The sequence below is a fragment of the Bradyrhizobium sp. CCGE-LA001 genome (genome assembly GCF_000296215.2).
GTDB lineage: Bacteria > Pseudomonadota > Alphaproteobacteria > Rhizobiales > Xanthobacteraceae > Bradyrhizobium.
The window spans coordinates 894,788-1,004,650 of sequence record NZ_CP013949.1 but is presented as its reverse complement, the minus strand read 5'-3'; the positions used below and the strand labels follow the sequence as shown (position 1 = coordinate 1,004,650).

The window sequence follows — 109,863 nt, the reverse complement described above, 5'->3', positions numbered from 1 at the left end:
ACGAACGACGACAGGCCGGGATCGGCCGCCGCCGCGACGTTCTCGACCGCCGCGCTGCCACCTTCGCCAGCTGCGGCGAAGGTCGAGGTCCGCACCGTGATGACCTTCTTGGCGTCCTTGGACTTTACTGTCTGGATGGCGTTGCCGGCATAGATCGGACGCTCGAAGGTATCGGGGGCGACCACCTTGATGATCTCCGAGACCTGCATGACGTCGAGCAGGGCGGCGATGCGCGGCATCACGTTCTTGAAGCGCGAGGTCGCGGGCGCGACGATCGCGTCATAGCCGGAGGCCAGCGACACCACCAGCGCGGCCAGCGGCTCGGCGAGATCGTGCGCATAGAGGTCGCCGTCGGCGAGCAGCACCTTCTTCACGCCGGCAAGCTTGGCTGCGGCATCCGCCGCGGCCTTGGCGTTCTGGCCGGCCACCAGCACCTCGACGTCGGCGCCGAGCGCGGCAGCCGCGGTGAGAGCCTTGTTGGTCGCATCCTTCAACGACGCGTTGTCGTGTTCGGCAATCAGCAGCGTCGTCATCAGAGCACCCCGGCTTCGTTCTTGAGTTTGGACACCAGCTCGGCGACGTCCTTGACCTTGACGCCCGCCTTGCGGCCCGCCGGTTCAGTGGTCTTGAGAACCTCGAGGCGCGCGGCGACGTCGACGCCGTAATCGGCGACGGTCTTCTCCGCGATCGGCTTCTTCTTGGCCTTCATGATGTTGGGCAGCGAAGCATAGCGCGGCTCGTTGAGGCGAAGGTCTGTGGTGACGATCGCCGGTCCCTTCAGCTTCACGGTCTGCAGACCGCCGTCGACTTCGCGGGTGACCTTGAAGTCGGATCCTTCGACATCGAGCTTGGAGGCGAAGGTCGCCTGCGACCAGCCGAGCAGCGCGGCCAGCATCTGGCCGGTCTGGTTGCTGTCATCATCGATCGCCTGCTTGCCGAGGATGATCAGGCCCGGCTGCTCTTCTTCCGCGACCTTCTTCAGAATCTTGGCGACCGCGAGCGGCTCGACATTTCCCTCGGCCTTCACCAGGATGCCGCGGTCGGCGCCCATGGCGAGCCCGGTGCGGATCGTCTCCGACGCCTGCGCGGGTCCGATCGAGACCACCACGACCTCGGTGGCCTTGCCACCTTCCTTCAGGCGCAGCGCTTCCTCGACCGCGATCTCGTCGAACGGATTCATGGACATTTTGACGTTGGCGAGTTCAACGCCCGATCCATCGCCCTTGACGCGGACCTTGACGTTGTAATCGACCACCCGCTTTACCGGCACCAAGACCTTCATCGATCCTCTTTCACAATTTGGGAGGGGGGTTATCAACTGGCGCGGAACCTAAAGGCCTGATCAGGCCCGGTCAACGCGCCAAGGGGCCAAATTTTAGACCTTAGAAATACAGCGCCCAGATGGGTCAGCGGTTCTGGCCGGGAACCCAGAGTACGTCGCCGGCACCATTGCCGTTGGCGGCGCGGCTGGCCACGAACAGGAAGTCCGACAGGCGGTTCATATATTGGATGCCAGCCGCGCCCACCTGCTCGTTGGGCTTGGCCGCCAGTTCCACGATCACGCGTTCCGCACGGCGGCATATTGTACGCGCGACGTGGAGATGAGCTGCGGCCGGCGTCCCGCCGGGCAGCACGAAGGAGGTCAGCGGCGCAAGCTTGTCGTTGAGCGCGTCGATGTCACGCTCCAGCCGCTCGACCTGGCTCGCCACCACCCGCAGCCGCTCCGCTTTGCCTTCGCGCTCGGGCACTGCGAGGTCGGCACCGAGATCGAACAGATCATTCTGGATGCGGCCGAGCATCGCGTCGAACTCGGGAAGATCATGCGTGTAGATCCGCACCACGCCGATCGCGGCATTGGTCTCGTCTACGGTGCCATAGGCCTCGATGCGCAGATCGTATTTCGGACGACGCTCGCCGGTTCCGAGCGCCGTCGTGCCGTCGTCACCGGTCTTCGTGTAGATGCGGTTCAACGTGACCATGTTAGCGTCCCATCGCCCAGACTGCAGCCATGGCGATGACGATCGCCACGAACTGAAGCAGCACGCGCCAGCGCATCAGCTTCTGCGAGGTATTGGGCGAGCCGCCGCGCATCATGTTGATGAGGCCGAGCAGCAGCACCAACGCCACGGCGCCGACCGCAATCGGCAGGATGAAAGTACTCAGGATAGATGCCATCGAGGGGTGATAACACCGTGCGCGCCGGTCCGCCATGGTGCTGCGACAGCCTCCGGCGTCATCCCGGGGCGATGCGCGGCGCGCGTCCTGGAATGACGGCGCGGCGCTTCGCGAACTGGCTTTTGGGCCAGGAATATCAGATGGTAGCGCGATGATTTTCGGTTTGCGCCCATTGCTTGTGCTCCTGACCTCTCCCTACGTGCAGGGGGAGAGAGCAGCGGTGTAGGTGCCACGTGAAAGCCATCCGCTACATTTACTGCGTCCTGGAGGATGCCTTCTACACATTCCTGGCCGATGACGGCTGGGCGATCGCCAGCCACATCGCGCTGTCGACGCTGATGGCGCTGTTCCCGTTCCTGATTGTGCTGACCTCGCTCGCCGGGTTCTTCGGCTCCAAGGAACTCGCGGACCAGGCCGCCAGCCTGATGCTGCAGGTCTGGCCCAAGCAGGTCGCCGACTCCATCTCGGGCGAGGTTCACGACGTGCTGACCACGACCCGCACTGGCCTGCTAACCATCGGCGCGGCGCTGTCGGTCTATTTCGCCTCCAACGGCGTCGAGGCGCTCCGCGTCGCGCTCAACCGCGCCTATGCGGTGGTGGAGATGCGGCGCTGGTACTGGCTGCGGCTGGAATCGATCCTTTACACGCTGATTGCTGCTTTCACCGCGCTCGCCATGGCGTTCCTGATCGTGCTCGGCCCGCTCCTGATCGAAGCGGCGCGACGCCATATCCCGCTGTTCGTCGAGTCGAACGAAAGTATCCTCACCTGGCTGCGCTACGGCATCACCATCAGCGCGCTGGTGGTGGCGCTGATCATCCTGCACGTCTGGCTGCCGGCGGGACGGCGCGGCTTCCTCCAGATCCTGCCCGGCATCGTCTTCACCATCGTGGCGTCGCTGATCTCGGGCATCGTGTTCGGCCAGTATCTGGCGCGCTTCGCCAACAATTACGTGACGATGTATGCGGGGCTCGCCTCGGTGATCATCGCACTGGTGTTCCTGTATTTCATCGCCGCGATCTTCGTTTACGGCGGCGAGCTCAACGCCGCGATCATCAAGTCGCGGCTTCCTCGCGGCGTGTCGCTTCAAGCAGCGCAGTCGCTAGCGCCCGCGGAGACACAGGCTTGACCAGGAAGGCGTCGGCACCGGCCTCGCGCGCGGCCGCCTCGTCCTCGCCGCGGCCGGAGACGCCGATGATGGGGATCCGGGCCAGCGGCGTCGGCATCGTGCGAATCCGCCTGATGGCTTCGACCCCGTCGATGCCCGGCAGCACCATGTCCATCAGCACCGCGTCGAACGCGCCCTGGGCGAGACGGTCAATGGCGTCCTCGCCGCGCCCGATGAACTCGGCAAAATGGCCGAGTTCGGCCAAGATGGTGTTGAGCACCACGCGGCCGAACGGATTGTCCTCGACGCTGAGCACGCGGAGAGTGGCCACCGTCTCGGGCTCGCTCCCCTCCTTCGTCTTGCGCGATTGGCCCGATCCCGACACATCCAGCGACACCGTCAGGGTGAACGTCGCGCCGCCGCCACGGCGCGGCGCAACGGTGATGTCACCGCCCATGGCGCGCGCCAATTGCTTCACCGAGGATAAGCCCAGACCGGCGCCCCCGAAACGCGAGGCGATGGTGACATTGGCCTGGGTGAACGGACGGAACAGCCGCTTGATCTCGGCCATGGTGAGGCCAATGCCGCTGTCGGACACCGCGAAGGCGATGCCGACCTTGCCTTTGCCCCTTGCCTTGCCTTTGCGCTCGCCCTTGGCGGCACGCCAGGGCTCGACCGCAAGCGCCACGCCGCCCTGATCGGTGAATTTCACGGCATTGTCGATCAGGTTCTCGAGCGCGGCGCGCAGACGGACGGAATCGCCGACCACCAATCCCGGCAGCTTCTCTGAAATATCGACCTCGGCCTGAAGACCCTTGGCGGCGGCACGGCCGGCCAGCGAATCGCCGGCGCTGCGGGCGAGCGCCCGCAGGTCGAACAGATCCTGCCGGAGCGTGCTTCCCCCCGCCCCCTTCCCCGTCCTGGCAGCGTCCACGAACAGCGTGGCAAGGCTCGCCAGGTGTTCGGCGCCAGCCTTGATGGTATCGGCCCAGCGGCGCTCCCGCTCGCCGAGATCGGAGGTCGCGAGCAGGTCGCTGATCGCCAGAATCCCGGTCAGGGGGGTGCGGACCTCGTGGGCAAAGGCGGCGAGTGCGGCCTGGACCACGTCAGGCGTGACCGCCTTGCTGCTGCGCCCGCGCACCCGGCCGGCCGCCCCGGACCGCTTCCGAGGCGGTCGCCTGGACGTCCGCGTGGTGCGCGCTGGGCGCTTTTTCGCCGCCATAGATCCCCTTCGAACCCGGGCTATCGCGCAAGCATGGCACGGCGAAACACCCGGAGTCACGGCGGCGTTGAGCTAACCCCCAGAGAAACTTAACCTAATCCCACCAGCTGGCGGATCCCGGCCGGCGTGACGCCGGCCGCGCGCAATTCGCGCAGTCCGGTCGACCGGCTCGATTTCGACAGCTTCCGCCCGTCCCCGTCGCGCATCAGGCGGTGGTGGCGGTAGGCGGGTTCCGGCAGGCCGAGCAGGGTTTGGAGCAAGCGGTGGACCGCGGTGGCGTGAAACAGGTCCTGCCCCCGCACGATCTCGCTGACGCCCTGGAGCGCGTCGTCAACCGCCACCGACAAATGGTAACTGGTCGGTATTTCCTTGCGGGCCAGGATGACGTCGCCCCAGGCCTCCGGCCGCGCCGGGACGGTACCGTGCTCGGCATCGGGTCCTTCGCCCAGTTCGTTCCAGGTCAGGCCGGCAGCGCGGCGGCAGGCGGCGGCGATGTCGAGCCGCAACGCGTAAGGCGCGCCGGATGCGATCAACCGCGACCGCTCGTCGGCCGACAGTGACCTGGCGTCACCGGGATAGAGCGGTGCTCCGTCGGGATCGCGCGGCCACGGCCCATCGGCCTCACGCGCGGCCACCAGCTTGGCGATCTCGGCGCGGCTTTCGAAGGCGGGATAGACGAGGCCGAGCGCTGAAAGCTCATCCAGCGCGGCGCGATAGTCGGCCAGATGCTCCGACTGCCGCCGCACCGGCGTCTCCCAGGCGATCCCGAGCCAGGCGAGATCCTCATAGATCGCCCCGTCGTATTCCGGCCGGCAGCGCGTCACGTCGATATCCTCGATCCGCAGCAACAGCCGCCCGCCGCTCTCACGCGCACGCTCGAAGTTGAGCAGCGCGGAATAGGCGTGGCCGAGATGCAGGAAGCCGTTCGGGCTCGGGGCAAATCGGAAAACGGGTGGCATCGGCTCTCGCAAGACTTGTCATTGCCGGGCTTGACCCGGCAATCCCTCTTCCAGGAGTCTGTTACGATAGGAGATGGATGCGCGGGTCAAGCCCGCGCATGACACCGGAGAGACTTGTCGATCACCATGACCATCCACCTCGAAACCCAGTCCGATCTCGAAGAAGCCGTCCACGCGCTGATCAAGCGCGATCCGCGCCTCAAGCCGGTGCTGGAGATCGCCGGCATGCCCGCCTTGCGGCGGCGCGAGCCGGGGTTTACGGGGCTGGCGCACATCGTCTGCGGCCAACAGCTCTCGACGGCAAGCGCGGCGGCCATTTGGGGACGGCTGTCGGCTGCGTTCGATCCGTTCGACCATGACGCCGTGCGCCGCGCGCGCACCGACCGGCTGGGGCGGCTCGGCCTGTCCGCCGCCAAGATCAAGACATTGAAACATCTGGCGCGTGAAATCACTGCGCAGCGGCTGAACCTCGACGTGCTCGCGGAGGAGGACGCCGACGCCGCGCATCACACGTTGATCTCGCTGCCCGGCATCGGCCCCTGGACCGCCGACGTGTACTTGCTGTTCTGCCTCGGCCATGGCGATGCCTGGCCGGCCGGCGACCTCGCCGTGCAGGAGGGCATCCGCATCGGGCTCGGCCTGAAGGCGCGGCCGACGGAGAAGCAGATGGCGCCGCTCGCCCAACCCTGGCGTCCACTGCGCGGCGCGGCAGCACATCTGTGGTGGAGCTATTATCGCGCGGTGAAGAAACGCGAGGGCGTGCTCGCGGCGTCAAGCTAACCCCGCAGCCGCTCGCGATCGACGCGCGCGCATTGCGCCACGAATTCGATCACGGCCCGCACCGCGGGCAGTTCGACCAGGTCGGGATGGGCGAGCAGCCAGAGATCGGCGATGCTGACGAGCTTCTGCGGCGCGACGCGCACGAGATCCGGATAGCTCTCCGCGACGAAGCAGGACAGCGCGGAGATTCCGATCCCGGCGCGCACCGCCGCCAGCATGTCGCCCTGCGAGGAGCAGCGCATCACGACGGTGCCCTGGCGCGTGATCGTATCGCTCCAGCGCGCCAGCTGTGCATTGGAATCCTGATCGGCAAAGCCGATCACGCTGTGCCCCTTCCACTCGGCGCTGCGTTCCGGCAGGGCGCGGCCCGCAGCATAATCGCGCGACGCATAGAAACCGGTGCCGAGGCGACCGATCTTGCGGCCGACCAGATTCTCCTCGCCGCTGTCGACCGGGCGCAGCACCACGTCGGCCTCCCGCCGCCGCACGCTGGCCGGAAACGGATGGGTGATGATCTCGAGCCGGATGTGATCATGCGCATCCAGGAAGGATCGCAGCCGCGGCATCAGCCAGTGCGAGGCCAGCGTCGCTCCGATCGACAGCTTGACCGTGCCGCGCGCCTTGCGACCACCGGCGCCGACCGCCGCCTCGGCCCGGAGCGCGGCGGCGGCCATCGCGTCCGCGTGCTCGCGCAGGGCGCGCCCATCGGCGGTGAGCACGTAACCATCGGCGGCGCGCGCCAGCAGCTTGGTACCGAGTTGCGCCTCCAGCGCCGCGATCTTGCGGCTGACAGTCGGATGGCTGGCATGCAGCCGGCGCGCCGCGGCGGTGAAGCTGCCGGTGTCGGCGACCGCAACGAAGGTCCTGCAGAGATCCCAATCCATCCGTCGCCCGTTCAAATCCGAATACATCTATGTTCAATATTGAACGATCCCCGACGCGGCGTCCAACCCTATAGTGGGATCAAACCGTCAGGCGCCATTCCGCCGGCGCGACAACCAAAATGGAAGCGCTCACCCATAGGCCGAAGAGAACCGGCCATGCGCGCGCGGGAGGATTTGATGGCATTGCCTGCTCTGCTCAAGGACAATCTGGAACTGCCCGTCGTCGGCTCGCCGCTGTTCATCGTGTCCGGACCGGAGCTGGTGATCGCCCAGTGCAAGGCCGGCGTCGTCGGCTCGTTTCCGGCGCTCAACGCTCGCCCCGTCGAAAAGCTCGACGAATGGCTGAGCCGGATCGAGGATGAGCTCGGCGAGTACAAATCGCGCAATCCCGGCAAGAAGGTCGCGCCCTATGCCGTCAACCAGATCTGTCATGCCTCCAACGACCGGCTGATGAAGGACATGGAGACCTGCGTGAAGCACAAGGCGCCCATCATCATCACCTCGCTGCGGCCCCCGGCAGAGATCGTCGAGGCCGCGCATTCCTATGGCGGGCTGGTGTTCCACGACGTCATCAACGTCAAGCACGCCCGCAAGGCCGCCGAGCAGGGCGTCGACGGCCTGATCCTGGTCTGCGCCGGCGCAGGCGGGCATGCCGGCACGCTGTCGCCCTTCGCGCTGGTCCGCGAGGTCAAGCAATGGTTCGGCGGCGCGATCCTGCTGTCAGGTGCGATCAGCGACGGCTTCGGCATCGCCTCCGCGCTGACGCTGGGCGCCGACCTCGCCTATATGGGCACGCGCTTCATCGCGACACGGGAAGCCAATGCCGACGAAGCCTACAAGTCCGCGCTGACGCAGCATGCCGCGCACGACATCGTCTACACCAACCTGTTCACCGGCGTGCACGGCAATTATCTCGGTCCCTCCATCGCCGCCGCAGGATTGGACCCGGACAATCTCCCGATCGCCGACAAATCGAAGATGAATTTCGGCTCCGGCGGCAACATGAAATCGAAAGCGTGGCGCGACATCTGGGGTTCAGGCCAGGGCATCGGCCAGATCGTGGATGCTCCGCCGGTCGCCGAGCTCGTGGACCGGATGAAGGGCGAATTCGACCAAGCCCGGCAGGATTTCCTGATGCGCGCCAGCGCCTGATCTGAACCAAAGAAGTATCAAGGGAGGACATCATGAAGCTCGCAGCCGCAATGATCGGCATGTCCCTGCTGGCGCTTGCTAGCGGCAGCGCTCACGCCGAAGGCAACGGCGAGATCCGCATCGGTCAGACCCTGCCGTATAGCGGTCCGGCCTCCGGCTTCGGCGCGATCGGACGGACGCAGGAGGCCTTCTTCGAGAAGATCAACGCCGAAGGCGGCATCAATGGCCGCAAGGTCAAGTTCATCACGCTGGACGATGCCTATTCGCCGCCGAAGACGGTGGAGCAGACCCGCAAGCTGGTGGAGCAGGACGAGGTGCTGATGATGTTCGGCTCGCTCGGGACCGCCACCAACAGCGCTGTGCAGCGTTACCTCAATGGCAAGAAGGTGCCGCAGCTGTTCGTGCTCTCGGGCGCGACGAAATGGGCCGATCCGCAGAAATATCCGTGGACCATGCCCGGCATGGCCGCCTACGAGTCCGAAGGCGTGGTCTATGCCAAGCACGTGCTGCGCACCAAACCCGGCGCCAGGATCGCCATTCTGTCCCAGAACGACGATTTCGGCCGCGACTATGTCGCCGGCTTCAAGCGCGTGCTCGGCGACAAGGCAGCAAGCATGATCGTCGCCGAGCAGACCTACGAGACCAGCGCACCGACGATCAGCTCGCAGCTCTCGACGCTGAAGGCATCGGGCGCCGACGTGCTGTTCGGCGTCGTGCTCGGTAAATTCACCTCGCAGATGATCAAGGGCGTGGCCGAGATCGGCTGGAAGCCCGAGTTGTTCTTCGTGCCGACCTCGGCCTCCTCGATCTCGTTCCTGGAGCCGGCGGGCCTCGACAATGCGGTCGGCCTGATCTCGTCGAGCAACCAGAAGGACACGATGGACCCGCAATGGGCCGACGATCCCGGCGTGAAGGAGTATTTCGCCTTCATGAAGCAATACATGCCGAATGCGGACCTCTCCAATTCCAACTACGCGGCCGGCTACCACTATGCGACGCTGCTGATGACCGTGCTGAAGGCGTGCAAGGATGATGTCAGCCGTGACAACATCATGCGCCAGTCGGCGTCGCTGAAAGAGGTGAAGCTGCCGCTGCTGCTGCCGGGCATCGCCGTTTCGACGGGGCCAGACGACTATCTGCCGTTCCAGCAGCTTCAGCTTCGCCGCTTCAACGGCAAGAGCTGGGTCGGCTTCGGCGACGTGCTGGATGATCGCTGAGCTCGCACAGGTTAGGAACACGCCATGATCATCAGCGGCGAACGCCAGATCGGCTATGACGAGATCCAGGCCCGCATCAGGCGGGCGGCGAGCGGGCTGCGCGCCCTGGGCCTCGCCGAGGGCGCTCCGGTCGCCATGATGCTGCGTAACGATTTCGCGCTGTTCGAGGTGGTTGCGGCGTCCGCCGCGCTGGGCAGTCCGGTGGTGCCGATCAACTGGCATCTCAAGGCGGAGGAGGTCCGCTACATCCTGACCGACAGCGGCGCGAATATCCTGGTCTGCCACGCCGACCTGCTGCCGCAGATTCAGGGCGGCGTGCCTGAGGATGTCCGTCTCCTCGTCGTCGCGACGCCACCTGAACTCGCGGCGACATTCGCCATTCCCGAGGAACTGGCGGCGGTCCCGGAAGGACATGCGGATTGGGACCACTGGCGCGACGGGCATCCGGAAACCCGGGAGCCGCCGCGCCGGGCCGCAGCGATGATCTACACCTCGGGGACCACGGGCATGCCGAAGGGCGTGCGCCGCATGCCGATGCAGCCCGAACAGGCCGCGGCCTCCGAACGCGTCGGGGCGATCGCCTATGGCATCAAGCCGCGCGACAACCAGGTCGTGCTGATCAACGGACCGATGTATCACTCGGCGCCGCATTCCTACGGCATGATGGCGTTCCGCCACGGCTGCACCATCGTCCTCCAGGCGCGCTTCGACGCCGAGGAGCTGCTGGCGCTGATCGAGCGCCATCGCGTCACGCACATTCACATGGTGCCGACCATGTTCGTCCGGCTGCTGCGCCTGCCAGAGGCTGCGAGACAACGTTACGACCTCTCATCGCTGCGTTTCGTCGTGCACGGGGCCGCGCCGTGCCCGCCCGAGGTCAAGCGGGCGATGATCGATTGGTGGGGACCAGTCATCAACGAATATTTCGGCTCGACCGAGACCGGCATCCCGGTCTGGCATTCGGCCGAGGAGGCGCTGAGAAAGCCGGGCACGGTCGGCCGCGCCATCGAAGGCGGCATCGTCAAGATCTTCCGCGACGACGGCAATCTCTGCGGCGCCAACGAGGTCGGCGAGATCTACATGCGCCAGACGGCGGTGCCCGATTTCGACTATCACGGCAAGGCGCAGGCGCGGGCGGAGGCCGGACGCGACGGCCTCGTCAGCGTCGGCGACGTCGGCTATCTCGACGAGGACGGTTATCTCTTCCTCTGCGACCGCAAGCGCGACATGGTGATCTCCGGCGGCGTCAACATCTATCCGGCCGAGATCGAGGGCGTGCTGATCGCCATGCCAGGGGTGCGCGATTGCGCCGTGTTCGGCATTCCCGACGCCGAATATGGCGAACGGCTGTGCGCCTGCATCGAGCCGGAAGGGGACGCGCAGCTCTCCGCCGCCGCAGTGCAGGCTTTCCTGCGCGAGCGGCTCGCCAATTTCAAGGTGCCGAAGGAGGTTCAATTCCAGGACGCGCTGCCCCGCGAGGCGACCGGAAAGATCTTCAAGCGCAAGCTGCGCGACCCCTATTGGGCAGACCGGAGGCCGGGCAGCCCTTAGTCGCCCGCCGCCGAGCCGGGCCAAGCGTCGCCGGCATATTCCGTCCGAGCAGGGCCATATGCCGGTATTGCTCGGGTCATCGGCTTTTGGCCGCCCGCGAAACTGTGTAGCCTCGACCAGAGGAAACGCCGCGAAGACGGCCACGAGGTCGCATGCTGGACAGGACGAAAGATATTTCCGTCGCCGTGCAAGTCTGGCTCGATGCGTTCGAGCGCAGGCTGGACCAGCCCGATCCAGCCTCGCTGGACGACCTCTTCCTCGCCGATAGTTTTTGGCGCGATGTGCTGGCGCTGAGCTGGAACCTGCAGACGGTCGCCGGCCGCGATACGATCGCGCAGGGGCTGACCACGCTCGGGCCCAAGGCGAGGCCGACTGGTTTCAGGGTCGCTCCCAACCGCGCCCCGCCGCGCTGGGTGACGCGCGCCGGCACCAATACTATCGAAGCGATCTTCAATTTCGAGACTGCGATCGGCCGCGGCAGCGGCATTGTCCGGCTCATTCCCGATGGCCCCGACGACCGCCTGAAAGCGTGGACATTGCTGACTGCCCTCGACGAGCTCAAGGGATTCGAGGAACAGCTCGGCACGTCGCGGCCGCGCGGCCAAGCCTATTCGCGCGATTTCCGCGGGCCGAACTGGCTCGACCTGCGCAACGTCTCACGCGACTACGGTGATCGCGACCCGACCGTGCTGGTGGTCGGCGGCGGCCAGGCCGGTCTTGCGATCGCGGCGCGGCTGAAGCAGCTGCAAATCGACACCCTGATCGTCGACCGCGAGGCACGCATCGGCGACAATTGGCGCAAGCGCTACCATGCGCTGACGCTGCACAACCAGGTTCAGGTCAATCACCTGCCCTACATGCCCTTTCCGCCGAACTGGCCGACCTATATCCCCAAGGACAAGCTCGCCAACTGGTTCGAAGCCTATGTCGAGGCCATGGAGCTGAATTTCTGGACGGGCACCGAGTTCGAAGGCGGCGCGTATGACGAGGCCGAAGGTCACTGGACTGTCACGCTGCGCCGCGCCGACGGCAGCACGCGTGCCATGCATCCGCGCCATGTGGTGATGGCAACCGGCGTCAGCGGCATCCCGAACATCCCGGACATTCCGACGCTCGGCAATTTCAAGGGCACGCTGGTGCATTCCAGCCGCTACGAGGACGGCGAGAACTGGACCGGCAAGTGCGCCATCGTGATCGGCACCGGCAACAGCGGCCACGACATCGCGCAGGACCTGCATTCCAGCGGCGCCGAGGTGACGCTGGTGCAGCGCTCGCCGACACTGGTCACCAACATCGAGCCATCGGCCCAGCTTGCCTATGCGACCTACAATGAGGGCACGCTCGAGGACAACGATCTGATCGCTGCCTCGATGCCGACGCCGCTTGCGAGGAAGACGCATGTGATGCTGACCGAGCAATCGAAGGAGCTCGACAGGGAACTGCTCGACGGCCTCTCCCGAGTCGGCTTCAAGCTCGACTTCGGCGAGGCCGGCACCGGCTGGCAGTTCAAATATCTGACCCGTGGCGGCGGCTATTATTTCAACGTCGGCTGCTCCAACCTCATCGTCGAAGGCGTCATCAAGCTCAGGCAGTTCTCCGACATCGAGAGCTTCACCGCCGATGGCGCGCAGATGAGGGACGGCACGACCATTGCCGCCGACCTGATCGTGCTCTCCACCGGCTACAAGCCGCAAGAATATCTGGTGCGAAAACTGTTCGGCGACGCCGTCGCCGACCGCGTCGGCCCGATCTGGGGCTTTGGCGACGGCTTCGAGCTGCGCAACATGTATGCGCGTACGAAGCAGCCCGGCCTCTGGTTCATCGCCGGCAGCCTCGCGCAGTGCCGCATCAACTCGAAATATCTCGCGCTGCAGATCAAGGCGATCGAGGAAGGGATTTTGGGGCCGTAAAGCACAGTCGTCGTTCCGGGGCGCGACGAAGTCGCGAGCCCGGAATCCATACTCCCGATCGCGGTTATGGATTCCGGGCTCGACGCTTGCGCGTCGCCCCGGAATGACGAGCTACAGGGAGGAGACCACCCATGCCAGCCATTCTCGGCACCGGCGAGCACCGCTACCGCGTCGTCGAAAACTTCGCCAAGCTGCCGGACGGCTGGCAGCTCACCGACGTCGCCTCGGTTGCGGTCGACAGCAAGGACCGGATCTACGTCTTCAACCGCGGCGCCCATCCGATGGTGGTGCTCGACCGCGACGGCAATTTCCTGCGCAGCTGGGGCGAAGGCCTGTTCTCGCGTGCGCATGGTCTGCATATCGACGCGGACGACAATCTCTATTGCACCGATGACGGCGACCACACCGTGCGCAAATGCACCGCCGACGGCAAGGTGCTGCTGACCATCGGCATCCCCGAGAAGCCGACGCCGTTCATGAGCGGCGATCCCTTCCACCGCTGCACCCACACCGCGCTCTCGCCGAAGGGTGAGATCTACGTCTCCGACGGCTATGGCAATGCGCGCGTGCACAAGTTCACGCCCGACGGCAAGCTGCTCAAGAGCTGGGGCGAGCCCGGCACCGATCCAGGACAGTTCAACATCGTGCACAATATTGCCGCCGATGCCGACGGCTGGGTCTATGTCGCCGATCGCGAGAACCACCGCGTGCAGGTGTTCAATGGCGAGGGCAAATACGAGACGCAGTGGAACAACCTTCATCGCCCCTGCGCGCTGTGCTGCTGCGGTGGGGCCAAGAGCCCGACCTTCGTGATCGGCGAGCTCGGGCCCGGCTTGGCCGTCAACCGCAAGGTGCCCAATCTCGGGCCGCGGCTGTCCATCGTGGACGCGCAAGGCAAGCGCATCGCGCGGCTCGGCGGCGAGGACGGGCCCGGCATTGCCAGCGGTAAGTTCCTGGCGCCGCACGGCATCGCCCTGGATTCGAAGGGCGACATCTATGTCGGCGAGGTCGGCGTCACCGACTGGAAGACGAGCTTTCCGGACGAGGAAATGCCTGCAGCCGTGCGCGCGACGCGATGCTTGCAGAAGCTGGAGCGGGTGCGGGAGTAGGTCGCGGCACGTCCTGGGATTCTCCCCGACGACGGCGGAGGAACCCTCCCGGGATCGCGGCTTTTTGAGCGTTTTGCCACCCCGCCGCCGCATTGCGCGAGCCTGAATAAGTCGCTCAACGGGCTTCACAATCCCGTCACGCTGCATGTAGTATGTCAGTACATGCTGCTTCGCAGCGTATATTGGAGGCCGGGAGCGTTACTTGAACGCACATGTCTCGCAAGGCAGTTGGCCGGTGTTGGTGCTGAATGCGGACTTCCGGCCGCTGAGTTACTACCCACTGTCGTTGTGGTCGTGGCAAGACGCGATCAAGGCGGTGTTCCTCGACCGCGTCAATATCGTCGCGCATTACGACCAGGCGGTTCGAAGTCCGACCTTGGAGATGCAGTTACCGAGCGTCGTGTCGCTCAAATCCTTCGTCAAGCCCACCACCCATCCCGCCTTCACTCGTTTCAACGTCTTCCTGCGCGATCGTTTCGCCTGCCAATATTGCGGCTCGCCTGAAGACCTCACTTTCGATCACATCATCCCGCGCAGCAAAGGCGGCCAGACCACCTGGGAGAACGTGGTCGCGGCGTGCTCGCCCTGTAACTTGCGCAAGGGGAATCTCACGCCTGCGCAAGCAAAGATGTTTCCGCGCCAGAGCGCCTTCGCGCCGACCGTGCACCAGCTCCATCGCAACGGCCGCCTGTTTCCGCCAAACTATCTGCACGACAGCTGGCTGGACTATCTGTACTGGGATACGGAGCTGGATCCGTAAACTTCGGCATGCCGACAAGCGTCGGGCCTCTCCGCGACGTTAGACCAACGACCTTTCGCGCAGCGAAACACAGCCGATCGCTATCTCTGCGCCTGCGCCATATCGATCTGATAAACGGAAATCCGGTCGATCTCGAACGCCACGCTCGACGGCGTTTCCGCATCGACCTGACTGACGCCGGGAAAGAATTTCGATCCGATCGCGAGGTTGACGATCACGTACATGGGATCGTCGAGGCCGATCGGCACCTTGATGTCGGAGACCGGCCTGCGGTCGATGAAATAGACCAGGCGATCCTCATCCCACAACACACCGTAATTGTGGAATGCATGCGAGGCGTCACCGACGGTGAAATCGAAGCCGCAGGACTGGATCTTCTGGGTTGAGGGAATCCGCCAATGCGTCGTCATCACGACATCGCCCGGCCGCTCGCCGCGGCCTTCCAGCACGTCGACCTCCGGCGGCCAGCCCCCGTCATCCGCGAGCATCCAGAATGCCGGCCACACCGCATGGCCGACCGGGACCTTGGCGCGGATCTCGAAATAGCCGTGCTTCTGCGCGAACGTGCCCTGCGTCGTCAGAATTCCGGAGATGTACTCATTGTTGAACAGCACCGGCTTTAATTCCAGCGGCGTGCGGCTGGCGACGATCGAGAGCACGCCATCCCTGATCTTGAATGGGTCGAGGCCGAGCGGTGTTGTGGCGCGGCCCGCGTAGCGCGGATCGACATAGATCTGCTGCTCGCCATTGGCGCTGGTCTTGCGCTTTGAGTCGGAGCCGTCGCCGCCCCAATAGCGCGCTTCGGGCCACGCTGCACCACCGGCATAGTGCGGCACCCAGCGTCCGGTCGCGAGCGGATGCTCGTCGAAGTCGTCGTTGAAGGTCAGGCGCAAAGACCGGAACGAGAGCGAGGTCGGCCCGACCGTCTCCAGCTTGCGGCAGGCAATCGAAGCAGGATCGGTCGTCACCTGCAGCGACATCGTGCCGGGCGCAGCATCGAGATCGTCCTGGGCGATAGCCGGCGCTCGCCCGGCGCAGAGACCAATCGCAATCAGAGCGCCCTTCGTCCAACGGCCGATCATCACCGCACATCGAAGATTCCAGGAATGCGCCGAGGTTAACGTCCCCGCACGCTGGCGGGCAAGCCGAGTTGCTTGACGCGGCCGGGCGATTTTGAAAGCGCCTGCGGGGCGCGTGCCGGAACCGTCCAAGATCGTGGTCGTCAAGACCGCCGGCAAGGGCTTTGGCCCTCCTTCTGAGGCCTCTTGGCCTGAATTCTGCGGCAGTCGTTACCGTCCCTTAAACCTCTGGTGGCAGTTTGGCCGGGATCGGCGGAACCGCGTGCCAAGCCGCGATCTTTCAGGGTTCGAGGTCCTCGCCGATGTTTGCGGAGTCGCTGGAAGCGGTTCAAGCCTCACCGTCGAAGCGGACGATCTATGTCCGCTTCGTGCTCGCGACGCTCGCGGTGATGGTGCTGTTCAAGACTTACAGGTTCGGCCGCTGGAGCGCCTGGCAAGTTCGCGAACTCTCGGATTTCGATGCCTTCTACATCGTCGCGCAGCAGATCTGGCGCGGTCAGCTCGATCTCGTCTACCGGTTCGAGACGCTGGCCAAGCTTCAGCAGGCATTCACCGGTTCAATGAGCTTCATGCCTTGGACCTATCCTCCCCAATTCGACCTGCTGGTGGCCCCCTTCGCGCTGCTGCCGGCCGGCATCGCTTATCTGCTGTTCATCACCGCAACGCTTACTGCCTACCTCCTGACGCTTCGAGCCATTGCCGGCAACAATTTCGCACTCGTCCTCGTCGTGCTGTTTCCTACGCTGGCGATCACGGTCGGCTGTGGGCAGAATGGCTTTCTCACCGGCGTGCTGATCGGCATCATTTGCCTCAACGTAGAGCGGCGCCAGATCGTCGCCGGACTTGCGCTGGGTGCAATGGTGATCAAGCCGCATCTGGCCATCGCCGCGGGCGTCTACATGCTTGCGACCCGCCGCTGGGCGGCACTCGCGACCGCCGGGGCCGTCGTGCTCGCGAGTTCGTTCCTCTGTACGCTGGTGTTCGGATGGCAGATTTGGGCCGCGTGGCTTGGTGCCATCAGGGAATCGGCGATCTTCCTGGAGCGCGGCTTCTATCCATTGTTCCGCATGATCTCGACCTATGCCGCGCTCGGTCGAGCCGGCGTGCCGCCGAGCATCGCTTTCTGGGCGCAGGCGGCTGCGGCGTGCCTCGCTTTGTCCGCGATCGGGCTTGCCCTTCGGCTTGGAGCGGCGAGCAAGACCTCGCCCGCCTTCGCGCTCGGCGTCGTCGCCATGGTCTCGGTGATGATCAGCCCGTACGCTTATGATTATGACCTCCCGATCGTCGGGATCGGCCTGGCGTTGATGCTCCCCGGCCTCGCACAAGTGTCGAATGCGCGCGAACGCAGTGCCATCTACGGACTGATCTTGCTTGCCGGAGCCTACGGCATGCTGCAATCGGCGCGGCTCGCGGCGCAGTTCGGTAATGAAGTCGACCTTACAGGAATGGACGACAAGTTCGCGCCTTCGATCGGTGGCTTCGCCATGATGGCGATGCTGGCCTTGCTGCTGAAGCTGCTGTGGCGCGCAACCAGGCCTGCGCCGGCCCTGGCGCAGGCCACGTAATAACTCACTGTCTGCTCTAGGCCCGTTGCAATGCTAGCGTGACGCCGCCGAGCGTCAGCGCCATCGCCGCCCATTCGCGATAGCCCAGCGGCTCACCAAGGATGACCGCGGCGGAGACCACGCCGATCACGGGAACGATCAACATGCCGGTCGAAGCCGAGGTCGGCGGCAGGCGGCGCAGCGTCTCGAACCAGGTGACGTAGCAAAGGCCCATCGGCACCAGCGTCATGTAGACGAAGCAGCCGAACCCCAGCGGCGTGATCGCGGTGTAGTTCGGCTGCTCGAACAGCACGCCCAGGATCAGCATCGTGGCGCAGCCGAGCCCGACCTGCCAGGCCACGACGACCAGGGGCGGCATCGGCAGCGGCTTGCGGTTGTGCACGTTGCCCAGCGCGAACAGGATCGCACAGAGCAGCGCCAGCGCAATGCCGAGAAGCTTGTCAGCGCCGAACGCGAAGCCGTTTCCGCTCAAAAGCAGCGCGACGCCGGCAATGCCGAGAACGAGCCCGAGGACATCCCGCAGGGTCGGCCGGGTGTTCAGAACAGGCCAGGCAAACAACATGGCCCAGATTGGCATGGTGTAAGCAAGCAGGGCTCCTTCGCTCACGGTCACGTATTTCATCGCGACCGTGCCGAGGCCCATCCAGGCCAAGACGTTGGTGAGTGTCGCACACAGTAGCCGCGGGATCGCCTCGCGCGGAACGGCGAACGATTCTCTCCGGCTGAGCGCCAGCGTGCCGAGAATGAGCGAGGCGCAGACGCCGGCAAGTCCACGCGCGAACAGAGGCGGCCATTGCTGCAGCAAAAGCTTCATCAGCGGCCAGTTCAACGCCCAGCCGAACGCCGTCACGCAGAGGCAGAGGGAGCCGATCGTCCTGTCGCGCTGCGCCAAATCCATGAGTTGCGCTTAGCAGGCGGACGCTGTCCGCTCCACCTCTCCTGGCGCATGCGCCCCATCGCCCAGAACGGAACCTGAGCGCCTGGCGCTCGTTCAGTTGGGACCGCAATGGCGACGCGTACCGCGGCGCAACGAGGGAGGCCCACCATGCCCACAGCCGAACACGATCACGTCTACAAGATCCTGGACCTGGTCGGATCGTCTGAGACGTCGATCGAGGATGCGATCAAGAACGCGATCGATCGCGCCGCCAAGACCATTCGCGAGATGAAGTGGTTCGAGGTGGTTCAGACGCGCGGCCACATCGAGAACGGCGCGGTTCGCCACTATCAGGTGACGTTGCGCGTCGGCTTCACTTTGGAAGAATGAGGCGGCGGCTGCGCCGTGGAACCGCCCTTCCCGAGGGGAACACGACGAGTGTCGGTCAAGACATCCACACTTCTCTCCGGTCGAGTACGGGCCCGCGCAATCATCACAAATATTGCAACAGGCCGTTAAGGCCAAAATGAGAGGTTTGCTCCAATTTGGAGCAAGCCTGATGGTGACGAGCCGCGAACTTGGCAAGACGCGCCTTCCGCTCTGGGCGGCGGGCTTCGTCGCGCTTATTTGCGTTACAATCCTCGGCTTGAGCGCCTGGCGCGAATGGGAAGCGCGCAAGGCCGACCTCCGGAACGCCGAGATCGATGTCGCCAATCTCGCGCATTCCCTGATCCAACACGCCGACGACACGTTCGAGATCGCCGATACGATTCTGATCGGGCTTGTGCATCGGCTCGAGATCGACGGAACTGAGCCGGCCACGATCGCGAGGCTCCAGGCCTATCTGCCGACGCGGAAGTCATCGGAGCGCATCCGCGGCATTTTCATCTATGACGCGACCGGCCGGTGGCTTGCGACGACCGAGCGCATCGATTTCTCCAAGCTCAACAACAGCGACCGCGACTATTTCCGGCGCCACCGCGACTCGGCGGATTCAGGCACGCTGATCGGACCGCCGGTCAAGAGCCGCTCCGGCGGCCAATGGATCATCACCGCATCGCGCCGGATCAACGATATCGACGGCGGCTTCGCCGGCGTTGCCCTGCTCACGATCGACGTAAGCTATTTCGTCAAGTTCTACGAGCGGTTCGACATCGGGGCGAACGGCTCGACATCGCTGCTCAACACTAACGGCATCATGCTGGCGCGCAACCGCGACGAGAGCGGCGCCTTCGTCGGACGCGACCTGTCCAACGCGCCCCTGTTCAAGGGCTGGGATAGCCGCCCCGCCGCGGCGGTCTACTATTTCAAGTCGCCGCTCGATGGCGTGCAGCGGCTGAGCTACTACCAGCGCAGCAGCCGCTATCCCTTGATGGTGCTGGCGAGCAAGTCGCAGGACGACGTACTGGCGCCCTGGTGGCGCGCGGCAACCACGCGCATGATTTTCGTCGTCGGGCTCGTCCTGCTGATCGCAATGATCGGCTCCTATCTCGTCCGTCAGCTCGTGCAGCGGCAGCGCACGGCGCAGGCTCTCGTCACCACGGAGGCCAATTTCCGCCTGCTCGCCGAGCAATCCAGCGACATGGTGACCCGCATCAGTCTTGATAACCGGCTGCTCTACGTTTCGCCCTCCTGCGCACGCATCACCGGCTGGTCGGCCGAGGAACTGCTGGGCACCTCGGCGCTGGCCGGCATTCATGCCGACGACATGGAACGCGTCGAGCAAGCCATCGCCGCCCTGAAGAACGGCGAGGCCGAGGAGGCGCGGTTCATCTATCGTCAGCGCCATCGAGACAAAGGTGAGATCTGGGCCGAGGCTGCGCTGCACGTGACCCTGGCATCGGACAGCGGCACGATCGACGGCGTGGTCGCGGTCGTGCGCGACATGACCGAGCAGAAAGATCTCCAGGACAGGCTTGCCTCGCTGGCAACGACCGACGGCCTAACGGGTCTTGCCAACCGCCGCGCCTTCGACGAGCGCCTCGCCGACGAATGGGCGCGTGCCCGGCGCGACGGCACGCAGCTCTCGCTGCTGCTGATCGACGTCGATCATTTCAAGAAGTTCAACGACCATTACGGACATCTGGCAGGCGATGCCTGCCTGCGCGCGCTCGGCCGGATCCTGTCCGCCCAGGCTAGGCGCCCGGCCGATCTCGCCGCGCGCTATGGCGGCGAGGAATTCGCCGTCTTGCTGCCGAACACCGGCCCGGATGGCTGCGCCGAGGTCGGCGAGGGTATTCGCCAGGCGCTGCAAGACCTTGCCATGCTACACGCGCAGAATCCGCCCACCCGGCTGGTCACCGCGAGCCTCGGCGGCGCGGCGGCTCTTCCGTCCCAAGCCATGGCGGACTGCAGCACGCTGGTCGCCGCCGCCGACCGCGCCCTCTACGCCGCCAAGGACGCCGGCCGAAACCAGCTGGTGATGTCGGGCCAAGTCATACCGTGGCCCGCAAAGAGCGCGTGACGGAATCGGTCCTGTTGCTCAGGGCGCAGCTCCAGAGGCCCGACGCGCTTCGCGTCAGGCGAGATGGCACGCCACGAAATGCCCGCCTGCTCCTTCCCTCAGCACAGGCGCGCTCTCCGCGCAGCGCGGCTGGGCGATCGGGCAGCGGGTGTGGAAGTGGCAGCCCGACGGCGGCTTCATCGGGCTTGGCACGTCGCCCTTGAGGCGAATGCGTTCGCGCTTGAGCTTGGGATCGGGCACCGGCACCGCCGAGAGCAGCGCCCGGGTGTAGGGATGCTGCGGGTTGCGGTAGAGATCGCTGGCCTTGGCGAGCTCGACGATGCGGCCGAGATACATCACCGCGACACGGTCGGAGATGTGCTCGACCACCGAGAGATCGTGGGCGACGAAGAGATAAGTGAGGTTCAGCTCGGCCTGGAGATCTTCCAGCAGGTTGATCACCTGCGCCTGGATCGACACGTCGAGCGCGGAGACCGGCTCGTCGCAGACGATCAGCTTCGGTTCGACCGCGAGCGCGCGCGCGATCACGATGCGCTGGCGCTGGCCGCCGGAAAATTCGTGCGGATAGCGCCGCATGTGCTCGGCCTTGAGCCCGACCTTGACCAGAAGGCCGGCGACGCGCTCCTCGCGCTCCTTCGCTGAGGAGGCGAGATTGTGGATGGTGAAGGCCTCGCCGAGGATCGCACCGACCGTCATGCGCGGATTGAGCGAGGCGAACGGATCCTGGAACACCAGCTGCATGTTCCGCCGCATCGCCCGCAGATCGTTGCCGCCGAGCTTGCGCACGTCCTGGCCGTCGAAGGTGACCTCGCCGTCGGTCGGCTCGATCAGGCGCAGCACGCAGCGACCGGTCGTCGACTTGCCGCAGCCGGACTCACCGACGAGCCCCAGCGTCTCGCCGCGGTTGACCGAGAACGACACGCCGTCGACCGCGTAGACGGTGCCGACCTGGCGCGACAGCAGGCCGCCTAGCACGGGAAAATGTTTCTTCAGGCCGCTGACGCGCAGCAACGGTTCGCTCATGCCGCGCCTCCGAGGCTAGTATCTCCCAAGTGACAGGCCATGCGATGGCCGGGCGCGATCTCCCGCAGCAGCGGCTCCTTCTCGGCGCAGACGTTCATGGCGAACTTGCAGCGCGGAGCGAAGCGGCAGCCGACCGGTGGGTTGATCAGGATCGGCACCGAGCCGCCGATCGCCTCCAGCCGCGTCTTGTGCTCGCTGTCGAGATCGATGCGCGGGATCGAGCGGATCAGGCCTTGGGTATAAGGATGGCGGGGATTGCCGAACAGCTCGTCGACGGGCGCCTCCTCCACCACCTTGCCGGCATACATCACGACGACGCGCTGCGCGGTCTCGGCGACGACACCCATCGCATGGGTGATCAGCATCACCGCCATGCCGAAGCGGTCCTTCATGTCCTGCAACAGGTCGAGGATCTGCGCCTGGATGGTGACGTCGAGCGCGGTGGTCGGCTCGTCGGCGATGATCAGCTTCGGCTTGCAGGCGAGCGCCATTGCGATCATGACGCGCTGGCGCATGCCGCCGGAGAACTGGTGCGGATAATTGTGCACGCGGCCTTCGGCGTTCGGGATCTGCACCAGCTTCAGCATCTCGATGGTGCGATCGAGCGCTTGCTTCTTGGTCAGCCCTTCGTGCCGACGCAGGCTCTCGGCGATCTGCTCGCCGATGGTGAGCACCGGATTGAGCGAGGTCATCGGCTCCTGGAAGATGAAGCCGATCTCCTTGGCGCGGATCTCGTCGAGCTGATTGCTCGTCAGCGGCACGAGATCGCGTCCCTCGAAGATGATCTGACCCGCCGCGATCCGGCCCGGCGGCATCGCGATCAGCTTCAGGATCGACATCGCGGTGACGGTCTTGCCGCAGCCGGACTCGCCGACGACGCAGAGCGTCTCGCCCTTGTTGATGGAGATGTCCACGCCGTCGACGGCCTGGAGGATGCCGTCGTCGGTGGAGAAGTGGGTTTTCAGGCCCTTGATCTCGAGCAGCGGCGCCATCAGATCACCCGTCGCGCATCGAGCGCGTCGCGCAGGCCGTCGCCGATGAAGTTGATGGCGACCACCGCGATGAAGATCGCGCCGCCCGGAAACAGCGCCCAGTGCGGCCCGATGTCGAGAAAATCCTTGGCATCATAAAGCAGCCGGCCCCAGGTCGGGGTATCCGGCGGGAAGCCGAGGCCGAGGAAGGACAGCGTCGATTCCGCGATGATCGCGGCGGCGACGTCGATGGTGCCGGCGATGATCACCGGACCGACCGCATTGGGCAGGATGTGCCGCACCACCTGCCGCACCGGACTGGCGCCGAGCGCACGCGCCGCTTCGACGAACTCCTTTTCGCGGATCGATAGGAACTGGGCGCGCACCAGGCGCGCCACCGGCATCCAGCGCAGGCCCCCGATCACCAGCACGATCAGGATGAAGATGCCGCCCTCGGGCCCGAACATCTGCTTCAGCCCGTCGCGGAACAGATAGATGAGCAGCAGGAGCAGCGGCAGCTGCGGCAGTGACAGGAACAAATCGGTGAGCCACATCAGGGCGTGTCCGAGCGCACCGCGCGACATGCCGGCAAGCGCGCCGATCAGCACGCCGATGAAGACCGAAACCAGCATCGCGGCAAGGCCGACGGCAAGCGAGATGCGCCCGCCATAAATCATGCGAGCGAGGATATCCTGCCCGAGATCGTCGGTGCCGAAGGGATGCGCCAGCGACGGACCCTGCATGCCGGCGACGATATCGATCTCGTCGATCTTGACCCGCCAGACGAAGGGTCCGAGCACCACCGCCAAGACCAGAATGAGAAGGAGGAACGCGCTGACCACAGCAAGCTTGTGGCGGCTATAGCGCCGCCACGTCTCGCGCCAGGGCGAGTAGACCCGCCGCTCAGCGGAGGGAGATGCGAGGGTCAAGCCAGCCATAAAGCACGTCCGCGATGAGATTGAACAGCACAACGAGGCACGCGAAGACGAAGGTGACGGCCATCACCACCGGCGTGTCGTTGGAGAGAATGGAGGAGATCAACAGCGAGCCGATGCCGGGGATGCGGAAGATCTGCTCGGTGACGATGGCGCCGCCGAACACCGCGGGCATCTGCAACGCGATCAGCGTCACGACCGGGATCATGGCGTTGCGCATGACATGCTTGACGATGACCTTGGCTTGGCCGAGGCCCTTGGCCCGCGCCGTCGTGACGTAGTCGAGCCGGATGACGTCGAGCATTGCCGAGCGTACGAAGCGAGTCATCGACGCCGCCTGGAACAGGCCGAGCACCGCCACCGGCATGATCGCCTGCCTGATCATCTCCAGAACCCAGCGGATGCCAGTTGCCTTGATTTCGGTGGTATAGACGAAAGGCAGCCAGTCCAGCGTGACCGAGAAGATCAGGATGAACAGGATGCCGGTGAAGAAGGTCGGCAGCGAGAATCCGACGAAGGCGAGCGTATTCGCAATCTGGTCGAACAACGAATAAGGCCGGGTCGCGGCGTAGACGCCGACGGGGATCGCGATCATGAGCGCCAGGAGCTGCGCCGATCCGATCACGTAGAGCGTCGCCGGCAGGCGCTGGAGGATCAGCGTGTCGACGTCCATCCGGCTGACGAAGGAGAAGCCCCAGTCGCCATGCAGCATGGCGTTGAGCCAGTGCAAATAGCGAAGATAGATCGGATCGTCGAGGCCGAACTTGGCCCGAAGTGCGGCCTGCACTTCGGGTGGCACGTTCGGATTGGTCGCCAGCTCGGAGAATGGATCGCCGGGCGCAAGCGCGAGCACGACGAACAGCACGACCGAGATTCCGAGCAGGCTCGGAATCGCGATCATCAGGCGACGCAGGACGTATTGGCTCATGAGGGAAGGGCCCCGTCTAGTTTTGGGGGATCATTCCTCGCGGTACCAGTCGAACAGATTGTCGGTTTCGTTGGCCCAACCTGAAATCACCGGACGCAAATTGTTCGCGGCCGCCTCGACCTTGAGACGATGCATCACGGGGATGAACACGGTGTCCTGCCACATCAGGTCGTTGGCCTTGATGTAGTGCGCGGCGCGCTTGACCGGGTCCATCTCCATGTCGGCCGCGTTGATTGCGTCGTCATAGTCCTTGTTGACCCAGCGCGGGAAGTTGGTGCCCTGCCACTTGTTCTCCTTGGTGGCGACGCTGGTGGACAGGTAGCGGCGCATGTGCTGCGACGGATCCGGCTGGCTGAGCGGGATCTGGAACATCTCGATGTCGGCGTAGAACTTCGGATAGGTGTCCGGATTGGCGACGTCGGAGGAGAAAAACACCGAGGCGACGACCGACTTCAACTCGACCTCAATGCCGGCCTTCTGACAGGCCTGCTTGACGATGGCCTGGGTCTTCTGGCGCGGACCGTTGATCGAGGTCTGGTACAGGATCTTCAGCTTCTTGCCGTCCTTCTCGCGGATGCCGTCGGCGCCGGGCTTCCAGCCGGCGTCGTCGAGCATCTTGGCAGCCTTCTCGATGTTGAATTCCCAGTTCGTGTTCTTGGATACGAACTTTTCGGGGCCGTTGAGGAAGTTCGCGGTGGTGCGGCCGGCACGGCCGTAGATCGCCTTCTTGACGGATTCTCGGTCGACCAGCAGGGACAGCGCCTTGCGCACGACGGGATCCGAGAACAGCGGATGCTTGGTCTTCATCGACGAACGTTCGCCGTCGACCTCGACGTTCGGATCGGTGAAATTGAGCGCGATAAACTCGGTGTCGCCGCCAACGGCATAAACCGTCTTGCCTTTGCCGCCCTTCTCCAGGCGCAGCAGCACGTCGTCCTCGACCTGGATGTTCCAGCCGAAATCATATTCGCCGGTCTGAATCACGGCACGCGCGGCCGAGACCGCGTCACCGCCGCCCTTCATCTCGATCGTATCGAAGTAGGGCCGGTTGACCATATGATAGTCGGGATTGATCACGCCGCGGATGAGATCGCCCGGCTTGAACTCGACGAATTTGTAGGGACCGGTCCCGACCGGAGAAAGGTTGGTCGGCGCTTCCCGTGACTTGCTGCCCGTATAGTCGGCAAACAGGTGCTTGGGGAGAATGGTGTTCGGGGCTCCAACGAAGGCGTCCGCCCAGAACGGTGTCGGCTTCGGGAAAGTGATCTTGACCGTGAGATCGTCGATTTTCTCGACAGTAAGGTCGCGGTAGCTTGCGATGGTCACGGCCGCAGTGGCCGGATCCTTGATGTACTGCCAGGTGAAGACGACGTCGTCGGCCGAGAACGGCTTGCCGTCGTGCCATTTCACGCCGGGCTTCAGCTTCCACGTCACCGACTTGCCGTCGGCGGCCAGCAGGCCATTCTGGGTCGAGGGAATCTCGGACGCCAGAACCAGCTTCATGTTGCCGTCCGGGTCCCAGCAGGCGAGCGGCTCGTAGAACAGGCGCGAGCCGTCCTGGTCCTTGGTGCCGGTGGCGAAATGCGGATTGAGCAACGTCGGCCCCTGCCACCACAACAACTTCAGTGCACCGCCACCGCCGCGCTTGGTCGGCTTATAGGGGGACGTGCCCTGGGCCATGGCAACACCGCCGAGCGCGAGGACCTGGTTGGCCAAGGGTGCGGTGAGACCGACGGCAGCCATGTGCTTGATGAAGGCACGGCGATCCATACGCCCGTCCTTCACCTGACCGATCATCGAACGCAGTTCTTTATCCAGCATGGTTGTCCCCCGTCTGGTTCCCATATGATGAAGGCGGCCGTGACGCGCGGCTGCCCATTTGGCTGGCAGTAGATGGCACACTGAATGGGGTGCACGTCAACTGGGACCGTGTGTGTGCAAACGGTCTTGTGGCTGTCTGTTGGGCAAAACGGCGTTCCGGCAGCCCATCCGTTCGGCAATCCAGCATCAAAACATGCTGGATTGCGCGCTGCACTGCGGAAAATTTGTTCGCCGGATCAGACGAAGTATCGAGGCGAAATTCTACGCCACGGACATGTCGAGCGGCGGCACGACGTGATCCGGCAACGGACAGACGTAAGGCGTCTTGGCCGTCCGCTTTTGAAGATCCGCCTTCGCGGCCCTGATCAGCTCCGAATCCGTCAGCGCCTTGATGCCGAGACCGGCCATCGCCTTGGCCGCCTGCACCATCGCCTTGTGCGCATGGGCACTCTTGCCCTGGGCCACCACCTGCCAGGTGTGGAACGGCGTGCCGATCGCAACCGTCGGTGCGTGAACCTGCACGGTCGGCACCACCCAGCTGACGTCGCCGACATCGGTGGACCCCACCAGCGGGTTGCGCTTGGCATCCAGCGGCACCAGGAAGTCGGCCAGCGGCCGATCGGTCGGCTCCATCCCGATCGCATAATAGACCGAGGAGATGTCCTTGTCGCTCAGCGTCGCACGGATCTGGCTGGCAAAGCCCTTGTCCGCTTCGTCGAAATGCGGTGGCCCGAGCTCTTCCATCACCCGGTGCAGCGCCTGTTCCAGCGGTCCGTTCGGCAAGATGTTGGAGACCGCGGAGATGATCTTCATCTCCACCTTGGTCTCGGTCATCAGGGCTGCGCCCTGCGCGATCTTGGACACGCGCTCGACCAGCTCGTTCATGCCGGGAAGATCGCGAGCGCGGATCGAATAGCGCACGCGCGCATGTGCCTGCACAACGTTGGGCGCGATTCCGCCGGTGTCGAGCAGCGCATAATGCACGCGCGCGTCGCTCGGCATGTGCTCGCGCATGTAGTTCACGCCGACATTCATCAGCTCGACCGCATCGAGCGCGGAGCGACCCAGATGCGGCGAGGCCGCCGCATGCGAGGTGCGGCCGGTGAAGATGAAGTCCGCCCGCGTGTTGGCGAGCGAGGGCGTCACCGCGACTTCCCAGAAGCTGTGCGGATGCCAGGTGATGGCGATGTCGGCATCTTCGAACGCGCCGGAGCGCACCATGAAGGCCTTGGCCGCGCCACCCTCTTCTGCAGGGCAGCCGTAATAGCGCACGCGTCCCGGCACTTTGTTCTCGGCGAGCCAGTCCTTCACCGCGGTCGCGGCGAGCAACGCCGCGGAACCGAGCAGATTATGTCCGCAGCCATGACCATGGCCGCCGGTCTCGATCGGACGATGCTCGGCGACGCCCGCCTCCTGGCTCAATCCCGGCAGCGCGTCATATTCACCCATGAAGGCAATGACAGGACCGCCCTGGCCCCACTCGCCCATCACCGCGGTCGGAATGCCGGCAACATTCTCGGTGATGCGGAAACCCTGATGACGCAGTTCGGCGAGATGCTCGGCGGCGGACCGCGCCTCGGTGTAGCACACTTCGGGCATGCCCCAGACCCTGTCGCTGAGGTCGATGAAACGTGCCTTGATCGTGTCGACGCCACGCCAGATGTCGCTGCGGTTATCCATCTTCGGTCCGTGATCCCAAGTTCAACGAAGCGGCAATGGTTAGCAGCTTCGTTGCACGGCGCCTAGCACCTCGCCGGACAGCAGCCATGCGACGGCGGCCGGATCGCAAGACGTCCCCTGTGCCCGAGGTGTTTTCGTGCCTTTCGAAGATTTCACACGACGTTCTCTCGAATAGTTGCGGACCGAGGCTTTCAAGACGGCCTGCTCCGGCCTAAATTATGCGTGCTTCGCGCTTCGTTCCGCGGACTACGGCGGAGCGATGCTCTCAGCCAGGAGAACTCCATGCCCGCACTGACTGAATGGAGAGTGCCGCCGGCGAACCAGCCGCGTGCGAGCGACTATGGTTTCGATCTCGACCGCGCGCTCGGCTCCGTCGTCGGCCTGCACGCCATCATCCCGCCGGACGCTTTCAGCGCCGAGACGCTGGGCACCGAACGCGCCGGCAACGGCGTCGTGATCGACGACGGTCTGGTGCTCACCATCGGCTACCTCATCACCGAGGCGGAATCCGTCTGGCTGCATCTCGGCGACGGGCGCGTGGTCGAAGGGCATGCGCTCGGCTTCGATTCCGTCACCGGCTTCGGCCTCGTGCAGGCACTCGGCCACCTCGACATCGAGCCCTTGCGGCTCGGCAATTCGGCGGAAACCCGGATCGGCGACCGCGTCGTGGTCGGCGGCGCCGGCGGCCGCACGCGTTCGGTCGCGAGCCAGATCGTGGCCAAGCAGGAATTCGCCGGCTACTGGGAGTATCTGCTGGATGAGGCCGTCTTCACCTATCCCGCACATCCGAACTGGGGCGGGACGGCGCTGCTCAACGAACGCGGCGAGTTGATCGGGATCGGCTCGCTTCAGCTCGAACGCGAACGCGACGGCAAGGCCGAGCACGTCAACATGATCGTGCCGATCGACCTCCTGAAGCCGATCCTCGACGACCTGCGCAAATTCGGCCGCGTCAACAAGCCGGCACGGCCCTGGCTCGGTCTCTACTCGACCGAGATCGACAACCGCGTGGTGGTGATCGGGATCTCCGCCAATGGTCCGGCCGCCCGTGCCGAGCTCAAGACCGGCGACGTCATCCTAGCCGTGAACGGCGACAAGATCACGAGCCAGACCGCGTTCTACAAGAAGATGTGGGCACTCGGCGCCGCCGGTGTCGACGTGCCGCTCACCGTGCATCACGAAGGCGTCACCTTCGACGTCACGGTGACGTCGACCGACCGCTTCAAATTGTTGAAGGCGCCGAAGCTGCATTGAACCCAACCGAGGAAGCCGCGATGACAGAGGCCGTGGTGGACGACATCGTGGCCGTGCTGCCGCCGCTGCTCAATGCGCTGGAAGCGTTGGGCTTCTTCCAGCGGCACCTGCATCCGCCCGCCTTTGCTTCTGTGATGAACGCGATCGGTGCGCCGGACGAGGTGCTGCAAACGGCGCGCGCGGAGATCGGCGCGTGGCCGGAGCAGTTCGCCGGACTGCGCGGCCAGCTCGATCGTGCCTGCGACGAGACGCTCGCCGCTTTTGCCGGTATTCGCGACGTCGAGCGCGGCAATGGGGATCTGGTCGCGGTGTTCCGCGCGCTACGCCACGTGCCGCGGGCGCAGGAGGCGCTCTATCCCCTAGCGGCGCAGTTTCCTCCCGTGAGCAGCTTCTTCCTCAACGCCGCCAATCGCGAGAATGCCGACTTGCTATCGCGGCTGGAGACCGGTGCGAGCGAGCACACCGGCATCCTTCACGACCACAACGAGCCCGGCAGCCGCGGCGGCTTCTCTGTTTACGTGCCCGAATATTACACGCCCGAGCGTGCCATGCCGCTGGTGATGGCGCTGCACGGCGGCAGCGGCAACGGTCGCGGCTTCCTGTGGAGCTGGCTGCGCGACGCCCGTAGTCTCGGCGCAATCCTGGTAACCCCGACCGCGACCGGTCCGACCTGGGCGCTGATGGGCGAAGATGCTGACACGCCGAACCTCGCGCGCATCATCGACATCGTGCGCAGCCGCTGGAGCGTCGACGCCTCGCGCATGCTGCTGACCGGCATGAGCGACGGCGGCACCTTCTGCTACGTCACTGGTCTCGACCACGCCTCGCCTTTCACCCATCTCGCGCCGGTGTCGGCGACCTTCCATCCGCTGATGGCGGAGATGGCGGACGCTGCGCGCCTGCAGGGCCTGCCCGTCTTCATCACGCACGGCAAGCTCGACTGGATGTTTCCGGTCCAGACCGCGCGGCAGACGCAGGCGGCGCTCTCGGCTGCCGGCGCCGATGTGACCTATCGCGAGATCGACGACCTCAGCCACACCTATCCGCGCGAGATCAACGCGGAGCTGCTGGCGTGGCTGAATGGGACGTGAACGACTCGTCCTTACCCGCGCCGTACTGTCGCGGAACCATCACTCCGGGCCGACGTTATCGCCGGTCACCGGAGGTTCGCCATGCAGACTTTTTTCGGAATGATCCTGGGCGCGCTGCTGCTTGCGGGCGGCGTCTACGTCTATGATTCCATGCAGACGTCATCGGTCGCCAGGGGCGAGGTGGCTTCCACCAACCGCACCATCGTGAACTGGGATGTCGCCAAGGCTGACTTCGACGCGCTGCGCGACCGCGCGCACAAGGACTGGGTCCGGATTTCGTCGAAGTAACGACGCTTCACCATGAAACAAGGCGCCGTCGCGAACTCCGCGGCGGCGCCTTTGTGTTGCGCGATGGACCGCGCGGCTCAGTTCATCTTGGCCTTGCGTGCGTCGGCAATGACCTGCTCGAACTCGTTCATGCTGAGCACACCCGGGACGCGGTACTTGCCGACGATGAAGGACGGCGTGCCGCGGAAGCCGAAGGCTTCGGCTTGATCGTTGTTGCGTTTGAGCAGCGCGTCAATGTCGCTGCCCCGGTCGGTGAGATCGCGTTTCAGGCGATCCATGTCGACGCCGGCGCCGGCAAGGAGCTCGTTGATGCGCGGCTCGGTCAGGCGCGAGCTGACGCCGATCAGGGCGTCGTGGGCCGGATGATACTTGTCCTGGAATTTGGCGGCGAGCGCACTCCGAGCCGCCGTGAGCGAGACCGGCCCGAGGATCGGCCAGTCCTTCATCACCAGCCTCACCTTGCCGTCGTCTTGGACGACCTGGCGCAGCTCGGGCTCGAGCTTGCGGCAATAGGGACAATTGTAATCGGACCATTCGACGATGGTGATATTGCCCTCGGGATTGCCGGCAACCGGCGTGTCGGGATCGCGCAGCACCTTGGCTTCGGTCAGCACCTCGTCGTCATCGCCGGCGGCCCAAGCCGAGGTGATGCCGCCCGCCGCCAAAGCACCCGCGCCGATCAGCGTCAGCGCCGCGCGCCGCGTCGTCAGACGGCGCTTGTTCCCAAATCCAGCCATATCTTGTCCCGTTTCGGTCCCATCGCCGCAGATACGGTTCGGGACCAGGAATTGTTACGGCTGGTATAGAGCCTTGCAGGCACAATGTCATCGCCAGGCTACGCGCGGTTCGCGGCCGGCGCTTGCGAAGCCTCAGGCGCGCGGCAGCATCGCCATCAACGTCCCCGTCATGGTCGCGATCAGCGTCGTCTTGCCCTCGTGCTCGGCAAAGGCCCTGGCTTCGCAGAAGGTCAGCGTGCGGCCGGGCTTGACGACCTCGGCCTTGAAGACGAAACGCGTGCCGCGCGCAGGCGCAAGCAACGTCGTCTTGAATTCGACCGTGAGGATGTCCGCGTCGCGCGGCATCAGCGTGAAGGCGGCGACGCCGCAGGCGTTGTCGAGGCCTGCGGTAATGATACCGGCATGGACAAAACCATTCTGTTGCGTGAAGGCGGCCGAATACGGCATCGCCAGCTCCACTTCGCCCGGCGCAAGGCGTACGATCACGATGCCGAGCGTCTGCATCGCAGGCTGGCCATTGAACATGGCGATGGCCGCCGCCCGATAGCCCGGGTCCTTTGGTTCGAACGCGGCCATGGCTTACACCTCGACCGGCTCGGCGAGATGACGCGACGCAGTTTCGCGGATGACATCGGCGAACGGCGTGGACTTGCGCTGGCTGCGATCCATGTGCACGCCCGTGATCTCGCACGTCGCGGCGATCTCGCCGGTCTCGGCGTTTCTCATCTCGTGCCGGAAGCGGATCGACTTGTCTTTGAGCTCGAGCAGGTGGCTACGGATATCGACGATGTCGCCGGCGAGCAGCTCGCGCTTGTAGGTGATGCTCTGCTGTACCGCGGCCATGCCGCGGCCGGAGTTGCGCAAGTAACTCGGCGTCAGGCCGAGCCGGGCGAACAGATTCCAGTTGGCCTCGTCGAATTTGCCGACATACCACATGATGTTCATGTGGCCGACGTGATCGCATTGCCACGGATAGACCGTGCCGCGATAGGTCGCCTCCTGCTCCATCGCCATTGCTCCCTGTTCATCCTTTATCGTTGATACGGTAGCGTATCAGAGCTCTGCCGCGCTAGCAATACGGCACCGTATCGAGAATCGGCGAGGCTTCCTTATGAGCGACGGCAAGGGCGATGTCTGGGTCGAGGCAGGTTTTGCCGAGCTCGCCCGCTCCGGGGTCGAGGGCGTGCGGGTCGAGGTGCTCGCCAAGAACCTCGGCGTTACCAAGGGCGGCTTCTACCGCCGCTTTGCCGACCGCGCCGCGCTGCTCGAAGCCATGCTGGAGCGCTGGCGCGAGGGACGCACAGCGGCCATCGCGCAGCAGACGAGTCTCGACGGACAAGAGCCACGCGAGCGCTTGAAGGCGGTGATCCAGCTCTATTCCGAGCGGCTGAACCCGGCAGCCATGGCGATCGAGCTTGCGATCCGGCAATGGGCCCGTTCCGACGAGGGCGCGGCGGCGGCGGCGGCGAGCGTGGACGCAGCGCGGCTCGCGCATGTCACCGAGCTTTATCGCGCAACCGGACTCGAGGCCGAAGAGGCTGAGGCACAGGCCTTCCTGTTCTACTGCTTCATCTTCGGCCAGAGTCTCTTGTTCGTCGAGCGCGGCCCACGCAAGCGCTCGCAGCTGGTGGCGAAATCGGCCGAGAAGCTGTTGGATTAAAGAGAAATGGCCGGAGCTCGGCTCCGGCCATCGCAATGTGGCGTCGTCTCGAAGCTCAGGCGGCGCCCTTCAGCTTCTTGGTGCATTCGCTGTAATAGCCGCCGCCCTTCTGGATCCATTTCAAGCCGCCATTGCCGTTGGTCGTCTTGTTGGCATTGTACTGGTCGACGCAGGTGTGCAGGCGGGCCTTGCCGGGAGTCTCCTTGGCATATTTCGGATCGACCGCGTTCGGATAGATCGCAGGTCCTGCCGGCAGCGCCGGTGCGGCGGCGGGTGTGGCCTCCTTCTTCGCCTGCTTCGGCTCGGCGGGAGCTGCGGGGGCGGCCGGCGCCGCCGCGGTCGGCGCAGCGGCAGGCGTTGCGTCGGCACCGCACTGGGCCTTGCGGAAGTCATTCCACTTCATGGTGCCGAGCGAGCCGTCCTTCTTGGCCGCCTGATATTTCGCGCTGCATTCCTGCGAGGTCAGCGCCTGCGCCGGCGCGCTCGCCACCAATGCCGCGACACCCGACGCTGCAATCACGCACAACAATTTCGTTTGAATGGTCATCCCTTGGGTCTCCTCCTTGGTCTTCCTCGACGGAAGTGAAACGAACATTGCTATCCTAGCGTGCCGGCCGCTTGCGACAAGGATGCGATGAGTTGCGCCGGCAAAATATAGTGATCCCAGCCCCTCTCATCATTCATGTCGCGTTCAGCAACACAGGCCGACGGTCCCAGCCCTTCGCAATTCTCGCAAGAAGAGTGCACCACATGACCGTCACGTCCCGCCTCGCCGCCATCGCTCTCGCCTCCCTGCTCGTCACCGGCGCCGCCTTCGCGCAGACCGCCGCGCCGGCGGCCAAGACCGACGCTGCCGCCGTCGCCGCCGACAAGAAGGCGACGAAGGAGCGGTCAGCGGAATCGCTGGAATGCTCCAGGCAGGCGGACGCCAAGGGATTGAAGGGCAAGGAGCGCAAGAAATTCCGCCGCGAGTGCAAGAAGGAAGCGAGGGCCGGCGCCACAACCCCCGCAGCGCCCGCCGCCCCCGCAGCCGACAAAAAGTAAGTCCGTCGCGATTCCTGCGAGCATCAGCGAGAGGCGCGCGCATTGCGGCATGACGAGCCTGCAATTGTGCGCCTCGCGCTGATTTGCGATAAGGCGGCGTGAAGCAGATCGTCGCCTCCCTGCCGTTCCAACGGCCGACACGTGCCAGTGTCATGAGCACGGTGGAAACGCTCGTCATCGGCACCGCCGGCGGCCTCGTATTTCTGTTCGCCGGCCTTCCCGGCGGTCTGATCTCGGGCGCGATGATCGCCGTCGCGATCGCCGCGATCGCCGGCCGTCAGTTGACGCTGCCGCCGATCCTGACCCAGATCGTGCTGGTGCTGCTCGGCATCTCGCTGGGGTCGGTCGTCTCGCGCCATCTGCTCCAGCAGGTCAGCGCCTATCCCGTCACCATCGGCCTGCTCGCGCTCGCGACCTTCTGCTCGACCTTCGGCTCGAGCTATTACCTGCAGCGCATCCATGGCTGGGACCGCACGTCGGCCTTCCTCGCCGGCAGCCCGGGCGCGCTGTCACAGATCACGATTTTGGCGGTCGAGCGCGGGGCCGACCTGCCGGGCATCGCGGTGGTACAGACCATGCGTGTCATCATCCTCACCGCGGCGCTGCCGATGGTGCTGGCGATTGCAGGAGTCGCGCCATCTGTCGCGCCGTCGCTGACGACGACGATCGCCTCGCCGCTCGACCTGGTGGAGCTGGCCGCAGCCTCGCTGGCCGTCGCGCTGGTCCTCCGGCTGATCAGATTTCCGGCGAGCTGGATGTTCGGCGCGATGATCGCCTCCAGCGCGCTGCATGGCGCAGGCTGGGTCGAGGGCGGCCTGCCGGACTGGATGCGCGGCATGGCGCTGGTCGGCATCGGCGCCCTGATCGGCAGCCGCTTTGCGCGGATGCGGATCAAGACCCTCGCAGGCCATATCAATGCAGCGCTGGGCTCGTTTACGGTAGCCATCGCCGTCTCCGCCATCTTCGTCGGCATCGTCGCGCTAACGACGCAGGTGAAATTCTCCGACGTCGTCGTCGCCTTCGCGCCGGGCGCGATGGACGCCATGCTGGCGCTGGCCCTGACGCTGCACATCGACCCGATCTTCGTCGGCGCCCACCATTTGTCGCGCTTCGTCTTCGTGACGATCGCAACGCCCGGCATCGTGCACCTGTTCGGGCGCACGCAGGACGACGTGGATGATTGAGCGTTAGCGCTGCGCCGTCCGCACGAATCCCCAGGCCGCGATGGCGGCCATCAGCAGCGAGATCAGCACGTTGTAGCCGGCGAGCGACAGGCCAAGGAAACGCCACTGCACCTCGTCGCAGCGGACCACCTTCACGGTGTCTAGCCGCGAGAATAGATCGCCGGCATTGCCGAGATTGACGACGGGACCGGAGCAATCGGTCGGCCCCTTCCAAAATCCCCATTCGACGCCGGAGTGATAGGCGCCGAGACCGGCATTGGCGAGCGTCGCCAACGCGAGGATCGCCAGCGCCGCCAGCAGCAACGGTCGCGGCGCGCCGGCTCTTGCCGCGAGGCCGGTCAAGAGGCCGAGCGGGATCGCGAGATAATAGGCGTAACGCTGCTCCAGGCAGAGCGGACAGGGCAGGATCTCCAGCACGAGCTGGAAGAACCAGGCGCCCGCGATCGTGGCCGCGGCAATCAAGGTGACGAGCAGCGAGGCGGTCAGCGCCGGACCGGCGCCGGCCGGCTTGAATGCTGGTATCGCGGCACTCTGGGTCGTCACGGCAGCCTCTCTCCGATCAGTCGCACCTCTTAGCTAACTCCGCCCCATGCGGCTGTCGAGAACGGCCGGCATCACTTTGGCGCGGGTTGACCCCGCCCTGTCCATGGCTATAGTCCGCCGGCTTCGCGACGCCCTCCTCAGAGCGGCCGACCGAGGGCCCCTGTGGCGGAACTGGTAGACGCGCTCGACTCAAAATCGAGTTCCGCAAGGAGTGCTGGTTCGATTCCGGCCAGGGGCACCAGCCTTCGCTGCTTCGCAGCTACGGCTTGGCAAGCCAAGCGCCACTCCATCTGGGCGAAGCGGCGAAGGCTGTCGCGCCGGAGCCTTGGCGAAGGCGGACTGGTTCAACAACACCCGCTCCCCCTCCCCTAGCCATCCCCACATCCCCGCTGTATAAACCGGCAGCTTCTTCCACCATCCGAAGGAGCTCACATGAACGACCTGCACCATTGGCTTTCGCAGCAGCATCACGGCCTGCGGACCTTCCGGACATTCCAGCAAAAGCTCGAGACGCTCGGCCGGGACGATCCCGCCCAGCGCGGTCTGTGCTGCCTGCTCAGCGGTCTCGTCGGCGATTATGTCGAGGCGTTCGACGAGGCGCCGCTGCCGGTCGAGATCGCCGACGGCGCGCATCGGCGCCTGCTCGCGCTGGTCGGCAGCCTCGATCTCCAGGCCGACGCCGCAAGGCGGCTCGCCGACATCAATCGCGTCGCGACTTGCAGGTTGTGGCGCTGATCGGCGGGACGCGCGCGCTGAAAGCAGACGTTGTCCGCTGTGTTCAAGCTGCCGCCGATCCGAGCGCTGCCGCGAGCACATCGGCCAGGCCGCGCCCGGCGCTGCCGTCTTCATCCAGGCGCGGATTGTAGATGGTGATCTCGAGGCCGACGGCCTTGCCACTCGCCAGGGCAGCCCGAAGCGCGGTCGACAACTCGTCCCACGACAATCCGCCGGGCACGCGAAAGTCGACGGCCGGCATGATGGCGTCGTCGAGACAGTCGGCATCGACATGGATGAAGAAGCCGTCCAGTTCGGCGCGCGTCAGGTGATCGACCGCTTCGCGTGCAGCGGCCTCGATGCCCATCGCGCGCACAGTGGGGAGGTCAAGCGCCTTGAGTTCGTCGGGAATCGGCTGGCTTCCGTACTCCTCCTGATCCCCGTGATCGCGATAGGCGAACGCGACAACGTCTTCAGGGCGGACCAGAGGGCCGCGGCCTTCGATGTTGGTCAGGAGCGGCGGACCAAAGCCGGAGACGAAGGCGAGGTCCATCGAAGCGCCCTCACCATTGGGCTCCGCCTCGGGCTGGAAGAAATCGGCGTTGCCATCGATGAAGAACAGGCCGTAGCGGCCGCGCCGCCGAAACGCGAGCATCGAACCCAGCAGGATCGTGCAATCGCCGCCCAGCACCACCGGAAACTCGCCCGCGTCGAGCACGGCTTCCACTGCGTCGGCGAGCTTGGGCGACCAGGCCGCAATGGCCCTGGCATTCAACGTGCCGGTCTCGGGATCGGGCGTCGGATCCTTCGGGGGCGCCAGCAGCCGCCCGGCACGGCGCGCACCGATGCGCTCCGCAAGACCAACGTTCAGGAGTTGCTCGGGCAAGCGCTCCACGCCGTCGGTCGCAAGACCCAGCGTGGAAGGCGCTTCGATGATTGCATAGGGAATGGTCGGCATGGCCGCCTCCCGTTCGCGGCTATTTGGCCGAGTAGGTCACCGCCTCGATCTTGTGACCGTCGGGATCGCGGACGAACGCCCCGTAGTAATTGGGGTCGTAATTCGGCCGCAGCCCCGGCGCGCCGTCATCGCTGCCACCATGCTCTAATGCTGCTGCGTGAAAACGATCGACCATCGAACGGTTCTCGACGGCAAAGGCGATATGGCTGCCATTGCCCACGGTCGCGGGTTGTCCATCAATGGGAACCTGAACGCTGAAGTGAAACGTGCCGCTTCCGTAACCCAGTCCGCCCTCGTCCTCGGCCATCGGCAGAATACCGACGATGGGCAAGACGGCATCGTAGAAGCGCTTCGCGCGTTGAACATCATTCGTCCCGACCGAGACGTGGTGGATCACGACGACCTCCCGTTCCGATGTTGTTTCGTAACGGGCGCTCGCGGTCGTTGTTCCCTCGGATCCGGCCGCCGCCCAGCCACCGCAGAGATGCAGATGCCGGGAACGCCACGCCAAAGTGGCGCTTTACCTACAAAGGAAGCGAGGCATGGACACACGCGTCAGACATCGCAGGGTTCAGGTCGGACCGGTGGACACGTTCTACCGGGAAGCAGGACCAGAAGACGCACCCGTCGTTCTCCTGCCGCACGGCTACCCCTGTTCATCCTACGAATTCCGCAATCTGATGCCGAGACTGGCCGACAAATGGCGGCTGATTGCGCCTGACTATCCCGCCTTCGGCTATAGCGGGACGCCCGATGACTTCGAATATAGCTTCGACGGCTATGCCGAGTGGCTCGACCAGTTCGTGACGCAGCTGAAGATCGAGCGCTTCGTGATCTATCTTCATGATTTCGGCTCACCGATCGGAGCAAGGCTCGCGATCATGCGTCCCGAGCGGGTGGTGGCCCAGATCATTCAGAACGGCGACATACCTTACGAACATGCGCTTGGCCCGAAATACGCCGACATCGAGAAGACCTGGTCGCTGCCCGATCAACAGATGCGTGCTGCGATGAGGGACGCTGTCACCGAAGACAATTTCCGCGACGAGTTCCTGAACGACGTGCGTGCGGATTTGGCTGGCCTCATCGCGCCGGACCTTTGGCAATTGCACTGGTCGCTGATGAGCGAGCGGCGGAAGGATGCCATCGCCGACGTTCTGTTCGACCTCAAGGCTAACCGCCAATGGTTTCCCGAGCACCGCCGCTATCTCCGGCAGCACAAGCCGCCGACATTGATCGTGTGGGGACCGCAAGATCACTACATGCCCGAAGCGTCGGCGCGCGCCTATCTCCGCGACCTGCCGGATGCCGAACTGCATCTCCTGGATGGCGGACATTGGCTGCTTGAAACCAACCTCGATGAGGTGGTTTCGCTGATGCGATCGTTTCTCGAACGGATCGAAGCCTGACGGACAACGACAGCCACGCCACTCGGCGCCGCCCTCGCGGGAAGTTTCTAAACCCCGCGGGGCGTTCGACTTCGCCCGGATATTCCCTATATCGTGCGGCAATGATTGTTGACGCAGCGGGACAGCTTCGATGGCCAGGAGACGCACGACGGATACGGACGCTGACGACCTGCCGCGTTATTTCGTCTGGGTCCGCGGCCTCGAAGGGCCCGAGCCGCAGAAATGGATGACGATGGATTTCGGCGTCGGGGACTGGAAGCGGCCGCTGGTGCTGGCCTATCTGGAGCTGCCGGTGGACGAACGACATTTGCCTCTATCGGCGCTGGCACGGCGCTATCCGCCGCCGCGGGCTGATCTTTCGTAGACGGCGCGCGTCGCCGCCCCCATGATTATGGGTGTCACGGCATCCGCGCTCCAGCTAGACTTGCCTCGCGCCGCGGGGGACACGCGGGTCGCGGGACGATGACCATGAGCGAACAGGGCGAGACGGGTGAGGCCATTACCATCCTCCTCGTCGAGGACGACGCGCCGACCTGCTGGCGGCTCCAGGATGCGCTGGTCAAGGCCGGCTACGAGGTGCGCAGCGCCGGCACGCTCGCGGAAGCCCGCGCCGCGCTCGGCGAGCGGGCGCCGCGCGTGCTGCTGACCGATCTCAGGCTTCCCGACGGCCACGGCGTCGAACTGATCCGCGAAACCCGCCAGCGCTTTCCCGAGACCGAGATCATGGTGATCTCCGCGCTCGGCGACGAGGAAAGCGTGATCTCGGCGATCACGGTCGGCGCCACCGGCTATCTGCTCAAGGACGCCTTCCCGACCGACATCGCCACCACGGTACGCGACCTGGTTGCGGGCCATTCGCCGATCTCGGCCTCGATCGCCCGTTTCATCGTGCGCAGAACACAAGGTGCCGCGCAGAATTCGGCGGAGCCGGCGCCGGGCCCCGTGCTCAACACGGCCAGACTGACCCCGCGGGAGATCGACATTCTCTGGGGCATCGCAAAGGGCTTCAGCTATGCCGAGATCGCGAGCCATCTCGGCCTGTCCAGGCAGACCGTGCCCGGCCACATCAAGAACATCTATCGCAAGCTCGAGGTGCACACCCGCAGCGAGGCGGTGTTCGAAGCCGTGCAGCAGGGCTTGATCAAGCTGTGAGCGAGATCGCGGTGAAGGCACCGAGGCGCACAAGGCGCCGGCTGATCGTGTCGCGCCTCGTGCCCTATCTGCTGCTCCAGGCCCTGATCGTGATCTGCACCATCCTCGGGCTCAGGCTGCTCCAGCCCAGCGACCCCGAAGACTTCGCCGTGAATGTGTTTTCGGCGCGCGAGGCCGGCGCGACGCGCGCAGTGACGCTGCCGCATTTCACCGCATCGCGCTATTCGCTGGCCGATCCGCCGCTCTACACCGGCACTTTCGCGTTCCGCGGCGAAGATGCGGGATCGGGATGGTCGGTGTACCTGCCGCGGTTCAGCAACGCCGTGGAGGTCGCCGTCAATGGCGTCGTGGTGCTGGATTCCCGGCGCGATGCCAACGCCAATCGGCCGGACCGCAACACGCCGCAGATCGCGGCGATTCCGTCCTCGCTGCTGCGCGACGGCAGCAACGAGATCACGGTGCGGCTGTTCGTATGGGGGCCGCTCAAGGGCTTTCTCGACACCGTCTATGTCGGCCCCGACAAGAGCCTGCGGCCGGCCTATGAGACGCGCACGCTGCTGTTCGTCACGCTGCAGGTGGTGTTCTCTGCCTGGCAGGCGATCCTCGCCGTCATCCTCGCGATCATGTGGCTGATGCGGCGGCACGAGCCGGTTTACGGCGTGCTGGCGGTGGCCATGGTGCTCGGCGTCATCCAGGCATTCCTGCCGCCGCCGGTGCCGCCGGCAATGACGTCGCGGATCGCCGCCGTGCTGCTCGCCTCCGCGCCGATCGAGAGCGCACTGATCGTCGTTTTCGGCGTGCTGTTCTTCGGCTGGCGCTGGCCGCGCTATGCCACACTGGTGTTCGCGCCGGGGCTGATCATCTTCGGCGTGGGACTGATCGCAGGTCCGCCGATGCCGCGCATCCTGTTTCTGGTGCTCGGCATCCCGACCGTCGGTCTCTGCCTATTCCTGATGGCCTGCGTCACCGCGACGGCGGTGATCCGGCGGCAGGACGCGGCGAGCTTCACGATCGGCTGCGCGGTGACCATCGTTCTGACCTGCTGGGTCCACGACATGCTGTCGGTGTTCGACATCATGCCCAACGAGCGCATCTTCGTCTCACGCCTGTCCTATTCGGCCATGCTGGTGGCGATCGGCGCCGGGCTGACCTGGCGCTTTGCGCGCGCGCTGAACCAGGTCGACAGCTTTGCCGGCCAGCTCGTCGCACGCGTGCGCGAGGCCGAGGAGCGGCTGAAGGCGAGTTTTGTCCGCGAGGAGGAACGCGCCCGCGCCGCAGCGCTCGCCAACGAGCGCACGCGCCTAATGCGGGACCTGCATGACGGTCTCGGCGGCCAGCTCGTCAGCATCGTCGCGCTGTCCGAGCGCGGCCATGAGGGGGCGACCATCACGGACGCCGCCCGTGCCGCACTGAAGGACCTGCGGCTCGTCATCGACTCCATGGACGACATCGGCGGCGACCTCATGCTCGCGCTGGGCTCATGGCGCGAGCGCGCGACGGCGCAATTGCGGCCGCACGACATCGCGCTCGACTGGCGCGTGGCAACGCCGCAGGGCCTGCCGCTGCATCCCGAGCTGCGGCCCTGGCACGTCATCCAGATCGTGCGCATTCTCGACGAAGCCGTGACCAACGCGGTGAAGCACGCCGAGGCGCGTCACATCGCGGTCTGCATCGAGACACTCGACGATGGTCAGGGTCCCTGTGGCGTGATGAGCGTGACGGACGACGGCAAGGGGTTTGCGCTCGCCGAAAATGGCGCTACCGCCGGCCAGAGGGGCTTGCGCAACATGAGGAGTCGCGCCGCGCGCTGCGGGGCGGTGCTCGCTCTGAGCTCGGATGGCTCAGGCACTCGCGTACGGCTGCAACTGCCGCAGCGTTTTCCCGAGAGCGATGCAGCCGCGGGCTGAAAGGCCCCCTCCCCGAACGTGTGGGGCGCACGGAGAGAGGGAACGGGCCCGGGTGTTTGCCCCTGCGGAGGACGGGGGGTCTTCGTCCGCAGGGCCCATTGGCCCGAAGCAATGCAATCAATTCAACCGAAAGGATGATCAGCGCACGCCGACGCGATTGACCGGGCCGCCGCGATTCATCGGCGTACCGGCGCGCACGCCGACGCCGGGCGCGCCGACACCTGGCGTTGCGACCGCGGCCCGCGCCACCGGAGCTCCCGGCGCGACCACCACGGCCGCCGTCGGCCGCACCACGCAGCCCTTGGGCACGCCGACGGTCTTGCAATAGACCACAGCCTGCGCCGGGCTCGTGCCCAACGACACCATCGCCGCACCCGCCAGCGCCATGATCGTCAGCCCAGCGCTCAACGCTCCCGCTCTTTTCGACATCTTGCTCTCCTGCTTCCCGTTCGGCGTCCCGGTGCAATTCCGGATTTCGCGGCCGACGTGCAGCCTGAATGGCAAAAGACCGTGTGCGGATACATGCCATGAAGATGGGGGTGCGGCGGCCGGGAGGACACGCCCGGTGCCATGAACATGGCATGGACCTGCGCGCCACCTTTGCGAGATCGTCCGGCCGCTTGATCCCAGGCGGGACCAACGTCAATTCCAAAGAGGTGCTTTATGAAGATTTCGGTTCTTGCCGCGCTGCTGCTCGCCGCCACCGCATTGTCCGCCGCTGCGCAATCCGGCCCGACGCTGCAGGAGCAGATGGCCTGCCGCGGCGATGCCAGCAAATTCTGCGCCGAGCATGTCGGCAAGCCGCCGCAGATGAATGCCTGCCTGCGTGAGAACAAGTCGAAGCTCTCGGACGGCTGCCGCAAGGTCGTGGAGTCTCGCGGAGGCTGAGCCGGCCTCGCTCCGGGTGCGCTTCCAGCGGAGCGAACCCGGCTTCCGTTTCGCCGAGCTCGGCGGGTGTCAGTCGTCGTCCCCAAACAGCCTGATCTGCGGGAAGCCGCCGCGCGAACGGCCTGCATAGTCGCGCGCATCGGAATCCTCGCGGATGTTGCGCGCGACGTCGTCCCAATCGGTGCGGTCGCGCATGCCGCGCGGCTCGCGAGCCTCGTAGTAATGGCGGCGCTCGGCCCGTCGCTCGATCCGGCGTCGCTCGGACGCGGCGCGCTTCACGTCGGAATCCCTGGCCTTGGCGTAGGCGTTGTCAACCGAAGCGGCCGGGTCGGCCGATGCCTGCTGCTCGGCCGGATTGACTGCTCTCGGTGACGATGCGATTGCCGGCTTGGACTGTTCCCTGACCTGCCCTTTGGCCTGTTCCTTGGGCGGCTCGACTCCAGCGGCCTGCGAAGGCGGCGGTGTCGGCGCAACATTTGCCTGAGCGGGTTGAGGGTCAGCCTTTACAGCTTCAGGCTTGGCTTCGGCCTGCGCCGGCGTGGCGATCAGCGCCCCGAAGGCTTGCGAGCCGGTGAGATAATTCACGCGTTCCGATGGCGTGTTGGTCGCCGCCGGCGTGCCCGCGGATTCGGCGCGTTGCGCCATCTTGCTGGTGTCCGGGCCCTGCTTGGACGAAACCGGATTCATGATGTTGCCGGCGACGATGCCGCCGCCGAGACCAATGGCGATGGCCGCGATGATGGTTCCGGCACCGACGAAATAGGCTGTCGAGGCGCGCATTGATCCACTCCCTCTTTGGAGCGAGCAACGCACGTTGATTGCCAGATGTTCCTGGTACGAAAGCAGTTCCGAAAGGAACTTGCGCGTCAGATCTGCTGCGCGACCTTCTCCAGCCCGATGATGCGGGCGAGCTTGCGTACTTCCTCTTTCTGGTCGTCACGCAGCTGGAACAACAGCGGCATCGCCGCCGATTTCAACTGCTGGACCTCGTCGCAATTCGGATCGATCGGCACGCCAGGCGCATTCGGGTTGGAGAGCTTGTTGGCCGAGATCTTGCGGACGACGTTGCGGAGCGCGGTCTCGACCGACGGCCAATAATATTCCTGCGACGACGACAGCTTCAGGCGATCCCTGATGCCCGCGATCTGCGCGTCGGACAGCAGCGTGTAGTTCTTCTGCGGCTGCGGCTTGGCCACGACCTTCGGCTTGGCGGCGGGGACTTCGACGGCGGGTACCTCCGCCGCGGCGGGCGCCTCGTTCACGCTCGGCTTCGGCATCGGAAAGTCGGAGGGCGTAGCGGCGGCAAAAGCCTGGCGCAGCGGCTCTGTCAGCGGCGGGGCCTGGGCCAGCTTGTCGGCAGCGACCTGGACCGGCTCGAAGGCGGCCGAGGCCAGCGCCAGGGTGGGAACCAGACGATCGGCCTTGGCGGCGCGGTTGGCGGCGAGCGGCTTGGCCGGAGGCGTCTGCGAGATCATCCCCGCACTGACACTGGGCACGCTGTCACGGCCGAGAATGGCGGTCGTGGCGGCGCCGAGGACGAGAAAACAGGTCAGCACGGTGATGGTGATGGCTTTGGACAAACGTCCCTCCGGGAGCGGGCACTTCACGAGTTTGTTAACGTTGCCGAGGAAAAAGGCACGAAATAAGGCTTGAGTGTGCTTTCGTTGCGACAATCGCTATGCCGACCGCGACACACTCCGAAAAAGCCAACGAAATCAGGCAGCTGCGCGAAGGTCGTAGGCGTCCTGGATGTCGGCGACGATCTCGGAGGCCTCCCAGACCGCGCGGGGCTCGACCGATTGCAGCGTCACCGTCCAATTGCCGCCCCGGCGGGTGCGGGGAACGCTGACGATGTCGAAGCGGACGTTGCGGCAGAGCGGGTGACGGGCCAGCGCGTGGGCCACGCGAACGCGGATTTCATCCAGCGTCGCGGCTGTCTTGCTGTTGAGATAGTCGAAATCCATCGCCTGTCCCTCTCGTCCTGATTGGCGGCCTGAGGGATTCTTGGCGGGCGATGGTTAATCTGCCGTTAAATGGACGGGGCGGGAGAGCGCTGGATCAACCGTGGGCGGGGGTCGCGCCTCGTCTCCCGCACGGCCTACCGCCCGGCCGCCTCGCGATATTCGGCAACCGTCCGGGCGACGAGATCGCCGGCGGCGAGCACCTCCGTGACACCGGAGGTCGAGTGCCCGCCGCTCCAGATGTCCCGCCAGCGCTTCGGCCGGCTTTCGCGCGCGGCAACGTCGATATCCTTGGCGATGTCGATCGCTCCATGCGCCGGCAGGTCGTCGGGATCGAGGCCTGCGGCCAGGATCGACGGCCTCAGCATGCTGGTCTGAAGACCCGTGAATGCGGTGGTGAGCAGGATGTCGTCGGCGCTGCTCTCGACCAGCATCCGCTTGTAGCGGTCGTCCGCCATGCTCTCGCGCGTCGCGATGAACTTGGTGCCCATATAAGCGAGATCGCAGCCGAGCACTTCGGCAGCATGCAGCGCGCGGCCGTCGCTGATGCCGCCCGCGAGCACGATGAGGCCGTCATAGAATGCGCGGACCGCGCGGACGAAGGCGAATGGATTGAGCCAGCCGGTCTGGCCGCCAGCGCCGGCCGTCAGCAGCACCAGCCCGTCGGCGCCTGCTTCGGCGGCGCGTTCGGCGTGGCGGATCGACGCGACATCGGCCAGCACCAATGCGCCGGCATCGTGCAGCGGCTTCAACACGGGCGCGGGCGAGCCGACCGAGGTGATGACGATCTCCGGCTTGTGCCGCAGCAGCACGGCGAGATCCTGCGCGAGCCGCGCGTTGGAGCGATGCACGATCAGATTGGGGCAGAGCGGCGCGGCCTTGCGTCCGGTTTGCTCCTCGTGCTGCCGCAGCCGAATCTCGATCCTGGTGAGCCAGTCATCGAGCTGTTCCATGCCACGGCAATTCGCGGTGGGAAAGCTGCCGATCACGCCGCTCCGGCAAGCCGCGACCATCAGCTCGATGCCCGAGACCAGGAACATCGGCGCCGCGATCAGCGGCAGCGCGAGACGATCGCCGAAACGTTGCAGTCGATCCGATGGCAAGCTCGCCTCCCTGCGCGGGCTTTCATCCCGCATTCGCTGTGCTAGCGTTATCGCAACATTGGCACGTCAGAAGCCGGTGACAAAGCAACGAGGAAACATATGCCTGATCCGCTCCACGCATCGTCCCCGGCTTGTGCGCAGACGCTACGGGCGCTGTCGCGCTATCCCGACCGCACCGCCTTCGCCTGGCCCGGGGGAACGCTGAGCTATCAGGGCACCATCGACCTGATCGGACGTATCCAGGGCGTGTTCATGCGGCTCGGCCTGCAGCCGGGCGCGCGCGTCGCCTTCCTCACTGCGAACCGTGCCGACACCTGGTGCGCCGGTGTCGCGGCGCAACTGGCCCGGCTCTGCATCACCTGGCTGCATCCGCTGGGGTCGCTCGAGGACCAGCTGTTTCAGCTCGAGGATTCCGAAGCCGAGATGCTGGTGGTCGATGCCGCCGCCTTCCGCGATCGCGGCGGCGAGCTCGCGGCGAAAGCCGGGCGGCTGAAGGCCGTCTTCACCATGGGCCCGGCCGGCTACGGCGTCGACCTGTTGGCGGCGATCGAGAATGGGGGACATGCCAGCGCGCAGTGCCTCGCCGGCCCCGACGATCTCGCCACGCTGAACTACACCGGCGGCACCACCGGCAAATCCAAGGGCGCGCTGCGCTATCATCGCGAAAATGCAGGCGCCGCCGGCGCGATCCTCGCCGATTTCGAGATTCCCGAGGCCGCGCGCTATCTCACGGTCGCGCCGATCAGTCACGTCGCAGGCACGAAGGTGCTGCCGACATTGATGCGTGGCGGCACCGTGCACATGCTGAAGGGTTTCGATCCCGAAGCCGTGCTGGCCACGATCGCGCGCGAGCGCATCAACTTCACGCTGTTCGTGCCGACCATGGTCTACGTGCTGCTGGATCAGCCTGCGCTAGACAAGACGGATCTCTCCTCGCTCGAGCTGGTGCTCTATGGCGCCTCCGCGATGTCGCCGAGCCGGCTGGTCGAAGGAATCGAACGCATCGGGCCCGTGTTCTCGCAGCTCTATGGCCAGACCGAATGTTATCCCGTCTCGGTGCTGCGCAAGGCGGACCACGATCCCAGCAGGCCCGAGCTGTTCCTGTCCTGCGGCTTTCCGATCGCGGCCTGCGAGGTCAGGATCCTCGATGACGACGACCAGGAGGTGAAGACGGGCGAGGCCGGCGAGATCTGCGTGCGTGCGCCACACGTGATGGCGGAGTACTGGAAGCGGCCCGACATCACCGCCGCGACGCTGAAGAACGGCTGGGTCCACACCGGCGACATCGCGCGCCAGGACGAGCGCGGCTACATGTTCATCCTCGACCGCAAGAAGGACATGATCGTTTCCGGCGGCTTCAACATCTTCCCGCGCGAGGTCGAGGACGTGCTGTCGCAGCACGCCGACGTCGCGATGGTCGCCGTCGTCGGCATTCCCGACGAGAAATGGGGCGAGGCGGTCACGGCCGTCGTCGTGCCGCGCGAGGGCGCACGGCCAGATCCCGACGAGCTGATCAACCTCGTAAAGACGCGAAAGGGCTCGGCGCATGCACCAAAGCAGATCCAGTTCGTCAAGCAGCTGCCGATGACCGGCGTCGGCAAGGTCGACAAGAAGGTACTGCGTGCGGGCTTCTGGAGTGGGCGGGACCGAATGGTAGGGTAAAACCCCGGAATTCTACGGTGTTGTTGTGGCCGGGACACCACAATGTGCCGCGGAGTACGCGCCGACGAGGCCCGCACGATTGCTCGCGAATCCGGGAATCAACTAGACCGCTGACGGGGCTGGGAAGCGGAGAGTAAAATGAGAGTCGCTTCCCTGGAAAGTGCAGTCGCCGCGATCACGTTGATCACGGCTATCATCGTGATGCTGTGGGGGATCAAGATCTTCTACGGCATGTGAACTGGCAGGATGCCGGCGTCGAACACGACTAAGCATCCCTTCCGCGGCGGCGGAAGCCTGCCGTTCAATCGGCTCAGGGCGCGGTCACGTAAGGCCGTTACGCTCACCGCTTCTCGATCACGAGACTCTGCACCGCCCGGCCGAAATAGCCTTGCCTGTCGGCAAGACGTGACATCGCAAGGCCGGCGCCGTCGGGGCCAATCCAGGATTCACCGTCGAGCAATATCCACTCGCCGACCGGCTGGCGCGAAAAGCTCACGGTGAGATCGGCGTTGATGTAGGTCCAGGCGCGGAAGTCGAGCGAGGAGGCGGTGCCGTTGGAGAAGTCGGCGGCGACCACGGCACGCATCGCCTGCGAGATGGCCTCGCCCTCGATGAGCGGATGGTCGACGCGAAACCAGATCGCGCCCGCGCCGGCCTGGCCGAAGCGGCCGCGCGCGGCGCGCATCGAGACCGATCGCACGAACGGGCTGGTGGCGGCGTGACCGTCCTCGACCAGCGAGTCCTCCGGTGGCGGCAACGTCACCGGGAGCTCTTTGACGTCAGCGGGCAGCGTCTGCGCCTGCGCCTTGATCTTGAGCACGGTGGCACCGACCACCTGCACGCCGTCCGCCAGCAGCTTGATCTCGCAGAGCTGGATCTTGCGGCCCTCGCGCAGGATTTCGGTCGCGATCGTGAGCGGCGCGACCGGCACCGGACGCATCAGGTCGATGGTCACGCGCGCGATGTTCATCGGCACCGGTGTCGGGATGCGTTCGGCCGCCCACGTCACCAGCGACGCCGGCGCCGAACCATGCTGCATGCGCCGGTCCCAGGGACCGGCTGCGTCCGGGCTGGTGACGACGTTGTTGCCGTCGACGCGATAGATGGCGGACATGGGTTCAATCAGCCTCGGTTGACGTTCCCCGGACGCTGCGCAGCGCCTGGCGGTGCGCTGCTGATCCGGGGTCCATACGTTAGCACGATGGGCCCCGGCTCTGCGCAGCAGCGTTGCACGCTGCAGCGCGTCCGGGACACGAGAGGGTCACAACGGCGGATCGATCGCTTCCTCGTATTCCTTCTTGAAGCGCGCGATCAGGTCGGCCGCGGGTAGGATGCCGTCGACGCTGCCGATGCCCTGGCCGCTTCCCCAGATCTCCTTCCAGGCCTTCGGCTTGGCGCGCTCGCCGGAGGCGTCGGTGCCGAAATTCATCTTGGACGGATCGGAGGTCGGCAGGTTTTCCGGATCCATGCCGGCGGCGAGGATCGAGGGCTTCAGATAGTTACCGTGCACGCCGGTGAAGAGGTTGGAATAGACGATGTCGTCGGCGGTCGAGCCGGCGATCATCTCCTTGTAGCGCTCGACCGCGTTGGCTTCCTTGGTCGCGATGAAGGCCGAGCCGATATAGGCGAAGTCGGCGCCGAGGATGCGCGCGGCGCGGATCGCCTTGCCGTTGCCGATCGCGCCCGACAGCGCGATCGGACCGTCGAACCATTTTCGCGTCTCGGCGACGAAGGCGAGCGGCGAAATGGTGCCGGCATGGCCGCCGGCGCCGGCTGCGACCAGGATCAGGCCGTCGGCGCCCTTCTCGATCGCCTTGTGTGCGAATTTCTGGTTGATGACGTCGTGGAAGACGATGCCGCCCCAGCCGTGCACGGCCTGGTTCAGCTCCTCGCGTGCCCCGAGCGAGGAGATGATCATCGGCACCTTGTACTTGGCGCAGAGCTGCATGTCGTGGTCGAGACGGTTGTTCGACTTGTGCACGATCTGGTTGACCGCAAACGGCGCCGACGGCCTGTCCGGATGCGCGCGGTCATAGGCCGCGAGCTCTTCGGTGATCCGCGCCAGCCACTCGTCGAGCAGCTCCGGCGGCCGCGCGTTCAGTGCCGGAAACGAGCCGACCACGCCCGCCTTGCACTGCGCGATCACGAGGTCGGGCACCGAGATGATGAAAAGCGGCGAACCGATCACCGGGATCGACAGGCGTCCCCTAAACAAGGCAGGCATGGACATTGCGGAACGATCCTCTCTTGGCGCTCAAAATTGAAGATTGGAATGATACCAACAAGGCAATCTTTCCACTGTCAAGTATTGCGTCTTGACGTCGTGCGCGGACGGGGCTGCGGCAATTCCAAATGGCGGAATTCCTACCCGTCCGCTTTCTCCTCATTGCGAACGAAGCGAAGCAATCCAGACTGTTTCCGCGGAGGCAGCCTGGATTGCTTCGTCGCAAGAGCTCCTCGCAATGACGCCGCGAGAGCTGCTTACAATCAACCGCTACCCGATCAAATCCGGATTGATCAGCCGCTCGAACGAGAACATCTCGTCCCATCTCTCCTGCGTGAGCAGCTTGCGCTCGACCACGACGATCTGGTGCAGCGACTTGCCGCTCTTATAGCCCTCGCGCGCGAGCTCGGCGCATTGCTTGTAGCCGAGCAGCGGCTTCAGCACGGTGACGATGCCGAGCGAGTTCAGCACCATGTTGCGGGTATGCTCCTCGTTGGCGGTGATGCCCACGACGCAATTCTCGCGCAGGCTGTTGACGGCACGCTCCATGGTTCGGATCGAGAAGAACAGCGCGAACGAGATCACCGGCTCCATCACGTTGAGCTGGAGCTGGCCGGCGGAGGCCGCCAGCGTCACCGTGGTGTCGAGGCCGATGACGAGGAAGCTGGTCTGGTTGACCACTTCGGGGATCACCGGATTGACCTTGCCGGGCATGATCGAGGAGCCCGGCTGAAGCTGCGGGAGGTTGATCTCGTTGAAGCCGGCGCGCGGGCCCGAGGCAAGCAGGCGAATGTCGTTGCAGATCTTGGTCAGCTTGCTGGCGGTGCGCTTGAGGACGCCGGAGAGCTGCACATAGGCGCCGGTGTCGGAGGTCGCCTCGACGAGATCGCCGGCGAGGATGAAGTCGACGCCGGTCAGCGCACTGAGATGCCGGACCGCGAGCTTGGGATAGCCGACGGCCGCGGTCACGGAGGTGCCGATCGCGGTGGCGCCGAGATTGATCTCGCGGAGCAAAGCGCGCGCTTCCGAGATGCGATCGACCTCCTCGCCGATCGTGGTGCCCCATCCCCGGAATTCGGCGCCGAGCGACATCGGCACCGCGTCCTGAAGATGCGTCCGCCCCATCTTCAGCACGCGATCGAATTCGCGGCCCTTGGCGAAGAAAGCCTCCTGAAGCTGGCGCAGCGCCGTCATGTAGCTCTCGAGCCGCAGGATCAGGGCGAGACGAAATGCGGTCGGATAGGTGTCGTTGGTGGATTGGCCGTAATTGACGTGATCGTTGGGGCTGACATGCTGATAGTCGCCCTTGCCGAAGCCGAGCGATTCCAGCGCGAGGTTGGCGATCACCTCGTTGGCGTTCATGTTGGTCGACGTGCCGGCGCCGCCCTGGATGAAGTCTGTGACGAACTGGTCCATCATGTCGCCGGAGATGACGCGGTCGCAGCCCAGGATGATCGCGTCCGCGACTTTCGCGTCGATCGCGCCGAGATCGCGATTGGCCATGGCAGCGGCCTTCTTGACGTAGCCAAGCGCCTTCACGAAGTAAGGCTCCTGGTTCATCGGAATGCCGGTGATGTGGAAGTTCTCCTTACCCCGGATGGTCTGAACGCCGTAATAAATGTCGTCGGCGATCTCACGCTGTCCGAGGAAATCCTGCTCCGTACGGCTCATGGGCGCTCCTTGATGCATGCGCGCGAGTCGCTCAGTTCTGGCACAGCGCGCTGGTCACGAAAGTATCGGTGCGGCAATCGTCCGGCTTGCGCTGCCGGCCCGGGATCAGGACCTTGGCCGAGCATTTCTCGGCGGAATCGGCATTCAGGCTCTTGCCTTCCTTATAGCCCTTGCTCTGACAGAGCTGGTCAGCGGCCTGCTTGCAGTCGGGCGCGCCGTTCGATGAGGCCGGACAGGCCACGCGCCCCGACACCATGGTGGACGGCTTCGCCAGCCGCGACAGATCGTTCATGGTCTCGCTCGGGCTTTTGATCGGCGGCAGGATCGAGGGCAGCTTGTCGAACAGCTTCCCCATCTCGTTGATCAGCCCGGGATTTTCCTCACGCGGAGGCGATGGCGCGGGCGTCGACGGCGCGGCCTGCGTCCCCGGCTGCTGGAGGCCTAGCGTCGGCGGCGCAGATTGCGTCCATCCGACCCCGCCGGGGCAGAGCAGGATCAGCGCCACTGCTGAAATCAGCGTTTCGAACCGCACGGCCGGATTGCCGGATCGACCCATCATCGTGGCAACGTAGCCGATGCCGGCGCCGCGGCAAAGCGCCACGGTGCTCTGAGCATGATCTCCGCGACCGCGGCCTGTGCTCGACGCGAGAGGGCTGCTTCACGCTTCGCGCTGACGCAGCCATCCCGGCTCGGATGACGCTAGATCAACTTGATCGCAATCACGAAGCCGAGCACCAGCACGATGGCGCCGAGCGCGACCCACAACCCGAGATGCCGTTCGATCCTGACCCGGATCCAATCGCCATAGCGGTTGAGCAGGATCGCAACGACGAAGAAGCGTCCGCCGCGCGCGACGATCGAGCACAGGATGAACAGGAGGATGTTGTAGCCGGCAAAGCCCGAGGTGATGGTGACGAGCTTGTAGGGGATCGGCGTCAATCCCTTGAGCAGGATGATGACCGCACCCCACTCCGCATAGGAGGCGCGGAAGGCGTCGACCTTGTCGGCGAGGCCGTAGACCTGGATCAGCCATTGGCCGACCGAGTCGAACAGCAGCGCGCCGATGGCGTAGCCGACCACGCCGCCGAGCACCGAGGTGACGGTGCAGACCGCGGCATAGAACCAGGCGCGTTCCGGGCGCGCCAGCGACATCGGAATCAGCATCACGTCCGGTGGGACCGGAAAGAAGGAGCTTTCGGCAAAAGACACAATGCCCATGATCCAGAGCGCATAGGGCTTGTGGGCGGCGTCGATGCACCAGTCGTAGATACGTTTCAGCATGGCGCCGCGATGAAGCACCATGGGACGGATTTGTCCATGCCGAGATTGAGGCGAATTATGACGGTTTCTAGAGCATGATCGGGAAACGTGCGCAGCGCGTTTCCGAAAAGAGCATGCTCAAACAAAAGGCTAAGGCGCGATGGCCCATTCATCCTGATCTGATCGCGCCTTAATGGCGCTTGCGTGCCCCGCGTCCTTCGAGCGCGACAATTGGCCGCCTGGCGGCAACGCGCGGTGACGCGACCTTGGGCAGCTTCATCGGTGATTTCGGCAGCTTCTCGGCAATGCCGAGCATGTCTTCACGCCGGGTCATCTCCTGCCAGACGTCCTCGGGGCGTACCCCGGCCGAGGCCCACAGCACCGTGAGATTGTAGAGCAGATCGGCGCTTTCCCGGATCACGGCCTCGCTGTCGCCATTGACCGCATCGATCACGACTTCGATGGCCTCTTCGGCCAGCTTCTTCGCCATTTTGGAAGGACCGCGCTGAAACAGCCGGGCCGTACGCGATGTTGCCGGATCAAGGTCTCTGGCCGCGAGCACAGCCAGATATAGCCGCTCAAGCGAATCACTCATGTACTCAAAACTACTCTAAACCAATGGCGAGCGCGTTAACGCGCGACATAAAAGCAGAAAACGGGCCGCTGCCAAGCGCGACGGCCCGTCATAGTCAACCCTTCGCTGCGGGCTAGTAGCAATTCTGGTAGTAGCCCTGGCCGCAATACTCGGACGGAGCGGTGCCGCCATAGCGCTGATACTGGAAGTTCGGGCCCGGACCATAATAGGGGCCGTAGGCAGGCGCGCTGTAATAGGCCGGGCCGCCGTAATAGCCGTAGCCCGGACCGTAATCATAGGCATAGGCATCGCGGCTGGCGGCGATGGCGAGACCCGTGCCGATGGCAGCGAAAGCCGCAGCTGCGGCTACGCCGCCTCCACCACGATGCCAGTGGCGGCCGCCCGCATATGATGCGGTCGGGGCAATCGAGGTCAGCGCCAGCACCGCGGCGGTAGCAAGAACGGCCTTTCGGCCCGCAAACTTGGAGAATCGCTCGAACATGTCTTGGGCCCTCCTTTGGGACCTGGAATGGACGCCTGCGGACAGGCTCATGACCTACAAACCCGCATGACCTAAGTTGGGTTCCCCAACCCCAACGCAAGCTGAACAGGGTTGCGTAACGATGCCGCAACGGCGCTCATGCTCCGTTCATGTTGACGCGGACAGACTGACTGCCGGCCGGCGCTGCAAGCGTCACGAAACCATAACAATGCGGGACCGGCGCCACCGATGTCGGAATTCAGGACGATCGCGCTTCGTTGCCTGCTGGCCTTCTCGATCTCGCTTGCGGCGCTGATTGCACGCGATGTCGGCGCGGCCGAGACCGCCGCGCCCTCCGTCGCGATTCACTTCACCTTCGACCGTCCGCTGGACGCGAGCATGGCGCCGTTCTTCCTGGCCGCAAAGGATGGCAGCTTCGGCGCCGAGCATCTCAGCGTGTCCTTCAACACCGTCGCCGGATCGCCGGAAGCGCTCGCGCGCGTCGCCAAGGGCGACAGCGAGCTTGCCCTCGTCGACATCAACGAGTTGATCCGCTTTCGCGACAAGGACCATGCGCCGCCGGTCAAGGCCGTGTTCGTGCTGTTCAACCGCGCACCCTACGCGATCGTCGCGCGCAAGAGTCGCGGCATCCAGTTGCTGCCCGACCTCGACGGCAAGACCGTCGGCGTTGCCGACAGCGATCTGTCGATGCGGTTATGGCCGGCGCTGGCGCAGCAGAACGGAATCAATGCATCGCGCGTCAAATTCCACAAGATCAGCGCGGCGGTGCGCGAGCCGATTCTCTCCGCGGGTCAGGTCGATGCGGTCGCGGGCTTCAGCTATCTCTCGGCGGTGAACCTGCGCGACCGCGGCGTGCCTGGAGCCGATCTCGTCGTGCTCCGCTATGCGGACTATGGCTGCGAAGCCTATGGCTTTGCCGTCGTGGTCAATCCCGCCTTCGCCGCAGCAAGGCCGGATGCCGTGAAGGGTTTCGTCCGCGCCTTGATCGCGGGCATCAACGCCACCGTCAGGGAGCCCGCCCGCGCGGCGGAGGAGGCCGCGAGCCGCATCGATGACGGCGACCGCAACCTGGAGCTGGAACGCCTGCGCACCGTCCTCGCCGACAACATCGTGACCGACGAGGTCAGGAACAGCGGTCTCGGCGGCGTCGACCCGGCGCGATTCGAGCGATCGATCGGGCAGATCGCGCAAGAGTTCAAATTCCGGAAACGTCCGGCAGCGGGCGAGATCTTCGACGACCAATTCCTGCCGCCGGTGGTGGGGCGGCTGATCAACTGAGCAAAACCGCAAGCTTCCGCTGTATCTCGCGGGCGATTGCTGCTTAGAATATGGGCTCCATCTTCGCCGAGTCCTTCGCCCGCATGTCTATCTTCCGTCTCTACACCCGCGTTATCGAGCTGCTCGGCAAGGAGGCGCGGCTGGGCTGGCTGCTCGCGGTCGCCAATCTCCTGTTGGCGGCTTCGCAATTCGCCGAGCCCGTGCTGTTCGGCCGGATCGTCGACGTGCTCTCGGGCAAGATCGTCGCCGGCTCCAACTCGGCCTGGCCGTTCCTGACCGCCTGGGTCGCGTTCGGGCTGTTCACCATCATCTGCAGCGCGCTCGTAGCCCTGCAGGCCGACCGGCTCTCGCACCGCCAGCGCCAGGCGGTGCTCACCGATTATTTCGAGCACATCCTGCAACTGCCGCTGACCTTCCATTCCGGCACCCATTCGGGCCGGCTGATGAAGGTCATGCTCAACGGCACGGATGCTTTGTGGCGGCTCTGGCTCGGCTTCTTCCGCGAGCATTTCGCCGCGATCCTCTCGGTCGTGGTGCTGCTGCCGCTGTCGCTGTACCTGAACTGGCGTCTGGCGATCCTGCTGTTCGTGCTCTGCATCGTCTTCACCGCGCTGACGACCTTCGTGGTGCGCAAGACCTTCGGCATGCAGATGGAGGTCGAGGAGCATTACAGCGAACTGTCCGCGCGCGCCTCCGATGCGCTCGGCAACGTCGCGCTGGTGCAGAGCTTCGTCCGCGTCGAATCCGAGGTGAAGGGCCTGCGCTCCGTCGCGGACGAGCTGCTGGCCGCGCAGATGCCGGTGCTGTCCTGGTGGGCGCTCGTCACCGTCATCACGCGCGCCTCTACCACCATCACGGTGCTCGCGATCTTCACGCTCGGCATCGCGCTGCACGACCAGGGTCTGACGTCGGTCGGCGAGATCGTGATGTTCGTGAGCTTCGCGACCATGCTGATCCAGAAGCTCGAGCAGGTCGTCAGCTTCATCAACAACGTGTTCATGGAAGCTCCGCGCCTGCGCGAATTCTTCAATGTGCTCGACGCCGTACCCGCGGTGCACGACCGGCCAGATGCGATCGATGCCGGCAGACTGTCGGGCCTCGTCGAGTTCAACGACGTCACTTTCTCCTATGACGGGAAACGCCCGGCGATCGAGGACCTCACCTTCACGGCGCTGCCCGGGCAGACCATCGCGCTGGTCGGTCCCACCGGCGCCGGCAAGTCGACGGCGATTGCGCTGCTGCACCGCGCCTTCGATCCGCAGTCCGGCTTCATCAAGATCGACGGCATGGACGTGCGCGGCGTGACGCTGACCTCGCTGCGACGGAACATCGGCGTCGTGTTCCAGGAGGCGCTGCTGTTCAACCGCTCGATCGCGGACAATTTGCGCGTCGGCAAGCCGGATGCGACCGAGGCCGAGATGCGCAAGGCGGCCGAGCGCGCGCAGGCGCTCGACTTCATCGAGCGCAACGGCGGCTTCGAGACCAATGCCGGCGAACGCGGCCGCATGCTGTCCGGCGGCGAGCGGCAGCGGCTGTCGATCGCCCGCGCGCTGCTGAAGGATCCCCCGATCCTGATCCTGGACGAGGCAACCAGTGCGCTCGACGCCGTCACCGAGACCAAGGTGAATGCCGCTCTCGACGAAGTGATGAGGGGCCGCACCACTTTCGTGATCGCCCACCGCCTCTCCACCATCCGCAACGCGACGCGGATCTTGGTGTTCGAGAACGGCCGGGTGATCGAAAGCGGAACTTTCGATGAACTCGTGGCCAAAGGCGGCCATTTCGCCGAGCTCGCCAGGGCCCAGTTCATGGTTCAGGAACACGCACGGGCCAGCGTGACGGCGGCCGAGACTGCGGCGACGGCAGCCAAGTCCCCGTAACAAGTCCCGATAGCATCGTCGAAATTCGGCCTATTTCATTGCGGAATACCCCATCGGTCCCCCTATTCTCGACGCATCAGCCGGTATAGGTTTGCGACGCCGCAAGCGGCGGCGCTGGATTTCAAAACCGAACATCAGATCACGAGAACCGACCGTATCCGGCGGATCTCCAAGGACCGGAATCGGATAGTGCACGCCCTTCGCCCGCTGCTTCGCAAATCGCTGTTCAACCTGTTCGCCGCTGGCCTCGCATGCGCCGCATTGCTCGGGCCACGCGCGGCGAACGCCGAAGCGCTGCTGCTGATCGAGGCCGACAGCGGCAAGGTGTTGCAGGCGGAGAACGCGACCATTCCCTGGTACCCCGCCTCCGTCACCAAGATCATGACGACCTATGTGACGCTGCGGGCGGTCAAGGACGGCAGGCTGACGCTGGACTCGCTGCTCACGGTGTCGCCGACGGCAGCCTCGCAATCGCCGTCGAAGATGGGTTTCCCGCCGGGAACGCAAGTCACCGTCGACAACGCGCTGAAGATGATGATGGTCAAGTCGGCGAACGACATGGCCGTGGTGCTCGCCGAGGGCGTCGGCGGCTCGGTCGACGGTTTCTCCGCGATCATGAACGACACCGCGAGGAAGCTCGGCATGACGCAGACAAGCTACGTCAATCCGAACGGCCTGCCCGCCGACGGCCAGGTCACCTCCGCGCGCGATCTCGGAATCCTGGCGCGCGCCTTCCTGCGCGACCTGCCGGAATACGAGTACTTCGTGCACATCCCGGCGATCCGCTTCGGCAAGCGCGTCACCGGCAATTTCAACAAGCTGATCGGCCGCTATCCCGGCGCCGACGGTTTCAAGACCGGATTCATCTGCGCCTCCGGCTACAACCTCGTGGCCTCCGCGACGCGCAACGGCCGCCGGCTGATCGCGGTGGTGCTGGGCGCCAATTCCGGCACCGCGCGCGCGGTGAAGGCGGCGCAGCTGCTCGAGCGCGGTTTTGCTCAAGACAATCTCACCTGGCTGCGTCCTTCGCTCGGCGCCGTCGACAATCTCGTGCCGGTCGACGCCTCGCCGCCGAACCTGCGCGACGAGATGTGCGGGCCTCACCGCAAGCGCCCGGCCAGCGACGACGACGGTGCACTGATTGCGGTCAATGGCGGCGCCACGTCCGGATCGGCCTCGGCCACGGGCGGCGAAGCCCAGATTTCGTTCTTCACCGCCGGGCTCCAGCCGCCGATGATGAAGGCCTCCGAGCTGATGGCCTCGGCGCCGGCCGCCACGGAGCCCGTGCTGGTCTATACCGGCCCGACCCGCACCGGCACGGCCCTGATCGCCGCGGTCGCGGCCGACGCCGACCAGCAGACCGCGTCCAAGCCGCGTGGCAAGAAGTCGCGCGTTGCCAAGAAGCCGGACGCTGCCGACAAGCCGGCAGAGAAGCCCAAGGATACCAAGACGGCAGCGGCGAAGCCCGACGCCAAGCCGGCTGATGCCAAGAGCGACGGTAAGACCGCCGCCAAACCGGCCGCGGCCAAGCCGGCCGGACCCAAGCATGCCGCGGCCAAGCCCGATGCGGCGGCGAAACCTGCCGCGAAGCCCGCGGCAACCGGCGATCAGGCTCCCAAGCCCGCCAAGCCGAAGGCAGCGACGAACCCCGCCGCGACTAAGCCCGCCGCCGCCAAGCCCGCCAACAACGGCTAACGTCCCCTCGCCTCCGGAGCCGCCCGCACTTCGCACTGCGGCAGCGCGGTTGCGATGATTCCAGTGGCTACTCTCCGACCTTTGCCCTAAGCCTCAACCGCTTGCCACCCGTTCCGGCAAGCTCGATACTGGCGGCAATGAGGCAAGCCCGAGACACAACGGGCTCAGTGAGATGAGGGGAGTTTCCATGGAGCGCATCTGGCTCAAGCAATATCCGCCCGGCGTACCCGCTGATATCGAGCCGACGCAATACGCATCGCTGGTCGACCTGCTGGAGGAGAGCTTCACAAAGTTCGCCGACCGCAAGGCGTTCATTTGCATGGACAAGTCGATCAGCTATCGCGACCTCGACCAGATGTCGGTCGCGCTCGCTGCCTATTTGCAGGGCCGTGGACTGCAGCGCGGCGCGCGCGTCGCCCTCATGATGCCGAACGTGCTGCAATATCCGGTCGCAACCGCGGCCGTGCTGCGCGCCGGCTACGCGGTGGTCAACGTCAATCCGCTCTATACCCCGCGCGAGCTCGAGCATCAGCTCAAGGATTCCGGCGCCGAGGCCATCATCGTGCTGGAGAACTTCGCGCATACCGTCGAGCAGGTGATCGCGAAGACGGGCGTGAAGCATGTCATCGTCGCCAGCATGGGCGACTTGCTCGGCTTCAAGGGCGTGATCGTCAATCTCGTCGTCCGCCGCGTCAAGAAGATGGTACCGGCCTGGTCGCTGCCGGGCGCGGTGTCCTTCAACGACGCGCTCTCGGCCGGCCGCGGCATGGCCTTCAACAAGCCGAAGCTGTCGCCCGGCGACGTCGCCTTCCTGCAATATACCGGCGGCACCACCGGCCTCTCCAAGGGCGCGACCCTGCTCCACCGCAACATCGTCGCCAACGTCCTGCAGAACGACGCCTGGCTCCAGCCGGCGCTCGCCGCGCCGCCGCATGTCGATCAGCTCATGATCGTCTGTGCACTGCCGCTCTATCACATCTTCGCGCTGACGGCCTGCTACCTGCTCGCGGTGCGCGCCGGCGGCTGCAATCTGTTGATCCCCAACCCGCGCGACATCGCAGGCTTCGTCAAGGAGCTGGCGAAATATCAGGTCAACAGCTTCCCGGCCGTGAACACGCTCTACAACGGGTTGATGCATCATCCGGATTTCAAGAAGCTCGACTTCTCCAAGCTGAAGATTTCCAACGGCGGCGGCATGGCGGTGCAGCGCCCCGTGGCCGACCAATGGAAGGCGATCACCGGCTGCTTCATCGCCGAAGGTTACGGCCTGTCGGAGACCTCGCCGACGCTGACCTGCAATCCCGCGACCGCGAGGGAGTTCACGGGCTCGATCGGCATTCCCGTACCCTCGACCTACATCTCCATCCGCGACGACGACGGCAATGAAGTCCCGCTGGGCCAGGCCGGCGAGATCTGCGCCAAGGGCCCGCAGGTGATGTCGGGCTACTGGAACAAGCCGGAAGAGACCGCGAAGGTGATGACCGCGGACGGCTATTTCCGCACCGGCGACATCGGCATCATGGACGAGAAGGGCTACACCAAGATCGTCGACCGCAAGAAGGACATGATCCTGGTCTCCGGCTTCAACGTCTACCCGAACGAGATCGAGGAAGTGATCGCGAGCCATCCGGGCGTGCTCGAATGCGCCGTGATCGGCATTCCCGATTCCAAATCGGGCGAAGCGGTGAAGGCCTTCATCGTGAAGAAGGACCCGAACCTCACGGCGGAAGCCGTGATCAAGTTCTGCCAGGAGCAGCTCACCGGCTACAAAGTGCCCAAGCACATCGAATTCCGCAACGACCTGCCGAAGACCAATGTCGGCAAGATCCTGCGCCGGCAGCTGCGCGACGAGAAGAATGCGGAGGCGGCGTAAGGCCGCCATCCATTCATGCTGGAGGCCGGCGACATCACGCCATCGGGCATTCTCGCCTTCTGGCGCGAGGCCGGCCGCGCGCGCTGGTACAAGCGCGATGACGCGTTCGACGCGGAGATCAGGCGCCGCTTTCTCGCTTTGTGGCAGAAGGCGGCCGCCGGCGAGCTTGCCTCATGGGAGACGAGCGACGAGGGCGCGCTCGCGCTCGTCATCGTGCTCGACCAGTTTCCCCGCAACATGTTTCGCGGCACGCCGCAGGCTTTTGCCAGCGATGCGCTGGCGCGTGAGGTCGCCCGCCGCGCCATTGCGCGCGGCGTCGATCGCAGGGTCGATCGCATCCTGTTCGAATTCCTCTATCTGCCCTTCATGCATTCCGAGCACCTAGCCGACCAGCTGCACTGCGTCGCGTTGTTTGAGAACAGCGACAATGCCGAGAACCTGAAATACGCGCGCGAGCACGCCGACATCATCGAGCGCTTCGGCCGTTTCCCCCACCGCAACAATGTCCTCGGCCGCGACAGCACCGAGGCGGAGCAGGCCTTCCTCGACGGCGGCGGGTTTGCCGGCTGATGACATCGGGGTGAACGGCCGTCACCCTCGCCGGCTTTCCCCGCCGGCAATATTGTGCAGGCCCGCCGCCCGGTCTAAAAAGCGGGACCGATTTTCAGGGAGACTGACGATGGCGATCCAGACTGGCGACAAGCTGCCCGAGGCGAAATTCCGCGTGATGACGGCGGAAGGCCCGCAGGTGAAGACCACCGACGATATCTTCAAAGGCAAGAAGGTGGCGCTGTTCGCGGTGCCCGGCGCCTATACCGGCACCTGCCACAAGATGCATCTGCCGAGCATCTTCCTCAACGCCTACGCCATGAAGGACAAGGGCGTCGACACCATCGCCATCGTCTCGGTCAACGACGCCTTCGTCATGAACGCCTGGAAGCGCGACACCGACCAGCGCGACGAGGCCATCTTCCTCGCCGACGGCAATGCCGAATTCGCTAAGGCGATCGGCATGGAGCTGGACGCCTCTGCCAACGGCCTCGGCATACGCTCCAAGCGCTATTCGATGCTGGTCGAGGACGGCGTGGTGAAGAAGCTGAACCTCGAGGCGATGCCCGGCAAGGTCGAGGTCTCCGGCGGCGATACGCTGCTCGGTCAGCTGTAAGCCGGCGCTCGCGCCGCTTGCGCAACTGTCATCGCCCGCGAAGGCGGGCGATCCAGTACGCCGAGATTTCTCGGCTTGATCACAAGCATCTCTGGAATACTGGATCGCCCGGTCAAGCCGGGCGATGACAGTTGAGTTTGTGGCGATTGCCAGTTCGCCCTACTCCCCCACCCGCTGCTGCAGCCTTGCCTTCACGATCCCGTCGCGCGCCAGCTGATCGGCGCGCTCGTTCTCGGGGTGACCGGCATGGCCCTTGACCCAATGCCAGCGGATCTCGTGCTGCTTCAGCGCCGCATCGAGGCGTTGCCATAGCTCGACGTTCTTCACCGGCTTCTTGTCGGCGGTGCGCCAGCCGTTGCGCTTCCAGCCGAAGATCCAGCCGGTGATACCCTGCCGCACATACTGGCTGTCGGTGTAGAGATCGACCGTGCACGGTCGCTTCAGCGCTTCGAGCGCGGAGATCGCCGCCATCAATTCCATCTGGTTGTTGGTGGTGTGTGGCTGGCCGCCGTTCAGCTCCTTCTCCCTGTCGCCGAACTTCAGGATCGCGCCCCAGCCGCCGGGCCCGGGATTTCCCGAGCAGGCACCGTCGGTATAGATCGTGACGTTGGGAAGCTCGCTCACGCCACCAGTCCTGACGGCATCAGCCCGTAATCGCGTGCGCTCGTCACGCTCTGGTGGAAGCGCAGCTTGCGGACATATTCCAGGGGATCCTTCGGCTTCACCAGCGCGCCGGGCGGAACGTTGAGCCAGTCCACCAGCCGCGTCAGCAGGAAACGGATCGCCGCGCCGCGTGCGAGCAGCGGCAGCGCCGCCTCTTCCGCCGTGGTGAGCTTTCGCACCCGGCCATAGGCGTTGAGGAAGGCGCGCGCCTTGGTGACGTTGAAGGAATGATCCGGCTCGAAGCACCAGGCGTTGAGGCAGATCGCGACGTCATAGGCCAGCATGTCGTTGCAGGCGAAGGTGAAGTCGATGATGCCCGAGAGCTTGTCGCCGAGAAAGAAGACGTTGTCGTTGAAGAGATCGGCGTGGATCACGCCTTCGGGCAGATCGGTGGGCCAGACGCCGCTCGAGAGATGATCGAGCTCGGCGGAAAGAAAGGCTCGCAGGCCCGGCTGCACCTCGTCGGCACGGCTTGCAGCCGCATCGAACAGCGGCCGCCAGCCGGAGACGGAGAGCGCATTGGCGCGCTTGATCGTAAAGTTGGCGCCGGCCAGGTGCATCTTCGCCAGCGCCTCGCCGACCCCAGCGCAATGGCTCACGTTCGGCTTGCGCGGCCACATGCCTTCGAGAAAGGTGATGATCGCGGCCGGACGGCCCGACAGCTCGCGCAGCGCCTCGCCGTCCCTCGCCTTCACCGGCAGGGGACAGTTGATGCCGTGCTCGGCGAGATGCGTCATCAGCGCGAGGAAGAACGGCAGGTCGTTCTTCGCCACGCGCTTCTCATAGAGCGTGAGGATGAACGAGCCCGCACTCGTGTGCAGCAGGAAGTTGGAATTCTCGACGCCCTCGGCGATGCCCTTGTAGGAGAGCAATTCGCCGAGATCGTATTGCTTCAAAAAATCCGCAAGCTCGTCGGCGGCAACGTCGGTGTAGACCGCCATAAAGGTCTACTCGGCGGCGGCTTCGGGGCGCACCTGACGGGGCAGCGGGAAGAACTCGTTCTCTTCCGCGGCCGAGACCGTCTCCACATGCAGGGTGTAGCGCTCGGCGAACGCGTCCATGATCTCCTCGACGATCACTTCGGGCGCGGACGCGCCCGCGGTGATGCCGAGGCTGGTGATGTTGCCGAACTTGTCCCAGTCGATGTCGGTGGCGCGCTGCGCCAGCACCGCGATCTTGCAGCCTTCGCGCTCGGCGACCTCGCGTAGGCGCTGCGAGTTCGACGAGTTGGGAGCACCAACCACGATCAAGGCGTCCACCACCGGTGCCACCTTCTTCACCGCGAGCTGGCGGTTGGTGGTGGCGTAGCAGATGTCTTCCTTGTGCGGACCGTTAATGTTCGGGAAGCGCTCCTTGAGCAACGCCACGATCTCCGCGGTGTCGTCGATCGACAGCGTGGTCTGAGTCACGAAGGCGAGGTTGTCGGGGTTCTTCGGCGTGATGGTCTTGGCGTCCTCGGCGGTCTCGATCAGGGTCACGGCGCCGACCGGAAGCTGGCCGAGCGTGCCGACCACTTCGGGGTGGTGCGAATGACCGATCAGGAAGATCTCGCGACCGCGCTTGAAGTGGATCGCGGCCTCGCGGTGCACCTTGGTCACCAGCGGGCAGGTCGCATCCAGCGAGAACAGATTGCGCGACTGGGCATCGGACGGAACCGATTTCGGCACGCCGTGGGCCGAGAACACCACGGGCGCGGTGGTGTTTTCGGGGATTTCGGCCAGCTCTTCGACGAAAATCGCGCCCTTCTTCTTCAACCCGTCGACGACGTATTTGTTGTGCACAATCTCGTGGCGAACATAGACGGGGGCGCCGTATTTATCGAGCGCCCGTTCCACGGTGTCGATCGCCCGGACCACGCCGGCACAGAAGCCGCGGGGAGAACAAAGCACGATCTTGAGGTCTGGTTTGGCTGACATTGAGCGATCTCGGGACCGAATCACCCGTTTCGCCTTCTGGCGGGGGCGGTCGATGGATGGAATTGGCTTGAAAGGGTCGGCTCGAACCGTACGGCGGTTCAAAGGAATTGGGCCCCCCTTTCGGGCGCTGTCAAGGCACTATCTATAGCAGAACCATTGCGTGTCCACCCCCTCCGGGCTTATATAGCGCGAATTCCCTGTCATCGCTGATGACCACCGGTTTCGCCTCCAGAGGGGTGGGCGAAGCACAAAGGAGATTTGCCATGAGCAACGCACCTCTGATGCCCAAGGCGACCGCCGTTTGGCTGCTCGACAACACCGCGCTGACCTTCGACCAGGTCGCCGATTTCACCAAGATGCATCCCCTCGAGGTGCGCGCGATCGCCGACGGCGACGCCGCCCAGGGCATCAAGGGCATGGATCCCCTCTCCAACGGCCAGCTGACCCGCGAGGAGATCGAAAAGGGCGAGAACAACCCGGATTACCGCCTCCGCCTCCAGGAGAGCAAGGTGGTGCTGCCGCCCCAGCCCAAGCGGAAGGGCCCGCGCTATACCCCCGTCTCGCGCCGCCACGAGCGCCCGAGCGCCATCCTCTGGCTGCTGCGCAACCATGCCGAGCTCAAGGACGCCCAGATCATGCGCCTGGTCGGCACCACCAAGAGCACGATCGCCAGCGTGCGCGACCGCACCCATTGGAACACGTCGTCCCTAACCCCGATCGACCCCGTCACCCTCGGCCTCTGCTCGCAGATCGAGCTCGATTTCGAGGTGCAGCGCGCGGCCAAGGAAAAGCCAATCGATGCAGCCTATGGCGGCGCCACCCTGCTGCCGGCCTCGGAGACCACCCGCAAGGACGAGTACGAGCCCGCGGAGAAATCCAGCGACGACCTCAATGTCGACGCCGTCTTCGCCAAGCTGAAGACGCTCGGCGGCAAGAAGCAGGAGGACGAGGAGGAGTAGTCTTCCCTCCTGCACGGACATCCGGTTCGAACGCGGCGGAGCGATCCGCCGCGTTTTTTTTGCGAGCGCAGCTTTTGCGATGCCGCGAGCAGGAACGATGTAGCCGAGCCTGCATTGTTTTCAGCGCGGAGGATCAGCGATGCAGCACGACGAAGACCATTTTGCTCCGATGCTGGGACGCGCCGTTCTGGCAGCGTGGGGCGACATGCCCCGAGATATCCAGGAAGCCTTGTTCGAAATCGCCGTCAAGGACCGCCCCGGCGATCGTGACGCCCTGGCGAAGCTGCTGCATGAGCGGCATCCGCGGACGGTGCACGCGAGCTAGTCTGCGCCCTCCTTCAACCAACTCTTCTCGCAAAAGAAAACGCGATCACGGGCCAGCGCTGCGGCACGATAGTGCCGAACCGCACATCACGGCCGCACGGGATTGTTCAGCATGTATTCGCCGAGATCGCGCTGACGACGGTCGGCGCGGGCGATGGCGGCATTGCGCTGGACGTCGCGGTCCTTGCGGCAGGCCGCGTATTCCGGCGAGCCCTGCGCGTAGCCGCGGCTCTGGCACACCGCGTCGTCGTCGTCGCCGCCCGCCGCAACCGGCGTCTGGTACCGCGAGGAGCAGGCGGAGAGAGCGATGGCGAGCAGCGAGATGGCGCCGTACCGCACGAGGTTGGCTGACATTGATCTGTCCTGTCTCATTCGTCATTGCCGGGCTTGACCCGGCAATCCATCGAAATCAAGGCATTTGATTGCTCATTGATGGATGCCGGGATCAAGCCCGGACCTGACGGAAGAGCAAGCCTCACACCCGCCCCTTCAGCGCCTCGCCGATCTCGTCCAGCGCCTTGGGATCCTCGATCGTTGCCGGCATGGTCCAGGCTTCGCCGTCGGCGATCTTCTTGATGGTGCCGCGCAGGATCTTTCCGGAGCGCGTCTTGGGCAGACGACCAACGGTGATCGCGAGCTTGAAGGCGGCGACCGGGCCGAGCTTGTCGCGCACCAGCGCGACGATCTCCTTCTCGATCTCGGCGGGCGCGCGCGTCACGCCCGCTTTCAGCACCAGGAAGCCGCAGGGCACCTCGCCCTTGATCGCGTCCTTGACGCCGAGCACGGCGCATTCGGCGACATCCGGATGTGAGGCCAAAATCTCCTCCATGCCGCCGGTGGAAAGACGATGGCCGGCGACGTTGATGATGTCGTCGGTACGCCCCATGACGAAGACATAGCCGTCCTCGTCCTTGTAGCCGGCGTCGGAGGTTTTGTAATAGCCGGGGAATTCGGTCAAATACGCTTCCCTGAAGCGCGCGTCCTGATTCCACAGCGTCGGCAGGCAGCCCGGCGGCATCGGCAGCTTGATGACGATCGAGCCCATGGTGTTGGGGCCGACCGGCTTTGCCGCCTCGTCGACGACGTCGACCTGATAGCCGGGCATCGGCACCGTCGGCGAGCCATGCTTCACCGGCAGCATGCCGAGCCCGACCGGATTGCCGGCGATGCACCAGCCGGTCTCGGTCTGCCACCAATGATCGATCACCGGCACCTTCAGCTGCTGCTCCGCCCATTCCACCGTCGGCGGATCGGCGCGCTCGCCGGCGAGGAACAGCGTGCGGAATTTGGAGAGGTCGTATTGCCGGATGAATTTTCCTTCCGGGTCCTCCTTGCGGATCGCGCGGAACGCGGTCGGCGCTGTGAAGAAAGCCACCGCCTTGTGCTCGCTGATGACGCGCCAGAACGCGCCGGCATCGGGCGTGCCGATCGGCTTGCCCTCATACATGATCGAGGTCGCCCCATGCAGCAGCGGGCCGTAGACGATGTAGCTGTGGCCGACCACCCAGCCGATGTCGGAGCCGCACCACCACACCTCGCCGGGCTTGACGCCATAAAGGTTGAACATCGACCACTTCACCGCGACGAGGTGCCCGCCATTGTCGCGCACCACGCCCTTGGGAATGCCCGTGGTGCCCGACGTGTAGAGGATGTAGAGCGGATCGGTGGCGGCGACGGGCACACAAGGAGCCGCCTTGCCGTCATTCAGCGCCTTGCGGCGTAGGCTCGCCCAATCGTAATCGCGCCCCGGCGTCAGGTCGCAGGTGTGCTGCGAACGCTGCAGCACGATGCAGGCCTTCGGCTTCGTGCCCGCGAGCCTGATCGCCTCGTCGAGCAACGGCTTGTACTGCACGATGCGGCCGGGCTCGATACCGCAGCTCGCGGAGAGAATGAGCTTCGGCTCAGCGTCGTCGATGCGGGTGGCGAGCTCCTTGGCGGCGAAGCCGCCGAACACCACGGAATGCACCGCGCCGATGCGCGCACAGGCGAGCATCGCGACCACGGCCTCGGGCACCATCGGCATATAGAGGATGACGCGTTCGCCCTTGGCGACGCCGAAATCCTGCATGATGGCGGCGAGCGCCTGCACTTCCCTCAGGAGTTCGGCGTAAGTGAATCTGGTGACACTGCTGGTCAGCGGAGAATCATGGATCAGCGCGACCTGGTCGCCGCGGCCACCTTCGACATGGCGATCGAGCGCATTGTAGCAGGTGTTGACCACACCGCCGGCGAACCAGCGGCCATAGGTTCCTCGGCTGGCATCGAAGATGGACTTCGGCGGCTCGATCCAGTCGATGTCCTTGGCCGCCTCGGCCCAGAATCCTTCCGGATCCGCCAGCGAGCGCGCGTGAACCTCGTGATAGCTGCTTTTGCCCTGGACGTTCATGCCCGCGCTCCCGTTCCCTTTGTGCGCCTGGCCCTGACCTGACGACAGGACGAGCGTCCCGCCATGACCAGGATCAATCGCCGGCCTTGTTTGGAGGGTATTTTCCCGGGAACGGGCCGCGGTTCAAGCTGAAAAGAACAGGTCTTCTCCCTGTCCCCGTCCTTACGGGACGAGGGAGAAGAACCGGCTTTCAGCTCTCCATCGCGCTCAGCCGCTGCAAGCGGTCCTGCATGATCTTCTTCAGATCGTAGCCGGGGCGGCGCAAGCTCGCATTGCGCGTCGTGAGGAACTCGCGCTGGGTCTTGCGCAGGTCGCTGGCGGAACGTCCTTTCGAAGTCCTCAGCACGCGCTCATAGGTCTCGGCGATCTGGCGGTCGAGCACGCCGAGCTGCGCATCGGCGCAGATCACCTTCTCGACCTCGCGCTTGGCGGTGGCGCAGCTGAAGGACGGGCCGTTACCCGCCTCCGCACTCAGGGCACGCGGCGGCTCGGCGCCGAACTTCGCGATCTCGGCAATCATGACACGGCGGCCGTTCGTGGCATTCTCGTTACCGGGGTCGAGCTTCAGCGCCGTCTCGTAGTCGGCCAGCGCCTTCTTGCGCTCGCCCATCTTCTTGTAGAGCACGGCGCGGTTATTGTAGGTCTTCGCGAAGTTCGGATCGAGCTTCAGCGCGGCCTCGTAGTCGCTCAGCGCCGCCCCGAGCTCGCCCTTGAACTGATAGGAATCGCCGCGGTTGGTCAGGAAGTTGGCGCGCTGCTCGCGCCGGATCGCCTGGTCATAATCGGCAATCGCCTTGTCGTACTCGCCCATGGCGGCATAGGTCAGGCCGCGATTGTCGTAATATTCGGGGACTCTCGGATCGAGCCTGATGGCCTCGCCGTCGTCGGCGACCGCCTTGTTGAGCTGGCCGAGCTTCTTGTAGGCCGCACCGCGATTGGTATAGGTGCGCGCGCGGTTGGGATCAAGCCGCAGCGCCTCGTCGAAATTCTTGACCGCCTTCTCGTTGTCGCCGCCGAGATAATAGGCCACGCCGCGATCGGACCAGGCCTGTGCATCGTCCGGCTTCAGCTTTATCGCCTGGTCGTAATCGGCGAGCGCGCGGTCGAGCCGGCGCTGATTGGTGTAGACGACGCCGCGCAGCTCGTAAGCTTCTGCATCCTTTGGGTCGAGCTCGATCGCCTTGGTCAGATCCGCCGCGGCACGATTGAGGTCGCCGCCGGCCTCGCGCAGGAGATCGCCGCGTACTCGCCAAGCCTTTGCGTTTCGGCCGTCGAGCGCGATGGCGCGGTCGAGATCGCGCAATGCCTGCGATAGGCCTCCGGAGATCCGCGCATTGGCTTCAGCGCGGGCAACGAGTGCCAGGGAGCGTTCGGACGCGGAATTCGCCGTCTGGTCGATGATGGCGCTGCACGCGGAGATCAGGTCCGCGGGAGCAGCCTTGCTGTTCAGGACGCAATCGGCGTCGGCGAAAGCCGGGCCTATGAGGGCCAGGCTCATGGCTGCGCCGAGGAAGAAGGCGCGAAGCGAGATTTTGGCAAACGCGGGCATTTGCGCGGAAGAATGCGTGCCGCACATGGCATAGGGCTCCGTGACGTCGGGTTCTCACCATTGTCGCGGCTGGCAAGGGATGGGTTCAAATCGGCGGGGCAGGGACGCACCGCCGTATCACTCCCTCGCCCCGCTTGCAGGGAGAGGCGAAGCGCCTCAATAGCCGTCCACCCCGTTCAGCCGCTTCAGCCGGTCCCGCATCGCCTTATTGAGATCATAGCCCGGCCGCCCGAATTCTGCATTGCGACGGGCAATGAAATCGTCCTGCTCGCGCTGGAGCGCCTTCGCTTCGCCCGGATTGCGCGCCTCGCGGATCACGCGGGCATTCGCTGCAAAGATCTCCCGGTCGAGATCGGCGAGCTCGCGATTGCCGCAGATCGCCCTTTCCACCGTCTTGCGAGCTCTCGCGCAATTGAAACTGGGCTTGCCGGCCAGCGCCATCTGCGCGCCGATCCGCTCGAGCTCGCGCGCCATGGCCTTGTGATTGGCCTTGGCCTTTTCGTGATTCGGATCGATCTTGAGCGCCGCGCCGAAATCCTGCACCGCCTTGGGCTTGTCTCCCTTCTTCAGCCACAGCTCGCCTCGTCCATTGAAGACATCGGCGAGGCCCGGATCGAGCAGAAGCGCGCGGCTGTCGTCGGCGATCGCGCGGTCGATCTGGCCGTGCCGTGCATAGAGCGCGCCGCGCGCGATCAGCGCCTTGACCAGATCTTCCTTCGCCGTCTTCTCGTTCTCGATCACCGCAGTGCAGGCCGGCACCGCCTTGTCCATGTCGTCGGCCGCGGCTGCCGCAAGGCATGGCGCGAGGTCGATCTGCGGCACCGCGACCGGCTCGCCGCCCGTCGTGGCATGGGCCGCGGCGAGCGAGAGCACGCAAATGAGTCCGGCACCTGAGAGTCGAATGAGAAAGGAACGCATGCTCGTTGCAGTCGGAAGTCTTGCCTTCAGCGTCGTCGTGAGGTTTTTGTGCGTCTCGCCTTCAACCTTGCTTTGCGGCCGCATGATCGAACATTAGGGCCGGATTGGTGCTAGCTTGTGGCGCCGCTCACATCGGTTTCGGGGATCATCGTGTCGACATTCGAATGGATCATCGTGCTTCTGCTCGGCGCCGTTGGCTTATCGGCGCTGGCGAGGCGGATCAAGGTCCCCTACCCGACCTTCCTCGCCATCGGTGGCGCGCTCATCGCCTTCGTGCCATCGAGCCCGTCCTGGACGCTGGAGCCAGACCTGGCGTTGGCGCTTTTTGTCGCACCGGTCCTGCTCGATGCCGCCTTCGACACCTCGCTGCGCGACCTGCGCAACAATTGGGTTCCGGTCTCCACGCTGGTCGTCGCCGCAGTCGGGTTGACCACGGCCGGCGTGGCCTTTGTCGCGCACCGGCTGATGCCCGACATGCCCTGGGCCGCCGCAATTGCGCTCGGCGCCATCGTGGCGCCGCCGGATGCAGCGGCGGCGGTCGCGATCCTGAGCCAGGTGAAGCTGCCCCATCGCATGGTCAAGGTCCTGGAGGGAGAGAGCCTGCTCAACGATGCGACCGCGCTGCTGATCTATCGCATCGCCGTCGGCGCGGTCGCCACCGAGCACCTGACGTGGGGCCAGGTCGCACCGACCATGGCGCTCGCGCTGGTCGGCAGCGTCATCGCAGGTCTCGCTGCAGGCCGCATCATTCCTTTGTTCATGGAGCGGGTGAAGGAAGCGCCGAGCGCCATCATCTTGCAATTTGCCACCACATTCATGGTCTGGATCGCGGCCGAGCATCTCGGCCTCTCCGGCATCCTCACCATCGTGGTCTATGGCATCACGGTTGCGCGCACCGCGCCGGCGCGCATCCCGGCACGGCTGCGGGTGCCGTCCTATGCGGTCTGGGAGACGATGGTGTTCGTGCTCAACGTGCTCGCCTTCATGCTGATCGGCATGCAGATGCGGCCGATCTGGACCCGGCTCGATGCCGAAGTGCGCTGGGAATATTGCGTCGCCGCCGCCTGGATCCTGCTCACCGTAGTCCTGGTCCGGCTGCTCTGGGTGACGTTCTACCGCACGACGCTGCGGGCGCTGGTGGCCCAAGGCATCTATCATCCGAAGGATCCGAAGCAGGTCGCCTCCGCCAAGGGCGGCCTCATCATCTCCTGGTGCGGCATGCGCGGCCTCGTCACGCTCGCGGCCGCCTTCGCCCTGCCGGAGAATTTTCCCTATCGCGACTTCATCGTCTTCATCGCCTTTGCGGTGGTGTTGGGATCACTGGTGATCCAGGGCCTGACGCTGCGGCCGCTGATCCTGGCCTTTCGCCTCGAGGACGACGATCCGGTCGGCACCGAGGTCGCGCGCGGACGCGCGGTCGCCTATCGCGCGGCGCTCGACGCGATCGAGAGCGATCCGTCGGAGGAAGCGGAAATCCTGCGGCTCGAATATCGCGCCATCCTCATGCAGACCGAGAACGATCCCAACGGCGGCATCGCCAATGGCGAGCTGCCCGCCGATCCCCTGCGGCGCCGCGCCATCGAGGCCGCCCGCAAATCCATCTTCGATCTCCGCGCCACCGAGGTGATCGGCGACGACGCGTTTCATCGGCTCGAGGAGGAGCTCGATCGCGCAGAATTGAGCGCGGGGGGATGATGTGAGCAGCCGCTTCAAAGTCGACGGGGTGGCTTGAACCAAACCGCTCCTCCCCAGACACACTCCAGATGACGACTCTGATCGACGACCGTCGTGTTCGCGCGCGTGATGCGTCGCCTGCACGATATTTTTATCTCCACATGTCGCTGGCCTGCGCTGCCACGGCTTTCCTCGGTTTCGCACCGACCTATTGGATCCCCCTCGCCAACCGGACGATCTCGGCCAGCCCGGTGGTTCATTTTCACGGACTGTTGTTCTTCACCTGGTCGCTCTATTTCGTGCTCCAGAGCTGGCTCGCCGCCTCGGGCCGCGTGGTCAATCATCGTTCACTCGGCATCGCCGGCGTCTCGCTGGCCACCGCGATGACGATCTTTGGATTCCTCACCTCCGTGCATGTGATGAAGCATGCCGCCGCGCTCGGGCAGAAGGAAGCGGGCATCACCTTCTCGATCGTGCCGATGAGCGGAATCGCGTTCTTCGCGGTCGTGTTCGCGCTCGCGATCGTGAACACGCGCAAACCCGAGATTCACAAGCGCCTGATGCTGCTAGCCGCAGTCTCGATTCTCGACGCCGCGATCGCGCGCTGGTTTCTCACCTTCCTCGCGCCTCCAGGACCTCCGGGTCCACCGCCGGTGCCGGTCACCATCGCTCCTGCCGTGGTCGCCTCCCTGCTGCTCGTCGTCGCCATGGTGCGCGACTGGCGCAGCGAAGGCCGCGTGCATCCAGTCTACATCTACGGCACGCTCGCGCTGCTGGCGCTGAAGGTGTTGAACTGGCCGATCAGCGAGACGGCGGCGTGGCATGCGTTTGCCGGTGGGATATTGACTCTGGCGCAGTAGCCCTCGGTGTCGTCCGGGTTCGCGCTTTGCGCGCCCCGGGACGACGGGGAGAACGAGGCGACGCCTACGCCCCCGCCTTGCAGGTGATCCCGCCGTCGACCACCAGTTCGATCCCCGTCACATATTTCGACTCGTCCGAGGCCAGGAACAGCGCGGCGTTGGCGACGTCGAAGGCATCGCCCATATGGCCCATCGGCACCTGCGCGTCGCGGGCGCGCCACATCGCTTCGACATCGCCCTTGGCGTAGCTGTTGGCCAGCCCTGCCGAATGCTCGACCATCGGCGTCTTCATCAGGCCGGGCAGGATGGCATTCACCCGAACATGGCTCTTCGCGAACTCGATCGCGGTGGAGCGCGTCAACTGGTTCATCGCCGCCTTGCTGGCGTTGTAGCTGACATAGGAAATCCCGACATGGCGGATCGAGGCGATCGAGGAGATGTTGATGATCGAACCGCCGCCCTGCTTCACCATCACGGGAATGACGTGCTTCATGGCAAGATAAGCGCTCTTGAGGTTGACGGTGAAGACGCGGTCCCAGCTCTCCTCGGCGACATCGACCACGCTGCCCATCTCGGCGATGCCGACATTGTTGTCGAGCACGTCGATGCGGCCATGGGCCTTCAGGCACGCCGCCACCATCGCTTCGATCTCGGCCGATCGGGAGACGTCGGCGGTGAAAGAGCTCGCCTTGCCGCCTTCGTCGGTGATGATCTTCGCGGTCTCCTCGGCCGCCGCGCCGTTGCGATCGACGCAAAACACCTGCGCCCCCTCGCGCGCGAAGGTCACCGCGGTCGCCTTGCCGTTGCCCCACCCGGGACCGATCGAGCCGGCCCCCACCACCATCGCAACCTTGCCCTTGAGCCGATCCATCGTGATCTCCCTTATTTCTCTTGTTGTTTGCAGACGCTCATCGTGGTCACGTTAGCACCGATGGGAAGACCAACAATGTCCGAGAGCGTCCGGCACTGTCCATCATGGCACAACCGCCACTCCCCCGCCGCGCCCGAATTGCCGAGCACGACCTCCGGCATCGGCGCGCGGTTCGGTTGCCACTGAAACCAGCCGTCGACCAGCCGCGCTTCGGGCGGCGGCTCCATGCCGGGGCCGGTGCCCTTGACGCGGGCCTGCACCAGCTCGAGGCCGGCGGGCGTGACACGCCAGTCCTCCTGCCACTCGACCTTCGCGATCGAATGGGTCCAGGCGAGTGTGAAGGCCGATAGCGCCAGCGCCTTCACAGCGCCTGCCGTTGCGAAGCAGAGGCTCACACCGCCTCGACCGTTACAGGCGGACGCTGCCGCCATTGCCACAGCGCGAGCGCCGCGGCGAGCACGAAGCCTGCGGTGTCGCTGAACGGGAATTCGCCGAGCAGGCAGAGCGCGGCGCCGAACGCGATCAGGCGCTCGATCACCGTCAGGCGCGTGAACAGGAAACCGATCGCGACCATTCCGAACAGCGCAATTGCCACCAACGCCTTGAAGCTCGCCAGCGCGACGGCGCCGTAGAAGCCGAGCGTGGCCGCCATGGGATCACCGGGCTGCAGCATCAACGCCGGTGAGAAGACGAAGATAAAGGGAATTACATAGCCGGCGAGCGCGATGCGCATCGCTTCCCATCCGATCCTGTCCGGATTCTCCTTGGCGATCGGCGCGGCCGCAAGCGCGGCCAGTGCGACCGGCGGCGAGAGGTCGGCCATGATGCCGTAGTAGAACGCGAACATGTGGCTCGCGATCAGGGGCACGCCGAGTTTCGCCAGCGCCGGCGCGGCGAGCGCGGCGGTGATGATGTAGGTCGGGATAGTCGGAATGCCGGTGCCGAGCAGGATCGACAGCAGCATGGTCATGATTAGAGCCAGGAAAATGCTCTTCTCCCCGAGCCCGATCACCCAGCCGCCGAAGATGGTGCCGACGCCGGTCTGCGACATCATGCCGATGATGACGCCGACGATGGCGCAGGCCATGCCGACGGTGATGGCGGATTTCGCGCTCTCGGCCAACGCATCGCGGCAGGCGCGCAGCGCCGCGAAGCCGCCGCGCACGAACGCCGTGATCACGATCAGGCCGACCACGACGGTCGCGACCGGCGCGATCTGCAGGCCGTCGCGCGACAGGGCGGCGACTACGAGCGCGAGCCCGATCCAGAAGATGTAGCGGATGAGCGTCGACGGGGCGCCCGTCGTGATCGCGGTGCCGAGGATCAGCGTGACCGTGAGCGCAAGACCCATGCTGCCGGCATAGAGCGGCGTAAAGCCTTCGAATAGCATGTAGACGAGCGCGGCGAGCGGCAGCACGAGGTACCAGCGCATCACCAGCGCCTTCCACGCGCTCGGGATTTCCGAGCGCTTCATGCCGACGAGGCCGTGCTTGCCGGCCTCCAGATGCACCATCCAGAACGCGGACGCGAAATAGAGGATCGCGGGGATCGCGGCGGCCTTGACGATCTCCGAATATTGGACGCCGAGCGTCTCCGCCATGATGAAGGCGACCGCGCCCATCACCGGCGGCATGATCTGGCCCCCCATCGAGGCGGTGGCCTCGACGCCCGCCGCGAACGCGCGGCGATAGCCGAACCTGATCATCAGGGGAATCGTGAACTGGCCGACGGTGACGACATTGGCGACACCCGAGCCAGAGATCGTGCCCATCATGCCCGAGGCGAACACCGCGACCTTGGCCGGGCCGCCGCGGGTGCGGCCGAACAGGCCCAGCGAGACGTCGGTGAAGAGCTGGATCATGCCGGCACGTTCCAGGAACGAGCCAAACAGGATGAACAGGAAGATGTAAGTCGCCGAGACGTAGATCGGCACGCCGTAGAAGCCCTCGGTGCCGAACGACAGATGCGTGACGATCTGGTCGAAGTCGTAGCCGCGATGGTTGAGCGGCGACGGCAGGTACTGACCGAAGAACCAGTAGACCAGACACGCGCCGCACATCAGCGGCAGCGCCGCACCCATCAGCCGCCGCGTGCCCTCGAAGATCAGCACCGCGAGCAGCGTGCCGACCACGAGATCGAGCCGGGTCGGATCGCCGTCGCGGGCGATCAGGTCGGCATAGAATATCCACTGGTAGAGCCCGCAGAAGAAACCGGCGCCGCCGATCACCCAGCCGAGCGCGCGACCGGCAGCGCTCTTGGCCGTGAAATTGGCGATCAGGCCGAAGGTGAGCAGGACGAGGAAGCCGACATGGACGCCGCGCACCACCTGGCTCGGCAGATAATTGAAGGCGGCGACATAGAGCTGGAAGGTCGCGAACGCGATGCCGATCCAGTAGGCAAGCTGCCCCCACCAGCCGGGACCGAAGCCTTCGGGAAAGCCGTGCTCGAAATTGTCGAACTCAACTTTGACCTTCTCGGGCGCAGCTTGTGTGCCCTCTGCCTTTTCCAGCATCTCAATTCGTCCCCAACCGTCCAGCGCAATATCATTTGGCATAGCGTTTTCAGACCGTCATGCCCGAGCTTGTCCCGGGCATCCACGATCTTTCTCGCCCAGCCCAGAACGTGGATGGCCGGGACAAGCCCGGCCATGACGTCCGATAGCGAGAGAGCCGATCCTACTTGATCAGCCCTTTTTCCTTGTAATAGCGGATCGCGCCGGGGTGCAGCGGAACCGGGCTGCCGGTGGCCGCCGTCTCGAGCTTGATCTCTTTGCCGGCCGCGTGCGCATTCTGCAATTCCGGCAGCGACTCGAACACCAGCTTGGTCATCTGATAGGCGAGATCGTCCGAAACTGCCGAGCTGGTTACGAGGTAGTTGATCACCGCCGCGGTCGGCACGTCCTTGTCTTGCCCGGTATAGGTATTGGCCGGAATGATCGCCGAGACGAAGGGAGGGCCGATCTTGTCCACCGTCTCCTTCGGCACCGACACCACCGTGATCGGGCTCGAAGTCGATAGATCCTTCAGCGAGGCGACGCCGAGCCCGGCCGATTGCAGCGTCGCATTGAGCTGACGGTTCTTCATGAGGTCGACGGATTCGGCGAAGGGCAGATATTCGACCTTGCCGAGGTCCTTGTAGCTCATGCCGGCGGCGGCCAGGATCGCGCGGGAATTCAGCTCCGTGCCCGACTTCGGCGCGCCGACCGACAGGCTCTTGCCCTTGAGATCGGCCAGGGTCTTGATGCCGCTCTCGGCGGTCGCGACGATCTGGATGTAGTTCGGATAGATCGCGCCGATCGTGCGCAGCTTGTCGAGCTTGGTCTTGAAGCCCGCCTCCTCCTCGCCGTCCCAAGCCGCTTTCAGCGAGTCACCCAGCGTGAACGCCAGCTCGCCGCGACCCTGCTGCAGCAGGATCAGGTTCTCGACCGACGCCTTGGTGGCCTGCACCTGCGTCTTCACGTTCGGAATTTTGTCGCCGTAGATCTTTCCGATCGCGACCCCGAGCGGATAGTAGACGCCGGAGGTGCCGCCGGTCAGCACGTTGATAAAGGATTGCGCATGTGCGCAAGGCGCCGACGCCGCCAGAGCAAGAGCCGCGGCCACGCCGAAGAACGTCCGTTTCATGGTTGTTGTACTCCCCAAACCGGCGGGGAAATTGGCCGGATGCGGGGACCGGGTCAACCCATCCAAAAGGCAAAACAGGACTGCGGTAAATGGCCGTTCCGGCTCGACTTTTGGGAACCGCACGGTGCGGCGAGGTGGCGCGGTGGGCGCCCCCTCACTGGAAGGTCATGTCCAGGCACTTGGAGATGTCGGAGCCGAGGCCCGAGGAGATGATGATGCAGCCGCGCACCTTCTGCGCGCCCACGTCGGCGGCCCAGACTGAATAGCCGCCGGGGCCGAAGAACGAGTTGGTGTTCGGCGGCTCGGTCTCGGTGGCGTCGAAATCATATTTGCCGTCGGTCTCGAAGATACGCGGCTTCTTGGTGCAACCGCCGTCGGTCTGGACGTTGATGACTTCCTTGTTGTCGCGGGTCAGCGCCAGCGAGACCTGGCAGCGGAAATATTCCGAGGTCTTGGTGTTGAAAAGATAGGTGTAGGACTTGCAGGTCGCGGTGTTCAGCTTGCCCGGAGCAAGGCCGCGGCTGCACGCGATGCGTTGGTTGTGGCTGAGCTGGTAATCATCGGCACGCGCGGCCGGCGCCAGCGCCGTCAGCGACAAGGCAGCAGCCCAGCAGAGTTTAATCACATGGCGCATCCGAATCATCCCTACCCCAAATTTTGTCGAGTTGCGTTCTAGACGGAAAGCGGAACATAGTCGCGAGGGGACGAAGGGAAAATCACAAACTGCTGGGCAAGGTGTGATGCGCTGCGGCGCTTTCGCGAATTGACCTTGAAATGCCGTTCGTGATTTGTTCAAGTCTGGATGTCCCGACCGTGGGAGGATGGGAATGACGGCATTTTCAACCAAATCATTTGCAATCGCAGCCGCGCTCAGCACCTTTGCCGCGCCCGCATTGGCGCAAGCCCCGGCAACGCCGTGGGACCTCAAGTCCGACATGGGCTATGCCTATGACAAGGAGGGCAAGACCTACTCCTACAAGATGGGCACCAGCAATGCCGGCGAGCTGCTCAAGGGCGCCAAGAAAGTGCCGAAGGGCACGCTGTTCTTCATCGGCCACAATGGCCAGCTCTATATGCGCACCGGCCCCTATCTCGAAGGCGACGGCAAGTTCAAGTTCGGGCCTGATCAGTAGCCGGTAGGGGCGAGCGTCGGCGCCGCCACTTACTCGGTGTCATCGTCCGCGAAGGCGGACGATCCAGTATTCCAGAGGCCGCAGTGATGAACCGAGAGCCCGCGGCGTACTGGATGCCCCGCCTTCGCGGGGCATGACAGCGGAAGATGCGGCAAGAGCGAGCGATCTTAGAACGCCCCCGCCAGCTCCTTCGCGCCGGGCTTGCCGCTGTTCACGTCCATCCGCTCATCCGTCACGGCGAGCAGCTTCGCCACCGTGTTGTGGCGGATCGCGACCGGGTTGCGCTCGTAGCCGCCGCGCTGGAAGAAGTTCGAGGTCGGCACCCGCTCGCGCATTGCCTGCGGCATCGTCACCATGTCGAGGCCGGTGCCATCGCCCGTGAGGTTCATCATCTCGAGCTCGGCCGCCGAGAGCGGGCGCGAGTATCCCTTGGCCCGGGCGAAATGCACTGAAGTCAGCAGCTTGTGGGTCTGCAGCATCGGGCCGATGTCGACGTCGAGCACCATCGCATGCATGGCCCAACCCTGCGGGGTGGCGCCCATCTTCTCGTGCTCCGACCAGGTATCGGGCACCGACTTGGCGTGCGCGACCATCTTCTTCAGGACAGCGAACTTGTGCTCGAGCGCATGTCGCGCCGGCCCCGACGTTCGCGCCACCTTCTCCGACAGCGCATGGATCAATTCATGGCCCTGCTCGGCAAGCAGCTCGACGCTGTTGGTGGTCAGGAGCTGGTTGTAACCCATCGCGGTGGAGATCGCGCGCTTGCCGCCGTGCTCGATTCCCGCCTGCACGTCATACGTGCCGGTGCCGCCGGTCTCGAACGAATAGACCCGCACCGCCTGCTCGCGCGTCAGGCCGTTGGCCAGCGCATAGCGCGCATAGGCGCGCTTGAATTCGACCTCGCTGGAGGGACGCTGCGGCGTGAACTGGTAGAGCTCCTGCGCCGCGCGCAGGAAATCGGCGACGACGGGGATGGGCTTCCTCGCGGGACGGTCCGGCGTTTCCTCCGGCTCCGGGTTCACCGGCCGCTTCGGCCCGTTGTAGAGCGGCGGATGCTCCAGCACGTAGTCGTCGAGGGTGATCTGCTGCCCGCTGCGGCGCTTGGCGTTGCGGCCGCGACGCTTCTCGGAGATCTGGCTCCAATAGGCGCCGGCCTCGGCGTCGAAGGCCGCGCGCGCCGCCTGATATTCCGCCAGCTTGCGGCGATATTCGAGCACGGCAGGCGAGGCTCCGCCTTGCGCGAAGAACTGCGACAGCAGCTGGGCATTGGCATTGCGGACGGCCGGCGGCAGCGCGTCGGCCTCACGGCCCCGCGCGGCGGGCGCGAGCAGGACGAGCGCGAGTGGAACCAGCGCAAGGCGATGTCGAATCGAATGATGCATGATGCCGTCTTAGCAGGCATCCGGTAACCGTCACGTTAACGCGCCGTTTACCATGTCATTTCCAGGCGAAAACTGGCTGTTCCAGCTCGGTGACGCGGGTGTGCCGGCCCGCCAGCACCTCGCGGAACTGGTAGATCAGGGCCGCCGTCGGCGCGTGGATCAGGCTCATCTGGTGATGGAAGCGGATCACGCGTCGCGCGCTTTCGGGGATCGCGATGAAGTCGAAAGCGTCCTCGCGCTCGATCGTGGTGAGCGCGATGCGATGGACGGAGGCGACCTCGTCCGGGTTCGGCTCGACCGCGGCGCTGTTCGAAGCCCAGACCACGACGGGTGTGATCAGATAGCCCGAGCGCGTCGGATAATCGTCGAGCGTGCCGAGCACGTCCGCGCTGGTGAGGCGAAGTCCGAGCTCCTCGTCGAGCTCGCGCAGCGCGGCCTCGATCGGCGTCTCGCCGGCATCGCAGCGTCCGCCCGGCAAGGCCCATTGGCCGCGATGGGCCCGCAAATGCGACGCGCGCAGCGTGAGCAGCAGCGCGGTCTCGTCGCCCTCTCCTGCTGTCAGTGCAACCGCCACCGCGGCGCGCTTCAATGGCGACGGCGCATCCTGCTCAGGCAAGCGCGCGAAGGCGGCGCACGCATCAGCGATATTCCGCCGTGTGGCATCGTCGAACGGTCTCATGATGCTTGACTACACCACGTCCGGCCTCGATGAAATGAGTACGCAAGCAGGAATGGACGACGAGATGACGAGCAAGACCGCCGCAAGGCTGAAATCAGACGGCTGGAGCATCCTGGAGACCACGGGCTTCCTGCACCTGATCGGTCCCTTGTGGGAGCGCAAGGTCGACGGCCATTACGAGTTCGCGCTTGCCACCGAAGAGAAGCACCACAATCGCCGCGGCATGGTCCAGGGCGGCGTGATGATGACCTTCGCCGATCGCACCTGCGGCATGTCCGCCCGCTACGTCTCCGGCAAGGAGTACTTGGCGACGGTGCAGCTCGATACCCATTTCGTCGAGGCCGGACAGATCGGCGACATCCTGATCTCCCGCCCGCGCGTGGTCCGCTCGACCCGCAGCCTGATCTTCATGAGCACCGAGGTGACGGTGGATGATCGCTGCATCGTGATGGCGAATGGCGTGTTCAAGATCCTGAAGGGGCCGGGATAGGCGCGCGGTCAGGTTGTCGCTACGCTCGCAATGACGGAATGAGGCGGCTATGCTGCCGCCTCCGATAGTGAGGATCCGCCCATGCAATACCGCCAGCTCGGCCGCAGCGGCCTGAAAGTGTCGCCGATTTGTCTAGGCACCATGATGTTCGGCGGGCCGACTGACGAAGCCGCGTCCAATCGGATTATCGCGAAGGCACGCGATGCCGGCATCAATTTCATCGATACGGCGGATGCCTATTCAAAGGGTGCCTCCGAAGAGGTCGTCGGCCGCGCCATTGCCAGCAACCGTGACGCCTGGGTGCTCGCGACAAAACTCGCCAATCCCATGGGTGACGATCCCAATCGCGGCGGGCTGTCGCGGCGCTGGGTGTTGCAGGCCGCGGACGAGAGCCTGACGCGGCTCGGCACCGACCACATCGACGTCTACTATCTGCACAAGGAGGATCATGCGACGCCGCTGGAGGAGACGGTGCGCGCGATGGGCGATTTGATCCGCGCCGGCAAGGTGCGCTATTTCGGCGTCTCGAACTACCGCGCATGGCGCGTCGCCGAGATCTGCAATATCTGCGACCGGCTCGGCATCGACCGGCCCGCGGTGAGCCAGCCCTATTACAACGCGATGAACCGCATGCCCGAGGTCGAGCATTTTCCGGCCTGCTCTTACTATGGTCTCGGTATCGTGCCCTACAGCCCGCTGGCGCGCGGCGTGCTCACCGGCAAGTATAAGCCTGACGCCGCGCCGGACAAGGACACGCGCGCGGGTCGCAACGACACCCGCATGATGCAGACCGAATGGCGGCCGGAATCGCTTCAGCTCGCGCAGGAGATCAAGGCTCACGCCGAGAAGAGAGGCATCACCGCCGGACAGTTCGCGGTCGCCTGGGTGCTGAACTCCGCGTTCGTGACCTCCATCATCGCCGGCCCCCGGACGGAAGAGCAGTGGGACGACTACATCCGCGCGCTCGACTACCGCTTCACTGCGGATGACGAAGCAATCATCGATCGCCTGGTCGTGCCGGGCCATCCGTCGACGCCGGGTTATAACGACCCGGCCTACCCGATCGAAGGACGCCGCGCGCGGACGGCGTGAACCGAGGAAACGGCCATGCCGCTCGAAGATCGTTTGGGACTGCCGCTCTCCACCTCGTCGCACGAGGCAGCATTCAGCTATCGTGACGGCGTCGATCTCATGCTCGCGGGGTGGACCGGCACGGCGGAGGCGCTGGAGCGGGCGATTGCAATCGATCCGGATTTCGCGCTGGCCCATATCGCCCGCGCCCGCGTGCACGCCTTCTACCAGCAGGGCGACCTCGCGCGCAGCAAAGCGATGCTCGCGCGCGAACTCGTCGCAAAGCGCGGCACCGAGCGCGAGCGCTCGCATGTCGAGACGCTGGCGCTGGCGATCGAAGCACGGCTGCCCGAGGCGATTGCGGCGATGCGCCAGCATGTCGAGGCATGGCCGCGCGATGCGGTGGTGCTGTCGCTGCCGCTCGGCGCCTTCGGCCTGTTCGCCTTCTCCGGCATGGCCGATCACGACCGCGCGCGGCACGAGCTATGCGAGCGCGTCGCGCAAGACTATGGCGAGGATTGGTGGTTCCTCACCATGTATGGCTGGGCGATGACGGAGAATGGCGACGTCGCGCGCGGCCGCGGCGTGACCGAGCGCGGATTCAATCTGCGCCGCGCCAATGCCCATGCCGCGCACGCCGTGCTGCATGCGATGTTCGAGGACGGCTCGATCGAGGCGGCCGATCGCCTCGTCGACGACTGGATCCCCGGTTACGACCGCGCCGGAATCTTGCACGGCCATATCCGCTGGCACCAGGCCCTCGGCGCGCTCGAACAGGACGATGCGGCGCGGGCGCTTTCGATCTATGCCGACGTGCTCCAGCCGTCGGCTACGCAGGCGCCGCCGCTCAACATCGTCACCGACGGCGCCTCGCTGCTGTGGCGCCTGTCGGCCTACGGCCACGCCGTGCCAGATGCGCTCTGGCGCGATGCCGACGCCGCTGCGCAAAAACTATTCCCGAGATCCGGCCTGCCGTTCGCCGACGTCCACATGGCGCTGTTTGCTGCCGCAACACAGAACCACGAGGCCCTAGCCGCGCGCCTCGCGGTGATCGAACAGCGGCTGGCGGACGGCAAGCTGCCGGCCGGGGAGGTGGTGCCAGCGATCTGCCGCGCGCTTCTGGCCTTCGCGGATGAGGATTACGCGGCCTGCGTGCAGATGCTCGCGCCGGTTCTCACCGACGTCGTGCGCATCGGCGGCAGTCACGCCCAGCGCGAGCTGATCGAGGACACCTATATCGTCGCCCTCATGCGCAGCGGCGAGCTGCCTCTAGCCCGCGGCCTGCTGGAGGCCCGCTTGCATCGCCGGCCCTCCCTGCGGGATAGGCGCTGGCAGGCCGCGATGGGCTAGTCTAGGCTCTGCCACGAAAAAAACATCGGCCTGACGGCATGTGCGGGCCAGGACGATTGAGGCGGTCGCGAATCGCCAGCGGGTGACGCGGTGGTATTTCGGTCTGGGTTGGCAAAACAAACGGGATCGCAACGAATTTGCGGTTCAATGGCTATCGGGCGGAACTTTCCCGTGTCCGTCGCCCCCTGGCATGCGAGCCTGACGATGCGCCTCCGCCGACCGGTTCTGGCCGCAACCCTCATCGCCTTCGCAAGCCCTTGTTTTGCCGAGCCTTCTGCTCCGATTCCCGTCAACAATCCTCCGGCGCAGCAGAGCGGCTTCATCGATCTGCTGGCGCTGATGTCCGGCCATTGCAAGACGCTCAAGGTCGCCGGGCGCACCTATGCCTGCAAGACGGTGGCCTACGCCCATGGCGACAAGGGCCGGGTCAATTTCGCAGTCGCGGTCGACAATCCCGCCGACGCCAACCACGTCGTGTCGTTCTCCGGCGAGAACGGCAAGCGCGCCGACGACAATTCCTATGAGCTGCCGATCGACCGGATGCTGCTCAACTCCAAGGACCGACCCAAGGTCGACGGCCTGCCGGTGCCGGCGGAGCAGACCTCGACCGGTGTCTGCCGCCAGACCGGCAATTTCGCCGCCAGGAAGGTGAACGACGTCGCCTGCTCGGCAACCGACAGCGAGGGCCGCAAATACGAGCTCTTGTTCGTCTCCGACGGCACCCCGGTCAGCGTGCGCCGCATCCGCCAATCGCTGCCGTCGATCCAGGATCCGTTCAAGTAGCCGCCTTCCGCGCCTCGGAGAGCGCGCGCATCCATCCGTTGAAACTCCAGGTCGGCCTAGTATGCTCTCGCGTGCATCCTCACTGAGGAGCCCGATTGCAAGCGGAGGCGGGGCCAGGAAGTATGCGCATCCTCAGCGGCCTCACACGCATCCTCATCGTCTGCCTGTTCGTCAATCTCTCGCATCAATGCATAGCGGCCGACGGGCCGCGGCAACGCTCGATTCTCGTGCTCGAAGAAGCCGATTTTCGCTCGCCGTTCTATCTGGAGATCTTTACCGGCATCAGCGCTGCAGCGAAGCAGAACGGCAAGTTCCCCACCGTGATCTACGGCGAGAGCCTCGATCTCGCCCGCTTTCCAGGACCGGACTACGAAGAAAGCCTCGTCGGTCACCTCAAGTCCAAATATGCGCAGCGTCAGATCGACGTCATCGTTTCGATCGGCGTTGCATCGGCGAAATTCCTTCAGACGCGGAAGCAGGAGATTTGGCCCACTGCTCCTGTCGTCTACGGATTCGTGCCTGATCTGCCCGAGACGCGCGCGCTGTTTCTGCCGGACACGACGGCCATCTTCGCCAGAGTGAGGCCAACACATCTCCTGACTGCGGCGCGCGCGATCGTTCCCGACTTGACCCACGTCGTCCTCGTCGGTGGCGCCTGGAAGAATCCGCTGGTCTACGGACAATGGAAGCAGGATTTCGCGGCCGCAATGCCCGGTCTCGAAGTCACCGATCTGTCCGATGCGCCGTTGCGCGAGGTTCGCAAGCAAGTCGCCAGCCTGCCCGCCCGCTCTGCGATCCTGACTTCGGCGATGTATTCCGACGGCGAAGGCACCTATTATTCTCCGGCTGCGGCACTCGCACGCGTCGCCGAAAGCGCGAACCGCCCGATCGTCATCACCTCCGATACCTTTCTCGGACGCTCGGGAGTGGGAGGCTTCCTGCTGCTACCCGACAGCATCGGACGGGAAGCCGGCGAAGTAGCGATGCGCGTTCTCGGCGGCGAAGCGCCCTCGAGCATCCCGCCCTTCAATGGGGACAACGTGAAGCCGATCTTCGATGGGCGTCAACTGAAGCGCTGGAACGTCGACGAAGCCAATCTGCCCGCTGGCAGCCAGGTGCGCTTCCGCGAGCTGAGCTTCTGGGAGCGCTACTACTGGCACACCACAATCGCGGGCAGCGTGATGCTCGTACAGGCGCTGATGATCGCCACTCTGTTGCGCGAGCGCAGGCTGCGCTTCCTGGCGCAGGTCGAGGCAGGCCAGCGCATGTCGGAGCTCGCCCACATGAATCGCCGCGCGACTGCGGGGCAGATGTCGGCCTCGATCGCACACGAGCTGAGCCAGCCGCTCGCCGCGATAATGATCAATGCCGAGGCCGGCGCACAGGCGCTCCAGCATCCATCTCCCGACCTAGGCGAGCTCAGGGACATACTAGACCATATTCGCCGCGATGATCAGCGAGCAAGCGAGGTCATCAATTGGCTGCGTTCTTTCCTGAAGAAGGAGCAGACCGAGCCGCGCGAGCTCGACTTCAATGTGACGGTCCGGGAGGTGTTTCAATTCCTTTCCGTGCAGGCCGTGGCCCGCAAGGTCGAACTCGCGACCGAGGCTTCCTCCTCGGACATCCGCGTCAAAGGCGACAAGGTACAGCTGCAACAGGCCATCCTAAATCTTGTCGTAAACGGCATGGATGCTGTGGCCCATCTTCCGGCCGATCGACGCCGCGTCCTCGGCCGCACCAGCCTCGTCGAGGGCAATCGAGCCCATCTCTCCATCGCCGACGCCGGCGATGGTATCCTGGCGGAGAAGACGACCGAGATATTCAAGCCGTTCTTCACGACCAAGGCGCAAGGCATGGGCATAGGCCTTTCGATCGCACGCACCATCATCGAAACACATGGGGGGCGCATCTGGGCTGAGAACGTGCCGTCCGGGGGCGCCGTCTTCCACGTCAGCCTGCCGCTGGCAGCGCAGCGATAGCTGCGGAGCGCGGTTGCCCGCAACGTCGCCTCGGCGAGCCCAGGGTCAGGCGAGCGCTTTTTCCAGCGTCGCGAAGATCCCGAAAAGCGGTTTGTCGCCGCCTCATTCGGGACGAACTCATGGCGACGACGCGGCAGCGCTCCGCAAGGGGAACCATTGTAAACTATCGTTAATGCATCACTCACACTACCTTAGTGCTGCGTCGTTTCGACGCCCGCACTGGCCGGAACGCGCGGGATGCTCATCTGTTGTCACACGACATTCAACTGGAGTGATGACATGAAGTATCTCTTTGTCGCGATGGCCGTCGGTGCTGCGGCGCTTGCCGGTGGCTCTGCGGCGAACGCGGCCGGTGGTTCCAGCGCGAAGCAAACCGCGCAGGAAAGCCAGACCACAGACATCAGCGCGCACCGGAGGCATCATCATTGGCGTGGTCACCGCCATCACTGGCGGCACCATCACAGCCACTACCGGCCCTATTATCGGAGCTATGGTTATTACCCGCGCCACCACGGCTATTACGGCGGTGGTCCGTACGGATATTACGGCGGTGGTCCCGGCGTGACCTTCAGCTTCGGCGGCGGACGCTGGTAAGCCAGACGCAGTCCACACACAGGAGGCCCGCAGAGATGCGGGCCTTTTTCTCATCACCTCAGAATTAGCTCCGCCGTCGCGAGGCCGCTCGCCAGCGCCGCTTCAACCGTGCCCATGTCACGGCCGCGATAGAGCGCCTCTCCGGAAAACAGAACCATCCCGTCGGAGCGCGATAGCGTCGCCTGCGCCTGCCGCGTACGTGGTGTTGCCCAGGAATAGGCGCCGCGGGCGAAGGAATCGTGCATCCAATTGATTGCCGCCGACGCCATGAGGTCACGTGCAATGACCTCGCGCGGTATCTTGAAGATGGCGGCGAGCGTATCGAGCCCGGCCGCGATCAGTTCTTGCTGATCGAGATGCGACAGTTCCGCCGTCCGCGGCCCCCCGAACCAGCCGGTCAGCACCGGGTGCTGATCCGGATATCGCGTCCACCACACTGGAATCGTCTCCTCCGAGAGCAGGAAGGTCATGTCGGCGAGATCTTCGCCGTGGTCGCGCCACCATGGTCGCGTGAAGCGGAGCAGAATCTTGATGACGTTGCCGAAGCCGATGTCGTCGGCTGCAATGAGCTTCGCGCGCGCATCTGCCGGCAGCGCGATCTCACGCAGCAGCGGCAGTGGCACGGTCAAGACGACGCGGTCGCATGGATGCGCATCGCCGCGTGCGCAGCGAACGACCACGGATCCGCCTTCCTCCTCGATCGCCGACACTGTGCAACCGAGCCGGATCGCAACGCCGAGGCTGTGGCACTCGGCCGCCAGAAAGTCGATCAGCGCGCCATAGCCGCCCTCGATGCGGGCCTGCGGCGCGTGACCGCCGTCCATCCACTCCTCGCGCAGCGCCAGCGTCGAGGCGTGCTCGGGGTCTGCAGCATCATAGCCCTCGACCATGCGCTCGATCGAATACCGTAGCTGCGCATACTCCACGCCGGCAAAATGGCGGCGCAGGAAATCGGCGACGGCGAGATCGTCCTTCAAGTCCCGAAGCAAGGCGTGCAGCGCTGCCTCATGCGGGTCGTGCCGGTTTGCATGCGACAGGCCTGCGCCGTCAAAGCTCCACTGTGTGCCTGCGATCTCCTGAAGAGGCAGCCCGGCCTCGCGCAGCAAGGCCCGCGTGATCGGCGCCTCGCCATGGACGAACTCGGCGCCGCCATCGGCGGGGTAGCCGAACTGCGAGACCGGCAGCGGATGGATGCGCCCGCCGCAGCGCTCGCGCGCCTCCAGGATGGTCACGCGGCGGCCCGTACGCGCCAGCTCCCGTGCCGCCATCAGCCCGGCGGCGCCGGCGCCGACAATGACGATGTGCTCCGATTGTTGCGACATGCCGGCGCTCAACTGGCCCCGGCTTGCGGCTCGTTCTGGATCAGATAGCGCAGCAAGAGGACACCGCCGCCGAGCTGACGCGTGCTCTCCAGCGTCATCGCCGTGAGCGGCGCACGCTTGTCGCTGTCCGCTTCCGTCGATTCGAACACGAAGGGTGCACCCTTCGCGCCGTCGATGGCGGGGCTGAGGATCAGATTGAATTCATCGATGAGGCCGGCGCGCAGGAACGCGCCATTGGCAACGCCGCCGCCCTCCACCAGCAGGCGCTTCACGCCGAGCTCGCGGCTGAGGATGTCCAGCGTGAGCGCCAGATCGATCTCGGACTTGCCGGCGAAAATGTAGGACACGCCTTCGCCGCGGAGCCCCGCGAGATGCGAATCCGGCACGCTTTCGGTGAGCACGAAGACGATCGGATCGCCGCCGATGTCGGAGCGGCCCCAGCCGATCTTGCCCTGCGCATCGAGCACGACGCCATAGGTCTTCGCACCACGCCGCGCCAGCCAATTTTCGCGCGGAAATTTTTGAGGCGTTTCGGTCGGATACGGCTTGCCCTTGGCGAATTCGGAGCCGGTGACGCGGCCGATCACCCAGGCATCGCCGCCGAGTTCGTCATGGATCTTCTCGAACCAGTCCGTGCCCGCACCCTTCGGACGCCAGCGGCTGGGATGGGTGCGGCCGTCCAGGCTCGAATGCATGAGACAAACGACGTAAGGCTTCATGTGCTTCTCCGAATCTCAAGCCCCCGACCCACCGGCCTTGGCGCGATCGTTCACGATCACCGCCAGCGGATTGAGCTTTGGCGGTGCGACCAGCTCGAGCGTGTTGGTGTCGCGGTGATTGAACGGCGCGCCGCGCACGAACAACTCGGTCTGGATCAGATAGGTCCAGCTGCCGTCGTCGTTGAAGCTGATGTCGCAGCGATAGGAATCGGTGCGGAAAGCCTGCTCCAGGAAATCGGTCGAGCAGATCCCGTAAGCGGTCTCGCCGCGGTTCGCGCTAACGGAGATCGTCCTGTCGTCCGGCCCGGCCTTGCCGGAGGCGAGCAGCACCTGCCCCCGCGGGATCGCCAGCGTCTGCATGATCAGACCGGTCGCCGGCTCCCACAGCCAATAGCCGACCTGATCGTGGAAGGTGATGTCCTCTTCGGGTGTGTTGATGTGGATGTGATAGCGCAGCCCGTAGAACAGCTGCGGCCCGTTGGCCTGCGGATCGATCGGGTCCATACGGATGCGCTCGATGAAGGTGCGCCGCTCCGGTCCCTCCGCCTTCGGATTGACGTCGATACCCTTGTTTGCCTGCCAGCTGCCGGCCAGACCGCGAAGCGGGCCGAGATTGGCAAGGCCGTCGGGCGAGACGTCCTCGGGCTCGGTGAAGATGTCGGCAGGAAGGGGAAGCATGGTGTCCTCGCGCAAGATTTGCGAGGAGCAGCCATAGCACGGAGGCGCGTCTGCGACTCGCGCGCAAGTCTCACAATTGCGAATGGACCCCGGCGCGACGTAGCGCGTCCAGCGACCAGGACCGTCTTCAGGCCGCTTCCGACATCGATCTCGCGCGCTGCTCGAGCACGCCGATCGTCGACACCAGATTGTCGCGTCGCGCGCGAAGATTCAGCGCGAGCAGCGGATATGTCGGTTGACTGGCGTCGAACACCCCGGCTTTGGCTTCCTCTTCGAGAATGTCGGTATTGATGAGCCGAACGCGCCACCAAAGATCGGCGATCAACGCATCGAGCCGGAGCTCGCCGGCAGTACCAGAACGGGACATGTCTTGCATCGCTTGCCTCAACCTGAAACGGGCCTCTCCGCCGAGGCCGGATTTGGTCGAGACTGAGCAAGCCGGATGCCAAACCGGATCGCTATGCCGACAGACGATCTGGACGCCCAACAATGCGGGTTCCGCAGTGATCCAGCGCCCCGCCCCGGTCGTTGTCAGTCCGAGAGGTCGCTTGTCGAGGCGCTATGATCGCTGCTATCCGGGCTTTGAAGATGCCAATCCGGGCCGAGGCCGGTTTGCCCCGGAGGGTGACGACGCGGCTGTCGATTGGTGCGAGCAAAGGGCCGAAGGCAACGGTGGACTGGGCTGATTTGATCGGACGCGTCGCCTCTGGCGGTGACCGGGAGGCTTTCAAGCGACTGTTTGAGCATTTCGCGCCCCGCATCAAGGGCCTGATGCTCAAAGCAGGTTGCAACGCCGAGGAGGCGGAAGAGATCGCCCAAAGCACCATGATCGCCGTGTGGCGGAAGGCGCACCAGTTCGATCCGGCGACAGCCGGCGCGGCGGCCTGGATCTTCACGATCGCGCGCAATCTGCGGATCGACTTGTTCCGCCGCAGGATGCGGGCGGATCGGCTGGAAACCGGCCTCGAACTGCCCGATGCGCCGGATCAAGCCGAGCCGGCCGACATCCTGATTTCACGCGGGCAGGATGCGGCGCGGATCGCGTCGGCCATTCAGCAACTCTCGGCAGAGCAATCCTTGGTGGTGAGGCTGTCGTTCATCGAGGAAAGGCCACACCCGGAAATCGCGCGCGCACTGGGAATTCCGCTAGGAACGGTCAAGTCAAGGATCAGGTTGGCGATGAACCGGTTGCGAGACATTTTGGACGAAGAAGCATGACGATCAGCCATCATCCGCCGGAAGATCTTCTGGCCGATTTCGCGGCCGGCAAGCTTGAAGAGGCCCATCAGCTGGTCGTGGGGGTGCATGTCGCCGGCTGCCCGCGCTGCACCCGCTTCGTGCAGGCCATCGAGCAGCTCGCAGGCGCCGCGCTGGAGGATGTCGCACCGGTGCCGATCGCAACAGATGCGTTCGACCGTGTGATGTCACGCATTCACGAAGCCCCGAAGGAGGCAGTCGCGCCTGCCCTGGCGTCCGACACCGATGACGATGTTCCGCCGGCCTTGCGAAAGTATCGCATCGGCAAGCGCCGGCGGGTCGCGCCCGGTCTCAGCCTGCGACCAATCGAGCTATCTGGTCAGGGCCAAGCGCGTGCCTTCCTGCTTCGGTCAGCGCCGGGCTCGCGCATGCTCGAGCACACTCACACCGGCACCGAGCTGACGCTCGTGCTCGAGGGCAGCTTCAGCCATGAGGGCGGGCACTTTGGTCCCGGTGATTTCGACTATGGCGACGACGAGGTCGAACATCGCCCCATCGTCGGCAACGAAGGTCCTTGCCTCTGCCTGGTCGCGATGACGGGCGACCTGCGCATGAACGGCTTCCTCGGCCGATTGATCGGGCCCTTCGTGCGACTCTGATCCTGCTTGGTCTTTCTCCCTTTGGGTGATCCGGGCCTGCGTCCGGAGCGTTTCGTAAGCAAACGCATGGGAGACAGGACATGGCCTGTTCGAGCCCGGTCAATCAGGCGCGGATCCAGATGCTGCCCGAACTGCTGGCACGCGTTTCCGCTGGCGAGGCACGCGCCTTCGCAGAGCTTCACGCTCTGACACGCGGCAGGCTGCGCCGGATTGCGCTGGCGATCGGCGCCGCGCCGCACGACGTCGATGATATCCTGCAGGACAGCTTCCTGAAGATCTGGCGCAACGCCGCTCGGTTCGATTGCGGTCGGGCATCGGCCATGACCTGGATGTCCGCAATCGTCCGGAACACGGCGATCGATCATCTGCGGACCAGGCGGCAGCCCAGCGTCGAATTCGACGAAGCGCTTTTGACGGTGGCAGCAGACGAGCCGTCACCGGCCGAAGATTTCGACTATGCCAGCGCCGAACCCATCGCCCAGGGCGCGTTGGCCCGCTTGCCGGAAGATCGCCGCAGGCTGGTCGCCTTGGCCTATCTCGAAGGCGAGAGCCGCGCGAGCCTGTCGCGGCGCTTCGGTGTGCCGGTCGGCACCATCAAGACCTGGCTGCACCGGACCATTTTGGCGATGCGCAAGGATTGCCTCAGCGCAGCGGCCGCAGCCTGATCCCGGCGAGACCCCGTGCATGGACGCAGAGATTATTGAATTTCCCGAACAAGGTCGCGACAACAGGCTCGCTTCCGCGATCGCGAGGCTCGAGGCGATTTTGCGAGAGGTCGAACGCGTCGCAGCCGACGAGCCGATAGCCGGCATCGATCGGCTCCTCGCCCTCATGGAACGCATGGGCGATCAACTGGTCGGTCTCGCATGCTATCTGCTCCAGGAAGAGCCGAAGCTGCAGGCCCAACGCGCCTTCATCTCCTTATCCGACAAGATCGCGGAAACGAGAGAGGCGTTGGAACAACTCGAAGGCCGGAAGCAAACCTGAGCCGACACGCATGCGGGTGCGAGGTCGCCCGGATGACGCAGTCGCGCGCCGGCTCAATGCGACAGCTTTTGGGCGACGAGGAATCCGATCCAGGCACTGACGCCGGCAAGACATGATCCCCAGCAGACGTCCGCCACGGTCAATCCGGTCGACCAGTTTCGCAGCGTCGCCTGATTGGTGAGATCGTAGGTCGCATAGGTGAAGCAGCCGAGCAGCAGGCCGGAGGTGAATGCGCGCAACGCGCCGCCATCTTGCTGCGCCGGCAGCACGGCAAACCAGATCAAGCCGAGAGGATACAACAGGTAGAATACGGCTGCGGCTGGCAGGTAGGGCTGGGCCCGCAACATATCGCCGAGCACCGGCCGATACAGCTTGTCGACCATGATCGTCAGCCAGACCATGTCGACGGCAACGAAGGTCACGGCTACAGCAAGGTAGGTCAAGAAGAGATTCATGCCGGTGTGTCTCGTTGCTCTGCATTCGGCTCATCGGCCGCCCGTCAGATTAACGCTTCACGAACCGCAACGGATCACTTCGGGCCCCTTTACGAGATCCGAGCCCGCTGCTGCCGATGCGCCTCCCGCGCCGTCATCTGCTATCGCGGAGCCTGCCGCGCCGGCCATGGGAAGAAGACGCTGGTGCGCGCCTGATATGCACGATAGCGCTCGCCGCGCGATCGCAGCATCTGCTGCTCAAGCGGGGGGATTCCCGTCACGTGGACCAGGATCCAGTACATGATCACCGGGGCCGCCAGGCTGGCCCAACCCCAGGCATAACCTGATGACAGCGCGATGATCGGGTAAGCCAGCCACCCCAGCCATTCGAAGAAATAATTGGGATGACGCGACCAGCGCCACAGACCGACATCGCAGACCTGTCCCTTGCGTGACGGGTCGCGTTTGAAGCGCCGCAGCTGCCGATCCGCCAAGCCCTCGCCGGCGACGGCAATCAGGATGATAACGATCCCGATGTAGTCCTGCAGCCGCAGCTCTGGCGCCGGCGTGTGCGCCGCGAGGAACACCGCAAAGGGGAGCGGCAGCGAGACCAGCGCCTGTGATTGCAGGAAGAAGAACATTCGGCGCGGGGCATCCGCTCCCCATTCGCGCGCATAGTTCGCATATCTGGGATCGTCGACCCCGGCTGCAGAGCGACGCGCAATGTGCGTGCCGAGCCTCACCGACCAGAGCAGCACAAGCCCTGCAACGAGCGCCTGGCGAGCCGGCAGGGCGCCGTCGAGAGGCCACAAGGCAGCGGCTGCGCCGACCAGACCGCTTGAATAGGACCAGATCGCGTCGACCCAGCCGGAATTACCGGTGCGCTGCTGGACGACCCAGGCCAGTCCCATCAAGAGACAGAGGGTCAGCGCCATGCAGCCGATCGCCTGAATGTACGGAAGGATCATGCCCTCACCCCAATTGAGCTTGTCTATACGTCGTGCCCCGGGCTGCGGTTTCGCCCCGGCGCTGTGCTCGCGCGAGGTGATCCGCGCCCTCTTGCCGGACGTTTCCTGATCGTTGCTTCGAGGGCCGTACTAGCGGTACCGTAGTGGGGGCGAAAAGCATGCGTTTGGCCGTGATCGGGACGGGAATTGCCGGCAATGCCGCGGCGTGGCTCCTGTCGAAACGTTACGCAGTGACCGTTTACGAGCGTGAGCTGCAGCCGGGGGGACATAGCCACACCGTTCGCATCGACTATGACGGCGAGCCCATTGAGGTCGATGTCGGCTTCATCGTGTTCAACGAGACCAACTACCCGCAATTGACGTCGCTGTTCGCGCATCTCGGTGTGAAGACCGTCGAGACCTGCATGAGTTTCGCCCTGTCCGCAGATCACGGCCGGTTCGAATGGCGCGGTAGCGGCGATAGCGCCCTGCAAACGGTCTGCGGCCTGTTCGCGCAATTCCGCAACCTCGCATCCCCGTCATATTTCCGCATGCTGGCGGAGGTTGCGCGGTTCAACAAGCAGAGCGTGGCGGATCTGCGCGCCGGCCGGCTGCACGGCCTTACCCTCGGCGAGTACCTGCGCCGGCGATCATTCGGCCCGCGCCTGTTCTCCGACTATCTCGGCCCGATGGGGGCGGCGATCTGGTCGTCCTCATCCGACGACATCCTGTCGTTTCCGGCCGAAAACTTCGTCGCCTTTTTCGACAACCACCGGCTCCTGCATCTCGACCGGCCGCGCTGGCGCACCGTGGGGGGTGGCAGCCGACACTATGTCGACAAGCTAACCGCTTCGTTCAAGCACAACATTCGGCTAGGCTGTGCGGTGACTTCGATCGACCGAACGGGACATGGCGTGACTGTGCGCGACAGCCGCGGCGGGGTGGAGAGTTACGATGCCGTGGTGATGGCTTGTCACAGCGATCAGGCCTTGGCGGCGTTGTCGGATGCCGACGCCCAGGAGCGTTCCATTCTCGAGGCGATCAGATATGCCCCGAACACCATTTATCTGCACCGTGATCCCAGTCTCATGCCGCGGCGACGTCGGGCCTGGGCCTCCTGGAACTTCCTGCGCTGGCCGCGGCAGACGCCTGCCCTGAACGACGTCGCGGTCACCTATTGGATGAACCGGCTGCAGGGCATCGACGAGCGCAAGCCGCTGTTCGTCAGCCTCAACCCTCCGTTCGAGCCGGCGGCCGATCTGACATTCGGGAAATTCACCTTCGCCCATCCGCAATACGATTTGGCCGCATTCGCGGCGCAGCGGCGGCTGCCCGCGATTCAAGGCCGTCGCCGCACCTGGTTCTGCGGCGCCTGGACCGGCTATGGCTTTCACGAGGACGGGCTGCAGGCCGGCATCGCCGTAGCCGAGGCCCTCGGCGCCGACCTTCCCTGGCGTCAACGGGATCTGGCACTGGCCGAGGCTGCCGAGTAAGGCGATGCTCCGAACCGAGACAGCCGAAGTGAAGGATGCGACAGCGCCCGCCGCGCTCTATCGGGGAAAGGTGATGCACGCGCGATGGCGCCCCGTGCAGCACAGATTCACCTACCGCGTGATGAGCCTGCTGATCGACCTCGACCGGATGAAGGAAGCCGATCGCCAGTCGTGGCTGTTCGGCATCAACCGCGCGGCGCCCTTCAGCTTTCACGAAGGCGATCACGGCGACGGCAAAGGGACGAACCTCAGCCAACACGCCCGACGACTCGCGGCGGAACGCGGTATCGACCTGTCAGGAGGCCGCGTTCTCCTGCTCTGTTATCCCAGGGTCTTCGGTTACGCGTTCAATCCACTCTCGATCTACTTTTGCTATGGCGCGTCCGGCAATCTCGCGTTGCTGATCTACGAGGTCCGCAACACCTTCGGTGAGATGCATTCCTACATCCTGCCGGTGCAAGAGGGTAGCGCAGGCTCCATCGTCCGCCAAAGCCAATCGAAGACATTCTACGTTTCACCCTTCATGGAGATGGATACGCATTACCGCTTCAGCGTTTCTCCACCGCAGGAGGATGTGAGCGTGCGGATCGTGCAGAGCGGCACGCAGGGCGCGATGTTTGCGGCGGCATTCCGCGGACGACGCCGCGCTCTGACGAACCGCTCTCTGCTGGGGGCACTCTTTGGTCTGCCCTTCCTGACTTTGAAGGTCATCGCAGCCATTCACTGGGAAGCAATGCGGCTGTGGCTGAAAGGTGTTCCGTACGTGCCTCGTTTGAAACAACGCGAGATCTGAACCATGGACCTGGCAGCCACCCATCCCGCCGTTCGATTCGACGGCGTCCCGTTCTTCGCCCGCCTGGCTCTGCGCCTTGCATCTCAACTTCGGTGCGGTACCCTGCATGTGCATCTACCCGACCAGAGAATGGTGACGTTGCGCGGCCAGCATGCGGGGCCGTCGGCTTCAATCGAACTGAAGAATTACAGGTTCGCGCGCAGCCTCGTCATCGGCGGCGATATCGGCATGGCCGAGGCTTATATTCGAGGCGACTGGGCCACGCCCGATCTGGCCCAGCTTCTCTACGTGCTCTGTCTCAACGAGGACCTGGTGGACAACGCCTTCGCCGGGAACATGCTGGTTCGCCTATGCCGGCGGGCGGTTCATCGCCTGCGCCGCAACAGCAAGGAGGGATCGCGACACAATATCCATGCGCATTACGATCTCGGAAACGAGTTCTTTGCATCGTGGCTCGATTCCAGCATGACCTATTCGTCGGCTCTGTTCTCGGCCGAGACGGCCGACCTTCCCGCCGCGCAACAGCACAAATACGAGCAGTTGGCGAAGGCGATCGAATTGCAGCCCGGTCAGCGCGTGCTCGAGATCGGATGCGGTTGGGGCGGCTTCGCCGAATTCGCCGCCAAGACTTACGGCGCCAACGTCGTCGCCCTCACCATCAGCAAAGAGCAGCATGATTTTGCTCGTCGCCGGATCCACAAGGCCGGTCTTGCCGAGAAGGTCGAGGTCCGATTGCAGGACTACCGCGACCAGGACGGCCATTTCGACCGCATCGCCTCGATCGAGATGATCGAGGCCGTCGGCGAGCAATTCTGGCCGGCCTATTTCAATCAGCTGAAGCAGAGGCTCAAGCCCGGCGGCCTCGCCGGCATCCAGGCCATCACCGTTCACGACGAGCTCTTCGGCAGCTATCGGCAGCGCGTCGACTTCATCCAGAGATATATCTTCCCGGGCGGGATGCTGCCCTCCGCCAACATCCTGCGCTCCTTCGGCGAACGCTTCGAGATGCCCGTCATTCGCGAGCGCATGTTCGGGCAGGACTACGCAAAGACCATTTCGGTGTGGCGTGACGGTTTCAGCCGGGCCTGGATCGACCTGACCTCGCTCGGATTCGACGAGCCGTTCCGTCGAATGTGGGAATACTATCTGTGCTACTGCGAGGCGGGCTTTCGGGCCGGAAAGATCGACGTCGGGCACTTCGTGTTTGCGCGGCAGGGATGAGCGGGAATAGTGCGCGCCCGCTGGGCTGCAAATTGCCGATTGAAGCGGACGTGACCGGGGCGGTCCTCGAACCCCGCCGTGGCGTGCTGGTCGACGTTGAGTTGGACCCAGCCGGTCAGGAAGCGTCCGTCGAGGGTGGCTGCGCTACGGTACCGAAGCATGGTGCCCAGGGGCGGAATCGAACCACCGACACTGCGATTTTCAGTCGCATGCTCTACCAACTGAGCTACCTGGGCGTGCTCCAAGAGAGGGGCCAAAGCCCATCGAGCGGGCGGTTTATAGTGGGCTCGGGGCGGCCTGTCCACCCGGCTTCGCCAAGAGGCTTCGCCGGGCGCGGCCCGGCTGTGCACAAGGCCGGGCGGGGTTTTCGCGACTGGCGGGCGGAGAAGCGCTCTCTAAGACAAAATCTTGATATTATTCATCTATTCCACGTCGTCGGTTTCATCGTCGCGGCCGGGGATAACGTAGGAGCCTTTCAGCCAGCGGTTCAGGTCGACGTCGCGGCAGCGCGAGGAGCAAAACGGACGGGTGGCCTCTGACTGCGGCTTGCCGCAGATCGGGCAGGTTTTGAGCGGGGCGGCGGGCGGCTTGACGTGATCGTTCATGGTCGTTGCAGCTTACATCAGTAGGGCGATTCAAGCGCCTGCCGGCAAACGGGTTCCACGGGCGCCGGCATGCGGTGGCGCCATCCTACGGTGCATGGGGTTGTTTTCGCGATTTTCGCCGCAGCGGCTTGCCGGCTCACACCGCGGTGGTGGCGTTGAGCCAGCCGAAGCGGATCGGAAAGCCCTCGCCGCCGAGCAGCGTGGTGGTCTCGTAGAGTGGCAGCCCGACGACGTTGGTGTAGGAGCCCACCATCTTCACCACGAAGGACCCGGCGATGCCCTGCACGGCGTAGCCGCCGGCTTTGCCGCGCCATTCGCCGGAGCCTATATAGGCTTGGATGTCGTCCTCCGACAGGCGCTTGAAGCGGACGCGAGTCTCTACCAGACGCTGGCGGAAGGCCTCGCGCGGCGTGACCAGGCAGATCGCGGTGTAGACGCGGTGGTTGCGGCCCGACAGCAGCCGCAGGCACTGCGCGGCTTCGTCGACGAGGTTCGCCTTGGGCAGGATGCGGCGGCCGACCGCGACCACGGTGTCGGCGGAGAGGATGAACGCGCCCCGCAGTTCGTCATCCAGCTGCACCGATTTGAGCGCCGCATCGGCCTTGGCCCGGGCGAGCCGATTGGCGCAGGCACGCGGCAGCTCGCCCCGCCTCGGCGTCTCGTCGACGTCGGCCGGCCGGAGCGCGTCCGGCTCGATGCCGGCCTGGTTGAGCAGCGACAGCCGACGCGGCGAACCGGAGGCAAGTACGAATTTGGGGCGGCCGAGCATCAGGTGATTTGGGGGATGAAGCGGGGTGGATTGCGCGCGGAACCTATCGGAAGGGGGCTGATTTCACAACCCGGGAACCGGAGGTGATTCGAGCTTGCCACCACGCGTGTGCCCTCAGTCTGTGACGCAGGTGTTACGGCAGGTCTCGTCTCCCGGACGCGTCGCGGCATTGAAATGCCGCGACGCTGAGCCGGGACCCATGGCCTTGCGCATGTGGTGAGATGGGCCCCGGCCTGCAGCGCATCGCGAAGACACAGCTGCGCTGCGTCCGGGGCTCGATCAGCCCGACGCCGCGCCCACCTTCGCGAATCGCCGGCGGATACGCATCAACAGCTGATCGCAGACCTCGCGATAGGCGGCGAGCTTCTGGTCGCGACTGCCTTCGATGGTGGTGGGATCCATGGTCGGCCAATATTCGACATCGGCCGCGAGGGTCCGCGTCAGCTCCAGGGCCTTGTGGTGCGCCTCAGGCGACAGCGTGATGATGAGGTCGAAGTTCAGCCCCTCCCAGTCCTCTAGCTCCTCGAAGGTCTGCGGCTTGTGCGCGGAGATGTCCTGCCCGAGCTCGGCCATCACGGACACCGCAAACGGATCGAGCTCGCCCTTTCTGGTCCCGGCCGATTTGACGTAGAGCCCTTGCGGAAACATGTGCTGCAACAGGCTCTCAGCCATCGGCGAGCGCACACTGTTCATCGCGCAGGCGAATAGCACGGACTGGGGATTGCTTGCGCGTGGGGGCGCAGCCATCGCTTACGCTCTTTTGTTTTTGCGCATGATCCGATCCGAAAACCGGTTCCCACTTTTCGGGATCATGCGCGCTCACCCCTTCCAATGCAGGACGGTGATGAGCGTGAACAGCCGGCGCGAGGTCTCGAAATCGACCCGCACCTTGCCCTTCAGACGCTCCTGCAGCGTGCGCGATCCCTCGTCATGGATGCCGCGGCGGCCCATGTCGATGGCCTCGATCTTGTCCGGCGTTGCGGTGCGGATCGCCTGGTAGTAGCTGTCACAGATCATGAAATAGTCCTTCACGATCCGCCGGAACGGCGTCAGCGACAACAGATGCGCGACCACGGGCGTGCCGTCCTCGCGGCGAATGTCGAACATCAGGCGGTTACCGGTGATGCCGATATGCAGCGTGAACGGGCCCTGCCCTTCGGCGCCGTCGGGCGCGAACAGGTTCTGCTCGATCAAATCGTAGATCGCGATCGCGCGCTCATGCTCGATGTCGGGCCCGGAACGGCCGATCGAGTCCTCGTCGAGCGTGACGCCAACGATGCGATTGGTCGAGTCGTCCTGTTCGGGCGGCTTTGTCATGACAGATTGAGGCGCAATCCAATCGAGCGCGAATGGGCATCTAACCCCTCCGCTTGTCCGAGCGTCATCGCGGCAGGTCCCAGCGCGCGCAGCTGGTCCGGGCCGCATTTCAGGATCGAGGTGCGCTTCATGAAATCGGCGACCCCCAGCCCTGAGGAGAATCGCGCCGAACGCGCGGTCGGCAGCACGTGGTTGGAGCCGCCGACATAGTCGCCGATGGCCTCCGGCGTGTGCGCCCCGAGGAACACCGCGCCGGCGTTGCGGATCTTTGCAGCGAGCACCTCGGGATCGACAGTCATGATCTCGAGATGTTCGGCGGCGATGGCGTCCGCGAGCGGGATGGCATCGGTGAGATTTCTCACCATGATGATGGCGCCGAAATCATTCCACGAGGCGCCTGCGATCACGGCGCGCGGCAGTGTCTTCAGCTGCGCTGCGACGGCCTTTTCGACGTCGGCGGCAAGCCGCGCGGAATCGGTGATCAGGATCGACTGCGCGCTCGCGTCATGCTCGGCCTGCGCCAGCAAGTCTGCCGCGATCCAGTCGGCATTGCCGGTGTCGTCGGCGATGACGAGCACCTCGGAGGGGCCGGCGATCATGTCGATGCCGACCTTGCCGAACACCAGCCGCTTGGCGGCGGCGACATAGGCGTTGCCGGGACCGACGATCTTGGCGACCGGTGCGATCGTCGCGGTGCCGTGCGCGAGCGCGGCCACGGCCTGCGCACCGCCGACGCGATAGATCTCGGTGACGCCGCCGAGATGGGCGGCCGCCAGCACCAGCGGGTTGAGCTTGCCGTCCGGCGAAGGCACCACCATGACCAGGCGCGCGACGCCGGCGACCTTGGCGGGCACCGCGTTCATCAGCACCGAGGACGGATAGGCCGCGGTGCCGCCGGGCACATAGAGGCCGGCGGATTCGATCGCGGTGTAGCGCCAGCCGAGCTCGACGCCGAGCGGATCAGTGAAGCGCTCGTCCGCCGGGAGCTGACGGCGGTGATAGGTCTCGATGCGGTCGCGCGCGAGCTTGAGCGCATCCAGCGTCGCGGCATCGCAGGCCTTCGTCGCAGCCTCGATCTCGGCGGCGGTGACGCGCATGGAGGTTGCGTCCAGCGTCAGCCGGTCGAATTTCTGCGTGGCCTCGAGCAAGGCCGCGTCGCCGCGCTTTGCGACGTCGTCGACGATGGCGCGCGCGGCGGCCTCGACGTCGGCCGAGACCTCGCGCTTGGCGGCGAGAAAGGCCGCGAATCGCTGGTCAAAATCGGCGCTGCTGCGGTCGAGACGAACGGGCATTTTAGGATGGTCTTTTGGCTGGTCTTTTGGAGCGGGCGGGCTCACCCGACCCCTGCTCAATGGCGCGGCGGCCCCCCGCCGTCAACCCTTCCACTGGTGTCGCCCGGGCGCTGGGGACCACCTCACCCCTCCCCCTCGACCCCCGCGCCCGTTCCCAGCGCGTCCGCCCCGAGGTCGGTCAGCTCGCATTCCAGGCATTCGACGTCGAGGCGGATGGCGCCGCCCTGGGCGAACAAGAGCAGGGCACTGCCGCCAGGCTCCTCGTTGCGGCCGTCCCGGGGGTGAAATTCGATTCCGATGAGGTCCAAAACCTTGTCCGGCGCGGCGAGGTCGATATTGCGCGACTTGCAGGCGAGCACGCGGTCGAAGCGGAGCGCGGCGACCAGCCGGCGCGGCTCGGTCTCGCCCTCCAGCGTCTGCTCCCAGTCCAGCCGGCTCATGCCGACCACGAGCCGCTTCTCGCTCTGCCGCCAGATGATGTCGGAGGCCTGGACACGGGCGTCCTGGACATGGGTCGAGATGACCGCGAGATCGTCGGCGTCCAGTGCAATCAGTTTGAGCTGGGGAGACATCGCCGGCGCTCCTCCTTCAGGATGGGGGGGACTCAACGCGCGCGGGCGCCGAAATTTCCGCGACAAGCTAACGAGGCAGCGACCTAGAGGCTATTGATATCCTCCATCTCCAGCACTTTCCGCTTATGTCCCTCCCGGGCGACGCGGATCATGGCGCGGCCGATCTGCTCGGTCGAGGTGACGAGCGACGGCGAGATCCGGCGCAGCACCGACCAGAGTGGCCAGGTTGCGGTGTAAACGGCCTGCACCCAGGCCGTCTTGGACCGGGCGCCGTGCAGGGGCTGGATGGCGCCGGGACGGAACATGTAGGCGGCCTTGAACGGCAGCTTGAACAGATCGTTCTCGGTCTTGCCCTTGATCCGCGCCCACATCCGCGATCCCTGCTCGGTGGAATCGGTGCCGGCACCGGTGACATAGACGAATGTCATCTGCGGATTGAGCTTGGCCAGCGCCGTCGCAGCGGCAAGCGTGAGATCATAGGTCAGGTGACGGTAGCGCTGCTCGCTCATGCCGATCGAGGACACGCCGAGGCAAAAAAAGCAGGCATCGAAGCCCGTGAGCTGCGCCTCGATCGCCGAATAGTCCGTGAAATCGTCGTGGATGATCTCGGCGAGCTTGGCGTTGCGCACGCCGGTTGGGCTGCGTCCGACCACGAGCACGCGGTCGATGCCGCGATCAACCAGGCATTCGCGCAAGACGCCCTGCCCGACCATACCCGTCGCGCCGAAGACGATGACTTTCATCGGAACGGTCCCATCGGGCTCGCAGCTCAAACCGCGAGCCCCGTCTTCTCGAAGCTTTACGCCTTGAAAAAAGCCAGCAGGTCCGCGTTGATCGTCTCGGCATGCGTGGTCGGCATGCCGTGCGGGAAGCCCTTGTAGGTCTTCAGCGTGCCGTTCTTCAGCAGCTTGGCCGACAGCGGCGCGGAATCGGCGTAAGGAACGATCTGGTCGTCGTCGCCGTGCATCACCAGCACGGGCACGTTGATCTTCTTCAGATCCTCGGTGAAGTCGGTCTGCGAGAACGCGACGATACCGTCGTAGTGCGCCTTGGCGCCGCCCATCATGCCCTGGCGCCACCAGTTCTGGATCACGGCTTCCGACGGTTTTGCGCCGGGACGGTTGTAGCCGTAGAACGGGCCGGCCGGGAGGTCGCGGTAAAATTGCGTGCGGCTGGCGGCGAGCTGCTTCTGGAGATCGTCGAACACGCTCTTCGGCAGGCCGCCGGGATTGGCCGCGGTCTGCACCATCAGCGGCGGCACCGCCGAGAGGATCGCGGCCTTCGCCACCCGGCTGTCGCCGTGGCGCGCGATGTAGTGCACGACCTCGCCGCCGCCGGTGGAGTGGCCGACGTGAATGGCATTCTTGAGATCGAGATGCGCGGTGAGCGCGGCGAGGTCGTCGGCATAATGGTCCATGTCGTGACCATCGGCGACCTGCGCCGAGCGGCCATGGCCGCGGCGGTCATGTGCGATGACGCGATAGCCGCGCGCGACGAAATACAGCATCTGCGCGTCCCAATCGTCCGACGACAGCGGCCAGCCATGGCTGAACACGATCGGCTGGCCCGAGCCCCAATCCTTGTAGAAGATCTCGACGCCGTCTTTGGTGGTGATGGTGGGCATTGTGGGGCTCCTTTGAATGGAAAGGTCATTCCGGGGCGCGCACCTCCGCGAACCCGGAATCTGGAGATTTCTGATCGAGATTCCGGGCTCATCGCTGCGCGATGCCCGGAATGACGAGAGATTGGTGATCAGGCGAACGCCATCGGCTTGTAGCGGCGCCAGGCACCGATGGTGAGCACGACGAAGAACACCAGCACGATGCCCTGCACCACGGCGAAGACCGGACCCGACGGCGGCGCCGGCGGCACGGCGGGCGCGAGCGCGGCGAGCGCCGGCACCTTCAGGAACGACTGGATCACCAGCACGAAGACGTTGAAATAGAGCGAGATCATCGCGGTCACGATGTAGACCGGACGCCAGACACCTTTGAGCTTCATGCTGTAGAGCGCGAAGCAGGCGATGACGAGCAGCACCAGGGAGATGATGCCGATGACGTGCGATGGCAACAGCTCCTTGAACGGAAACAGGAAGCCGGTGGCGCTGGTGAGAATGGTGAACAGCAGGAAGGTCGCGGTGAGGGCCGGCATCGGCTTCGAGCCGAGCAGGCCGAACATCACCACGAGGCCAGCAGCGATGGCGATCAGGCTGATGATGACATGGATCAGCGTTAGGGCTTGCAGGCTCAATCCAAGCATCATGGCATCTCTCCTACTCTCAGCATTGAGATGATGAGAGTAGTATTACGGTCCTCATCGGAATGCCACATGCGCTATCGCCGCATATGCGAAGCAAGCCATGCGCCGTCGTGCAAATTGACAACGACTGCCCGGATTTTTTGCAGTGCTGTCATGGATCGACAGCAGATTGTAGCCCGGATGGAGCGCAGCGAAATCCGGGTTCTCGCGCCTGGATCGTACTGTCCCGGATTACGCTTCGCTCCATCCGGGCTACGAGTGTTCAGGCTTTCGACGAAAGTTGAATCTTTGCTTCAAACTTCCTTGGTGTCGAAGATCAGCAGATCGGCACCGCCGCTGGCGAATTTCGGCACGTCGGCGCCGGTCGCCTTGCCTTCCGGGCTGCCGAATGCCGCCTGGATGTCGGCGACGCTGTCGAAGGTGAGGACAGCGACGAGATGGATTCCGGATGGCCCAGCGGGAGACGCGACCGGTCCCTTGCTCACGGCATATTTCTTCAGGCCGGGAAGTTTCTTGGCGAGGGGAATGTGGGTCTCGGCATAATACTTGTCGAAGGCGGCAGCATCTTTGGGCGTCTTGTAGAGCACGACGACTTCAGCCATTTGGTCCTCCCGTTGTGAATATTGTTCTTCGAAGCGCAATCGGCCTCGCGACGAGGCGATAGTCCGCAGGATGCGGCGCGATGGCAAGCCGGATTCCGCTTGCCATTCGCTTGTCTTGTCCTTGACTTATATTGAGCACGATCTTGCCGGCAAACCGCTTCACACTTTGCCGGATCGTGCTCTAAAGCGCCGGTTTCGCGGCGTCGCCGAGATAGCCGTGCAGGGACGCCACGACCTGCGCCCCTTCGCCGATGGCGCCGCCGACGCGCTTGACGGAGCCGGAGCGGACGTCGCCGACGGCGTAGACGCCGGGCACGGAGGTCTCCAGCGGCGCCACGAGCCGCCCCTGGTTCTGCTCGGACTGCGCGCCCGTCACGACGAAGCCGCCGCGATCGAGCGTGACGCCGCAGCCGTCGAGCCAGGCGGTGGCGGGATCGGCGCCGACGAACAGGAAGAGGTTGCGGATGTCGGCGGCGTCCTCGTCCGACGACAGCCGGCTCTTCCAGCGAATGCGCCGCAAGAGCGAAGCCTCGTCGCCTTCGAGCGCCGTGATCTCGGTGTTGAACATCAATTCGATGTTCGGCGTCGCTTCGATGCGCTCGATGAGATAGCGCGACATGCTGGCGCCCAAGCCGCCGCCGCGGATGATCATCAGCACTTTTTTGGCATGGCCCGAGAGGAACACGGCCGCCTGCCCGGCCGAATTGCCGGCACCGACCAGAGCCACCTCCTCGCCGGCGCAGAGCCGCGCCTCGACCGGCGAGGCCCAGTACCAGACGCCGCGTCCCTCGAACTTGTCGAGGTTCTCGATCTCAGGCCGGCGATAACGCGCGCCGCTCGCGACCACCACCGCGCGCGAGCGCAAGGGATCGCAGCCGTCGAGCGCCACCGAAAATGCGCCGTCCTTGCGCGTGCAGTCGAGCGACTTCACCGTGACGGGGATCATGATGTCGGCGCCGAACTTCTGCGCCTGGGTGAAGGCGCGTGCAGTCAGGGCCTGACCGGAAATGCCGGTCGGAAAGCCCAGATAGTTCTCGATTCGCGCACTGGCGCCGGCCTGGCCGCCGAAGGCGCGGATGTCGAGCACGGCGACGGACAGCCCTTCGGACGCCGCATACACGGCGGTGGCGAGTCCGGCCGGACCGCAGCCGACGACCGCAACGTCGTAAATGCGGTCGCCCTTGGCCCCGCCGATCATGCCGATGGCGCGCGCAAGCGCGGTCTCGTTGGGATTGCGCAGCACCGTGCCGTCAGCGGCGACGACCAGCGGCCAGTCTTCGGGCTTCGGCGAATAGCGCGCGATCAACTCGGCGGCGTCGGTGTCATGCTCGGGATCGAGCAGATGATGCGGCTGGCCGTTGCGGGTGAGAAAGCCTTGCAGGCGCACGACGCCGGTCGAATGCGACGGGCCGATCAGCACCGGGCCGCCGACGCCGCCCTGGATCAGATTGACCCGGCGCAGGATCAGCGCGCGCATGATGCGCTCGCCGAGCTCGGCCTCGGCCACCAGCAGCGCGCGCAGTCGGTCCGGCGGCAGCAGCAGCGTCTCGACATCGCCCTCGGCGCGGCCGTCGACCAGCGCCGGCTGACCCGAGAGCTGGCTGAGCTCGGCTAAAAATTGTCCCGGTCCCTGGTCGATCACCGGCGTGACGTGGCCGAGCCCGTCGCGCTGGGTGATGGCGACATGGCCTTTCAGCACGACGAACATGCCGGGGCCGGGCTTCCCGGTCTCGAATAGGAACTCGCCGTCTTGGTAGCCGCGGACCTCGCCGAAATGCCTGATGCGCTCGATCTCGGCGGGCGTCAGCGCCGGAAAGGTCTGCTCGGGGCGGGTGAACCGCGCCATCTGCGCGTCGCGGTCGGTTCGTTGCTGTTTGTCCTGCCCCATGGCCACTGTCATGCACTCCAAAATAATTCGAGTCGGCCTGCAACGGCCGGTCTTCACTTGCCGGACTTCAATTCCCGGTCTTGTCGGCGGCCCCCTCATCGAGGGAACCATGGTCGTCCTGCGAGGGGTCGGCGATTGCGGCGCGTTCACGCGCCTGCACCTTCCGCCGCTTCAGGTTTTCGCGCAGGGCCGATTTCAGCCGGTCCTGCCGCCCGTCCCGGCCGCGCGCTGCTTTATCGGTCTCGTCGGTCATCTCTGAGCTCATCAAGAGGGCTGCTAGCATGCCCAAGGAATACGACAGCTCAAGAGGCGAGCGCGAACCGATCGCGCGAACTTCAAAATGGGCCGAATCCGCCGGCACGGCCAACTGGCCAGTTGGCTGGGACATCAGCGGGACCAAAATCGTCCAAAATCGGTCATTTCGGGGCAAACGGGCCGATTCCGGCCGGCAACTGCGCCGATTTTCTCGTTTTGACGGGGCCGCCAAGCTTGCACATGAGGGGGCCTTGTGGCATCCATCGCCCCGCTTGGCGGGCCCGGTCGCGGCCCGATTCTGTGCCAGCATTTGCTGCCGTAGCTCAGTGGTAGAGCACTCCCTTGGTAAGGGAGAGGTCGACAGTTCAATCCTGTCCGGCAGCACCAGCTTTCCCCATTGAAGCGTGCGCAACACCGCATGGATGCCATCGTGATCAAACGTTCCCTGCCCTATGAAGGACTGCTCCACGAGATCGTCGAGCACAACGGCGTGCTGTATCTCGGCGGCATCGTTCCTGAGGATACCGCGCTCGACATGGCGGGCCAGGCAGACGATGTGCTTCGCCAGTTGAAGACGCTGCTCGAACGGGCCGGCTCCGATCTTTCCTGCGTTCTCCAGGTGACGATCTTCGTGACTGATCTCGCCGACAAGGCCGCGCTCAACCAGGTGTGGAAGCGCTATTTCACCGCGGACCATCTGCCGGCGCGCGCCGCGCTGGGTGTTGCGGACCTCGGCCCGGGCGTCAAGCTGGAGCTGACGGCAATTGCAGCGCGTCGCTGAGACAGGCCCATTGCATAGGACATCTTGTAGGGCTGAGCGCGGGCCTCGTCCTTCGAGACGACCGCTTCGCGGTCTCCTCAGGATGAGGCTCAGCAGCATCGATGCGTTGAACGGACAGCACGCACTAGGTCCTCATCCTGAGGGCCCGCCAACGGCGGGCGTCTCGAAGGATGGCCGCGGGGAAAAATCGGTCGAGATGCACAGGCGGCACCGGCGAGACGCGGACGTTCGGGCATTCCTGCATCCACACATGACCCAGCGTTCTCGCGGCTGGAAGCGCCCGAGTTTTGCCCGTTTCCTTGACCCTCTTCCTTGAAGAGGGCGCAGGGAAGGCCGGGTGCCGACAGGCACCCGCGGTCCGCTGCGCGAAATGCACACGCAGGAAGAACCGCACAGCAGCATACAGGTGGTGCCGATCACTCGGCCTTCCCTGCGCGATGGTCGGACGGCTTATGCCGTGCTCTCCCGGGAGCCGAGTTCCTTCTGGCCTCCCTCGCCCCGCGAATTGATGCAGTCTGCCCGGTTGGGCTCGCTCGCATCTCCGCGAAAGGCTTGACCGTAGCAACGACGGCCAGGACCACACGGTTTTGCCGTACGCGCATTCGTCGGCGCCACAGGGTTCGACGGCATTGTGCACATCGCCATTGAAATGTCGGCGCGACGAACTGAACAGCGCCGCTCGTCCGCACGCGGGTGTCGGGCTCACAGGGACTACCCGCCCTGCCCGCCCCATCTCGTGCCGACGCTGCCGCGTCCACCGCAAGCCCGGCTCGCGATCAAGACGACCTCGAGATCGCCCCTCTTGGTAAGCCGGGATGGGTGACACATACGCCAAAACCGAATTTCGGTAAAGTGGAATATTTATGCGGCAGGGACTTGACGGTGCCCCAGGTGTTTTGCCCGACGGGTCACGCCGGCGCAGGTAAGGTTAATCCTTCCTTTCGATTGTCGGTAAAATTTTATCCATTATCGTCTTTGTCATTCATGACGAACCAGGGGGCTCCGATAGTGCTTGCGTTTTGCCTGATCGTGATTGGGACCGCGTTGCTTCTTTCCGGCATTGTTGCCTTCGGCTTCCATCGGAACTCGCTGCATTCGATGGCGTTGCTGTAGCCGCATCGAGGCGCCGGCGCGCAGGATGGGTGCGAGCAACTTATGCGCCGTAGCGCGCAGCTCGTAGGATGGGTAAAGCACAGCGAAACCCATCACGTCCTTACAGCGCGGCCAAAAACGATGGGTTTCGCAAGCGCTCTACCCATCCTGCGCATCTACGCATCGTCATTGTCTTCACGCACCTGACGCGCGGTAAACCGCTCATCCGCCCGGCGCAGCCGTCGGCAGAGCTCGCGGTTGATGTTCTGCAGGACGATCACATAGGCGCGGATGTCGGCCTTGTAGCAGGCGTAGAGATTCTTCGCGGTCAGCTCAAACAGCACCGTCGGCACCTCTGCGACCACCGTGGCGGAGCGGCTTTGCATTTCGATCAGCGTCATCTCGCCGAAGAAGTCGCCGGGCTGCAGAATGGAGATCGGGATGATGCTGCCCGATCTCGTCCGCTTGCTCACCGCCAGCCGGCCGGATTTGACGATGAACATCGAGCGTCCTGGCTCGCCCTCCGCGACGACGGCGCTGCCTGCGTCGAAGCGGCGCTCGGCCAGCATCGAGATCAGGAGGTCGAGGCTTGGCTCCGGAAGACCACCGAAGAACGGCGTCGCGAGCAGGAACGTTTTCAGGTCGGGAGCGCTGACAGCCATGACCATCCTCCGCGCTGCGGAGCTATCCGGGCGTGCGCCCCTTGATCGCGTGTGCGCGCGCACTGCAGGTGATGCGGCCGTCGGCCTCCGCCGGCAGGTTCGCACGGACGCGCGAGATGAGCACATCGACGTCGCCGGGCTTCATCGCGGCGATGGTAGGCCGAAGCGCCGGTGACTTCAGACCTGTGGTCCAGAAATCATCGAAATCTGCGAAAGTCCGGTGCACGGTGATCTCTCGCGTTTGCACCTCCTCCAGACCTGCTCCGATCC

Annotated in this window: 118 protein-coding genes and 3 tRNA genes (2 of these 121 only partly in view); 51 read left to right on the top strand and 70 right to left on the bottom strand. The window is 64.9% G+C overall.

Annotated elements, in window-relative coordinates; translation table 11 throughout:
• The 4 genes from BCCGELA001_RS04875 to BCCGELA001_RS04860 all read right to left on the bottom strand — a co-directional run.
• Positions 1–533, bottom strand: partial view of an electron transfer flavoprotein subunit alpha/FixB family protein gene (locus BCCGELA001_RS04875; RefSeq protein ID WP_008543349.1) — the 5' portion only. Its footprint begins 412 nt before the window's first position; only the first 533 of its 945 coding nucleotides appear in the window; it begins with the start codon at positions 531–533; its stop codon lies beyond the left edge, outside the window.
• Positions 533–1,282, bottom strand: coding sequence for an electron transfer flavoprotein subunit beta/FixA family protein (locus BCCGELA001_RS04870; protein ID WP_008543346.1), 750 nt, complete (start codon positions 1,280–1,282; stop codon positions 533–535). The genes BCCGELA001_RS04875 and BCCGELA001_RS04870 overlap by 1 nt, the downstream gene beginning before the upstream one ends.
• Before the next feature lie 124 nt (positions 1,283–1,406).
• Positions 1,407–1,979 (bottom strand): cob(I)yrinic acid a,c-diamide adenosyltransferase, encoded by a 573-nt coding sequence (locus BCCGELA001_RS04865; protein WP_008543344.1) that lies wholly within the window; start codon positions 1,977–1,979, stop codon positions 1,407–1,409.
• Position 1,980: 1 nt separating this feature from the next.
• Positions 1,981–2,175 (bottom strand): twin transmembrane helix small protein, encoded by a 195-nt coding sequence (locus BCCGELA001_RS04860; RefSeq protein WP_008543342.1) that lies wholly within the window; start codon positions 2,173–2,175, stop codon positions 1,981–1,983.
• A gap of 233 nt (positions 2,176–2,408) precedes the next feature.
• On the opposite strand from BCCGELA001_RS04860, the gene BCCGELA001_RS04855 reads away from it, so the two are divergent.
• Positions 2,409–3,302 carry a YihY/virulence factor BrkB family protein gene (locus BCCGELA001_RS04855; RefSeq protein WP_060734746.1) on the top strand — a complete coding sequence of 298 codons (894 nt, stop codon included), beginning with the start codon at positions 2,409–2,411 and terminating at the stop codon, positions 3,300–3,302.
• Here the strand turns inward: BCCGELA001_RS04855 and BCCGELA001_RS04850 are convergent.
• Entirely contained in the window at positions 3,229–4,503 is a 1,275-nt protein-coding gene (locus tag BCCGELA001_RS04850; protein ID WP_060734745.1) for an ATP-binding protein, read from the bottom strand. The genes BCCGELA001_RS04855 and BCCGELA001_RS04850 overlap by 74 nt on opposite strands.
• 89 nt (positions 4,504–4,592) lie before the next feature.
• A complete protein-coding gene (gene gluQRS / locus BCCGELA001_RS04845) occupies positions 4,593–5,462 on the bottom strand; it encodes a tRNA glutamyl-Q(34) synthetase GluQRS (RefSeq protein ID WP_060734744.1) in 870 nt (289 codons plus the stop codon).
• A 126-nt stretch (positions 5,463–5,588) separates the two neighbouring features.
• Between gluQRS and BCCGELA001_RS04840 the strand changes: the two genes are divergently transcribed.
• Positions 5,589–6,242, top strand: a complete 654-nt coding sequence (locus BCCGELA001_RS04840; protein WP_060734743.1) for a DNA-3-methyladenine glycosylase family protein — start codon at positions 5,589–5,591, stop codon at positions 6,240–6,242.
• Here the strand turns inward: BCCGELA001_RS04840 and BCCGELA001_RS04835 are convergent.
• Positions 6,239–7,126, bottom strand: a complete 888-nt coding sequence (locus tag BCCGELA001_RS04835) for a LysR family transcriptional regulator (protein ID WP_060734742.1) — start codon at positions 7,124–7,126, stop codon at positions 6,239–6,241. The two genes, BCCGELA001_RS04840 and BCCGELA001_RS04835, sit on opposite strands and share 4 nt — an antisense overlap.
• A gap of 177 nt (positions 7,127–7,303) precedes the next feature.
• On the opposite strand from BCCGELA001_RS04835, the gene BCCGELA001_RS04830 reads away from it, so the two are divergent.
• The 6 genes from BCCGELA001_RS04830 (at position 7,304) to BCCGELA001_RS04805 (ending at position 14,825) form a co-directional block, all read left to right on the top strand.
• Complete coding sequence (locus tag BCCGELA001_RS04830) at positions 7,304–8,278, top strand: NAD(P)H-dependent flavin oxidoreductase (protein ID WP_008543324.1); 975 nt, start codon at positions 7,304–7,306, stop codon at positions 8,276–8,278.
• 32 nt (positions 8,279–8,310) lie between these two features.
• The gene (locus BCCGELA001_RS04825) at positions 8,311–9,495 is read left to right on the top strand and encodes an ABC transporter substrate-binding protein (RefSeq protein WP_008543322.1); all 1,185 of its coding nucleotides are present in this window, start codon (positions 8,311–8,313) and stop codon (positions 9,493–9,495) included.
• A 24-nt stretch (positions 9,496–9,519) separates the two neighbouring features.
• Complete coding sequence (locus BCCGELA001_RS04820) at positions 9,520–11,046, top strand: acyl-CoA synthetase (protein WP_060734741.1); 1,527 nt, start codon at positions 9,520–9,522, stop codon at positions 11,044–11,046.
• Between the two features lie 152 nt (positions 11,047–11,198).
• Entirely contained in the window at positions 11,199–12,956 is a 1,758-nt protein-coding gene (locus tag BCCGELA001_RS04815; protein WP_008543311.1) for a flavin-containing monooxygenase, read from the top strand.
• Positions 12,957–13,087: 131 nt separating this feature from the next.
• Positions 13,088–14,065, top strand: coding sequence for a peptidyl-alpha-hydroxyglycine alpha-amidating lyase family protein (locus BCCGELA001_RS37815; protein ID WP_008543310.1), 978 nt, complete (start codon positions 13,088–13,090; stop codon positions 14,063–14,065).
• 202 nt (positions 14,066–14,267) lie between these two features.
• Positions 14,268–14,825, top strand: a complete 558-nt coding sequence (locus BCCGELA001_RS04805) for an HNH endonuclease (protein ID WP_008543309.1) — start codon at positions 14,268–14,270, stop codon at positions 14,823–14,825.
• 80 nt (positions 14,826–14,905) lie between these two features.
• Here the strand turns inward: BCCGELA001_RS04805 and BCCGELA001_RS04800 are convergent, their stop codons facing one another.
• A complete protein-coding gene (locus BCCGELA001_RS04800) occupies positions 14,906–15,907 on the bottom strand; it encodes a glycoside hydrolase family 16 protein (protein WP_060734740.1) in 1,002 nt (333 codons plus the stop codon).
• 299 nt (positions 15,908–16,206) lie between these two features.
• Between BCCGELA001_RS04800 and BCCGELA001_RS04795 the strand changes: the two genes are divergently transcribed.
• On the top strand, positions 16,207–17,469 hold the full coding sequence (locus tag BCCGELA001_RS04795; protein ID WP_008543302.1) for a glycosyltransferase family 87 protein: 1,263 nt from the start codon (positions 16,207–16,209) through the stop codon (positions 17,467–17,469).
• A gap of 16 nt (positions 17,470–17,485) precedes the next feature.
• Here BCCGELA001_RS04795 and BCCGELA001_RS04790 read toward each other — a convergent pair whose 3' ends face one another.
• Positions 17,486–18,367: a DMT family transporter gene (locus BCCGELA001_RS04790; protein ID WP_008543300.1), complete on the bottom strand. Its 882-nt coding sequence runs from the start codon at positions 18,365–18,367 to the stop codon at positions 17,486–17,488.
• 147 nt (positions 18,368–18,514) lie between these two features.
• On the opposite strand from BCCGELA001_RS04790, the gene BCCGELA001_RS04785 reads away from it, so the two are divergent.
• Positions 18,515–18,736, top strand: a complete 222-nt coding sequence (locus BCCGELA001_RS04785) for a dodecin (RefSeq protein ID WP_008543298.1) — start codon at positions 18,515–18,517, stop codon at positions 18,734–18,736.
• A 169-nt stretch (positions 18,737–18,905) separates the two neighbouring features.
• The gene (locus BCCGELA001_RS04780; protein ID WP_060734739.1) at positions 18,906–20,810 is read left to right on the top strand and encodes a sensor domain-containing diguanylate cyclase; all 1,905 of its coding nucleotides are present in this window, start codon (positions 18,906–18,908) and stop codon (positions 20,808–20,810) included.
• Between the two features lie 54 nt (positions 20,811–20,864).
• Here the strand turns inward: BCCGELA001_RS04780 and BCCGELA001_RS04775 are convergent, their stop codons facing one another.
• The 6 genes from BCCGELA001_RS04775 to BCCGELA001_RS04750 all read right to left on the bottom strand — a co-directional run bounded on the left by BCCGELA001_RS04775 (position 20,865) and on the right by BCCGELA001_RS04750 (position 28,168).
• Positions 20,865–21,833 (bottom strand): ABC transporter ATP-binding protein, encoded by a 969-nt coding sequence (locus tag BCCGELA001_RS04775; RefSeq protein WP_008543288.1) that lies wholly within the window; start codon positions 21,831–21,833, stop codon positions 20,865–20,867.
• A complete protein-coding gene (locus BCCGELA001_RS04770; protein ID WP_060734738.1) occupies positions 21,830–22,825 on the bottom strand; it encodes an ABC transporter ATP-binding protein in 996 nt (331 codons plus the stop codon). Before BCCGELA001_RS04770 ends, BCCGELA001_RS04775 begins: the two co-directional genes overlap by 4 nt.
• Positions 22,825–23,742: an ABC transporter permease gene (locus BCCGELA001_RS04765; RefSeq protein WP_060734737.1), complete on the bottom strand. Its 918-nt coding sequence runs from the start codon at positions 23,740–23,742 to the stop codon at positions 22,825–22,827. The genes BCCGELA001_RS04770 and BCCGELA001_RS04765 overlap by 1 nt, the downstream gene beginning before the upstream one ends.
• Positions 23,708–24,667, bottom strand: a complete 960-nt coding sequence (locus BCCGELA001_RS04760) for an ABC transporter permease (protein WP_008543273.1) — start codon at positions 24,665–24,667, stop codon at positions 23,708–23,710. The genes BCCGELA001_RS04765 and BCCGELA001_RS04760 overlap by 35 nt, the downstream gene beginning before the upstream one ends.
• A gap of 30 nt (positions 24,668–24,697) precedes the next feature.
• Positions 24,698–26,488: a peptide ABC transporter substrate-binding protein gene (locus BCCGELA001_RS04755; protein ID WP_008543271.1), complete on the bottom strand. Its 1,791-nt coding sequence runs from the start codon at positions 26,486–26,488 to the stop codon at positions 24,698–24,700.
• 261 nt (positions 26,489–26,749) lie between these two features.
• Positions 26,750–28,168 (bottom strand): M20 family metallopeptidase, encoded by a 1,419-nt coding sequence (locus tag BCCGELA001_RS04750; RefSeq protein ID WP_008543269.1) that lies wholly within the window; start codon positions 28,166–28,168, stop codon positions 26,750–26,752.
• A 282-nt stretch (positions 28,169–28,450) separates the two neighbouring features.
• Here BCCGELA001_RS04750 and BCCGELA001_RS04745 point away from each other — a divergent pair, with 282 nt between their 5' ends.
• The 3 genes from BCCGELA001_RS04745 to BCCGELA001_RS04735 all read left to right on the top strand — a co-directional run bounded on the left by BCCGELA001_RS04745 (position 28,451) and on the right by BCCGELA001_RS04735 (position 30,801).
• Positions 28,451–29,422, top strand: coding sequence for a S1C family serine protease (locus BCCGELA001_RS04745; RefSeq protein WP_060734736.1), 972 nt, complete (start codon positions 28,451–28,453; stop codon positions 29,420–29,422).
• Positions 29,423–29,442: 20 nt separating this feature from the next.
• On the top strand, positions 29,443–30,513 hold the full coding sequence (locus BCCGELA001_RS04740) for a dienelactone hydrolase family protein (RefSeq protein ID WP_060737490.1): 1,071 nt from the start codon (positions 29,443–29,445) through the stop codon (positions 30,511–30,513).
• 81 nt (positions 30,514–30,594) lie between these two features.
• Positions 30,595–30,801, top strand: coding sequence for a hypothetical protein (locus BCCGELA001_RS04735; protein ID WP_008543249.1), 207 nt, complete (start codon positions 30,595–30,597; stop codon positions 30,799–30,801).
• A 77-nt stretch (positions 30,802–30,878) separates the two neighbouring features.
• Here the strand turns inward: BCCGELA001_RS04735 and BCCGELA001_RS04730 are convergent, their stop codons facing one another.
• The 3 genes from BCCGELA001_RS04730 to BCCGELA001_RS04720 all read right to left on the bottom strand — a co-directional run bounded on the left by BCCGELA001_RS04730 (position 30,879) and on the right by BCCGELA001_RS04720 (position 32,546).
• A complete protein-coding gene (locus BCCGELA001_RS04730) occupies positions 30,879–31,538 on the bottom strand; it encodes a DsbA family protein (protein ID WP_008543247.1) in 660 nt (219 codons plus the stop codon).
• Positions 31,539–31,670: 132 nt separating this feature from the next.
• A complete protein-coding gene (locus tag BCCGELA001_RS04725; RefSeq protein WP_008543246.1) occupies positions 31,671–32,114 on the bottom strand; it encodes a PaaI family thioesterase in 444 nt (147 codons plus the stop codon).
• A 3-nt stretch (positions 32,115–32,117) separates the two neighbouring features.
• On the bottom strand, positions 32,118–32,546 hold the full coding sequence (locus tag BCCGELA001_RS04720; protein ID WP_060734735.1) for an acyl-CoA thioesterase: 429 nt from the start codon (positions 32,544–32,546) through the stop codon (positions 32,118–32,120).
• 103 nt (positions 32,547–32,649) lie between these two features.
• Here BCCGELA001_RS04720 and BCCGELA001_RS04715 point away from each other — a divergent pair, with 103 nt between their 5' ends.
• Entirely contained in the window at positions 32,650–33,198 is a 549-nt protein-coding gene (locus BCCGELA001_RS04715; RefSeq protein ID WP_008543243.1) for a TetR/AcrR family transcriptional regulator, read from the top strand.
• 55 nt (positions 33,199–33,253) lie between these two features.
• Here BCCGELA001_RS04715 and BCCGELA001_RS04710 read toward each other — a convergent pair whose 3' ends face one another.
• Positions 33,254–33,745, bottom strand: coding sequence for a hypothetical protein (locus BCCGELA001_RS04710; RefSeq protein ID WP_060737489.1), 492 nt, complete (start codon positions 33,743–33,745; stop codon positions 33,254–33,256).
• Positions 33,746–33,948: 203 nt separating this feature from the next.
• Between BCCGELA001_RS04710 and BCCGELA001_RS04705 the strand changes: the two genes are divergently transcribed.
• Complete coding sequence (locus BCCGELA001_RS04705; RefSeq protein ID WP_060734734.1) at positions 33,949–34,242, top strand: PsiF family protein; 294 nt, start codon at positions 33,949–33,951, stop codon at positions 34,240–34,242.
• A gap of 98 nt (positions 34,243–34,340) precedes the next feature.
• Positions 34,341–35,426, top strand: coding sequence for an AbrB family transcriptional regulator (locus BCCGELA001_RS04700; protein WP_060734733.1), 1,086 nt, complete (start codon positions 34,341–34,343; stop codon positions 35,424–35,426).
• Positions 35,427–35,429: 3 nt separating this feature from the next.
• Here BCCGELA001_RS04700 and BCCGELA001_RS04695 read toward each other — a convergent pair whose 3' ends face one another.
• On the bottom strand, positions 35,430–35,969 hold the full coding sequence (locus BCCGELA001_RS04695) for a disulfide bond formation protein B (RefSeq protein WP_008543225.1): 540 nt from the start codon (positions 35,967–35,969) through the stop codon (positions 35,430–35,432).
• 156 nt (positions 35,970–36,125) lie between these two features.
• Between BCCGELA001_RS04695 and BCCGELA001_RS04690 the strand changes: the two genes are divergently transcribed.
• Positions 36,126–36,210 (top strand) — tRNA-Leu (locus BCCGELA001_RS04690).
• 191 nt (positions 36,211–36,401) lie between these two features.
• Complete coding sequence (locus BCCGELA001_RS04685; protein ID WP_008543223.1) at positions 36,402–36,704, top strand: hypothetical protein; 303 nt, start codon at positions 36,402–36,404, stop codon at positions 36,702–36,704.
• A gap of 43 nt (positions 36,705–36,747) precedes the next feature.
• Here BCCGELA001_RS04685 and BCCGELA001_RS04680 read toward each other — a convergent pair whose 3' ends face one another.
• Together BCCGELA001_RS04680 and BCCGELA001_RS04675 are read right to left on the bottom strand one after the other, a co-directional pair.
• Complete coding sequence (locus BCCGELA001_RS04680; protein WP_060734732.1) at positions 36,748–37,641, bottom strand: arginase family protein; 894 nt, start codon at positions 37,639–37,641, stop codon at positions 36,748–36,750.
• 19 nt (positions 37,642–37,660) lie between these two features.
• Positions 37,661–38,038: a VOC family protein gene (locus BCCGELA001_RS04675; RefSeq protein WP_060734731.1), complete on the bottom strand. Its 378-nt coding sequence runs from the start codon at positions 38,036–38,038 to the stop codon at positions 37,661–37,663.
• Positions 38,039–38,183: 145 nt separating this feature from the next.
• Between BCCGELA001_RS04675 and BCCGELA001_RS04670 the strand changes: the two genes are divergently transcribed.
• The 4 genes from BCCGELA001_RS04670 (at position 38,184) to BCCGELA001_RS04655 (ending at position 42,109) form a co-directional block, all read left to right on the top strand.
• Positions 38,184–39,050, top strand: coding sequence for an alpha/beta fold hydrolase (locus BCCGELA001_RS04670; protein WP_060734730.1), 867 nt, complete (start codon positions 38,184–38,186; stop codon positions 39,048–39,050).
• Between the two features lie 130 nt (positions 39,051–39,180).
• Complete coding sequence (locus tag BCCGELA001_RS04665) at positions 39,181–39,414, top strand: hypothetical protein (protein ID WP_008543211.1); 234 nt, start codon at positions 39,181–39,183, stop codon at positions 39,412–39,414.
• Between the two features lie 104 nt (positions 39,415–39,518).
• Positions 39,519–40,202, top strand: a complete 684-nt coding sequence (locus BCCGELA001_RS04660) for a response regulator transcription factor (protein ID WP_060734729.1) — start codon at positions 39,519–39,521, stop codon at positions 40,200–40,202.
• A complete protein-coding gene (locus BCCGELA001_RS04655; protein WP_060734728.1) occupies positions 40,199–42,109 on the top strand; it encodes a sensor histidine kinase in 1,911 nt (636 codons plus the stop codon). Before BCCGELA001_RS04660 ends, BCCGELA001_RS04655 begins: the two co-directional genes overlap by 4 nt.
• Positions 42,110–42,247: 138 nt before the next feature.
• On the opposite strand, the gene BCCGELA001_RS04650 is transcribed toward BCCGELA001_RS04655, so the two are convergent.
• Complete coding sequence (locus BCCGELA001_RS04650) at positions 42,248–42,538, bottom strand: hypothetical protein (RefSeq protein WP_060737488.1); 291 nt, start codon at positions 42,536–42,538, stop codon at positions 42,248–42,250.
• Between the two features lie 234 nt (positions 42,539–42,772).
• Between BCCGELA001_RS04650 and BCCGELA001_RS04645 the strand changes: the two genes are divergently transcribed.
• Complete coding sequence (locus BCCGELA001_RS04645; protein ID WP_008543201.1) at positions 42,773–42,997, top strand: cysteine rich repeat-containing protein; 225 nt, start codon at positions 42,773–42,775, stop codon at positions 42,995–42,997.
• Between the two features lie 69 nt (positions 42,998–43,066).
• Here BCCGELA001_RS04645 and BCCGELA001_RS04640 read toward each other — a convergent pair whose 3' ends face one another.
• From BCCGELA001_RS04640 to BCCGELA001_RS04625, 4 genes are all read right to left on the bottom strand, one after another.
• The gene (locus BCCGELA001_RS04640) at positions 43,067–43,777 is read right to left on the bottom strand and encodes a hypothetical protein (protein WP_008543199.1); all 711 of its coding nucleotides are present in this window, start codon (positions 43,775–43,777) and stop codon (positions 43,067–43,069) included.
• An 86-nt stretch (positions 43,778–43,863) separates the two neighbouring features.
• Positions 43,864–44,577 (bottom strand): hypothetical protein, encoded by a 714-nt coding sequence (locus BCCGELA001_RS04635; RefSeq protein WP_008543197.1) that lies wholly within the window; start codon positions 44,575–44,577, stop codon positions 43,864–43,866.
• A gap of 135 nt (positions 44,578–44,712) precedes the next feature.
• A complete protein-coding gene (locus tag BCCGELA001_RS04630) occupies positions 44,713–44,961 on the bottom strand; it encodes a hypothetical protein (RefSeq protein ID WP_008543195.1) in 249 nt (82 codons plus the stop codon).
• A 134-nt stretch (positions 44,962–45,095) separates the two neighbouring features.
• Entirely contained in the window at positions 45,096–46,061 is a 966-nt protein-coding gene (locus tag BCCGELA001_RS04625) for an NAD(P)H-dependent flavin oxidoreductase (protein ID WP_060734727.1), read from the bottom strand.
• 99 nt (positions 46,062–46,160) lie between these two features.
• Between BCCGELA001_RS04625 and BCCGELA001_RS04620 the strand changes: the two genes are divergently transcribed.
• Positions 46,161–47,723, top strand: coding sequence for an AMP-binding protein (locus tag BCCGELA001_RS04620; protein ID WP_060734726.1), 1,563 nt, complete (start codon positions 46,161–46,163; stop codon positions 47,721–47,723).
• Between the two features lie 340 nt (positions 47,724–48,063).
• On the opposite strand, the gene BCCGELA001_RS04615 is transcribed toward BCCGELA001_RS04620, so the two are convergent.
• The 7 genes from BCCGELA001_RS04615 to BCCGELA001_RS04585 all read right to left on the bottom strand — a co-directional run bounded on the left by BCCGELA001_RS04615 (position 48,064) and on the right by BCCGELA001_RS04585 (position 53,954).
• The gene (locus BCCGELA001_RS04615; protein ID WP_008543181.1) at positions 48,064–48,837 is read right to left on the bottom strand and encodes a thioesterase family protein; all 774 of its coding nucleotides are present in this window, start codon (positions 48,835–48,837) and stop codon (positions 48,064–48,066) included.
• Positions 48,838–48,984: 147 nt separating this feature from the next.
• Positions 48,985–49,953, bottom strand: coding sequence for an NAD(P)H-dependent flavin oxidoreductase (locus BCCGELA001_RS04610; RefSeq protein WP_060734725.1), 969 nt, complete (start codon positions 49,951–49,953; stop codon positions 48,985–48,987).
• A 264-nt stretch (positions 49,954–50,217) separates the two neighbouring features.
• Positions 50,218–51,618: an aspartate ammonia-lyase gene (locus BCCGELA001_RS04605; RefSeq protein ID WP_008543167.1), complete on the bottom strand. Its 1,401-nt coding sequence runs from the start codon at positions 51,616–51,618 to the stop codon at positions 50,218–50,220.
• A 31-nt stretch (positions 51,619–51,649) separates the two neighbouring features.
• Complete coding sequence (locus tag BCCGELA001_RS04600; protein ID WP_060737487.1) at positions 51,650–52,177, bottom strand: hypothetical protein; 528 nt, start codon at positions 52,175–52,177, stop codon at positions 51,650–51,652.
• 140 nt (positions 52,178–52,317) lie between these two features.
• A complete protein-coding gene (locus BCCGELA001_RS04595; protein WP_193409761.1) occupies positions 52,318–52,920 on the bottom strand; it encodes a YqaA family protein in 603 nt (200 codons plus the stop codon).
• 148 nt (positions 52,921–53,068) lie between these two features.
• Positions 53,069–53,473: a phosphoribosyl-ATP diphosphatase gene (gene hisE / locus BCCGELA001_RS04590; protein ID WP_008543163.1), complete on the bottom strand. Its 405-nt coding sequence runs from the start codon at positions 53,471–53,473 to the stop codon at positions 53,069–53,071.
• 112 nt (positions 53,474–53,585) lie between these two features.
• Positions 53,586–53,954, bottom strand: coding sequence for a hypothetical protein (locus tag BCCGELA001_RS04585; RefSeq protein WP_008543161.1), 369 nt, complete (start codon positions 53,952–53,954; stop codon positions 53,586–53,588).
• Between the two features lie 228 nt (positions 53,955–54,182).
• Here BCCGELA001_RS04585 and BCCGELA001_RS04580 point away from each other — a divergent pair, with 228 nt between their 5' ends.
• The 6 genes from BCCGELA001_RS04580 to BCCGELA001_RS04555 all read left to right on the top strand — a co-directional run bounded on the left by BCCGELA001_RS04580 (position 54,183) and on the right by BCCGELA001_RS04555 (position 61,845).
• The gene (locus BCCGELA001_RS04580; protein ID WP_008543159.1) at positions 54,183–55,232 is read left to right on the top strand and encodes an ABC transporter substrate-binding protein; all 1,050 of its coding nucleotides are present in this window, start codon (positions 54,183–54,185) and stop codon (positions 55,230–55,232) included.
• 83 nt (positions 55,233–55,315) lie between these two features.
• On the top strand, positions 55,316–57,112 hold the full coding sequence (locus tag BCCGELA001_RS04575; RefSeq protein ID WP_060737486.1) for a glucan ABC transporter ATP-binding protein/ permease: 1,797 nt from the start codon (positions 55,316–55,318) through the stop codon (positions 57,110–57,112).
• Positions 57,113–57,301: 189 nt separating this feature from the next.
• Positions 57,302–58,807 (top strand): D-alanyl-D-alanine carboxypeptidase family protein, encoded by a 1,506-nt coding sequence (locus tag BCCGELA001_RS04570; RefSeq protein WP_060734724.1) that lies wholly within the window; start codon positions 57,302–57,304, stop codon positions 58,805–58,807.
• A gap of 187 nt (positions 58,808–58,994) precedes the next feature.
• Positions 58,995–60,680 (top strand): long-chain fatty acid--CoA ligase, encoded by a 1,686-nt coding sequence (locus tag BCCGELA001_RS04565; RefSeq protein WP_008543135.1) that lies wholly within the window; start codon positions 58,995–58,997, stop codon positions 60,678–60,680.
• 15 nt (positions 60,681–60,695) lie between these two features.
• The gene (locus BCCGELA001_RS04560; protein ID WP_008543133.1) at positions 60,696–61,250 is read left to right on the top strand and encodes a DUF924 family protein; all 555 of its coding nucleotides are present in this window, start codon (positions 60,696–60,698) and stop codon (positions 61,248–61,250) included.
• A gap of 109 nt (positions 61,251–61,359) precedes the next feature.
• Positions 61,360–61,845 (top strand): peroxiredoxin, encoded by a 486-nt coding sequence (locus tag BCCGELA001_RS04555; RefSeq protein WP_008543132.1) that lies wholly within the window; start codon positions 61,360–61,362, stop codon positions 61,843–61,845.
• A 159-nt stretch (positions 61,846–62,004) separates the two neighbouring features.
• On the opposite strand, the gene rnhA is transcribed toward BCCGELA001_RS04555, so the two are convergent.
• The 3 genes from rnhA to ispH are packed head-to-tail and all read right to left on the bottom strand — an operon-like array spanning position 62,005 to position 64,424.
• Positions 62,005–62,469, bottom strand: a complete 465-nt coding sequence (gene rnhA, locus BCCGELA001_RS04550) for a ribonuclease HI (RefSeq protein WP_008543131.1) — start codon at positions 62,467–62,469, stop codon at positions 62,005–62,007.
• Entirely contained in the window at positions 62,466–63,449 is a 984-nt protein-coding gene (locus tag BCCGELA001_RS04545; RefSeq protein ID WP_008543128.1) for a homoserine kinase, read from the bottom strand. Before BCCGELA001_RS04545 ends, rnhA begins: the two co-directional genes overlap by 4 nt.
• Before the next feature lie 6 nt (positions 63,450–63,455).
• Positions 63,456–64,424 carry a 4-hydroxy-3-methylbut-2-enyl diphosphate reductase gene (ispH, locus tag BCCGELA001_RS04540; protein ID WP_008543125.1) on the bottom strand — a complete coding sequence of 323 codons (969 nt, stop codon included), beginning with the start codon at positions 64,422–64,424 and terminating at the stop codon, positions 63,456–63,458.
• A gap of 263 nt (positions 64,425–64,687) precedes the next feature.
• On the opposite strand from ispH, the gene BCCGELA001_RS04535 reads away from it, so the two are divergent.
• The gene (locus tag BCCGELA001_RS04535; protein WP_008543124.1) at positions 64,688–65,383 is read left to right on the top strand and encodes a DUF1013 domain-containing protein; all 696 of its coding nucleotides are present in this window, start codon (positions 64,688–64,690) and stop codon (positions 65,381–65,383) included.
• Between the two features lie 139 nt (positions 65,384–65,522).
• Positions 65,523–65,708 carry a hypothetical protein gene (locus BCCGELA001_RS04530; protein ID WP_060734723.1) on the top strand — a complete coding sequence of 62 codons (186 nt, stop codon included), beginning with the start codon at positions 65,523–65,525 and terminating at the stop codon, positions 65,706–65,708.
• Between the two features lie 86 nt (positions 65,709–65,794).
• On the opposite strand, the gene BCCGELA001_RS04525 is transcribed toward BCCGELA001_RS04530, so the two are convergent.
• The 4 genes from BCCGELA001_RS04525 to BCCGELA001_RS04510 all read right to left on the bottom strand — a co-directional run bounded on the left by BCCGELA001_RS04525 (position 65,795) and on the right by BCCGELA001_RS04510 (position 70,560).
• The gene (locus tag BCCGELA001_RS04525) at positions 65,795–66,061 is read right to left on the bottom strand and encodes a hypothetical protein (RefSeq protein ID WP_060734722.1); all 267 of its coding nucleotides are present in this window, start codon (positions 66,059–66,061) and stop codon (positions 65,795–65,797) included.
• Between the two features lie 121 nt (positions 66,062–66,182).
• A complete protein-coding gene (locus BCCGELA001_RS04520) occupies positions 66,183–68,093 on the bottom strand; it encodes a propionyl-CoA synthetase (protein WP_060734721.1) in 1,911 nt (636 codons plus the stop codon).
• A 190-nt stretch (positions 68,094–68,283) separates the two neighbouring features.
• Positions 68,284–69,669: a tetratricopeptide repeat protein gene (locus BCCGELA001_RS04515; RefSeq protein WP_060734720.1), complete on the bottom strand. Its 1,386-nt coding sequence runs from the start codon at positions 69,667–69,669 to the stop codon at positions 68,284–68,286.
• A gap of 129 nt (positions 69,670–69,798) precedes the next feature.
• Positions 69,799–70,560, bottom strand: a complete 762-nt coding sequence (locus tag BCCGELA001_RS04510) for a tetratricopeptide repeat protein (RefSeq protein ID WP_060737485.1) — start codon at positions 70,558–70,560, stop codon at positions 69,799–69,801.
• 117 nt (positions 70,561–70,677) lie between these two features.
• Between BCCGELA001_RS04510 and BCCGELA001_RS04505 the strand changes: the two genes are divergently transcribed.
• Together BCCGELA001_RS04505 and BCCGELA001_RS04500 are read left to right on the top strand one after the other, a co-directional pair.
• Positions 70,678–72,255 (top strand): cation:proton antiporter, encoded by a 1,578-nt coding sequence (locus tag BCCGELA001_RS04505; RefSeq protein ID WP_144441137.1) that lies wholly within the window; start codon positions 70,678–70,680, stop codon positions 72,253–72,255.
• A gap of 68 nt (positions 72,256–72,323) precedes the next feature.
• Positions 72,324–73,094, top strand: coding sequence for a hypothetical protein (locus tag BCCGELA001_RS04500; protein WP_060734719.1), 771 nt, complete (start codon positions 72,324–72,326; stop codon positions 73,092–73,094).
• A 64-nt stretch (positions 73,095–73,158) separates the two neighbouring features.
• Here the strand turns inward: BCCGELA001_RS04500 and BCCGELA001_RS04495 are convergent, their stop codons facing one another.
• The 5 genes from BCCGELA001_RS04495 to BCCGELA001_RS04475 all read right to left on the bottom strand — a co-directional run bounded on the left by BCCGELA001_RS04495 (position 73,159) and on the right by BCCGELA001_RS04475 (position 78,222).
• A complete protein-coding gene (locus BCCGELA001_RS04495) occupies positions 73,159–73,965 on the bottom strand; it encodes an SDR family NAD(P)-dependent oxidoreductase (RefSeq protein ID WP_008543092.1) in 807 nt (268 codons plus the stop codon).
• 11 nt (positions 73,966–73,976) lie between these two features.
• Entirely contained in the window at positions 73,977–74,396 is a 420-nt protein-coding gene (locus BCCGELA001_RS04490) for a DUF1850 domain-containing protein (RefSeq protein WP_060734718.1), read from the bottom strand.
• Positions 74,357–76,477: a TRAP transporter permease gene (locus BCCGELA001_RS04485; protein ID WP_008543088.1), complete on the bottom strand. Its 2,121-nt coding sequence runs from the start codon at positions 76,475–76,477 to the stop codon at positions 74,357–74,359. The genes BCCGELA001_RS04490 and BCCGELA001_RS04485 overlap by 40 nt, the downstream gene beginning before the upstream one ends.
• A 163-nt stretch (positions 76,478–76,640) precedes the next feature.
• A complete protein-coding gene (locus BCCGELA001_RS04480) occupies positions 76,641–77,588 on the bottom strand; it encodes a TAXI family TRAP transporter solute-binding subunit (RefSeq protein WP_060734717.1) in 948 nt (315 codons plus the stop codon).
• A gap of 154 nt (positions 77,589–77,742) precedes the next feature.
• Complete coding sequence (locus BCCGELA001_RS04475) at positions 77,743–78,222, bottom strand: hypothetical protein (protein ID WP_060734716.1); 480 nt, start codon at positions 78,220–78,222, stop codon at positions 77,743–77,745.
• A 193-nt stretch (positions 78,223–78,415) separates the two neighbouring features.
• On the opposite strand from BCCGELA001_RS04475, the gene BCCGELA001_RS04470 reads away from it, so the two are divergent.
• Complete coding sequence (locus BCCGELA001_RS04470) at positions 78,416–78,721, top strand: hypothetical protein (protein WP_008543082.1); 306 nt, start codon at positions 78,416–78,418, stop codon at positions 78,719–78,721.
• Between the two features lie 167 nt (positions 78,722–78,888).
• Here BCCGELA001_RS04470 and BCCGELA001_RS04465 read toward each other — a convergent pair whose 3' ends face one another.
• Positions 78,889–80,103 carry a hypothetical protein gene (locus BCCGELA001_RS04465; protein ID WP_008543081.1) on the bottom strand — a complete coding sequence of 405 codons (1,215 nt, stop codon included), beginning with the start codon at positions 80,101–80,103 and terminating at the stop codon, positions 78,889–78,891.
• Between the two features lie 55 nt (positions 80,104–80,158).
• A complete protein-coding gene (locus BCCGELA001_RS04460) occupies positions 80,159–80,785 on the bottom strand; it encodes an NUDIX hydrolase (RefSeq protein WP_144441136.1) in 627 nt (208 codons plus the stop codon).
• 61 nt (positions 80,786–80,846) lie between these two features.
• Here BCCGELA001_RS04460 and BCCGELA001_RS04455 point away from each other — a divergent pair, with 61 nt between their 5' ends.
• The 6 genes from BCCGELA001_RS04455 to BCCGELA001_RS04430 all read left to right on the top strand — a co-directional run bounded on the left by BCCGELA001_RS04455 (position 80,847) and on the right by BCCGELA001_RS04430 (position 87,049).
• Positions 80,847–81,272: a PaaI family thioesterase gene (locus BCCGELA001_RS04455; protein ID WP_060737483.1), complete on the top strand. Its 426-nt coding sequence runs from the start codon at positions 80,847–80,849 to the stop codon at positions 81,270–81,272.
• A gap of 81 nt (positions 81,273–81,353) precedes the next feature.
• A complete protein-coding gene (locus tag BCCGELA001_RS04450) occupies positions 81,354–82,364 on the top strand; it encodes an aldo/keto reductase (RefSeq protein ID WP_060734715.1) in 1,011 nt (336 codons plus the stop codon).
• Positions 82,365–82,379: 15 nt separating this feature from the next.
• Complete coding sequence (locus BCCGELA001_RS04445; RefSeq protein WP_060734714.1) at positions 82,380–83,693, top strand: tetratricopeptide repeat protein; 1,314 nt, start codon at positions 82,380–82,382, stop codon at positions 83,691–83,693.
• A gap of 204 nt (positions 83,694–83,897) precedes the next feature.
• On the top strand, positions 83,898–84,476 hold the full coding sequence (locus BCCGELA001_RS04440) for a hypothetical protein (RefSeq protein ID WP_060737482.1): 579 nt from the start codon (positions 83,898–83,900) through the stop codon (positions 84,474–84,476).
• A 122-nt stretch (positions 84,477–84,598) separates the two neighbouring features.
• A complete protein-coding gene (locus BCCGELA001_RS04435; RefSeq protein WP_008543064.1) occupies positions 84,599–86,455 on the top strand; it encodes a sensor histidine kinase in 1,857 nt (618 codons plus the stop codon).
• Positions 86,456–86,734: 279 nt separating this feature from the next.
• Positions 86,735–87,049 carry a hypothetical protein gene (locus BCCGELA001_RS04430; RefSeq protein WP_060734713.1) on the top strand — a complete coding sequence of 105 codons (315 nt, stop codon included), beginning with the start codon at positions 86,735–86,737 and terminating at the stop codon, positions 87,047–87,049.
• Between the two features lie 53 nt (positions 87,050–87,102).
• Here BCCGELA001_RS04430 and BCCGELA001_RS04425 read toward each other — a convergent pair whose 3' ends face one another.
• The 4 genes from BCCGELA001_RS04425 to BCCGELA001_RS04410 form a co-directional block, all read right to left on the bottom strand.
• Positions 87,103–88,371 carry a flavin monoamine oxidase family protein gene (locus tag BCCGELA001_RS04425; RefSeq protein ID WP_060737481.1) on the bottom strand — a complete coding sequence of 423 codons (1,269 nt, stop codon included), beginning with the start codon at positions 88,369–88,371 and terminating at the stop codon, positions 87,103–87,105.
• Between the two features lie 8 nt (positions 88,372–88,379).
• The gene (locus BCCGELA001_RS04420) at positions 88,380–89,090 is read right to left on the bottom strand and encodes a RibD family protein (RefSeq protein ID WP_060734712.1); all 711 of its coding nucleotides are present in this window, start codon (positions 89,088–89,090) and stop codon (positions 88,380–88,382) included.
• Between the two features lie 15 nt (positions 89,091–89,105).
• Entirely contained in the window at positions 89,106–89,768 is a 663-nt protein-coding gene (locus BCCGELA001_RS04415; RefSeq protein WP_060737480.1) for an FABP family protein, read from the bottom strand.
• 127 nt (positions 89,769–89,895) lie between these two features.
• Positions 89,896–90,255, bottom strand: coding sequence for a hypothetical protein (locus BCCGELA001_RS04410; RefSeq protein ID WP_442855164.1), 360 nt, complete (start codon positions 90,253–90,255; stop codon positions 89,896–89,898).
• 185 nt (positions 90,256–90,440) lie between these two features.
• On the opposite strand from BCCGELA001_RS04410, the gene BCCGELA001_RS04405 reads away from it, so the two are divergent.
• The 4 genes from BCCGELA001_RS04405 (at position 90,441) to BCCGELA001_RS36755 (ending at position 92,611) form a co-directional block, all read left to right on the top strand.
• Positions 90,441–90,986, top strand: coding sequence for a sigma-70 family RNA polymerase sigma factor (locus BCCGELA001_RS04405; protein ID WP_060737479.1), 546 nt, complete (start codon positions 90,441–90,443; stop codon positions 90,984–90,986).
• Positions 90,983–91,624, top strand: a complete 642-nt coding sequence (locus BCCGELA001_RS04400; RefSeq protein ID WP_008543045.1) for a ChrR family anti-sigma-E factor — start codon at positions 90,983–90,985, stop codon at positions 91,622–91,624. Before BCCGELA001_RS04405 ends, BCCGELA001_RS04400 begins: the two co-directional genes overlap by 4 nt.
• Positions 91,625–91,704: 80 nt before the next feature.
• Entirely contained in the window at positions 91,705–92,289 is a 585-nt protein-coding gene (locus BCCGELA001_RS04395) for an RNA polymerase sigma factor (protein WP_008543043.1), read from the top strand.
• 19 nt (positions 92,290–92,308) lie between these two features.
• On the top strand, positions 92,309–92,611 hold the full coding sequence (locus BCCGELA001_RS36755; protein WP_144441135.1) for a hypothetical protein: 303 nt from the start codon (positions 92,309–92,311) through the stop codon (positions 92,609–92,611).
• A 53-nt stretch (positions 92,612–92,664) separates the two neighbouring features.
• Here the strand turns inward: BCCGELA001_RS36755 and BCCGELA001_RS04385 are convergent, their stop codons facing one another.
• Both BCCGELA001_RS04385 and BCCGELA001_RS04380 read right to left on the bottom strand, forming a co-directional pair.
• Positions 92,665–93,066 (bottom strand): DUF2177 family protein, encoded by a 402-nt coding sequence (locus BCCGELA001_RS04385; RefSeq protein WP_008543034.1) that lies wholly within the window; start codon positions 93,064–93,066, stop codon positions 92,665–92,667.
• Between the two features lie 140 nt (positions 93,067–93,206).
• Positions 93,207–94,013, bottom strand: a complete 807-nt coding sequence (locus BCCGELA001_RS04380; protein WP_008543033.1) for a DUF1295 domain-containing protein — start codon at positions 94,011–94,013, stop codon at positions 93,207–93,209.
• Positions 94,014–94,171: 158 nt separating this feature from the next.
• On the opposite strand from BCCGELA001_RS04380, the gene BCCGELA001_RS04375 reads away from it, so the two are divergent.
• From BCCGELA001_RS04375 to BCCGELA001_RS04365, 3 genes are read left to right on the top strand one after another with little or no spacing between them, the layout of a single operon-like run.
• Complete coding sequence (locus tag BCCGELA001_RS04375) at positions 94,172–95,485, top strand: NAD(P)/FAD-dependent oxidoreductase (RefSeq protein WP_060734710.1); 1,314 nt, start codon at positions 94,172–94,174, stop codon at positions 95,483–95,485.
• 4 nt (positions 95,486–95,489) lie between these two features.
• Positions 95,490–96,278, top strand: a complete 789-nt coding sequence (locus BCCGELA001_RS04370) for a DUF1365 domain-containing protein (protein WP_060734709.1) — start codon at positions 95,490–95,492, stop codon at positions 96,276–96,278.
• Positions 96,279–96,281: 3 nt separating this feature from the next.
• On the top strand, positions 96,282–97,499 hold the full coding sequence (locus tag BCCGELA001_RS04365; RefSeq protein ID WP_060734708.1) for an SAM-dependent methyltransferase: 1,218 nt from the start codon (positions 96,282–96,284) through the stop codon (positions 97,497–97,499).
• 160 nt (positions 97,500–97,659) lie between these two features.
• Here the strand turns inward: BCCGELA001_RS04365 and BCCGELA001_RS04360 are convergent.
• The 13 genes from BCCGELA001_RS04360 to BCCGELA001_RS04300 form a co-directional block, all read right to left on the bottom strand.
• Positions 97,660–97,735: transfer RNA gene (locus tag BCCGELA001_RS04360), tRNA-Phe, on the bottom strand.
• 186 nt (positions 97,736–97,921) lie between these two features.
• A complete protein-coding gene (gene yacG / locus BCCGELA001_RS04355) occupies positions 97,922–98,104 on the bottom strand; it encodes a DNA gyrase inhibitor YacG (RefSeq protein ID WP_008543017.1) in 183 nt (60 codons plus the stop codon).
• A 136-nt stretch (positions 98,105–98,240) separates the two neighbouring features.
• The gene (locus BCCGELA001_RS04350; RefSeq protein ID WP_008543015.1) at positions 98,241–98,873 is read right to left on the bottom strand and encodes a Maf-like protein; all 633 of its coding nucleotides are present in this window, start codon (positions 98,871–98,873) and stop codon (positions 98,241–98,243) included.
• Positions 98,874–99,152: 279 nt separating this feature from the next.
• Positions 99,153–99,620: an arsenate-mycothiol transferase ArsC gene (locus tag BCCGELA001_RS04345; protein ID WP_060734707.1), complete on the bottom strand. Its 468-nt coding sequence runs from the start codon at positions 99,618–99,620 to the stop codon at positions 99,153–99,155.
• A 72-nt stretch (positions 99,621–99,692) separates the two neighbouring features.
• Positions 99,693–100,190, bottom strand: a complete 498-nt coding sequence (locus BCCGELA001_RS04340; protein WP_008543010.1) for a UPF0262 family protein — start codon at positions 100,188–100,190, stop codon at positions 99,693–99,695.
• Positions 100,187–101,482, bottom strand: coding sequence for a histidinol dehydrogenase (gene hisD, locus BCCGELA001_RS04335; RefSeq protein ID WP_060734706.1), 1,296 nt, complete (start codon positions 101,480–101,482; stop codon positions 100,187–100,189). Before hisD ends, BCCGELA001_RS04340 begins: the two co-directional genes overlap by 4 nt.
• A gap of 122 nt (positions 101,483–101,604) precedes the next feature.
• Complete coding sequence (locus BCCGELA001_RS04330) at positions 101,605–102,054, bottom strand: DUF2948 family protein (RefSeq protein WP_008543004.1); 450 nt, start codon at positions 102,052–102,054, stop codon at positions 101,605–101,607.
• Between the two features lie 83 nt (positions 102,055–102,137).
• On the bottom strand, positions 102,138–102,797 hold the full coding sequence (locus tag BCCGELA001_RS04325) for an NAD(P)H-binding protein (protein WP_060734705.1): 660 nt from the start codon (positions 102,795–102,797) through the stop codon (positions 102,138–102,140).
• A gap of 56 nt (positions 102,798–102,853) precedes the next feature.
• Entirely contained in the window at positions 102,854–103,678 is an 825-nt protein-coding gene (locus tag BCCGELA001_RS04320) for an alpha/beta fold hydrolase (protein WP_060734704.1), read from the bottom strand.
• Positions 103,679–103,806: 128 nt separating this feature from the next.
• Positions 103,807–104,316, bottom strand: a complete 510-nt coding sequence (locus tag BCCGELA001_RS04315) for a hypothetical protein (RefSeq protein WP_008542993.1) — start codon at positions 104,314–104,316, stop codon at positions 103,807–103,809.
• A 290-nt stretch (positions 104,317–104,606) separates the two neighbouring features.
• Entirely contained in the window at positions 104,607–104,915 is a 309-nt protein-coding gene (locus BCCGELA001_RS04310) for an EthD family reductase (RefSeq protein WP_008542992.1), read from the bottom strand.
• Positions 104,916–105,096: 181 nt separating this feature from the next.
• Positions 105,097–106,803 (bottom strand): FAD-dependent oxidoreductase, encoded by a 1,707-nt coding sequence (locus BCCGELA001_RS04305; protein WP_008542989.1) that lies wholly within the window; start codon positions 106,801–106,803, stop codon positions 105,097–105,099.
• A gap of 67 nt (positions 106,804–106,870) precedes the next feature.
• Positions 106,871–107,056 (bottom strand): hypothetical protein, encoded by a 186-nt coding sequence (locus tag BCCGELA001_RS04300; RefSeq protein ID WP_060737478.1) that lies wholly within the window; start codon positions 107,054–107,056, stop codon positions 106,871–106,873.
• Between the two features lie 314 nt (positions 107,057–107,370).
• Between BCCGELA001_RS04300 and BCCGELA001_RS04295 the strand changes: the two genes are divergently transcribed.
• Together BCCGELA001_RS04295 and BCCGELA001_RS04290 are read left to right on the top strand one after the other, a co-directional pair.
• A tRNA-Thr gene (locus BCCGELA001_RS04295) sits at positions 107,371–107,445 on the top strand.
• 43 nt (positions 107,446–107,488) lie between these two features.
• Complete coding sequence (locus tag BCCGELA001_RS04290) at positions 107,489–107,839, top strand: RidA family protein (RefSeq protein WP_144441133.1); 351 nt, start codon at positions 107,489–107,491, stop codon at positions 107,837–107,839.
• Between the two features lie 978 nt (positions 107,840–108,817).
• On the opposite strand, the gene BCCGELA001_RS36745 is transcribed toward BCCGELA001_RS04290, so the two are convergent.
• The 3 genes from BCCGELA001_RS36745 to BCCGELA001_RS04280 form a co-directional block, all read right to left on the bottom strand.
• Complete coding sequence (locus BCCGELA001_RS36745) at positions 108,818–109,045, bottom strand: hypothetical protein (protein WP_144441132.1); 228 nt, start codon at positions 109,043–109,045, stop codon at positions 108,818–108,820.
• 62 nt (positions 109,046–109,107) lie between these two features.
• On the bottom strand, positions 109,108–109,593 hold the full coding sequence (locus tag BCCGELA001_RS04285) for a cyclic nucleotide-binding domain-containing protein (protein ID WP_060734703.1): 486 nt from the start codon (positions 109,591–109,593) through the stop codon (positions 109,108–109,110).
• 22 nt (positions 109,594–109,615) lie between these two features.
• Positions 109,616–109,863, bottom strand: the end of a protein-coding gene (locus tag BCCGELA001_RS04280; RefSeq protein ID WP_008542979.1) for a class I SAM-dependent methyltransferase. The gene runs 541 nt beyond the window's last position; 248 of the gene's 789 nt are visible here — the last part of the coding sequence; the start codon falls outside the window, past its right edge; the stop codon is at positions 109,616–109,618.

Coding starts and splice junctions, on each gene's coding strand:
- BCCGELA001_RS04380 (WP_008543033.1), bottom strand. CDS start 94,013: ATGATCCTTCCGTACATTCAGGCGATCGGCTGCATGGCGCTGACCCTC.
- BCCGELA001_RS04320 (WP_060734704.1), bottom strand. CDS start 103,678: ATGCCCACCATCACCACCAAAGACGGCGTCGAGATCTTCTACAAGGAT.
- BCCGELA001_RS04750 (WP_008543269.1), bottom strand. CDS start 28,168: ATGGATAACCGCAGCGACATCTGGCGTGGCGTCGACACGATCAAGGCA.
- BCCGELA001_RS04310 (WP_008542992.1), bottom strand. CDS start 104,915: ATGGCTGAAGTCGTCGTGCTCTACAAGACGCCCAAAGATGCTGCCGCC.
- BCCGELA001_RS04835 (WP_060734742.1), bottom strand. CDS start 7,126: ATGGATTGGGATCTCTGCAGGACCTTCGTTGCGGTCGCCGACACCGGC.
- BCCGELA001_RS04840 (WP_060734743.1), top strand. CDS start 5,589: ATGACCATCCACCTCGAAACCCAGTCCGATCTCGAAGAAGCCGTCCAC.
- BCCGELA001_RS04670 (WP_060734730.1), top strand. CDS start 38,184: ATGGACACACGCGTCAGACATCGCAGGGTTCAGGTCGGACCGGTGGAC.
- BCCGELA001_RS04495 (WP_008543092.1), bottom strand. CDS start 73,965: ATGGATCGGCTCAAGGGCAAGGTTGCGATGGTGGTGGGGGCCGGCTCG.
- BCCGELA001_RS04610 (WP_060734725.1), bottom strand. CDS start 49,953: ATGTCCATGCCTGCCTTGTTTAGGGGACGCCTGTCGATCCCGGTGATC.
- BCCGELA001_RS04395 (WP_008543043.1), top strand. CDS start 91,705: ATGGCCTGTTCGAGCCCGGTCAATCAGGCGCGGATCCAGATGCTGCCC.
- BCCGELA001_RS04785 (WP_008543298.1), top strand. CDS start 18,515: ATGCCCACAGCCGAACACGATCACGTCTACAAGATCCTGGACCTGGTC.
- BCCGELA001_RS04350 (WP_008543015.1), bottom strand. CDS start 98,873: ATGCTCGGCCGCCCCAAATTCGTACTTGCCTCCGGTTCGCCGCGTCGG.
- BCCGELA001_RS04365 (WP_060734708.1), top strand. CDS start 96,282: ATGGACCTGGCAGCCACCCATCCCGCCGTTCGATTCGACGGCGTCCCG.
- BCCGELA001_RS04385 (WP_008543034.1), bottom strand. CDS start 93,066: ATGAATCTCTTCTTGACCTACCTTGCTGTAGCCGTGACCTTCGTTGCC.
- hisD (WP_060734706.1), bottom strand. CDS start 101,482: ATGCCCGTTCGTCTCGACCGCAGCAGCGCCGATTTTGACCAGCGATTC.
- BCCGELA001_RS04325 (WP_060734705.1), bottom strand. CDS start 102,797: ATGAAAGTCATCGTCTTCGGCGCGACGGGTATGGTCGGGCAGGGCGTC.
- BCCGELA001_RS04510 (WP_060737485.1), bottom strand. CDS start 70,560: ATGCGTTCCTTTCTCATTCGACTCTCAGGTGCCGGACTCATTTGCGTG.
- BCCGELA001_RS04770 (WP_060734738.1), bottom strand. CDS start 22,825: ATGGCGCCGCTGCTCGAGATCAAGGGCCTGAAAACCCACTTCTCCACC.
- BCCGELA001_RS04600 (WP_060737487.1), bottom strand. CDS start 52,177: ATGATGGGTCGATCCGGCAATCCGGCCGTGCGGTTCGAAACGCTGATT.
- BCCGELA001_RS04630 (WP_008543195.1), bottom strand. CDS start 44,961: ATGGATTTCGACTATCTCAACAGCAAGACAGCCGCGACGCTGGATGAA.
- BCCGELA001_RS04415 (WP_060737480.1), bottom strand. CDS start 89,768: ATGCTTCCCCTTCCTGCCGACATCTTCACCGAGCCCGAGGACGTCTCG.
- BCCGELA001_RS04305 (WP_008542989.1), bottom strand. CDS start 106,803: ATGGGGCAGGACAAACAGCAACGAACCGACCGCGACGCGCAGATGGCG.
- BCCGELA001_RS04520 (WP_060734721.1), bottom strand. CDS start 68,093: ATGAACGTCCAGGGCAAAAGCAGCTATCACGAGGTTCACGCGCGCTCG.
- BCCGELA001_RS04530 (WP_060734723.1), top strand. CDS start 65,523: ATGCAGCACGACGAAGACCATTTTGCTCCGATGCTGGGACGCGCCGTT.
- BCCGELA001_RS04650 (WP_060737488.1), bottom strand. CDS start 42,538: ATGTCGAAAAGAGCGGGAGCGTTGAGCGCTGGGCTGACGATCATGGCG.
- BCCGELA001_RS04285 (WP_060734703.1), bottom strand. CDS start 109,593: ATGGCTGTCAGCGCTCCCGACCTGAAAACGTTCCTGCTCGCGACGCCG.
- BCCGELA001_RS04585 (WP_008543161.1), bottom strand. CDS start 53,954: ATGTTCGAGCGATTCTCCAAGTTTGCGGGCCGAAAGGCCGTTCTTGCT.
- BCCGELA001_RS04710 (WP_060737489.1), bottom strand. CDS start 33,745: ATGACCATTCAAACGAAATTGTTGTGCGTGATTGCAGCGTCGGGTGTC.
- BCCGELA001_RS04300 (WP_060737478.1), bottom strand. CDS start 107,056: ATGACCGACGAGACCGATAAAGCAGCGCGCGGCCGGGACGGGCGGCAG.
- BCCGELA001_RS36745 (WP_144441132.1), bottom strand. CDS start 109,045: ATGGGTTTCGCTGTGCTTTACCCATCCTACGAGCTGCGCGCTACGGCG.
- BCCGELA001_RS04870 (WP_008543346.1), bottom strand. CDS start 1,282: ATGAAGGTCTTGGTGCCGGTAAAGCGGGTGGTCGATTACAACGTCAAG.
- BCCGELA001_RS04800 (WP_060734740.1), bottom strand. CDS start 15,907: ATGATCGGCCGTTGGACGAAGGGCGCTCTGATTGCGATTGGTCTCTGC.
- BCCGELA001_RS04420 (WP_060734712.1), bottom strand. CDS start 89,090: ATGAAGCCTTACGTCGTTTGTCTCATGCATTCGAGCCTGGACGGCCGC.
- BCCGELA001_RS04640 (WP_008543199.1), bottom strand. CDS start 43,777: ATGCGCGCCTCGACAGCCTATTTCGTCGGTGCCGGAACCATCATCGCG.
- BCCGELA001_RS04560 (WP_008543133.1), top strand. CDS start 60,696: ATGCTGGAGGCCGGCGACATCACGCCATCGGGCATTCTCGCCTTCTGG.
- gluQRS (WP_060734744.1), bottom strand. CDS start 5,462: ATGCCACCCGTTTTCCGATTTGCCCCGAGCCCGAACGGCTTCCTGCAT.
- BCCGELA001_RS04455 (WP_060737483.1), top strand. CDS start 80,847: ATGACGAGCAAGACCGCCGCAAGGCTGAAATCAGACGGCTGGAGCATC.
- BCCGELA001_RS04345 (WP_060734707.1), bottom strand. CDS start 99,620: ATGGCTGCGCCCCCACGCGCAAGCAATCCCCAGTCCGTGCTATTCGCC.
- BCCGELA001_RS04485 (WP_008543088.1), bottom strand. CDS start 76,477: ATGCTGGAAAAGGCAGAGGGCACACAAGCTGCGCCCGAGAAGGTCAAA.
- BCCGELA001_RS04445 (WP_060734714.1), top strand. CDS start 82,380: ATGCCGCTCGAAGATCGTTTGGGACTGCCGCTCTCCACCTCGTCGCAC.
- BCCGELA001_RS04680 (WP_060734732.1), bottom strand. CDS start 37,641: ATGCCGACCATTCCCTATGCAATCATCGAAGCGCCTTCCACGCTGGGT.
- BCCGELA001_RS37815 (WP_008543310.1), top strand. CDS start 13,088: ATGCCAGCCATTCTCGGCACCGGCGAGCACCGCTACCGCGTCGTCGAA.
- BCCGELA001_RS04490 (WP_060734718.1), bottom strand. CDS start 74,396: ATGGCGGCAGCGTCCGCCTGTAACGGTCGAGGCGGTGTGAGCCTCTGC.
- BCCGELA001_RS04620 (WP_060734726.1), top strand. CDS start 46,161: ATGCCTGATCCGCTCCACGCATCGTCCCCGGCTTGTGCGCAGACGCTA.
- BCCGELA001_RS04795 (WP_008543302.1), top strand. CDS start 16,207: ATGTTTGCGGAGTCGCTGGAAGCGGTTCAAGCCTCACCGTCGAAGCGG.
- BCCGELA001_RS04605 (WP_008543167.1), bottom strand. CDS start 51,618: ATGAGCCGTACGGAGCAGGATTTCCTCGGACAGCGTGAGATCGCCGAC.
- BCCGELA001_RS04720 (WP_060734735.1), bottom strand. CDS start 32,546: ATGGAGCAGGAGGCGACCTATCGCGGCACGGTCTATCCGTGGCAATGC.
- BCCGELA001_RS04425 (WP_060737481.1), bottom strand. CDS start 88,371: ATGTCGCAACAATCGGAGCACATCGTCATTGTCGGCGCCGGCGCCGCC.
- BCCGELA001_RS04790 (WP_008543300.1), bottom strand. CDS start 18,367: ATGGATTTGGCGCAGCGCGACAGGACGATCGGCTCCCTCTGCCTCTGC.
- BCCGELA001_RS04645 (WP_008543201.1), top strand. CDS start 42,773: ATGAAGATTTCGGTTCTTGCCGCGCTGCTGCTCGCCGCCACCGCATTG.
- ispH (WP_008543125.1), bottom strand. CDS start 64,424: ATGTCAGCCAAACCAGACCTCAAGATCGTGCTTTGTTCTCCCCGCGGC.
- BCCGELA001_RS04745 (WP_060734736.1), top strand. CDS start 28,451: ATGCCCGCACTGACTGAATGGAGAGTGCCGCCGGCGAACCAGCCGCGT.
- BCCGELA001_RS04440 (WP_060737482.1), top strand. CDS start 83,898: ATGCGCCTCCGCCGACCGGTTCTGGCCGCAACCCTCATCGCCTTCGCA.
- BCCGELA001_RS04500 (WP_060734719.1), top strand. CDS start 72,324: ATGACGACTCTGATCGACGACCGTCGTGTTCGCGCGCGTGATGCGTCG.
- BCCGELA001_RS04450 (WP_060734715.1), top strand. CDS start 81,354: ATGCAATACCGCCAGCTCGGCCGCAGCGGCCTGAAAGTGTCGCCGATT.
- BCCGELA001_RS04535 (WP_008543124.1), top strand. CDS start 64,688: ATGAGCAACGCACCTCTGATGCCCAAGGCGACCGCCGTTTGGCTGCTC.
- BCCGELA001_RS04330 (WP_008543004.1), bottom strand. CDS start 102,054: ATGTCTCCCCAGCTCAAACTGATTGCACTGGACGCCGACGATCTCGCG.
- BCCGELA001_RS04815 (WP_008543311.1), top strand. CDS start 11,199: ATGCTGGACAGGACGAAAGATATTTCCGTCGCCGTGCAAGTCTGGCTC.
- BCCGELA001_RS36755 (WP_144441135.1), top strand. CDS start 92,309: ATGGACGCAGAGATTATTGAATTTCCCGAACAAGGTCGCGACAACAGG.
- BCCGELA001_RS04370 (WP_060734709.1), top strand. CDS start 95,490: ATGCTCCGAACCGAGACAGCCGAAGTGAAGGATGCGACAGCGCCCGCC.
- BCCGELA001_RS04545 (WP_008543128.1), bottom strand. CDS start 63,449: ATGGCGGTCTACACCGACGTTGCCGCCGACGAGCTTGCGGATTTTTTG.
- BCCGELA001_RS04660 (WP_060734729.1), top strand. CDS start 39,519: ATGAGCGAACAGGGCGAGACGGGTGAGGCCATTACCATCCTCCTCGTC.
- BCCGELA001_RS04780 (WP_060734739.1), top strand. CDS start 18,906: ATGGTGACGAGCCGCGAACTTGGCAAGACGCGCCTTCCGCTCTGGGCG.
- BCCGELA001_RS04830 (WP_008543324.1), top strand. CDS start 7,304: ATGGCATTGCCTGCTCTGCTCAAGGACAATCTGGAACTGCCCGTCGTC.
- BCCGELA001_RS04315 (WP_008542993.1), bottom strand. CDS start 104,316: ATGATGCTTGGATTGAGCCTGCAAGCCCTAACGCTGATCCATGTCATC.
- BCCGELA001_RS04340 (WP_008543010.1), bottom strand. CDS start 100,190: ATGACAAAGCCGCCCGAACAGGACGACTCGACCAATCGCATCGTTGGC.
- BCCGELA001_RS04575 (WP_060737486.1), top strand. CDS start 55,316: ATGTCTATCTTCCGTCTCTACACCCGCGTTATCGAGCTGCTCGGCAAG.
- hisE (WP_008543163.1), bottom strand. CDS start 53,473: ATGAGTGATTCGCTTGAGCGGCTATATCTGGCTGTGCTCGCGGCCAGA.
- BCCGELA001_RS04555 (WP_008543132.1), top strand. CDS start 61,360: ATGGCGATCCAGACTGGCGACAAGCTGCCCGAGGCGAAATTCCGCGTG.
- BCCGELA001_RS04760 (WP_008543273.1), bottom strand. CDS start 24,667: ATGAGCCAATACGTCCTGCGTCGCCTGATGATCGCGATTCCGAGCCTG.
- BCCGELA001_RS04725 (WP_008543246.1), bottom strand. CDS start 32,114: ATGGCCGCGTTCGAACCAAAGGACCCGGGCTATCGGGCGGCGGCCATC.
- BCCGELA001_RS04595 (WP_193409761.1), bottom strand. CDS start 52,920: ATGGTGCTTCATCGCGGCGCCATGCTGAAACGTATCTACGACTGGTGC.
- BCCGELA001_RS04515 (WP_060734720.1), bottom strand. CDS start 69,669: ATGTGCGGCACGCATTCTTCCGCGCAAATGCCCGCGTTTGCCAAAATC.
- BCCGELA001_RS04850 (WP_060734745.1), bottom strand. CDS start 4,503: ATGGCGGCGAAAAAGCGCCCAGCGCGCACCACGCGGACGTCCAGGCGA.
- BCCGELA001_RS04740 (WP_060737490.1), top strand. CDS start 29,443: ATGACAGAGGCCGTGGTGGACGACATCGTGGCCGTGCTGCCGCCGCTG.
- BCCGELA001_RS04580 (WP_008543159.1), top strand. CDS start 54,183: ATGTCGGAATTCAGGACGATCGCGCTTCGTTGCCTGCTGGCCTTCTCG.
- BCCGELA001_RS04755 (WP_008543271.1), bottom strand. CDS start 26,488: ATGCTGGATAAAGAACTGCGTTCGATGATCGGTCAGGTGAAGGACGGG.
- BCCGELA001_RS04825 (WP_008543322.1), top strand. CDS start 8,311: ATGAAGCTCGCAGCCGCAATGATCGGCATGTCCCTGCTGGCGCTTGCT.
- BCCGELA001_RS04430 (WP_060734713.1), top strand. CDS start 86,735: ATGAAGTATCTCTTTGTCGCGATGGCCGTCGGTGCTGCGGCGCTTGCC.
- yacG (WP_008543017.1), bottom strand. CDS start 98,104: ATGAACGATCACGTCAAGCCGCCCGCCGCCCCGCTCAAAACCTGCCCG.
- BCCGELA001_RS04525 (WP_060734722.1), bottom strand. CDS start 66,061: ATGTCAGCCAACCTCGTGCGGTACGGCGCCATCTCGCTGCTCGCCATC.
- BCCGELA001_RS04400 (WP_008543045.1), top strand. CDS start 90,983: ATGACGATCAGCCATCATCCGCCGGAAGATCTTCTGGCCGATTTCGCG.
- BCCGELA001_RS04865 (WP_008543344.1), bottom strand. CDS start 1,979: ATGGTCACGTTGAACCGCATCTACACGAAGACCGGTGACGACGGCACG.
- BCCGELA001_RS04480 (WP_060734717.1), bottom strand. CDS start 77,588: ATGAAACGGACGTTCTTCGGCGTGGCCGCGGCTCTTGCTCTGGCGGCG.
- BCCGELA001_RS04375 (WP_060734710.1), top strand. CDS start 94,172: ATGCGTTTGGCCGTGATCGGGACGGGAATTGCCGGCAATGCCGCGGCG.
- BCCGELA001_RS04435 (WP_008543064.1), top strand. CDS start 84,599: ATGCGCATCCTCAGCGGCCTCACACGCATCCTCATCGTCTGCCTGTTC.
- BCCGELA001_RS04665 (WP_008543211.1), top strand. CDS start 39,181: ATGGCCAGGAGACGCACGACGGATACGGACGCTGACGACCTGCCGCGT.
- BCCGELA001_RS04775 (WP_008543288.1), bottom strand. CDS start 21,833: ATGAGCGAACCGTTGCTGCGCGTCAGCGGCCTGAAGAAACATTTTCCC.
- BCCGELA001_RS04820 (WP_060734741.1), top strand. CDS start 9,520: ATGATCATCAGCGGCGAACGCCAGATCGGCTATGACGAGATCCAGGCC.
- BCCGELA001_RS04470 (WP_008543082.1), top strand. CDS start 78,416: ATGACGGCATTTTCAACCAAATCATTTGCAATCGCAGCCGCGCTCAGC.
- BCCGELA001_RS04860 (WP_008543342.1), bottom strand. CDS start 2,175: ATGGCATCTATCCTGAGTACTTTCATCCTGCCGATTGCGGTCGGCGCC.
- BCCGELA001_RS04715 (WP_008543243.1), top strand. CDS start 32,650: ATGAGCGACGGCAAGGGCGATGTCTGGGTCGAGGCAGGTTTTGCCGAG.
- BCCGELA001_RS04465 (WP_008543081.1), bottom strand. CDS start 80,103: ATGCATCATTCGATTCGACATCGCCTTGCGCTGGTTCCACTCGCGCTC.
- BCCGELA001_RS04685 (WP_008543223.1), top strand. CDS start 36,402: ATGAACGACCTGCACCATTGGCTTTCGCAGCAGCATCACGGCCTGCGG.
- BCCGELA001_RS04705 (WP_060734734.1), top strand. CDS start 33,949: ATGACCGTCACGTCCCGCCTCGCCGCCATCGCTCTCGCCTCCCTGCTC.
- BCCGELA001_RS04615 (WP_008543181.1), bottom strand. CDS start 48,837: ATGTCCGCCATCTATCGCGTCGACGGCAACAACGTCGTCACCAGCCCG.
- BCCGELA001_RS04730 (WP_008543247.1), bottom strand. CDS start 31,538: ATGGCTGGATTTGGGAACAAGCGCCGTCTGACGACGCGGCGCGCGGCG.
- BCCGELA001_RS04735 (WP_008543249.1), top strand. CDS start 30,595: ATGCAGACTTTTTTCGGAATGATCCTGGGCGCGCTGCTGCTTGCGGGC.
- BCCGELA001_RS04565 (WP_008543135.1), top strand. CDS start 58,995: ATGGAGCGCATCTGGCTCAAGCAATATCCGCCCGGCGTACCCGCTGAT.
- BCCGELA001_RS04475 (WP_060734716.1), bottom strand. CDS start 78,222: ATGCGCCATGTGATTAAACTCTGCTGGGCTGCTGCCTTGTCGCTGACG.
- BCCGELA001_RS04765 (WP_060734737.1), bottom strand. CDS start 23,742: ATGGCTGGCTTGACCCTCGCATCTCCCTCCGCTGAGCGGCGGGTCTAC.